The sequence below is a fragment of the Bradyrhizobium sp. HKCCYLS1011 genome (assembly GCF_051167795.1).
Lineage (GTDB): Bacteria > Pseudomonadota > Alphaproteobacteria > Rhizobiales > Xanthobacteraceae > Bradyrhizobium.
The window spans coordinates 1-113378 of sequence record NZ_JBNPTT010000005.1; the positions used below are offsets into that span (position 1 = coordinate 1).

Consider the following 113378-nt stretch of genomic DNA (forward strand, 5'->3'; position numbering starts at 1 on the left):
AAATACAGTTGATAGAAGCGCTGCTTTTCGGTCCTCGGCATGACGGTGCTTGGTCGGTTGGGACCACGCACCTGAAACGGCACGCTCAAGCCAACGACGGCCCTAAATCGATCCGGTCTGAACAGAGCGCAGCGCCAGGCGACCGGCGCTCCCCAATCATGTCCGACAACGACTGCTTGATCCGTGCCGATCGCGTCGAGCAATCCGACCATGTCTCCGGTCAAATGCAATAGAGTGTATTGATCGATCGCATCAGGTTTGTCGGTCTGCCCGTAACCACGCATGTCGGGCGCGATGGCGCGATATCCGGCAACAGCGAGCGCTTCCAATTGGTGCCGCCACGAATACCAGCACTCCGGAAAGCCATGGCAGAGAAGCACGGTGGGGCCGCTCCCTGCTTCGGCCAGGTGCATTCGAATGCCATTTGTCTCGATAAATCGAAACGATATCGTCATTGCCAACCTCCGTAAGATCCGGCCACATTGTGAGCTCCAGCCACAACCGAGGTGGCTTCGCCGACACCAGTCGAACGGCGGACCGCCAAAACGACGTGCTCTAAGAATTTATTTTCGAGCCCGCACCGCGCCTCCGGCAGCATCGGCGCCAGGTCGGCTTCGGGTCAAAGGCTGCCCTCAGCAGGCAACATGCCCTTGGTCGGGTCATCTCTCGGAAGCGGATATCACACCGCTCCGAGCTGAGGTCAGCCACGGGGCCACTTCCGGACGCATGCATCGCAACGAATTGCGGCGTGTTCGATCCGTTCGTCGGGCACAAGCCGCACCTAGCTCATTCGGGCAGTCACACTTTCCGAGAGCCTCAATTGGCAGCTTTGACGGGCGGCTTCGGAGTCCGCGGGTCAGCGTTTCGTGGTCACCCAGGCCATGAACGCACCAGTCGCGTCCGCCCCGATGGCAATGCGCCCGAAATCGGGGACATCGAACGGCTGCCGGACGATCCTGCCGCCATTTCTCTCGATCTCGGCAATGCGCCGGTCGACATCGTCGACTTCGAGATAGCTCAACCAGTGCGGCGGATCGCCATCGGGAACGATTCCGCGCATGTCGAGGATGCCGGCGACCGGCTTGCCCTCCGCCTTGGCGATCCAGTAGGTGCGGTCCCGGTCCGGCATCGGCATGCCCTCGAACGTCCATCCGACTGTCGCGGCATAGAACGCCTTGGCCGCCTCGACATCCCGCGTGTACAGCTCGTTCCAGACGAAAATTCCGAGAGTCATGGCATCCTCCGTGTCATTGGGCTTGAACGGCACCGCCGTCGAAACCGACCTGGACCCAACTCGGCAGCGCCCACCCAGAGGACGAACGAGACCTTGCAAGCCCGACAGCGGGCGTCAACCTTGTCCTTCGCCCAGGCTCTATCTAATTGCGCAGGCGAGCGCGGGAATCAGTGCCAGGTCAGTTCTGGGGTCAATTCCGGACTCACGCACTGCAGCAAGTCGCATCCTATTCAAACATATCAGGCGCTGTCGCGAGCAGCGTCGGCGGAGCAACTGTTCGAGGAGGTAGTCAGGTCAAATAACGGCAATCTTGCGCATTTCGACGTTTGAGAAATACTCAACTTGCGCATCTGGCAGCTCTTCTCGGATGTGGTTCGTTATTGCAATTCCCTCCCGATCCAACTGCTGGTTCTTGGCCTTGTCGACAAACTGGAAGTAATGTGCATTTTCATATTCGAGCAACCACTCCGCAATTCGCTTCGCCAAATTGGGAGAAAGCCCCAGCTCGTTGGGATCGATATACCCCCCCGCTTTTGCATCTCGAATTCCTGTCCCCGATAGCATTCCGTCGACTATCAAACTGCGCTCGTTCATTTTTTCGGCCTAAAGGATCGATGATCAATGATGCTACTTTGTTACTCCGATTTCGAATACTCCATTTTTATCATTCACCGAGCCGGAGCAGGTAACTTGAATGGCCATTTGGCCTGATCCGGCGCGACATTGTCGAATGTCGGAGTTGGGTCACAAGCTGCCATTTGGTCCTAAACCGCCGGAGATCGGCTCTCGCCCAGACAGCCGACCGTCATACTGGAATGCCTGACGCCGCATGGGCACCTGCTGACCTGGGCGGATGCAGCAAGCAACCTGTTCGAAAACCCTTTCCCGGCAAAGCCGAAACTTGCAGCAGCTCGCAGCGACCCAAGGGGCCGATGAGGATCGCATGAGCCGGGCGCGCTTAGCGCCGAGAGGCGAGGGTTGGACCGGTGGTCCATGTTTGATCGGCGGGGCCGCTCTGCAGCGTCGCTCGCCTTTCGGCAATGGCATGATTGAACAGTTCAAGGACCAGACCGAATGCGGCCAGGTCCTCTTGTTCGATTGCTCCATCGTCGTAGGACTTGAGGGTCTCGCGAATGATCGCGTCGACTTCGCGTTGCCTTGTCAGCAGATCGTGTTCCGACCCAGCATTGTGAACCTCCGATATCGCGGCAAGAATGCGGTTGCGACAGCTGCTGTTGTCGTCCGGTTCGTCCCGGTTCAGATAGCGGCGCAGCCAGGCGGCGGCCGAACCGATGCCCGAAAGAAGAAGCAAGGCGAACCAGAAATAATCGCTGTACTTGTCCAGAAAGGTTCGCTCCGTGCCGTTGATGACCGCCGCGGCGCCCCGATGCACGGAGGGTTCAGTCTCCTTGTCCGTCTCGGGTTTCATGATGTGCGAAGCTCCGGCCACGCCTTGCGTGATCGTGTCGCGGATCGCGAAAAGCTGCCGATAGAAGGCGGCCGCTCTGGCTTCAGACAGTTCCTTTTTGGCCAAGATCAGGTGGTTGACGCTGATCGTGTCGACCTTGTCCTCCGGCCACGCCGGTTGCGCGTTGAAGACGCTGGCCGGAATTTCCTCGGCCTCGTAGCGCGCGTGCTTCAGAGCAATGGCCTCGGATGCTTCGATCGGAAGAAAGGTGGGAGCTCCGCGCGCTCGGGCAGTCGCGGCGATGGCGTCCGCCGTGATTTTGCTGTCGAGCGGACCGACGGCGAGATACGCATCAAGGGTGGGGTCCTGCGCAAGCTTATCGAGCTCGTCTGTCCCGAATTGAGCCGTGGCCACCTTATCGGGCTGCACGCCGGAGCCCTCCAGAATGGTCTGGAGGACTGCGACGTTTGCCCCGGTCCTGCCGATGATGCCGACCTTGTGACCCGCCAGATGCGCGATCTCTCCGATCTTGCCGCTGGCCTTCTTCTTGGGCTGGTTGCCGCGTCGCCCCGAGGGCGACCACAGGACGACGTAGTTCTTCCGCAGGATGGCCAAGGTTTGCGCGTCGGGCGGCATGCCAAGGTCACCGCGGCCGACCGCCAGGTCGGTTTTGTCGGCGGACAGCAGGGCGAGCGATTCAGCCGCTCCCCCGGTCGTGATCGGGGAGAGCCTGACAGTCCTACTTTCCTCCCTGAAAGCGTCGGCCATCGCCTGGACCACCTGGTAGTCGTCGCTCCCTGCGGGTCCAACGGCGATCCGGAGAGTCTCGGGCTGCAAGACGTAGAAGAGAGCGGCCGCGGCGACGCCAAAGGCAACAAATCCCAGAGCCAACACGATGAGCAACCTTCGTTGACGACCATCGTGAGCACTCCTGACTGGATCGGACGGTGACATCAGCGGACCCTCTGACAACAAACGCCTGTTGGGCTACAAGCGCGGCGGGAACTTGGGGGAACCGGTTTCTGTATGGAATGTTCCGCCGCGCGCATAGAGAGTTCACGAAAGGTGGCCAGCTTTGCGAAGGGGCGGTCGTTAGGCCGCCGAGTAAGCGAACTGAGTTACCTGATCGACTTTCGATTGGATGAACATGAATTCAGCAGCGGATTGATCAACGCCCATCTGCATTAACTCTTCGAGGCTGCTCGAAGGTCGGTCGAAAAGGATGATCTCACGTATCATTGCCGTTGGCCGATCGCGTCGTTTGGCTCATTGGTGGTCGCCATCGGAGCGAGGCGGGCAGGCGTTGGTGGTGCCAATGTCATGTCTGCCCCTTCGGCGTAGAGAGATACTTTGCCACTTTGCGGAAACATGGCGGTCGACAAGGGTCGTCAACGTCCCATCCTGTGACCTTGGTCAGGATTGCATGTCCCGGACTACACCAGCAGCGCATCTATTGCACTTGATTTACCTCGGCACCATCAGCAAGATCAGTTTGGACCACAAGAGGAGAAGCGCATGGCGCGTATTCTTGTCCTCGGTGCAGGCTTTGCCGGTCTGTGGGCCGCAATCGGGGCGGCCCGGAAGCTTCGAGAGCTAGGTCAACCATCGGCCGATGTCGAAATTCTCGTTGTCGACCGCAATCCCTATCACAATATCCGCGTGCGCAATTACGAGATCGATCTGAGCGAGGCGGCTATCCCACTAGCCGAACTGTTGGATCCGATCGGGGTGAAACATATGATTGGCGAGGTCCAGGGAATCGATATCGCCAAACAGCAGGTTGCGGTAGCAATGGGTCAAGCAACGCGCCAAGAGCCGCAGACGTTCGATTACGATCGCTTGGTGCTCACGCTTGGCAGCGAACTCGTGCGTCCGCCGATCCCTGGGCTCGCCGACCACAGCTTCGACGTCGATACCTATGCCTCGGCACGCCGGCTCGATGCGCATCTTGCTGCACTTGGCGACCAGCCCGCATCGGAGGAGCGTTCGACGGTCGTCATCGTCGGCGCCGGCTTCACCGGCATCGAAGTGGCGACCGAGATGCCCGCAAAGCTGGATCGGGCACGGGTGATGGGCGATCGGCGCATCGTTCTCGTTGATCCAAGTCCTGTCGTTGGTGCAACTATCGGGCCGAATGCGCGCCCGGTCATTGACGAGGCCTTGAAAGCACTCGGAATTGAGACTCGGCTGCAAGTGAGCGTCACGTCCCTCGATGCAGGTGGCGTCAGGCTCAGCTCCGGCGAGTTCGTCCCGACGATGACGGTGGTGTGGTGCACAGGCATGCGAGCGAGCCCACTCGCGGCTACACTGCGCGCTGAGCGGGACCGCTATGGTCGCCTTATGGTGGACCACTTCATGCGTGCGACGGAGCTGACAAACGTCTTTGCGGCCGGCGACATAGCTTCCGTCGTCGTCGATGGGGTCCATTCCACGGTGATGTCCTGTCAGTTCGCACGGCCGATGGGCCGCTTTGCCGGACACAACGTCGTCGCCGATCTGTTCGGACAGCCGATGCTTCCGCTGCACATCGACTGGTATGTCACCGTGCTCGATCTGGGCTCCTGGGGCGCTCTCTACACGGTCGGATGGGATCGCCAAGTCCGCACGACAGGCGCGTCGGCCAAGCAGACTAAGCAGACAATCAATCACGAGCGAATCTATCCGCCGCGCGGCGGCAAGCCTGAGGATCTGCTCGCTTCGGCTGCTCCTATCCTCCAGGCGCCACCGGCGGTGCGGGCTTAGGGTCTGTACCCAATTAACGGTGTGTGGTTCCCTCTCGTCGGATTAATTCGGCACGGGGACTTCGGTGCCCAAAGGGCTGTTTTGGCTGAACGACAAGCAGTGGCTCAGATTGAGCCGCATCTGCCCCGGTGCAGTCTCAGTCCGACTTCTGCATCGGGTCATTTTCGACGATTTCGTCGGGGAGGGTCGGCAGGTTCATGTCCGCTTGCCAGACAGCGCCTAGTCAAACAATCCGACGGGCAATCCGCGCATAAACGCCATGCCCCAACTGCCCGTCGTGCCAGTTTGTCGCGGACTTATCACTTGCGGCGTCGGGGAAATCACCGGCACATTTCCGCGCATCCGGGCCCGCCAAGAGGGGCGTTTCGCGATCGTCACGAACGTCGGGCCTGGGATGCGATGGGCGCGTGGCTCTGTAGCCTGAACTCACAGTCGGGCGGACGAACGGAGCGATGCGACGGCGAAATCGTGTGGTCCTGGTCTCCCGGTGCTGAGGCCAAGCGGGCGGGGATGATAATCCGTCCGTGACGGGGGCAATCAAGCCGGTCCCCGGGGAGATCACGTATAAGCCGTTCAAACCGTCGCGCAGGGAAGGCCGGGTCCGTCCGGCTGGACCTGTGGTACCTGCCGCCTGCATTTTTTTCGCAGGCGGGCCACGGGCCTCAGTCGAGGTCCGGTCTTCCCTGCGCCTCTTCTTCAACGAGAAGGGGACAACCTGACGCAAAGCCCGGGTGCAAGCCGCCGCGGGATCGCGAGCCTATGACTGTCATGCCGTGTCACCTGTCGCCCATCATCTCGGATCAGCCGGTCTCCGGATCGTGGGCGGGCGCATCGCCACGCCGCGGGTGCAGCTGGCGCGGCTCCCGCCGGGCTTGCCCGGGCATCTCACGAAGACGGGTGCGCTCCGGCGCGGCCGATCCGCCCCAGATGGGTGAAGCCAAACCCGTCCTGATATTTCAAACCGTAGCCAAGCGCGCGGTCGAAGCCGATATGGCCAAGCCAGATCGTCGCAAGCGCTGTCGCGAGCGGGTCTTCCAGCACGAGGCCCAGGGCGAGCAGGGCGCCCGGGAGGATGGTAATGTGGACGGCGTTGTAGATGGCCGCACCCAGCCGCGGCCCAAGGAGATAGCCGGCAAAGCTCAGATCGGGTGCGAAAAACAACAGCGCGAACAGCAACCAGGAGCTGCCGAAAAGCGCGTAGAAGGTGACGGCGCCGGCCAGCAGCGCGAGCCCCTCCAGCCGCAACAGCACCTTGACGCCGCCCTGGACCGCGCCGGGTACCTCTCTTGTCGCCTCGAAAACCGCTTGCGGCTGCGCAGACATGGTCATGATTTTCCTGCCAATTCCCTTCTGTGGGATGCGGGGCGGCGTTGCCGAAACCCGCTTTCCGGCTCCGAAACTGCCGTGTTAGAACGCACCCCAATATCACGAGACCGGCATTGGGCGGAGACGCATGAAGGACATCCTGGACACCCTTGAGACGCGGCGGGCGGGTGCACGCCTGGGCGGCGGCGAAAAGCGCATCGAGGCGCAGCATGCCCGCGGCAAATTGACCGCGCGCGAGCGCATCGAGCTTCTGCTCGACAAGGGATCTTTCGAGGAGTTCGACATGTTCGTCGAGCACCGCTCGACCGAGTTCGGCATGGAGAAGACCAAGGTGCCGGGCGACGGTGTCGTCACCGGCTGGGGCACGGTGAACGGCCGCAAGACCTTCGTCTTCGCCAAGGACTTCACCGTGTTCGGCGGCTCTCTGTCGGAGACGCATGCGCTGAAGATCACCAAGCTGCAGGACATGGCGATGAAGGCGCGGGCGCCGATCATCGGTCTCTATGACGCCGGTGGCGCGCGCATCCAGGAGGGCGTAGCCGCGCTCGCCGGCTATTCCTATGTGTTCCGCCGCAACGTCATTGCGTCCGGCGTGATCCCGCAGATCTCCGTTATTATGGGGCCTTGCGCCGGCGGCGACGTCTATTCGCCCGCCATGACCGACTTCATCTTCATGGTGAAGAACACCAGCTACATGTTTGTGACCGGGCCCGATGTGGTGAAGACCGTCACCAACGAGGTCGTTACCGCGGAAGAGCTCGGCGGCGCCTCGGTGCATGCGACGCGGTCCTCGATCGCGGACGGCGCCTTCGAGAACGACGTCGAGGCGCTGTTGCAGATGCGCCGGCTGATCGACTTCCTGCCCGCGAACAACAGCGACGGCGTGCCGGAATGGCCGAGCTTCGACGATATCGAGCGGGTCGACATGTCGCTTGACACGCTGATTCCCGACAATCCGAACAAGCCCTACGACATGAAGGAATTGATCCTGAAGGTCGTGGACGAGGGCGATTTCTTCGAGATCTCGGAAGCCTTCGCCAAGAACATCGTCACCGGCTTCGGCCGCATTGCCGGGCGCACCGTCGGCTTCGTTGCCAACCAGCCGATGGTGCTGGCGGGCGTGCTCGACAGCGATGCGTCACGGAAGGCGGCGCGCTTCGTCCGCTTCTGTGATGCCTTCAACATCCCGATCGTCACCTTTGTCGACGTTCCCGGCTTCCTGCCGGGCACCGCGCAGGAATATGGAGGGCTGATCAAGCACGGCGCCAAGCTCTTGTTCGCGTACTCGCAATGCACGGTGCCGCTGGTGACCGTCATCACCCGCAAGGCCTATGGCGGCGCCTTCGACGTCATGGCCTCGAAGGAGATCGGCGCCGACATGAACTACGCCTGGCCGACCGCGCAGATCGCGGTCATGGGCGCCAAGGGCGCGGTCGAGATCATCTTCCGCGCCGACATGGCCGATCCCGACAAGATCGCGGCGCGCACCAAGGAATATGAGGACCGGTTCCTGTCCCCTTTCATCGCGGCGGAACGCGGCTATATCGACGACGTTATCATGCCGCATTCGACCCGCCGTCGCATCGCCCGCGCGCTCGCCATGCTCAGAGACAAGAAGATGGAGATGCCGGCGAAGAAGCACGACAATCTGCCGTTATAACAAGGGGCAGGCGGCCAACGTCTGCACCGCAAATATCGGGGGAGGAGTGCAAGACGATGGACGCATTTCGCGACAACGAGGCCGCCAATCGCTTCGAGCTCGAGGTTGACGGCGTCACCGCCTTCGTCACCTACCGGAAGTCGCCGGGCGCGATCACGCTGGTGCACACGGAGGTGCCGCCGGAGCTCGGCGGCCGTGGCGTCGGCTCGAAGCTCGGCCGTGCCGCGCTCGATGCGGTCAGGGCACAGGGGCGCAAGCTCACCGTGGAATGCGATTTCATCCGCGGCCTGATGCGGAAAGTGCCGGACTATAACGATCTGCTGGCGCCGGGCGGTGCCGCCCGGACCTGACGGTTGCGACAGCGCCAGACGTCGTCTGGCGGTCGAAGCGGCTTCGCGAGGCCATGACGATGGTCTGGCGCCCCGATTGTTCCGGCGCTAAGCTTGCGGCGTTAACCACTCCTTAACGATGGATTTGCGGGACCCGGCCAAGGCGGCCTAGTTTCCGCCCGGGGGGTGGTCAGTCACAAGCGTTAGGGTGTGTGCCATGTTGCGTAGACCGTCGTATCGAACATCCTGGGCACTTGCCGTCTGTCTCGGCGCCGCAGCGCTGATCCTTTCGGTGGAAGCGGCCGCAGCACGGTCTGGAGGCGTGGTCAATGCCGGCGCCGCGCGCGGGGCTCCCGCCCATGTCGCAGGCCACGTACACGGCGCACGCGCGTTTCGCCTCCATCGCGGCTTCGTCAATGGCGGGTTCTGGCTCGGCGACGACGCCTACGCCTATGGTCCTTACGATGGCGCCCCGGCCGCCGAGGTGCCGCCGGCGCAGGGCCCGGCGGATGTGCACTACACCTACACTGAGGACGTGCCGTGGGACTGGGCGCACCGTTATCCGCCGAATGTCACACCGTCCGATCATCCCTATGTCTCGAGCTGTCCGACGGAGACCGTGACCGTGCCGGGACGGAGCGGCGAGCACACCGTCAACATCACCCGCTGCTATTGAGCCCGACTGATCTCATGCGCGGAAGCCCCCGGCATGCTCCGGCGGCGTCAACTTGAGTCATATCAACACAGCTTGATCGCGACAGCTTAAGTAACACGGAACGCCTTGCATTGCCGGGGCGTTCCTGTGACGAGGCCCGGACTCCTAGGCACTCCGGGCCTCGTCCTCTTCAAACCCGTCGTCGAGGCTCTTGCGCGCGAGAGCCGAGCTGTCCGCGCGCCATTTCTCTGCGGCGTCAATCCGTGCATAATGGAGCCGTCGTGGCCCTCGATCGGCCGCAGGCGCGCTGGCGCCGTATTCGACCGACGCTTCGGATTGAAGGACGCTGCGTGACGACAACCGCCCCATCCAGAGATCCCGGTGGCGCAGGCCTGTCGGCGCAATTTCCAGAACGCAGCGAGACGCAGCCGCCAGGCGCGCTCGAAACGAGGCATCTGTCGCGGCAGGTCGGCGGGCGCAGTCTCGTCAGCGACGTCAGCGTGCAGATCGGGCGTGGCGAGATCGTCGCGGTGGTCGGTCCCTCCGGCGCCGGCAAATCGTCGTTCCTGCGACTGCTCAACCGGCTCGACGAGCCGACCTCCGGCACCGTGCTGCTGCAATCCACCGATTACCGCACCATCGCCCCGCAGGAGCTGCGGCGGCGCGTCGGCATGGTGATGCAGACGGCCTATTTGTTTCCCGGCACCGTCGCCGCGAACATCGGCTTCGGCCCCCGACAGCGCGGCCAGGTTCTGCCGCACGACAATATTGTCGCGCTGCTCGCGCGCGTCGGGCTCGCCGGCTTTGCGGATCGCGACATCGGTCATCTCTCCGGCGGCGAAGCCCAGCGCGTGGCCTTGGCCCGGACGCTGGCCAACGCCCCCGAGGTGCTGCTGCTGGACGAGCCGACCTCGGCGCTGGATGAGGCCTTGGTGCGCGGCATCGAGGAGCTGATCCTCAGCATCGTCCGCGAACGTCAAATGACCTGCATCATCGTCACCCATAACCGGGCGCAGGCCGAGCGCATGGCAGGGCGGACGATGCTGATGGAGGCGGGAAGACTGGTGACGATCGGCCCGACCGCGGAGGTGCTGCATGCTGGCTGAGCTGCGCGAGATGATCGGCCACGACGTGATGGTGGGGCTCGCGCAGGCTGCCGGCGCCATCGCGCTGTGTGCCGCGGTCGTGCTGCTCTGCCGCTGGCAGGCGGTGCGCGTCGAGCGCGAGGCGGCGGTGTCGCTGTTGCGGGGCCTGGTGCAGATGGTGCTGGTCGGAATCGTGCTTGCCGTGCTGCTCAATGGCAGCCTCCTGATCGGTGCGCTGATCCTGCTTCTGATGACGGGCGCCGCGGCCGTGACTGCGGCCGGCCGGATCAAGGGCATGGGCGGCGCGCTGATGCTCTGCTTCTGGTCGATCGCAGCCGGGGCGGGAATCGTGCTCGCGGTCATGCTGGCGACCGGCAGCCTGCGCTCGCAGGTGGCGATGCTGGTGCCGGTCGGCAGCATGATCATTGCCAACGCCATGAATTCCTGCGCGCAGGCCATCGAACGCTTCCGCGCCGAGGTTACCGCTCATGTCGGGCAGGTCGAGGCTGCGCTGTCGCTCGGCGCCGAGCCCGCGGTCACGGTTGCGCCCTACTTGAGAAGCGCCGTCTATGCGAGCCTGCTGCCGCGGCTCGACATGATGAAGTCGCTGGGTCTGGTCTGGATCCCCGGCGTCATGGCCGGCATGGTGGTGTCGGGCGCGAGCCCGGTCTATGCGGGCATCTATCAGTTCATTATCGTTGCGATGATTCTGGCGGCGTCCGGCATCACCGGCCTGGTCGCCACCGTGCTGATGCGCAGGCGCGTCTTTTCGGCCGCAGCCCAGCTCTTGCTGCGGCCGGCGGAGGTAGCAGACAAGCCGGCTCCGGCGGGCTGAGGTTTCTGGAGCGGTCGACCTGTTTTTCTAGTGGGGGAATTTTGCGATGAAGATTGCTTTTCTGACTGGGGTACTGCTGCTGCTGTTTTCGACCGCGGCCGCCATGGCCGACGAGACGGTCACGGTCGGAGGCTCCCGCGCGGCCTTGATCAGGCCGGCTGCCGTGCGGGCAAGTGTGATCCTGCTGCCGGGCGGCGACGGCGCCATCAATGTCGGCGATCACGGCGACATCCACGGGCTGCTCGGCAATCAGCTGGTCCGCACGCGGAATGCCTATGCGGCGCGCGGTCTCGCCGTGCTGGTCGCGGATTACGGTACCGACCTCAAGGCCGCGGTCGACTATATGGCTGCGATCAAGCGGCCGGTCACGGTGATCGCGACCAGCCGCGGCACCCTGCGGGCCGCGCAGGGCATCGCGGGTGGTGCGCGACCCGACGCGCTGGTGCTGACCTCGGGCTTTCTCAGCCAGGAGTCCGGCAGCTCGTCGAACGTGATGTCGATCCTCGGTTCGCCGTCGGCGCTGCCGCGCACGCTGGTCATTCATCACACCAATGACGCCTGCAAGTTCACGCTGCCGGCCGGCGTCGATCCCTTCATCAAATGGTCCGGCGGTCGTGCCCGGGTGCGTTGGCTGTCAGGCGGCGCGGAGCAGAGCGATCCCTGCGAGGCCCGCGGCCACCACGGTTTCAACGGCCTCGACGGCCAGGTGGTCGGGCTGGCCGCCGGTTTCCGCTAAGGAGCAAGCTTCGCCAGCGTGCCCTTGCGTGCGGCCTCGACGGATCGCTCCGCGTCCTCCGGCAGCAGCAGGCGTTCGGCCACGGCGCGTGCGCTCTCGCGACCGACGGCCGCGACGTAGCCCTCGTCATTGGCATAGCGCGCCTCGATCGAAGGGCGCGGATCGTTGGCGTCCTTTCGCGCCGCCTCGGTTGGTGCGAACGGCACCACCGCGCCCTGCAGCGGATAGAGTGCGCCGGCGCCGTAGCCCGGCGCGCGCGGATTCCAGCCGGTGTAAGTCGCGCGCGGCACCGCGATCGCCGGCATGTGCACGCCCGCAATCGCGAGCCCGTCATCATCGGTCTTCGGTACGAACACGGGATAGCGCCCGATCTCCCTTGGCGGCAGCACGCTCTGGTCGGAGACCACGTCAGGCAGATATTGGGCGCGATACGGCAGGCCGGGGATATTCGTCGGCACTGCGCCTTCGGCTGCGACAAGCGTGCCCTGCGAACGCATCGGCACGCGGCTCGAGGGCGGTGGGACCCCGTCCGAAATCCAGCTCTGCAGATCGGTGAGCAGCGCGCGCAGCGGTGCGCCCGCATGCATCGGATTCTGTGGCAGCGCCAGCGCCTTGTTGTCGGACCGCATATGGTCGCTGGGCTCGGCGAAATGCGGCGTGCCGGCGATCATGTAGGCGCGAACATTGTCGGGCAGGTCGAGATGATCGCCTGCGAGATCGGTCACCAGGAGAGAAGCGTGCGACGACCACCATTCAAGCTCGGTGTCGGTTTGCATCACCTTCGGGCAGGTCGACGACAGCGCGCAGCGCCGCAACAGGCCGTCCGTGCGGCCGGAGAGCGGATCGCTGAGCGTGGCATAGGTGAACGGAAATTGATCGGCCATCCAACCCGGGTCCTGCGGATGGCGTGGCACGCGGCCGGGCTGGCCGAACCGCATATTGGTTGCCATCCTTCGCGTGCCCGCGATGTGTGGCATCAGGCCGTCGAACACCATCCGGCCGTGCTCGTCTTCATTGAAGCCGAGATACAGGAAGTCGCGCAGGAAGCGGCCGGACTGAGAGATGCCAAAGCCGATGGCGCGGCTCACGCTGGGATGCAGGCCGTTGAGCAGCGGGTTCGCCGATGTGGTGTCGCGCCGCAGGAAGCTGGTGATGTCGCGCACGGCGGCAAAGCCCATGCCGAGCGGCACCGGATCGCGCGCGGCATAGGTGATCTCATAGATCGCGCCTGCGTCGAACCCCTCTGGTCTCGTGATCTCGACGGTCACGGGATCGACCAGCCTGGCCGCAAGTCCTGGCGGTGTCTGCCATGGATCCGCCCAGGCCGCGCGCACGGTGACATTGAGATTGGCGGGATCGGCGGCGGGCCAGGTCAGCGTGGTGCGAGCGGGGTTCGTCGTGTTGTCGAACACGACCTCCTCACGGGCAGGTCCCGTGACGCCCTTCAGCACAGGCGCGGTCATCGCCATCGAGCCAGGAAGCTTAGAAGGAATATCGCCCTGCCAGCCGATCCAGACCATCGTGTAGCCCTGCCGGTGCAGGAAGCCGATGCCGGCGTCGTCCGGCGTCTCGGCGCGGGTGGCACCGGGCTGCGGGGAATCGTCGAACAGTTGCGGCGCGAGCTTGCGGCCGCGATTGGGAGCCTCCACGAACAGCGTGCCGTTGGCGTGGCTCGGGTCGGCAGGACGCAGGATCACGACGTCGGCGGTGGCCTCGACGCGGCCGCCCGCGTCGCGCGGCGCTTGCGCCAGATCGACGATGACCGCGTTGCGATCATCTTTCGGGTCGAGCGCGATCGTGGCCTTTGCCGTGATCCGCTCGTAGCCGCCGACTGCTCCGAAGCTGCGTCCAACGAAAGCCGGCATTCGTTCGAGAACCTCGAACCTGATGACCTCGGCCCGCAGCGACGCCGGCACAAAGGACGTTGGCAGCAGGCAGGCGGTCGCGATTGCGGCCGTTGCGATCCGACGCATGGTCCGTACCTCCCCTTGATGCGCCGAGGTTCGATCCTCTTCGCGCGGTATTTCGCTCCCGCAGACTTTCTACCTCATCGGGTCGATCGAGCGATAGACCGTCGGCGTCGCGATCACCGCGATGTGCCCATGTCAGGCCGGTCGTCCCGCATCGTCGCTTCGTGGCGGTTGGTCAGGTTCCAGGCTTCGTGGCGAACGCTGGCGATTCAGCACGGCACGGCTGGATGATCTCTCATACTGATCGGAGGAGACCGATGCCCACCGCCATCTTCGTTGTTCGCGCGACCGTCAGCGATGCTGCAAAGCGTGACGCGTTCGACCGTTGGTATCGCGATGTTCACTTGCCGGACGCGTCAAGAGTTTTGGTGCGCGCAAAGCGTGGCGGCTGTGGAGCCTCACCGGATCCTGCAGTGCACCAGGCGCTCTATGAGTTCGATGACGTCGCGGCGATGGAGCGCGCCGTCGGCGGTGCCGAGATGCAGCGACTGATTGCCGACTTCAACAGCGATTGGCCGGAGGTCGCGCGCACGCGCGAGAGCTTCGTCGTGGCGGAGATGTTTTCGAGATAGTCGATGCAGGGCGGCGCATGACTAACAGTATCCGGCAGTGATGCTCCGGCATCCGGTCCCAGATTACGGTACCAAGTCGAACCATGAAATCTTTGTCATCTGACCCGCGCAGTTCAGCGCGCATTCAGGTGGTGGCGTCCAAGCTTGCTCTCGATCTGCTTGGAATCTCATGGAGGACGACATGGACCGTCGGAGCTTTCTAAATCTCGCCATCGCCTTGGGATGTGTGGTCGCCGCAGGCGCCACAATGGTCGCGACCCCATCGAGCGCAGCGCCGCTGTCGCCTGCGCCGCTCGCCGACACGGCGCCGGCTGCGGTCACCGGTAACGTGCAACGGGCGCTGACGACGGCCGACGAGGTAGGCCAGCTCGCGCCGCAACAGGTTCGCTGGGGCCATCACGGCTATCATGGCCGCGGTCACCACTGGGGCTGGCGTCACCATCATTGGCACCATCGTCACTGGGGCTGGCATCACCGCCATCATGGTTGGCATCGCCATTGGTGAGCCTGCGTCACGGCAGGCGTCAGTGAACCTAAGCCGCCATCACCTGACCTAACCCTTGAACCGCCGCTTCCGGCGCGCTCACAGAAAAGGACGTATCGATGAAGATGCTTGCTGCTTCTGCCTTGGCCCTTGGCCTCGGCCTGTTCGGCCTCACCGGCGCGCAGGCCGCGCCGCTGGCGCCGGTCGTGCCGGCGATCGATCAGGCGGCCTCGTTCGGCGAGATCATTCTGGTCGCACAGGGCTGCGGCCCGGGCTGGCATCGCGGCCCCTATGGTGCCTGTCGCCCGCTCTACAGCTGCCCGCCCGGCTGGCACAGCGGCCCCTTCGGCAAGCGTTGCTTCCGCAACTGGTAAGCTGACCTGCGCCGTGAGAGACGATCGAAAGCTGCCAGTGCCTCTCACTGGCAGCTTTCGATCATGGCCTCATCTTTTGCTACTTGCCGAGAAAGTCCAGCAGCAGCGCGTCATATTTCTCACGCGCCTCCAGGAACACGAGATGCCCGGTGTCGGGAATGACCTCGGCGCGCGCGTTCGGCATCAGCTTGGCCAGCGCGACCGCAAGCTCGGCATTCTTGCCCATCTTGGCTCGCAGCGCCTCCGGCGCGTAGGGACGTCCCGGTGCGTTGTGATCGTCTGCACCCATGATGAACAGCGTCGGCTGCGACACCAGCGGGATCTCGTGGACGACAGGCTCGCGATAGATCATCTGGTAGGAGGCGACGAAGGCGCGCAGCCAGCGCGGATAGTCGGCGCTGCCCTTGATGTTGAAGCGCGCCTCGATATAGGGCGTCACCTGGTCCGGCGGCAGCTTTAACGCGTAGTTGGTCTCGAGCTGCTTGCGGTAGCCTTCCGCGGTCAGCCTGTCCTCGGCCTCGAGGATCTTCTCGGTCGGAACCGGCGGCACGGAGAGCCGGTAATCCTCGAGCCCGATCGGCGCGGTCAGGACCAGATGCGCGATCCGGTCGGGATAGGCGCGCGCGATGCGGACCGCGAGCATGCCGCCGGTCGAATGCGCGACCACCTCGGCTTTCGCGATACCGAGATGATCGAGCAGGCCCATGGTGTTGCGGGCGAGAGTGTCGAAATGCAGATCGCCGGATTGCTTGGAGGATTTGCCGAAGCCGATCTGGTCGGGCACCACGACGCGGAAGCCGGCGTCCGTCAGCGTCTTGATCACCGGAGCCCAATAGCTCGATGGGAAATTGCGGCCGTGCAGGAGCAAAGCGGTGCGGCCGTTCGGCTGCGCCGGCGCGACGTCCATATAGGCCATCTGCAGCTGCTCGCCATCATTGGTGACCGGGAAGAGCTGCACGGGATAAGGGTAGGGGAAGCCCTCGAGGTTGATGCCGTAAGGCTCCCGCGGCGGCGTCTCGGCGGCGAACGCGGGTAGAGAGGAGGTGGCGAGCAAGGCGGCGCACAGCGCGCCGAAGACAAAGCGGGTCATTGAGAGTCCGGCAATCGGGGAGCGTTGCAGCCCATCAACACGCGAAGCTGACGGGCGTTTCTCAGATAGGGGCAACTTCATCCGCGCGCAGCTAAACTGCGCGTGATTGTCAGCTCTTGGCCGGTCCGAACAGCTCGGCGAAATGTTTCTCGCCATTGCGGCTGAAATTGACCACGCGGCTGCCCGGCGTCGCATCGCGTGCCGCCCATTTCAGTTCGGTGAAGCGGCGCATCAGCGCAGCGCCCAGGGTGCCGGCGAGATGATGGCGCCGCTCGCTCCAATCGAGACAGGCCTTGCACACCGGACGACGCGGATGAGCCAGCATGTCGGGCGAAATCTGCAGGCGCGCTGCCAGGAACTGTTCGCCTTCCGGGGTCAGGCTGATCTCCTGCTTGCGATGGCGGACCAGCTTCTGGTTCGTCATGCTGTCGAGCATCTGCACGCCGAGATCGCCGGCGAGATGGTCGTAGCAGATGCGAGCGCGCCGCAGCGCCGGCTCCTTCGGTCCGGTCCTGACTCGCATATGGCCGGCGCGCGCGGCCAAGCCCGCGAGCCGCTCGATCACATCGGCGACGTCGTCGTCGGCCAGCCGATAGTAGCGGTGGCGGCCCTGCTTTTCCGGCTCGATCAGGCCGCCGGTCTCGAGCTTCGCGAGATGCGAGCTTGCGGTCTGCGGCGTGACGCCGGCCTCCTGGGCGAGCTCGGTTGCAGTGAGCGCGCGCCCCGAGAGCAGCGCCGTCAGCATGTTGGCGCGGGCGGGATCGCCGACCAGGGCGGCGACCATGGCAATGTCGGGTCCTGATTTCATGCTTCGATCATAGCCGAAGCGTTGATGCGCGGCAAGCGGCTAGATTGCGGACACGGCAATTCAATGGAGGCTGCCCATGACCATCACCGTGTTCATCCGCTATGAGATCGATCCGTTCCAGCGCGACAAGTTCGAGCACTATGCGCAGCGCTGGCTCGCCATCATCCCGCGCTGCGGCGGCGAGCTGATCGGCTACTTCATGCCCCATGAGGGCACCAACAACATCGCCTTCGGCCTGATTTCGTTCGACAGCCTTGCCGCCTATGAGCGCTATCGAGCCATGTTGCGCGCCGACGAAGAGGGGCGCGCGAATTTCACCTTCGCGCAGGAACACAAGCTCATTCTCGCCGAGCAACGCAGCTTCCTGCGCCAAGTGGTGGTGCCGGACTGAGAGCAACGCTATCTTGCCGCCTCAAGCAATAGGGAGGACGATATGACGGTCTCGACCGCAGACAAACGCGCGACCTTTCGCAAGCTGCACGAGCGTGGCTGCTTCGTGCTGCCGAACCCGTTCGATGTCGGCTCGGCGAAAGCGCTGCAGCATCTCGGCTTCAAGGCGATCGCCTCGACCAGCGCCGGGTTCGCCTGGTCGATCGGCAAGGCGGACAACCGCGTCACTGTCGACGAGGTGCTCGCGCATCTTGCGGCGCTCGCCGCCGGCGTCGACATTCCCGTCAACGCTGATTTCGAAGGCGGCTTCGCGCACGAGCCCGAGGGCGTCGCGGCCAATGTAACCCGTGCCGTCGCCACCGGCATCGCGGGCCTGTCGATCGAGGATTCCACCGGCGACAAGGCCAACCCGCTCTATGCGCGCGAGCTCGCGATCGCGCGCATAGTGGCCGCGCGGCGCGCGATCGATGCCGCCGGAGGTGACGTGCTGCTCACCGGCCGCTGCGAAGCTTATCTTTGGGGCCAGCCGGACCTCAAGCTCGTGATCGACCGGCTCACCGCCTATGCCGAGGCGGGCGCGGATTGCCTCTATGCGCCTGGGATCAAGACGCGGGAGGAGATCGAGGCCGTGGTGAAGGCCGTGGCGCCGAAGCCGGTCAATCTCCTGATCGGCGCGTCCGGCCTGTCGCGCGAGCAGGCCGAAGCGCTTGGTGTGCGCCGCATCAGCGTCGGTGGGTCGCTGGCGCGTGTGGCCTGGGCCGGCTTCATGCGCGCGGCAAGAGAGATGGCCGAGCAGGGCACGTTCGCCGAGCTCGCGGGCGGCTATGGCGGCGGCGAGCTGAACAAGCTGTTTGGGTCGTCCTAACTCACGGCATAGAAAACGCGGCGGTGACATGATCACCGCCGCGCGCGCACGCGAACCGGAGGTCAGTGCGTGTCGTTGTTCTGTCCGGTCGGTTGCGGCGCCGACTGGTCCACATTCGAGCTGCCCTGCTGCGACGACGGCGGCGGGGAGGCCTGCTTGTTGGCCGCACCCGTGGTTACGCCAGGCGCAGTGTTCGGCGCGGGGCTGTTCGGGGCCGGCTGCGTGGCGGCCGACTTGGTTGGCGGCGGATTGCTGGCCTGGTCGTGGTTGTTCGAGCTGCTCAAGCCATAGAACACCGCGCCCAGCAGGATTGCGATGCCAAGCGCATAGGCCGCAATCCTGCCACTCGAGGACCGGCCCTCGGTCAGCTCCGGATCGGGTTGCATCTGGCTGTCGAGCCTGGCCGCGCGATTATACTCGGCGTCCGTCATATCCGGACGATTCAGATCGGGACGATTGATGTCGGGACGATAGGGATCGTTTGGGAAACGCTCGTTGGGAAAACGTTCGTTGGCCATGTCCATCTCCTCTTTCAAGTGGCGGGACAACCAGCGCCTGCGCTGATCCGTTCCCCGGAACCCGCGCTGTTCCATCGCCCTCGCCAGCATGATCCGAGCGCTTTAGGTTCCAGCAAAACGAGTCGGAGCACCGGAGAGCGCGATGTGGAACCTGCCGCCGTCGGATAGCGTGCTGCATTTGTTGTCGTGGGTCGCCTTGGCGGCGCAGGCCATGACGGCGGCGCTGGCGGCCGGACGCCGCAGCATGGACTGGATGGGCGTCTGCCTGCTCGGTGCCATCACCGCGCTCGGCGGCGGCACGCTGCGCGACGTGCTGCTCGGCCACTATCCGCTGGTGTGGGTCGAGCGACCGTCCTATCTCGCACTCACGGTGCTTGCGCCGTTCGTGACCATCGCGATGGCGCGCCTGGTGCATCGGCTGACCGCAGCCTTCCTGCTGCTGGACGCGATCGGGCTGGTGGTGTTCACGATGGCGGGCTGCGACGTGGCCTGGCAGATGAACGTTCCGCTCGGCATCGTGATCGTCGCCGGCGTGATCACGGGCTGCGCCGGCGGCGTGCTGCGCGACGTCCTATGCAACGACGTGCCGCTCCTGTTCCGCGCCGAGCTCTACGCCAGCGTGTCGCTGCTGACCGGGCTCGTTTATGCCACCGGCTTTGCGTTGAACGCCAATGGCGAGCTGTGGACTGTCGTGACCTTCGTATTCGGGCTGAGCTTCCGGCTGCTCGCAATCCGCTACGAATGGAACATGCCGAAATTCGTCTTCGTCGCGGAAGAGCCCAAAGAGGAGCGCAAATGAGGATCAGTGTCTTGCGCGCCGCACCTCGTCCGCGCTCACGGCCGGCGCCGCGTTGCCCCAGGCATTGCGGATGTAGCTTGCGACGTCGGCGATCTGCTGATCGGTGAGCTCGCGCGCATAGGCCGGCATCGGCTTGGCGTTCGGGGCCGGTGGCAGGTTTGCAGCTTGCGCGCCGTCGAGCAGCACGCGCAAGGTGCTGAGCGGGTCGTCCGACTGCAACAGCGCGTTGCCGGGCAAAGGCGGCGTGAGACCGGCCGCGCCGCTGCCATCAGCCTGGTGACAGCCGATGCAGGCGCGCGCATAGACGGTCTCTCCCGCGATCATGGTGGCGTCGGACGCTGGCGACACGTTGGGTTCCCGCCCCGTCGGCAGCGCCTTGAGATAGATCGCGATCGCGCGCAGGTCGGCCGGGTCCATCTTGGAGGTGGAGCGCGCGATCACGTCGGCCATCGGGCCTGCCGCATGGCTCTTCGCATTGCGGCCGGTCGTCAGGTAATCGACGATGTCGTCGGTGCTCCAGCGCGCAAGCCCGCCGCGCGGCGCGTTGTCGAGACGTGGCGCGAACCAGCCGGCGATGCGGCTGCCGCCATAGGCCCGCTGGCGCTTCTCAGCGCCGAACAGGTTCTTCGGCGTGTGGCAGTTGCCGCAATGCGCGATGCCTTCGACCAGATAGCCACCGCGATTCCATTCGGTGGTCTTGCTCTGGTCGGGCTCGAACAGGCCGGGCTTGAGGAAGGCATAGTTCCACAGCCGCAGCAGCGGCCGGAAGCTGTAGGGAAAGCGCAGCTCCGGGGCTGCGACCTTGTTGCTGACCGCGGGCAGCGAGGCCAAGTAGCTCTTGATCGCCAGGATGTCGTTGCGCGTCAGCTTGGTGAAATGCGGGTAGGGAAACACGGGGTAGTAGCGCGTACCGTTTGGCGCGACGCCCTCGCGCAGCGCGCGGCGGAAATCATCGTCGCTCCAGGCCCCGATGCCGGTGTCGCGGTCGGACGTGAGGTTGGGGGCGGTGATCGCCCCGAACGGCGTCTCGATCCGCTTTCCGCCGGCAAACGGTTGATTGGGATCGGCGGTGTGGCAGCCGCCGCAGTCGCCGATGGTGACGAGCATTTCGCCGCGTGCGATCTCCTCGCCGGGGTCGGCGCGGGCCACGGATGCACTGCACAATAAAACGCCCAGCAGAATCGCCCGCATGCCCCGCCAGCTCTTCATGCGCTGATAACCCTGTCGCCTCGTTATAGCGAAGTGCGCCGCGAAAGCGAGCGTCACGCCGTTTCGCGCGCACCGGCTTTGGCGACAGAAACCGCAACGGGGCGTGCCCCCGCAGCCATGAAATTGCGATTTGCTGTTAGATTACAAATGCATCGAGATTTCTGGTGCGTGCGGTGGGAAAGGCGACATAGATTAGAAACAGCAAGCGCGCGGGTCCGCCGTCCGTCGAGCCGGATCTGCAAGCGCAACAGGATGAAGCTGGCTAGCTGGCTTATGAGGGTGGAATGGGACTCAACGAGAGCGCAATCAACCTCGATCAGAAATATACCGCCGATACCGGCCACATCTTCCTGACCGGCATCCAGGCCCTGGTGCGGCTGCCGATGGCGCAGATCAGGCGCGACCGCGCCGCCGGGTTGAACACCGCCGGCTTCGTCTCCGGCTATCGCGGCTCGCCGCTCGGTGGCTATGACCAGCAGCTGTTCTCGGCGCGCAAGCATCTCGAGCAGTACAACATCAAGTTCCAGCCCGGCGTGAACGAGGACCTGGCGGCCACCGCGATCTGGGGCTCGCAGCAGCTCAGCCTTTCGCCCGGCGGAAAATATGATGGCGTGGTCGGCATCTGGTACGGCAAGGGCCCCGGCGTCGACCGCTGCGGCGATGTCTTCCGCCACGGCAATGCGGCGGGCTCGGCCAGGAATGGCGGCGTGCTGTGCCTTGCTGGCGACGACCATGGCGCCAAATCCTCCACCGTGCCGCATCAGTCGGACCACGCCTTCATCTCCGCGCTGATGCCCTATCTCTATCCGTCTTCGATCCACGAGATGATCGAGATGGGCCTGCTCGGCATTGCGATGTCGCGCTATTCCGGCTGCTGGGTCGGCATGAAGGTGATCACCGAGACCGTGGAGACCACGGCCGAGATCAATCTCAATGACGAGATGACGCCGTTCGTGATCCCGACCGATTTCGAAATGCCGCCGGGCGGGCTCAATCTGCGCTGGCCGGACGACCGCTTCGAGCAGGACCGCCGCCTGCAGGACTACAAGGGCTTTGCCGCCATTGCCTTTGCCCGCGCCAACAAGGTCAACCGCGTCACGATGGATAGCCCGAACGCGCGTTACGGCATCATGGCGTCCGGCAAGAGCTACGAGGATATCCGCCAGGCGCTGCGCGAGCTCGGTATCACGGAAGAGGTCGCCGCCAAGATCGGCCTCAGGCTCTACAAGATCGGCATGCCCTGGCCGCTGGAGCCGGAAGGCGTTCGGCAGTTCGCGGTCGGCCTGGAGGAGATCTTCATCGTCGAGGAGCGGCGCGAGATCGTCGAGAACCAGGTCAAGCAGGAGCTGTTCAACTGGCGCGACGATGTCCGTCCGCGCATCATCGGCAAGATGGACGACCACGACAAGCGCTTCCTGCCCTTCGCCGCCGAGCTGTCCGTCGCCTCGCTGGCGAGCTCGCTGACCGAACGCCTGCTGCGGCTCGACCTCAATCCTGAGATTGCGCAAATGTTGCGTGCGAAAGCCGACTGGTTCAACGGACGCGACGCATCGCAGGTGCAGCTGACGTCGCCGGTGGCGCGCACGCCATATTTCTGTTCGGGCTGCCCGCACAACACCTCGACCAAGGTGCCCGAGGGCAGCCGCGCGATGGCTGGCATCGGCTGCCATTTCATGTCGCTGTGGATGAACCGCAACACCGAGACCTTCACCCATATGGGCGGTGAGGGCGTGCCGTGGGTCGGCATCGCGCCGTTCACCGATGAGAAGCACATCTTCGCCAATCTCGGCGACGGCACCTACTTCCACTCCGGCAGCCTCGCGATCCGGCAGGCGATCGCCTCCAAGGCCAACATCACCTACAAGATCCTTTACAACGACGCGGTCGCGATGACCGGCGGCCAGCGTCATGACGGCGACCTGTCGCCGCAGCAGATCACCTTCCAGCTGCATGCCGAAGGTATCCGCGAGATCTATCTGGTCTCGGAAAACCCGGATGCCTATCCGCCCGACACGATCGCGCCGGGCGTGAAGACCGCACATCGCGACGAGCTCGACCAGGTCATGAAGACCTTGCGCGAGACCAAGGGCGCCTCGGCCATCGTTTTCGTGCAGACCTGCGCCGCCGAGAAACGCCGCCGCCGCAAGCGCGGCACGATGGAGGATCCGCAGCGTCGCGTCTTCATCAACCCGGCCGTCTGCGAAGGCTGCGGCGACTGCTCGGTGCAGTCGAACTGCATCTCGGTCGAGCCGCTGGAGACCGAGCTCGGACGCAAGCGCGTCATCAACCAGTCGAGCTGCAACAAGGACTATTCCTGCGTGAAGGGCTTCTGCCCGTCCTTCGTCACGATCGACGGCGGCAAGCCGCGCTCGCGCGCGCCGGCCGAGCTCGGCGAGATCGGCGCGCTGCCGGAGCCCGCAACCAAGCCGTTGCTCGATCGCCCCTATAACATCGCGGTCGGCGGCGTCGGCGGCACCGGTGTCCTGACCATCGGCGCGCTGCTCGGCATGGCCGCGCATATCGAGGGCAAGGCCTCGATGATCCTGGACATGTCGGGCCTGGCGCAGAAGGGCGGGGCGGTGCTCAGCCATGTGCGGCTCTCCGAGCATACCGCCGACGTCACCTGCTCGCGCATCGTCACCGGCACCGCCGATCTCGTGATCGCGGCCGACGAGGTCGTGGCCGGGTCGAAGGAGACGCTGACCTTGTGCGATGCGGAGCGCACCCACGGGGTCATCAACAGCCACCTGATCCCGACCGCAGATTTCGTCCTCAACCGCGACTTCAATTTCCAGAACCGGAGAGTGACGACCGTTCTGGAAACGGCGCTGCGCAAGGATTCCGATTTCGTCGACTTCACCAGGCCGGCCGAGGCGCTGCTCGGCGATGCCATCGCCACCAATATGATGATGATGGGCTATGCCTATCAGCGGGGGCTGCTGCCGCTCTCGGCGGAGGCGATCGAGAAGGCGATCGAGATCAACGGCGTCGCGATCAAGATGAACACCGAGGCGTTCCGGCTCGGCCGGCTCGCGGTGGTCGATCCCGCACGTCTCGAAGCCATGATGACCGGCCATGACGAGGCCGCGGCACCGAAATCGCTGGAGGCGATGTCGCTCGACGAGATCATCGCGCACCGCACCGCGTTGCTGACGGACTACCAGAATGCGCGGCTGGCCAAGCGCTACCGCAAGCTGATCGACCAGGTCCGCGAGGCCGCCGACAAGGGCGGCTACGGCGAGGCGCTGCCGCGCGCCGTTGCGATCAACTACGCCAAACTGCTCGCCTACAAGGACGAGTATGAGGTGGCGCGGCTGTTCTCCGATGGCAATTTCGAGAAGCAGCTCCACGACGCGTTCGAGGGCGACTACAAGATCAGCTTCAATCTGGCACCGCCGATCTTCAATTCCGGGCTTGATGCGCAGGGACGGCCGAAAAAGCGCAGCTTCGGCCCGGGCATGATGAAGCTGTTCCGTCTGATTGCGAAGCTGAAGGGCCTGCGCGGCACGCCGCTCGACATCTTCGGCCATTCGGCCGAGCGGAAAATGGAGCGCGACCTGATCGCCGGTTACGAGAAGGACGTCGGCACGGTGCTCAGCCTGCTGTCGCCGGCCAACGCCGAGATCGCGGTCGAGCTGTTGTCGCTGCCGAACAAGATCCGCGGCTATGGCCCGGTGAAGGAGAAGGCGGTTCAGGACGCCAAGCCGCGCTACGCCCAGCTCGCCGCCGACCTCGCCAACCCGCCGCCGGCCCCGCGCCAAATGGCGGCGGAGTAGGAGGATACGACAATAAACTGTAGGGTGGGCAAAGCGCAGCATGCCCACCTCTGTAAAGCGTGATACACTGCGTCACGCCAAATTATCGTCGCGCGACTATCGAAGGCGGCGTGTTCTTCTTCACGGTCGTCCTATAGGATCGGTCGAGCCATCTACGCTTTGGCCACGGCGGCAGTTCGCTGCGTGCTACCCATCGTACGCGCCGGCTGATGCATTCTGCTGTGCTTTACGGTCATTCACAAACCTTACCTAAAATTCAGCATGGCGCGGAACGGTACCGGCAACATGGCGTTGCTCGCCAGGACCTGTGTAAGGGCCAGCACAGGATCCGAGCCCACAAGACATCAGGGACATTCCAAGGAGAAGCAGAGATGGCAAATCCGCGCCAGGAGGAACGGTCTACCCAGAATATGGCAGATGCAGCTCGGGAGGCCGGTGAGAAGACGACCGAGCAGGCGACGCGCATCGGTCAAAGTGCGGCGCAGCAGACCGCTCGCATTGGACAAATGAGCGCAGAGGCCGGCGAGGAGGTGGCACGCGCCGGTGCCAATCTCCTGAAGCAAAATGCCGAGACGTTCCAGAACGCGTGCCGTTTCGGTCTGGACATGACAACGGCAGTCATGGGGCGTTCGACCGAGCAGATCGGTCGCACGCTCGGGTTGACCGGGGACGAAGCGCAACAGGCAACCGAACGCTCCACGCGCAATGCCCAAACCATCCTTTACTCCGCCACGGCGGCGAGCAAGGTCATGGGCGGAATGTCGCAGGAATATTTCGCGCTGGTTCGACATCAGATCGAGCATGCAATGCAGCGTATGAACGAGTTGTGGAATTGCCGGACGCCGCAGGACGTCGCGGCGCTTCAGAGTGATCTGTTTCGTGAGGCCGTAGGCGATGTTCTGGAGAGCAGCCGAAGATTGGCCGACATGTCGGTCAAGCTGGCCGAGGATGCGACAAAGCGCATGGAAGAAACCATCCGGCGCGCGGCCTGAATCGACCATCGTCATGCATATTGACAGGCAGGGGCGGCTGAACGCAGCCGCCCCTGTGCCGCAGAGTGCTGTCGTCCCGCGTTTCCCAAGCGAAGCGACCTGTCCGCCATAGCCCGAAGGGCGACGGACTGTAGCCAAACTGTAGGGTGGGCACGTTTCGCTTTGCCCATCCTACGGCAGCTGACATATCCGCCATGCATAAATTGCCTGTCGGGCAGATTCCTATTTACGATTTTCAGAAATCGTGGTTTGATGGGTTCATCCCGTCTCACCACGGAGGGGCGTTGCGCGCGATCGTCACGACACGCGAGGCGGGGAGGCGATGGCCGCGATGAAGCCGGAGCGTGTCTTGGGATGCGCGGACGAGCGGCTTCGCTGCGGACGTGAAGTCGCAGCGTGCTGACACCCCGATGCTGGTGTCACGCTCGTGACGATGCTTCGCATCGCATGGGCAATGGTGGCCAAAAAGCCCGGCGCACCAGGCAGACTGCGTATAAGCGTGAAGACCATCGCGCAGGGAATGCCGGCTGATCGGCTGCACCTGTGGTACCTGCCGCCTGCATTTTTTTCGCAGGCGGGCCATGGGTGAGGCCTTCACCCGGCATTCCCTGCGCCCTCCGTCCTTTCGAGGGTGAGTGACATCAGCACAACTCGGGCAGCATCTGCCGCGGGAATGGGATGTCATGCGTAATTCGATCATTCAGCACAATCGCGCAACATCACTGGTGTCGTCCCCGCGTTCGCGGGGACGACGGCTGAGTGTTTGGCAGCCATCTCCATCCTGCGGAATATTTTCGCCGCTTGCCAAGCCTCATCCGGCGGTCCACAAAATCTCCTCAACACAGGGACGAAACGCCAAGCGGAGAACGAGTTGACCATCAAGGGCAAGGCCTACATCGCCGGGATCTATGAGCATCCGACCCGGCATGCACCGGACAAATCCACCGCGCAACTGCATGCCGAAGTCGCCAAGGGCGCAATCGAAGATGCCGGGCTCAGCGTCCAGGACGTGGACGGCTATTTCTGCGCGGGGGATGCGCCCGGCGGCGCCTGGCCGATGGTCGACTATCTCGGCCTGAAGGTGCGCCACATCGATTCCACCGAGACCGGCGGCTGCTCCTATCTGATTCATGTCGGCCATGCCGCCGAGGCGATCGCAGCGGGCAAGTGCTCAGTCGCGCTGATCACGCTCGCGGGCAAGCCGCGCACGGGCCCGATGCCGCCGCGCGCCGCAGGCGCCGAGGCCGATTTCGAGGCGGCTTACGGGGCCACCACGCACAATGCCTACGGCATGTGTGCCATGCGGCACATGCACGACTACGGCACCACGAGCGAGCAGCTTGCTTGGATCAAGGTCGCCGCCTCCCATCACGCGCAATATAATCCGCATGCGATGCTCAAAGAGGTCGTCACGGTCGAGGATGTCTTGAACTCGCCGATGATCTCCGATCCGCTGCATCGGATGGATTGCTGCGTCGTCACTGACGGCGGCGGCGCACTGATCGTGACGTCTCCAGAGATCGCAAGAAGCCTGAAGAAGCCGCTGGTCCGCCTGATCGGCCACGGTGAGGCGATGAAGGGTCCGCGCGGCGGCAAGGATCTCGACCTCACTTACTCCGCCGGAGTGTGGTCCGGTCCGCGCGCCTTCGAGGAAGCGGGCGTGACGCCTGCGGACATCAAATATGCCTCGATCTACGACAGCTTCACGATCACGGTCTTGATGCAGCTCGAGGATCTCGGTTTCTGCAAGAAGGGCGAGGGCGGCAAGTTCGTCGCCGACGGCAACCTGATTTCGGGCGTCGGCAAGCTGCCGTTCAACACCGACGGCGGTGGCCTCTGCAGCAACCATCCGGTCAATCGCGGCGGCATGACCAAGGTGATCGAAGCTGTCAGGCAGCTCCGTGGCGAGGCGCATCCGAAGGTGCAGGTGCCGAACTGCGATCTCGCCATTGCCCATGGCACCGGCGGACTGCTCGGCGTTCGCCACGCCGCCTCGACCTGCATTCTGGAGCGCGTGTGATGACTGAAGCGAAAAAATATCCGGCCCCGATCACCAATCCCGAGACCAAGCCGTTCTGGAATGCGGCGGCCGAAGGCAGGTTCATGATCAAGCGCTGCACCGCCTGCGGCGAAGCCCATTATTACCCGCGTTCGGTCTGTCCGTTCTGCTTCTCCGACCAGACGGTGTGGGAGCAGAGCGCGGGTGAAGGGGTGATCTACACCTTCTCGATCATGCGGAAGTCGCCGACCGGCCCTTACGCGATCGGCTATGTCACCTTGAACGAGGGCCCGTCGCTGCAGACCAATTTCGTCGACTGCGATCTCGACAGTTTGAAGATCGGCCAGAAGGTGAGGGTGGTGTTCAAGCCGACCGACGGCGCCCCGCTGCCGTTCTTTACGCCGGTGTAGTTGGTGTTGGAAGATCGTAGGGTGGGTTGAGCGAATGCGAAACCCACCGACATTTGCGTGATATGTGATGGGTATCGCTGCGCTCAACCCATCCTACGATTGGTTTGATGTTCGCGTAGCTATTGCCACGCGACAGGTATGACCCTCTCCCCTCGGCGCGACGGCGCAGCCGTCGTCGCCAGTGGGAGAGGGTGGCAGCCGCCCGGCGATGCGAAGCATCGTCCGCAGGCTGCCGGGTGAGGGGTCTCTTTCCACATGGACAGCGCCCTTGTGGAGCCAAACCCCTCACCCGAGTGAGTATGAGGCTGGCGCCGGGGCCGCCCTCTCCGCAAGGGGAGAGGGCGCAGTCATCGGCGCTGCGACTGACGCAACGTTTGGGGAGTGATCGAGGATGCCGATCAACTACGATGAGCTGATGGCGCTGAAGAATCTCGGGCAGAACTATGCCTATGGCGATCGCGAGGTGATGCTCTATGCCTATGGCATCGGCATGGGCGCCGACCCGATGGACGAGAAGGAACTCGCCTTCGTCAACGAGGCCTGTGCCGAGCCGCGGCCGCTGAAGGTCGTGCCGACCTTTGCTTCCGTGGCCGCGTGGGGCGCGGGCCCCGGCGAGATGAACCTCAACCGCGTGCTGGTCGTCGATGGCGAGCGCGACATCACTTTTCACAAGCCGCTGGCCACAGCCGCCAAGATCACCGCCGACTCCACGGTGCTGGCGGTGTCAGATAAAGGCAAGGACAAGGGCGCCGTCATCCGCCATCAGACTATTTTGCGCGACGACAGCGGCGCGCCGCTCGCGACGCTGGTGGCTTCGCGCTTCGCTCGCGGTGACGGCGGCTTCGGCGGCCCCTCCGGCGGAATCCCCGATCCGCATCCGGTGCCGACCCGCGCGCCGGATATGAGCGTCGATATCGCGACCCGGCCGGATCAGGCGCTGATCTATCGCCTCTGCGGTGACCGCAATCCGCTGCACTCCGATCCCGAGTTCGCGCGTCGCGCCGGCTTTCCCCGGCCGATCCTGCACGGCATGTGCACCTACGGCATCACCTGCCGCGCCGTGCTGCAGACCTATGCGGACTACGATCCGTCAGCGTTCCGGCAGCACGCGGCGCGGTTCTCCTCGCCGGTCTATCCCGGCGAGACCGTGACTGTCGATCTCTGGAAGGATGGCGACGTGGTCTCGTTCGAGGCCAGAGTGAAAGCGCGCGAGGTCACGGTGATCAAGAACGGCAGGACGGTGTTGGGTTAGGTTGGCACCGGCGGTCGGCTCCCTCGCCCCGCTTGCGGGGAGAGGGTGGGGTGAGGGGGACTCTCCAGCAGGACGGTGGCAGATGTGCTCCCCTCACCCGGATTGCATCTTTCGATGCAATTCGACCTCTCCCCGCAAGCGGGCGAGGTGAAAAGGCGGCATCATGGCCGCAACATTGAAGAGCGGGAGAGGCGCAGATGGGATTGCTCGACGGCAAGGTGGCGCTGATCACAGGCGCGGGCGGCGGCTTGGGTGAGGCCTACGCAAGGCTGTTCGCGCGTGAGGGCGCGGCCGTTGTCGTCAACGATCTCGGCGGTCCGCGCGACGGCACCAGTGCCGATCAGGCGATGGCGGAGAAGGTCGTCGCCGCGATCAAGGCCGATGGCGGCCGTGCGGTGGCGAACCGCGCCGACATCTCGACCATGGCCGGCGGCCAATCGGTGTTCGACGATGCCATCAAACATTTCGGTCGCGCCGACATCCTGGTCAACAATGCCGGCATCCTGCGCGATCAGACCTTTGCCAAGTCCAACGAGGCCGACTGGGACAAGGTCATTCAGGTGCATCTCAAGGGCACCTTCTGCTGCACCTTGCCGGTGTTCCGCTGGATGCGCGACAATGGCGGCGGCGTCATCGTCAATACGTCGTCGACCTCGGGCCTGATCGGCAATTTCGGCCAGTCCAATTACGGCGCGGCGAAGGGCGGCATCTGGGGCCTGTCGAACGTGCTGGCGATCGAGGGCCGCAAATACAACATCCGGGTCTGGACGCTGGCGCCGGGCGCGCTGACCCGGATGACCGAGGACCTGCCGCGCTACAAGGAGAATCCCGGCGCGGCGCTGACGCCCGAGGGCATCGCCCCGGCGGTGCTCTACATGGTCAGCGAGCTCTCCGGCGACCAGACCGGCAAGGTGCTCGGCGTCTCCGGCCCGCGCGGTGTACGCGAGATGCGGATGATGGAGATGGAGGGCTGGAAGCCGCCTTTCACCGGCTGGAAAGCGGAGGATATTGCCGTCCATGCAGAGGAGATATTCTTCTCCGAAGAGGAGATCAGGAAGTCTGCGCGACGGTTTTGATGTATTCAGGTCGTCATTCCGGGATGCGCCGACGCGACAAAATGGCGAAGCCATTTTGCGCAGAGGCGCAGGCCCGGAATCCATACTCCCGATTGTGGGTATGGATTCCGGGCCCCTCGCTTCGCGATGCCCCGGAATGACGAGCAAATGAGGAGACAGGATATGAAACTCACCGCCGATGCCAAGGGCACCTTTGCGATCGCGCCGACGCCGTTCCATGATGACGGCCGGATCGACGAGGCCTCGATCGACCGCCTGGTCGACTTCTATGCCGAGGCTGGCTGTGACGGCATCACGGTGCTTGGCATCATGGGCGAGGCACCCAAGCTCGATGCTGCCGAGGCCGAGCAGGTGGCCGTGCGTTTCGTCAAACGCGCGAAGACCATGCAGATCATCGTCGGCGTCTCCGCGCCGGGCTTTGCGACCATGCGTGCGCTCGCCCGCGCCACCATGGATGCGGGCGCCGCCGGCGTCATGATCGCGCCGCCGCCGCATTTGCGGACCGACGACCAGATCACCGGCTATTTCAAGCAGGCGCAGGAAGCGATCGGCGAAGACATTCCGTGGGTGCTGCAGGACTATCCGCTCACGCTCAACGTCGTGTTCACGCCAGCCGTCATCCGCAAGATCGTCATAGACAGCCCGTCCTGCGTGATGCTCAAGCACGAGGATTGGCCGGGCCTGGAGAAGATCTCAGCCTTGCGAAGTTTCCAGAAGGACGGCTCGCTCCGGCCGCTGTCGATCCTTTGCGGCAATGGCGGGCTGTTCCTGGATTTCGAGATGGAGCGCGGTGCTGATGGCGCCATGACCGGCTATGCCTTCCCGGAAATGCTGGTCGACATCGTCAAGCTGTCGAAGGCCGGCAAGCGCGATGCCGCGCACGATTTGTTCGATGCACATCTGCCGCTGGTGCGTTACGAGCAGCAGCCGGGCGCAGGTCTCGCCGTGCGCAAATATGTGCTGCAAAAGCGCGGCGCGATTGCCTCCGCCGCGCAGCGCAAGCCGGCCTCGGGCATCAGCGCCGCCGCAAAGGCCGAGGTCGACTATCTGCTGTCGCGGGTGGCGCGCTATGATCGCCGCGCCAATTTGCAGCCGCAATCAAGTGCCGCGGGGTGAGTCATGACTGAACCTGCCGCCATCCGTCCGGCCTCGACCGTGCTGCTGCTGCGCGACGGCGCGAGTGCCGGCGAAATCGAGGTGTTCATGATGGTGCGTCACCATCAGATCGAGTTCAATTCGGGCGCGTTGGTTTTTCCTGGCGGTAGCGTCGATCGGACGGACCAGGAGATCGCGGCGCGGCCTGAGCTGTATTCGGGTGGAGCGGGATTGGGTGAGGAAGCACTCGGCTTCCGCATCGCCGCGATCCGCGAGACGTTCGAAGAAAGCGGCATCCTGCTGGCGCGGCCGCAAGGCTCAAACGCGCTGATCAGCGCGACGCAGGCGCGGGAGATCGAGGCCGTTAGTCGTGCCGCCCTGTGCGAAGGCAACACGCACTTTCTCGATATCGTGGCCGGCAATGGCCTCGTGCTCGCGCTCGACGCGCTCGTCCCTTATGCGCATTGGATCACGCCGGAAGGCATGCCGAAGCGCTTCGACACCTGGTTTTTTCTGGCCGCGGCGCCGCCGGACCAGCTCGGCGCCCATGACGGCAAGGAATCGACCGACTCGATCTGGGTCTCGCCGCGCGAGGCGCTCGCAGGCGGCGACGATGGCCGCTTCAAGCTGCCGTTCCCGACCACGCGCAACCTGATCCGGCTGGGCAAGCAGCCCGATGTTGTTACGGCGCTGGCTGTCGCACAGCAGATGGAGGTCGTGACGGTGATGCCGGTCATGACCAAGACGGCCGATGGCGGGCGCCAGCTGCGCATCCCGCGTGAGGCCGGCTATGATGGGGAGGTGTTCGCGTTTGGGCCGGCCGGCTGATTGGCGGTATTTAGTGCCGGGGGCACGAAAGCGGTTTTGTTCGTAATCTGTTCTGATATTCCGGACTCCGGTCGTATATAGTGCGGGTCCGAAAAGCGGACCCCATGCGTAGGCCAGCAGCCTTGGCGGCATTATCAAAATTCATTCGGTTGAAGTCGTTATCGATCGGGCAATTGACCTTTGGCAGCTTTCTCCTGCTGCTCGCGGTGATCACCGCGACCAGCATGGCGAGCGTGATCGCGATCCGCCATATCGATGCGACCTTTGCCGAGCTGCAGCGGCTGCAAGGCGTCGGCGATCTCGCCGAAGAGATCGACCGACGCATGAACGAGCTCCGACTCGCGGCGCGCGATTTCGTCACCGACCCCGGCGCACGCTCCGATCGGGTCGGGCAGGCGGCAACCGAGCTCGGGGCGCTCTTGAAGAAAACCCGGCTCGAGCTTGCGCCCGAGCAGCAGGCGACGATCGACGGTGTCGCGCAGCGGCTCGCCAATTATCGCGAGGGCATCGATCGGATCAGCGCCTTGATCGCGCATCGCGCCGAGCTTCTCGCCACGCTGCCGGCGGCGCGGGTCCAGTTCGAGGTGGCGATCGCCCAGATACCGGAGCGGTCGACGGCGCGGGCGCTGTTCCGTTTGCAGAACCAGGTGGGAGCCGCGTTGCTCGCGCGCGATCCCGCCGGCGCCGAGCAGGCTGCGCGCAGCATGCGGGCGCTGCAAATCGACGACCAGGCTCTGCGCTCGGCCACCGATAGCTACGCTGACTCCATTGTCGCGATCGCCGGGACGGAGGACGAGATCGCGAGGCTCGACAAGGAGGTGCTGGGGACGGAGGGGCGGCTGATCGGACGCGTCACTGAGCTGCTGCGATCGCTGAGTGCCCAGCAGGGGCGGGTCCTGTCACGCGACTTCGCTCGCACGCTCGCCGAGACCAAGTGGCAGAGCATCATTCTTGGGTCGACCGGTGTGCTGATCGGTATCTTTGCTGCTTTGTTCGTGGTTCGCCGCACAGTGCGGCCGCTCGCCTCCATCGCGGGGTCGATCCGGGCGCTGGCGGCGGGCGAGAAGGACACCTCAATCCCGCAGACCGAGGTCGAGAACGAGATCGGTGACATCGCGCGTGCGGCCGAAGTGTTTCGTCGCACCTTGCAGGAGGCCGATGCCGCGCGCGAGGCGGCGGTGCGGGCACTTGCCGAACAGCGCCTTGCCGAGGAGAGCTATCGCAAGCTGTTCGAGGCGTCCATCGATGGCATCTACGTCACCACGCCCGGCGGCCTGGTCGTCGACGCCAACCCCGCGCTCGCCAGGATCATGGGCTACGACTCGGCCAGTCAGCTGATCACCGGCGTCAACGACATCGCTGAGACCATCTATGTGCATGCGTCGGCGCGCGAAGAATATCAGCGGCTGATGGGGCGCGACGGCATGGTGCGCGAGTTCGAATACCAGGTGCGTCGGCGCGACGGCGACATTCGCTGGCTTTCGGACAGCGCCACCGTGGTGCGCGACGAGAACGGCGAAGTAATGCGCTACGAGGGGATCGTGCGCGACATCACCGATCAGAAGCGCGCGGAAGATGCGATCGCGGAAGCGCGCAAGCTCCTGCAGCAGGTCATCGACACCGTACCCGCCGTCATCAACGTCAAGGACCGCAATCTGCGCTACGTCCTGATGAACCACTATATGGCCGGGATCTTCAACGTTGCGCCCGAGGAGGCGCTCGGCCGCACCACCGGCGAACTCATGTCGCGCTATGGCGCGAACAAGACCGACGAAAACGACAAGCGCGTGCTCGCAACCAACTCCGGTCTCGGCTTCTACGAGGAAGAGTATCTCGACTCGTCCGGCACTATGCGGCAATGGCTGGTCAACAAGATGCCGATCCTGGATGCCGACGGTGAGGTCGACCGGATCGTCACGGTGGCGCTCGACATCTGTGAGCGCAAGAAGAGCGAGCATGAGATGCGCAAGGCCAAGGAGGCGGCCGAGACGGCGCTGCGCAATCTCCGCGAGACGCAGGCCTCACTGATCGAGGCGGAGAAGCTGGCCGCCCTCGGGCGCATGGTTGCCGGCGTCGCGCATGAGGTGAACAACCCGGTCGGCATCAGCCTGACCGTGGCCTCCGCCCTCGAACGCAAGACCGAGCGGTTTGGCGAGGAGGTCGCGCGCGGCGAGCTGCGCCGCTCCAGTCTCAACGACTTCCTGGAGACCAGCCGCAATGCAGCGGGACAGCTCGTGGCGAACCTGAACCGTGCTGCCGAGCTGATCCAATCGTTCAAACAGGTCGCAGCCGACCGCAACTATTCCGACCAGCGCAGCTTCGACCTCGCCGATCTGACCGAACAGGTCGTCATGAGTCTGCGGCCAAGCCTCCGCAAGCACAATCTGACGCTCAATGTGGACTGCCAGCCCAATCTGGTCATGAACAGCTATCCCGGTCCGTATGGCCAGGTGCTGACCAACTTGTTTCTCAATGCCGTCGCGCACGCGTTTCCCGACGGCCGGCCTGGCATCATCGAGATCCAGGTTCGCGAATCCGGGCGGGACAATGTTGAGGTCATCTTCTCCGACAATGGCTGCGGCATGAGCCTCGATGTGCGCCGCCGCGCGTTCGACCCGTTCTTCACCACCCGCCGCGACCAGGGTGGCACCGGGCTCGGACTGCACATCGTCTACAACATCATCACCAACCGACTCGGGGGCCGGCTCGATCTCGACTCCGAGCCCGGCGGCGGCACGCGCATTCAGATTATTCTGCCGCGCATCGCGCCTTTGGAGCAGGCTGCGGAGTAGGAGCAAGAGCTGCGCTGTTTTCAGCTCACTCGGAACTCGCGTTGCTGTGAACGGATGGCACTGCATTTTCCCGTAGTGTTGCGTCTTGACTGTCACGAAGCCGCGAACGAATCTAATTCTGGCCCAGTTGATGCATATTCTTCAACGCACCGTGGGGTGGTGCAGGAGCTAGATCGATATGAGCAACTGGATGTTTTCCGGCGGCCATGCGCCGCGGCAAGTTGGTGACGCGTCCCCCCGTAACGAGCATCGAAAGCAGCAGGTGAGGCGCTTGAAGCCATGCTTTCAAGTGACGGGTGCAGCGTTGCTGATCGCGCTTGCTGCGCCGCCCAGCTCAGCGCGCGACCGCGGCCAGTTTGTCAACTCGTCGCCGGAGATGAAGGCCTGGTTTGACGGTCTGCGCAGCGGCAAGGGGCCGTGCTGCTCAGATGCCGACGGTTCGGCGGTGAGCGACGTGGATTGGGAAACGCGGAATGGTCACTATCGTGTACGCATCGACGGCGAATGGATCGACGTGCCGGATGATGCCGTAATCACCGAACCGAACCGGGTCGGCCGCACCATGGTGTGGCCGATGCGCGGCTATCAGGGCGTGTCGATTCGCTGTTTCATGCCGGGCAGCATGACGTAGGTGGCGCAGGTTGCAGCAAGTCGCTGCAGCCTGTTCACGCATATTTCTTGTCGCGCTCGAGCAGCTCGACCGAGATGCCTTCCGGGCCGCGGATGAAGCAGATCCGCACGCCGGGCCGGATCGTGGTGGGCGCGGTCGTGAACGTCACGCCCTTGCCCTTGAGTTCGGCTGCCACGGCATCGATGTCCTTTACCGTGAGGCCGAAATGATCGAGCCCCTGATGCGGCGTCACGGGAGGCGCGCCGACGCCGTCGCCGGGCTCGACCTTGGCGATGAACACGCTGGCGCCGCCCAACTTGACGTCGATGCGGCCTGGGTTGCGGATGATCTCGCCCCCGAGAATATCGTGGAGCCATGTCGCTGTCGCTTCGGGATCGGGGCTGCGCAGGTGAATGTGGTCCCAGGTGACCTCGGGCATGGGCGACGTCTTTCGTGATGTGACCGCGCTTCGGCGGCTCTCGCGGAGAAAGGATGGTGAGGGGATCATGTTAGCGAGCGGAGCGCACCAAGGCCATCCCCGCCGGCAGCGGAGAATCATGTCCGGGAGTAAGCTTGCCCTCCAATCGTCGGCTTTACGTGGAACCAATATTGCCGCTGCGCATTGGGATCTTGGAGCGCGGCTGACTGGGCCGTCGATGGTGCTGACATGAGCGCAGGGCTCTACCGCTTGCTGTGGCGCCGGTTCGGTGGAATCGGGCCATCGTTCGGCGCCCGCGCGGCGAAGCCCATCCTGCCATGGAAGTCAGCGTTCATCGGATTGACAGTGTTTGCGATCCTGCTGGTCGGTGCTGCCGTCTGGCTCGTCATGTCGGTCGATGACAGCGAGAGCGCGGACAGCACTGTGACGCAACTGACCGGCGACAATTCGGCGGACGACAGCTCAGTCGCGACCGCCATGTCCTCTGATCCGCGACCAGCCTCGCCTGCTGGCCAAGGGCAGCCTGCGCCGGCCAGCCAGAGCCAAGCCAGCATAACCCCGGCCGTCCCGGCTATTGACGACAAACCGACCGGCGCGGTCGAACCGTCATTGGATGGCTTGAGGATCAGCTCGCAATCCTGGCGCCGCGGTGGCCTCGGTTCCAAGGCGCTGGTGACCTTTACGCTGCGCAACAGCAATCTCTACGCGGTGAAGGATGTCGAGATCTCCTGTGCCTTTAGCCGGCGAGATGGCAGCCACCTGACCGATCGAAGCCGGCTGGTTCCCGGTGAGGTGGACAAGAAGAGCCGCAAAACCTTCGCGGCGGTCCATGTCGGATTCGTCAACGTTAACGCCAGCAAGGCGAACTGCACTCTGGTCTCTGCGAGCAAAAACTAGGAATTCTGCGCAAAGTTGCAGGCGCGTTGAACCGCTATGGCTCTGTCTGGAACATATTCTTGTAGTCCCGGTTAGGACGATAAGTCCGCGTCTATCGCGGACGGAGTGGTACTGTTATGCCTCTGTTGCGCTATTTCGTGTTCGTCGGTGGAGCCCTGCTCGCGCTGTTGTTCGTCTGCGATGCGGTCTTTCCGAGCGCTCCGCTCCCGACCCCGTCCAGCGCCGGCTACGAACTGCCCGCCATTCGCATTCGATCAAACAGCAAATGGCCTGAACGTGTCGTGATCGACACGTCGATCCCAACGCCGGCGCCGGCAAAGGTGGCCGCGGCCGAGCCGGTTACCGCCGCGCCGGCGATAGCGCACGTGCGCGACGCGCTGGCACAGATGCCGGCCAAGGAAGTGAAGCCTGGGGTTGGCCAAGTGCAGCGGGCAGCGGTGCCCGCGCCAACCCGGGTTGCCGAGACGACGGCCAAACCAACCGAACCAAGACCGCAGCCCAAGCGGAAGAGCGCCAGGACTCATCCCGGACGACCGATGATTATCGTCGCACAGCAGCCGCGTTTCGGCTGGTTCGCTTCGACCTGGTAAGCTGCCCGTTCTCCCGGGCCTAACAGCCGCGGCAGATGCTCTTCATCCTGGTGTCGAGCAGCCTGTCGAGTTCATGGGAGGTGGCTTTGACATAGCGGCCGTCGGCGTCCCGGCCCTCTGTTGCGAGCTGCGTACGGCCCGCAGCGTGGACTTCGCGAACAGACCCGTGACCGCCAAAGCCGTGGCCTGTCCCGTGACGGCTCCGCGCGGATGCCGGGAGAATCGCCGCACAGATCAGAAGAGCGGCAACTCCAGCTGCCGCTGCTATGCTCTTGACCATTTCAGTCTGTATCGATGTTGCGGATGCCGATCGCCGGTGTCACCGACCGGCAGATGTTACGCGGCCAGTTTCGTCCGGCAAGGGCGCGCGTGCCTTGCAGGGTAGCCGCTCTCGATCATGTGAGTTTTGGTGAGGTCGCAACGATAGCCGGACCCGTTCGGGCCGGATCTCATCGACGATGGATGCCCCGCGGCGGCCTTGATCCTGCGCAAAGTACGGCTCCCTCGAACCGCCTAGCGTGCGGTTGTCGACACTGACGGGCATTGCCCGGTCGTTCAGAGAGATGCTGTATGCCAACAATTCCAAACCTGTCGATTTCGCCGGACAAGGTCGCCTTCGTCGTCAACAAGGTCCACCAATACGAGATGGAATCGAGCGAGCCCGAGCTGCTCTCCGACCTGACCGACGATGATACGGTCCATGGTTCGTCGGGGGGACGCGGCGCGAATACGGATCGCGCTGAACTGGCGAGCTTCATCCAAGGGCTCAACGTCGATGAGCAGATTGATCTGGTCGCCTTGATGTGGCTCGGACGCGGTGACGGCGGGCTGGAGAACTGGGACGAACTGCGCGCACAGGCCGCTCAAGCGCATAACAACCGCACGGCCGCTTATCTGATCGAGACCCCGATGCTCGGCGATTACCTTGAGGAAGCCTTGTCGGAGTTCGGTCTGTCGCTGGAGGATTTTGAGGAGAGCATCTAGTGCAGCGGATTTGACGTTCGCCAGCTGCGGCGCGCCGCACACCAAGATACGAATGTCAAATCCAAAGCTCTACCGGCATCGATTAGTTATCTGGAGACACTTCGACGCCAACATTCGCACACCTACGTCCCCGATCGGACAGGCTGTTGGCGCGGTGCAAGAGGAGCATGCTATGGACAAGATCAAAGTAGGGGCAGGAGACTGGGTCGTCGTTTGTGACGGGCGCAAGGCGCTGATCCTGGAGAACATCGGCGACGGCATGTTTCCGAACCTACACATGAAGGAAGTGCACGAACACCCCGACGAGCGCACCTCCGACGTCGGCACCGATGCGCCCGGTTCGGTGCATCCGTCCATTGGTACCGCTCGCAGCTCAATCGAACAGACCGATTGGCACGACGAATCGGAGCGTGTCTTCTTGAAAGGACTGGCCGGGCGGCTGCACCAGGCGGTTCTCGCCGGCGAAACCAAAGCGCTGACCGTCGTGGCATCGCCACGTGCGCTCGGCATGATTCGCGCGGACTATTCCGATGCGGTGCGCAGGGTCCTGCATGGCGAAGTTCATAAGGACCTCGTGAAAATGCCGGTCTACGAGATCGAGAAGCAGCTCCTGGCTTGAACTCTCAAAGATCCGCGCCAGTATCACGAGGTTGAGGCATCAGGGATGCCGAGTGCATCTCTCGGTCCCGGCGCGCCTCGGATTCCACGCAACGTGGTGCGCACTGACGCGGGCTTCAGAATTGAAGCTCTACTCAGTGCGCCGGCTCCAGCTTCGCGTGATCCCGATGCTCGGATTGCGCAGGGACCAGGCTCGCGTCCTCGTGGGCTGAATTCTTCTCGACGATCTCGTAACCACAATCGGCGAGCCAAGCGATCAGTCGATCGGCCATCGCATAGTCCCAGGTAGGGTAGGAGCGGGCAATGACCTGCCGCGGCGTAAGTTTGCGAGACATGGCGATAATCCTCTTGACACTCTCTGACTTCGAGCCGTCACGACAAGAACCCGAAATCCGCAGGCAGGTTCCTCGATACCACGGGAGCTCGGACACGCCACACTCACATCCCGGTGTAACCGGTGCAGTCTGCATTGCAGATGAGTTGATCGGCGATCGCCCTTAGGTTTCCCGGCTTGACCGACAGGCGACAACGGCACGGCGGCTTCTGAGGCGAGGAACCGATCGGCGATCTCAGCCTTGGTTTTTCGACGATCGCGCCGCTAGCGGCAGAGCGTTTGCCATCCGCAGCCGGACGCGCCACATACCTGAGCCTGTCGGCATTGCGACGTCCCAAGTGGCGGCAAGGTCGGTCGATTAAGGGGCGCGACTTGCGGTGCCGGGAGGGGACAGAGCGTCGCCGGACATGGATGGGGCAGGTCGCCAGTCCTGTCGCAGACTGGCTGGACCTGGCCATCGACACAGCGGCAGGTGCAGGCGGCGTTCGCAGCACCAGTGTACAGCAGCAGCGCCACGCTCATCGACAGCCAACGCATTCTTCCCATCCTCTCACTAATGGCCCAGAGCTAGCCGAGAGGCGGCGCGTGTGCAACGGGCCAGCGGCGCCGGCTATTCCCCGGGTTGCAGCAGTGCCAAGGTTTGATCGGAACCGAGCGGGCTGGCTCGGAATTGCGAGTCGAGCCGCTGCTCAGGCTTATCGTTTTCGGATGTCGGCCTCAGGAGGAAACAATGGCAAAGCCTTTCCTTGCAGCTCTGTTCGTGGCTGCGTTTGTTGTGCCCGTGGACTTTACGCAGGCGGCCGATGGCTGTGGGCCCGGTTGCCACCTGGCTAGCAATGGCGGCTGCACGGTGGACGGATGGGACAGAGGCGCACCGGTGTGGAACGAATGCCCAGCCGGAATTCAAGCACGGCCGCCGTGCGGAACAGGCTTCACCTGGAGCAAGCGCGACCGCGCTTGCAGGCTCAAGTGAGGGCGGCAACGTTTGGCGGCCGCTGATGCTGAGTTCGCTTGAACTCCTCTGATCGGGTGCTCATCAGCGTTAAGATGAATATGCGCGATCCGAACTGGAGCGGTGCAATCGCATCACGTCTCGCTAATCCAGCCCTGCGCGGCGCAAACCATCCAAAAAGTGGGAGAGCTCCGGCTCTTTGAACCGGAACGGCAGTTGGGTTCCAACCCAGTGAAGCGAAATGTTGGGCTGGACACGGCGCAGCTCCTTGAGTGCTGCGGCCGCGAACTCTCCTTCGCCTGCCATGCCGGCCGCCGCGGTCAGGACACGGTGAGCGCCGGCAAAATCCGCGCGCTGACGAATTGCTTCGCGGCATAGCCCGATCGCTTCCGCATAGTCGCGTTCCACGAACGCCGTATAGCCCGCGACGCCATAATAGATTGCAGAGAACGGATCGCGCGGTGACAGCCGCAAGGCCCGGCGCGCAGCCTCGCCGCCTTCGCGGGATTGGCCGGTCCAAGTCAAGACCAAGCCGTAGAAGCCGTGGGCCAGCGAGAAATTTGGATTGAGTCGCAGCGCCACCGCGAACGCGGCCAGTGCATCGTCGAGGCGTCCAAGATAGGGATTGACCGAGCCACGCGCGAGGTGCGCCCAGGCATCTTCGCTGTCCGCATGAATCGCAGCTAAGCTCGCGCGTTCGGCGATCGGCGTGGCGGCCGCTGCGTTTTCCCAGCCCATCTGGGCACCAAAGATATGGCTGACCGCGAGCACCGCGAGCGCCTGTGCGTAGTTGGGGTCGAGGCCTATCGCTCGCTCTAACAGCTCTTGAGCCACAACATTGTCCTCGCGGGTCATGCGCCAGAAATGGGACAATGCGCGCATGACCAGGTCCCACGCATCGAGGCTCTCCGGGGCCTTGCGCCGCGCCCGAAAATTCTCCGCGGCATAGAGCTGCGGTTCGATGGTGGCAACGATGGCTTCGGTGATCTCGTCCTGCACGGCGAAGACGTCGGCGACCTCGCGATCGTAGCGCTCCGCCCATAGATGGCTGCCGGTTGTGACGTCGTTGAGCTGGGCGGTGATGCGAACGCGCGCGCCTTCTTTCCGCACGCTGCCTTCGATCACATAGCCGACGCCGAGCTCGTCGCCGATCTGCTTGATATGGACGGACTTGCCTTTGTAAGCGAAAGAGGAGTTGCGTGCGACCACGAAGAACCAGCGCAGCTTCGACAACGCCGTGATGATGTCCTCGCTGATCCCGTCGGAAAAATAATCCTGGTCCGGCTCGCCGCTCATATTGACGAAGGGAAGCACCGCGATGGCCGGCCGCTTCGATGACGCCAGCGCCCGTGCCGCCGTCAGCTGTCTGTCCGGCCTTTGATCGGGTGACAGCGCAGCCTGGCCGGCAGCTGCCCGAAGCCGTACGGCACCGACGAAACGAACACCCTTGCGCGCGACCGTGCGGATCAGCTTCTGCTGCTCACCGCTGTCTCCGACGGCCCTCCGCGCGGCATTGATACGGGTGGCGAGTGTCGAGTCCGAGACGATCCGCCCGGCCCAAACCGCTGCGAACAGGTCGTCTTTGCTGACCACGCGGTCGCGATTCTGGATGAGGTAGGTCAGGAGATCGAAGACCTGAGGCTCGACAGCAATCTGCGCGCCCGAGCGCCACAGCTCGCGTCGATCAGTATCAAGTACATGATCACTAAAGAGAAATTCCACCGGACGACAACGCCTTCTCGATCAAAAATCAAGCGCAGCTCGCGCGAAAATCAAGCTCGGCACAATGCCTGTTGCCCGCGGCATCCTGTATCTTCAGCGCGGCTTTCGCATGAAGAGCCGTCGACGGTCTGCAACGGCGCAACCGTGACACGTGAGGTGCCTCGCATCTGATGAGGCCGCTCACATTTTCATAATCAAATCCTGGAGAGCACAGTTGCCTGTCGATTCTTGGACTGCATCCTCGGCCGATTTCTGGGCCGATATGGCGACCTATGAGGGCGTCGGTCGAGAGCTCATTTTCTTGCGATTTTTAGTTGAATAATTTTGTTGGCCATTACACCTATTCGTGAGCCGCGCGCCACCCCGCCGATGAGCCGTTGCCGGCAGTCATTGCGCTATTCTTCCCGTCATCCGTCATGACAGCGAAGGAATGTCGGGAGCGCTGGGGCCATCCGGCGCGATCGCCCGATAGGTTTGCGAAAGTGCCAAAACAGCTCGAGGCAGCCATTTGGGCTCGACTCAACCCACCGACCTAAGTCTTCCGCATCAGGCGGGCCGGCCGCTACAAATCGTTCAGTCCAAGATGATCAAAACAAGCAACGACAGGAGACGTCCATGTCCAGCATTCGATTTTCTTTGTTGTACCTGCTGTTTGCAATCTTGCCCGCCGCGAACGGTGGCCAGCCGTCCCTGACGCAGCCTGCCTGGATCGATGATCTGCACCACGGCGGATACGTGATCGTGCTTCGCCACGGCGCGACCGTCTCGGACCAGTCGAACACCGATTCCATGAGCCGGAAAAACGTGCCCGCAGAGCGACAGCTCAACGCCGAGGGACGCGCGCAGGCGAAATCGACCGGGGAGGCGATGCGCAAGCTGAGGATTCCGGTGGGCATGGTCGTGACCAGCACGATCCAGCGCGCCGTGGATACTGCGACGCTGCTCGGCTTTGGCGCAGTGGCCGCCACACCTGACCTTGCCGAAGGCGCCTCTCCCGACGAAAGCAATCAGCGTGCGCTCGCACTTCGCAAGCTCGCTGCCACCACCCCGCCGGCCGGAACCAACGTCGTGATCGTCTCGCACAAGCCGAACATTGTCGCGGCGTTCGGGAGCGACTGGTCAGACGTCCGCGAGGGTGAAGCATCGGTGTTCGAACCGGATCGGCTGGGCGGCTACAAACTGATTGGGCGTATCCAGGCCAGCGATTGGACCAGGTGGGCGCAGGCTGCGGACTGAGTTCGTGCATTGCGTTGTATCGGAGATGAAGATGTCGCAATTTCAATCCACCAACCCGGGCATTCCAGGTTTTCGAATAGTCAAGCTCATCGCCTTTCTCTACGGCATTGCCGCCTATATCGCCTTCTCTTTCACAATCCTCTACGCCATCGGTTTTGTGATGGGCGTTTTCGTGCCCAAGACGATCGACACCGGCGCTGAATCGCCTGATGTCGAGGCGCTTGTCGTCAATCTGCTTCTGCTGTCGTTGTTCGCCGTCCAGCACAGCGTGATGGCACGCAGGCAGTTCAAGGCGTGGTGGACAAAGTTCGTGCCGCGGTCGATCGAACGGAGCACCTACGTCCTGTTCGCGAGCCTGTTATTGCTGCTGTTGTTCTGGCAGTGGCGCCCGATGCCGGCGGTCGTTTGGCAGATCGACAATCCCGATATCGCAGCCATCGTGGCCGTCATCGCGCTCCTGGGCTGGGGCTTCGCGTTCACATCGACCTTCCTGATCAATCATTTCGAGCTGTTCGGGCTGCAACAGGTCACCAACAGCCTGGCCGATCGCGCCGCCTCGGCGCCACAGTTCAGGACGCCGCTTTACTACCGGTTTGTACGCCATCCGATCTATCTCGGCTTCATCATCGCGTTCTGGGCGGCTCCCCGGATGACGGCCGGGCATTTGCTGTTCGCGGCGGTGAGCACGGCCTATATTGTTCTCGGCATTGTCCTGGAGGAGCGCGATCTCGTCGAGCAGTTCGGGGAGGAGTATCGTGCCTACAGGCAGCGCGTCGCCATGCTTATCCCTTGGCGCAAATCGGCTTGATCACATAAACCCATGAGGAGGAATCAATCGTGAAGCATGTTGGAAGCTGCTTTTGCGGCGCGGTCGAACTGGAGATTTCCGGGGAACCGGAGGCGATGGGTTATTGCCATTGCCGCTCTTGCCGCTCCTGGTCCGGCGGCCCGGTCAACGCCTTCAGCCTATGGAAGCCTGAAGCCGTTCGGATTACGGCCGGAAAGGAGCAGGTCGCGTCCTTTTCCAAGTCGCCGTTGAGCGAGCGCCAATATTGCAGGACATGCGGTGGTCATCTGATGACCAATCACCCGACGCTGGGACTGGTCGACGTGTTCACGGCGACCATTCCGACGCTGGCTTTCGCGCCCGCTGTTCACGTCAACTACGCCGAGACCGTGCTGCCGATGCGCGATGGTCTACCCAAGCTCAGGGACTTCCCGGCGGAGTTTGGCGGCTCCGGAGAGATGATGCCCGAATGAGCTCGCGCGAGCCCGGATCAATGCGGTCGTCATCTGCTCGCCTCACAGGGCGGCTCGGCCGGCCTCCGTGATCCTGTATTCGACTTCACCTGAGGCGAGCGGCTCCGCCTCCACCAGCCCGAGTTCGACCAGTCTCGCAACGCGCTCGTGATCGAACGTTGGCGAGCTGGTCCATGGCTCGGAAGCCAATCGAGCCAGAAAATGACGCTCGATCTCGGTGAGATTCATGGAAACCGGACCTCGTTTGCGTCGATGAGATCGGAGCACTCTGCCGTGCCAGGGGCGCCGAAACGGGCCTGATGTCCGGTTTCCGCCGCCGAGGATTGGCGCTGCAACCGTCAGATCCAAGACGTTATTGGTATCAACGTGGGCAGCGTTCGTCGCGCTAATATATGCCGAGCAGCTTCCTCAAGGCAGATGAATGTCAACGAACAGGGAGGAGGTTGCGGCGTCATGCCGGCCCTCTGTCGGCCCTCTGTCGGTTCTTGGGAGCAGAATTGGGACAAGATCGCTGTCCGTTCGAGAACATCGCGGCTACTATGCTTTGAGAATGTGCTCGGGTGACAGGGCGGCGATTACCGCCGCGCCACCTACACGACCTCCTCGCTTGTGGCTTGACGGACGCGTGCAGCCGAGGAAGCCTCGGTCGAGGTATGGGAACCGCGACCTGGCCAAGCGGGTGGGTCGGCCACCGTCACAGCCGAAATGTTCGGTTCCGTGTTTGTCGGGCCCAGCACCGCAATTTGGTGTAGCGCAATCGGAAACCCGCCAACGTCATGGAGCGGTAGATCCGCCGCTGCTGCGTCGGCAGCCAGCACCACCAGAGCGCCAATAACGCCAGCTGATCAACGAAAAAAGAACATTGAAAGGCTCCATATTTCAAAAAGTAACTTGCGCGTGAAGTCGCGCCCTCAAGGGAGGCCTGCGGTCAGCGCTCGGAAATGCCACGATGTGAGGGTGCGGTCCCGCTCTGGCGGGCCGAGCAGGCTCCAGACGCACATGGCGATGAGAACCGATAGTCCGGCACACCACGCCACGAGCCGAAATTGATCTCTGGTCACGGCAGCGTCATTGTAATGGCGACGCTGGTATCAGCCGCATCCGGCGCCGGCGAGGCGAGATAGATCGTGGCGATCATGACGACGCTGAACATCACGTAACCGCAGATGATCCAGCGCTCGTAGCTGCAGGTCGGAGATGGCTGAGGAGTTGTGCGCTCTGAAATTGTCATGATGAACTTCCTAAAATATCAAAGTGCTCGTGAGCTGAGCATGACGGAATCTACGAATCCTGCCGTCGGCTATCCGGAAATTGCTTCGCGTAACGTAGTGCGTGCGGAGATCGAAAGTCCTTACGGTGCCCTTACATTTCGCTGATGGTTTTCTTACAGCCGACCGTGGTGCAGGACCGGATCGCACCGCTGCTGCGGTCGTACGTGCGACTCGCAGGTTAGAAGCAGGGGTCGGGAATGCAGTCGGCAAGCTGGAACAGAGGTCGGTGACGCGGGCCTGTGAACCAGGCCACAGTGTTCTGTGCGACCTCGCTGTAGATTGGCGCAGGCGTGCGCGTGCAAATGCGGATCGTGACGAACTTCATGATGAAGGGGTGCGAAGAGGTCTGCCGTTACCCCGGCGTGCTCTTCGGCCGCTTTACATTTTTCCGAGCTATCCCTTAAGATCAATGCGCATCCGGAGGGCCGGCCGTGAGAATGGACGAGCTTGCCTTTGGGCAGTTCCGGCTTGATCGCGCCAACGCGCTGCTGTGGCGGGGTGAGGAACGCATCTCGCTGGCACCAAAGCCGTTCGCCTTGCTTTGCCGCCTGGTCGCGCGGCCCGGTGAACTCGTCACCAAGGACGAACTGCTCGACACGGTCTGGGCCGATCTCCATGTCAGCGATGCCAGCCTCACGGTGGCGATGAACGCGCTGCGTGCTGCGCTTGGTGACGACAGGCAATCGCCGAGCTACATCGAGACAGTCACCCGGCGCGGCTATCGTTTCATTGCGTCGGTCGTCCCGTCGCCATCGTCCGCGCTCGTTCCGCGTGAGGCGGAAGCTCAGGCATCCGACGACGCGGTTGATCCACGTCGCCACTGGCGGGTCGGGCGCGCGGTGCCGTTGCAGATGCTGGACAGCATCTTGCATCACGCAGGCAGTGGACAACGGCAGGTCGTCTTCATCACGGGCGAGGCGGGCATCGGCAAGACGACGCTGGTGCAAATGGCTCTGGATCGGGTGAAGCGCGACGGGGTAGGGGTGCTCCATTGCGCGTGCAACGAGTTGTTCGGGACACATGAGGCATTTCTGCCGCTGATCGAGGCGCTCAATGAGCAGTGCCGCGGGCCCGACGGCGCATCCCTGCTGAAGGCGATCCGCGATCACGCGGCGACATGGCTCGTGCAGATGCCGAACCTCCTCGGCGAGGGAGAGCGGAGTGCTTTCCAGCAGGAGGTGTTTGGCGCCACGCGCGAGCGCATGTTGCGCGAATTCAGCGAGCTCATGGAAAGTCTCGCCGCCAGGCGGCCATGGGTGCTCGTTCTCGAAGACCTGCATTGGAGCGACTTCGCTACGGTGGACGTGCTGTCGCGTTTGGCGCGACGTGAGCGAAAGGCCGCGATCCTTGTACTTGCCACTTATCGGCCGGCGGACGTCATGGCCGGCGGCCACCCGATCCGAACCTTGCATCAGGATCTGCAGATCCACGGGCAATGCACCGAACTCGCGCTCGATCGCCTCAGCCCGGCCGAGGTCGAGCGCTATCTCGTCTTGCGGTTCAGATCCCGCGAGCTCGCAGGCGAGCTGGCCGAACGGGTGTTCGGGCGTACCGGTGGGCAACCGTTATTCGTGACGTCGCTCCTGGATCACCTCGTGGCGCAGGGAGCGCTGGTTGAGGATAGCGGTCAGTGGCGGCTCCAGCGCGGTGCTGCTGCATCACACGACAGCATGCCGCGGGACCTGCAGGGCATGATCGCGCGGCAGATCGATCATCTCACGGCCGAGGAGCGTGGCCTGCTTGAAGTCGCAAGTGCCGCCGGTGCGGAATTCTCGGCGGTCCATGTCGCTCATGCGCTTGGGCTTGATGTCCTGGATGTCGAGGCGTTGTATGAGGACCTCGCGCGGGCAGGCCGGGTCATCGTTGCCGCCGGCATCACCGAATGGCCGAACGGAGAGGTGTCAGGCCGCTACGCCTTTCAGCATGCGCTTTACCAGGAGATCCTCTATCAGCGCCTTGCGCCGGCGCGCCGGGTCAAGACCCATGCCGGCCTTGGGGCGAGCCTTGAAGAAGGCTATGGGCCGCAGGCGACAGAGGTCGCTTCGGTGCTGGCGCATCATTTCGAGCTTGGGCGGGATTTCGCCAAGGCGGTGCGCTATCTGACCATGGCTGCGGAAAGTTCCTCGCGCCGGTTCAGCCCGCCCGAGGCAGCCAACTATCTGAGCCGGGCGCTGGAGCTTGTATCGCATCTGTCCGACGACATGCAGGTGAGAACGCGTCTGAAGCTCCTGCTGCTGCGAGCCTGGGCCTGGCGCGCGGGCGGAAACTTTGTCCGCTCGATCGAGGATTTGGGCGCCATCATTGCCCATGCGGCCGGCAACGGCTTGCTGCGCGAAGAGGTCAACGCCATGGTGGACCTCTCCCGCTTCGTGCTCTATCTCGATCCGCGACAGTCGGTGCCGCTGGCCGAGCAGGCGCTCTCAAAGAGCCTTGCGATCGATGATCCCGCATTTCGGGCCTTGGTGCGGGGCAACGCCGCCAATCTTCGCATCATGTTGAAGGGATGGACGGCGGAGGACGCGGCGTTCGCCCGCCAGGCTGCCGAGCTGATCGGTGACTCCGAGGACCTCAGCATGCGGCTGCGGCGCTGCTCGATCGAGGTGGTTCTCGAAATAGCGAGCGCGAATTATCCAGCCTGCTGCGCAGCCGCCCGGCGCGGCAAGGCCGTGATCCGCCTGATCGGAGACGTCTACATTTTCGTGATCTTCACGATGGCCGAGGCATTTGCGCTGCTCTATTACGGAGAATGGGGCGGTACGCAAGATGTCGTGAATTCGGCGCTCGAGATATCGATGCGCAACGCGAACCCGCAGGCGACGGCGATATGCAAGCTGACGCTCGGCTGGCTGTATGCCGAAGCCCAGGAATTTGATCGCGCGGTCCGGATGGCTGAGGAGACGCTGAACGCGGCGATCGAGTCCAACCCGACCAGCTTCTATATCGGTCGAAACCTGCTGGCGAGGGCGTATATTGCGCTCGGCAACCTGCCGCTGGCGCGCCAGCATCTTGCGGCCGTGGAGCAGCGGCTCGAGGTCGACGGCGTGCCGATGGAGACGTCCGTGTTCCCGCCATATCTGCTGAACCGATGCAACTACTTCATCGCGACAGAAGATATGGAGCAGGCGCATAGCGCCGCGTTGCGATTCCATGAATTCGTGGCGGCGGCGCCCGATCTGCCGTTTCTGGCGCTGTCTTACGAGGTCATGGCAAGGCTTGCGATGCGCCAAGGCGACACGCCATCGGCCCGGCGGCATCTGCTCGACGCGGTTTCGGTCCTCCGTCGCGCCAGGTTGCCGCATGCGGCCTGGCGCGTTTACGGCTCGGTCACTTCGTTCTACGAGAGCCTCGGCGAGACAGGTCGGGCTGCCAAGTGGCGCCAGCGCTCGCGACGTGAGATCAGCCTGCTGGCCAAGTCGCTGCCTCCTGACGATCCGCTGCGCTCCGCTCCGTTCCTGAACGTAGACGAGCGCAGCCGGCCAGCGGATCTCGTCGGGATGGCTTCAGTGAACTCAGTTCGGTAACTCCGAGATGCCGCGAGGCTCGATCATTGGCGTCTTGTTCTGCTGATGGCGGAGGGTTCGTGACATGCGATAGGCGTCCCGGCGCAGGCGCATGATGGAGCCCAGCGGCTGGTGGTCGGCGAGGCATCGCCAGGGATCGAATGACAGACAGTCATCTGCATAGCTGCGACGGGCGGGACTGTCTGCAATCTGCGACGGGATCGTGATTCTGCCGACAGTTTGCGATGGTGAGACGTCTTCGGGCCAGTCGATCGAGGAGTCCTCGATCGGCGTATGTTGCAGATCAATGCAGAGCTGGACCTGGATGTCGTAGTTGGCCGAATTCTCTCTGAAAAATCTGGCGACCGAGTCCAGCACGACATCGTCGCCGTCGTTGCAGGGTTGTCCGGTCAGCCTGCGTAACGCTTCGGAAGCGGGCACCGCCCGAAGTCTTGCGACGTAGTCTCCAAAGCGGAGCGCTCCCTCGGTGTGAAAGGTTTCGCCGAGAGGATTGTTGCCGGGATCGCTGAGCCCCTTCAGGACCAGAGGGACGGGGATGCCGATCTTCTCCGCCAGTGGAACCCCGACACGAGCCCCAATTCCAAGCCCTCTCAACACGACATCCGGCGTGTTCAAGCTGCGCTCGACGTCACGCTGTAAACTCAAGTAAGCCTTGGCATCCGAAACATAGCTCGAGTGATTGACGAGCAGAAGATCCTGATTGGCCGAATTGTCGTCGGCCAGCGCTTTTGGTCCCGACACGCCGAGCACCTTGATCGCCATGCCCCGAGGCACGCAAATGCGATCGCTCTTGATTGCGCCCAGCGCGGTGGAGAGGCGGACGATGATGGGATAGCGGGACGCTGTTGCAAACAGCCCCTGGCGCAAATGATCCGGCAGATGATCCTTGACCGTCAGTTCGCCACGCAAATAGCCCACGCCCTTGGCATGTTGCTGCCGGATCCCATGGTGGTAGGTGTTGAAGGAGGCGGCGCTGGTCCGTCCGATCGAGGAGACAATGGCCTCGATGATCGCCGCTTCGTCCGGCTGCGGCTGTTCAATCGAGGGATCGTAGCGAAGATACCGATCGCCTGACATGGCGTACATCTCCGGTTGGCTTACCCAGATAGTGGCGCAGGCTGTAGCGGCCGAACGGCGGGTCAAATCCTAGATCGCGCACCTTCGGTGAGCAAGTTGGTCGGCTTGAATGGGCCCGTCGTTTCCGAGCACCGGGCTCGGCATCCTGGGCGAGGCGCGGCCGAAAATCCTTAGAGCACTGTTAAGTTCGGCTGAGCTTTTGCTTAAGCTCCGGCAGGCGTCGTCGGTCGCACGGCCGGAGCGACATCAATTCCGAGCAAGAAGATTCAAAGCTGCGGCGGGCTGCGCAACGGTTCGAGGCTTGTGCACGTGATATCCTCGGGCCCGATGGTCAAGACAGTTTCAGCTCCAGATGTTTGACGCTGGGATCGCCGGCCGGGCGGGGCACGAACCCCAGTCGCTCGAATACCCTCAACATCGGCGCGTTCTCCGGCAGCACCTCTGCCGTCAATGCCTGCAGTCCGGCTTTGCGCGCAATCGAAATGAGGTGACGCAGCAACGCGCTGCCGATACCCTTGCCTTGATAGGCGTCCACCACCACGAATGCCAACTCGGCCCGTCCAGGCTCGCTCACGATGTAGCGGCCGCCGCCGACGATGACGCGTTGTCCGTTCTCGTCCAATTCGGTGACCAACGCGACATGGCTATCGAAGTCGATGTTCATGAAGAATGCGATTTCCCGGTCCGAGAAGCCGCGCTTGGGAACAAAAAAGCGGCGTCGCAGCGACTGCGCGCTGGTCCGGCCGATCGCTCGGAGCATGTCGTCGCGGTCAGCCGGCCACAGAGCACGGATGTGGATCGTGCTGCCGTCGCGCAGGCGCTCGGAAGCGGAGTAGGTAGCGACATCTCCCATGCGTGTAGCAATCGCCGAGCCGGGCCGGATCGCTTGATCTAGATCAACCGTTCTCCGCAGGCGCATCACTAGGTCCTAACCGTCGGCTCCGCGCCAAGCGGGCCTCTGCGTGCTGAGCATGGACGGGCAAAATGCCGCTGCGCGTGTTTCGTCAAAGCTGGTCTGGCGAAGAGATGCTCCAATTCGCCATACGCCTCGGCCTGCTCGTGCTGTTGGTGGCATGGTGCTTCATCCTGACGCGACCCTTCATTCCAATCCTGGCCTGGTCGGTCGTTCTGGCTGTCGCGCTGTATCCGCTGTACAGCTGGTTCGTCGATCGCCTTGGCAAGCGTCCCAAACTCGCGGCAGCCATTGTGACCCTCATCAGCCTAGCAGTGATGATCGGGCCGGTGACCTGGATCGGGGTCGGTCTTGCCGAGGGGGCGAAAAGCCTGGCCGAACAGCTGGGAACCGAGAGCCTCAAGCTGCCAACGCCGCCCGAGGCGATCCGCGACTGGCCGCTCATCGGCGAGAGGCTATACGACGTCTGGAGCAACGCGTCGAGCAACATCGAGGCGCTGGTCCAGCCGCTGTTGCCGCACCTCAAGTCCCTGCTTCGTTCGATCATCGGCATGTTGGGTAGCGTCGGCTTCGGCGCGCTCAAATTTCTCGCCGCGATCATTCTCGCGGGCTTTCTGTTCCCGTCGGCGCCGCGTCTCGTTGAGGCCAGCCGTCGCATCATGGCGCGCATTCTGCCGCAGCGAACCGAGGACCTTGTCGCGCTCGCCGGCGCAACAATCCGCAGCGTGTCGCAAGGCGTGATCGGCATCGCGCTGATTCAGTCGATCCTGATCGGAATCGGCCTGAAATTCGCCGGGATCGCCCATGCCGGTCTGCTGGCCTTCGGGGCGATGATCCTGTCCATCCTGCAGCTTGGCGCCGCCATCATTCTTATTCCCTGCCTGGTCTGGATCTGGACCACGAAGGAATTTGCGATCGCGCTATTCATGACGATCTATCTTGTGATCGTCGGATTGGCCGACAATGTCCTGAAGCCGCTTTTGATGGGACGCGGACTGAAGACTCCGATGCCGGTCATCTTCATCGGGCTGCTCGGCGGAACCATCGCCCACGGCATTGTCGGCCTGTTCATCGGGCCGATCATCCTGGCCGTGGGCTGGCAGATCATGATGGCCTGGATCCGCAGCGATGAGCGGCAAGAGCTGCCTCGGTCTGCAGAGGAAGTCTCCGCCGAGATCTGAATTGCCATGCGCAAGGTTATGGGCAGAGCGGACAGCGGCCGGTTCGAAACCCCATTTGCTACCCTTGACCTATGTCAATGGTCCGCTTCGCTGCCACGCGAAGCTGAGCGGGAAGATACCGAAGAGGAGGTGCCAAGCATGTCTACCGACAAGCCGATCATCCCGAGCGATGGCGCCTCAAGCCTTTTTGCGTCCACCGTCGAATATCTGGTCGACGCCGGCCAACGCAGCATCCTCTTCCTCGACGTCATGCGCCAGCGCGGCAATCAGTACCGTGAGCACATGGCGGAAAATGCGCCACACGTCCTCAACTATCAGGTTGAACTGGTCATGGACGGGCGGACTCTACAAAAGCCCGTCAACTACGGTCTGGTGCGCATCACGCCGCCAAAAGGCGTCGAGATCGACTTGAAGCGCCGACCGTTTGTGGTGGTCGATCCGCGGGCCGGACATGGTCCAGGAATCGGAGGCTTCAAGGCAGACAGCGAGATCGGCGTCGCGATGCGGGCCGGTCACCCCTGCTACTTCATCGGGTTCTTGCCTGATCCGATGCCGGGGCAGACCATTGAGGATATCGCAAGGGCCGAGGCAGTCTTCCTCGAGAAAGTCATAGCGTTGCATCCCGACGCCGACGGTAAACCCTGTGTGATTGGCAACTGCCAGGCCGGCTGGGCCGTGATGATCCTGGCGTCGCTGCGACCGGAACTGTTCGGCCCGATTATCATCGCCGGCGCGCCGCTATCCTATTGGGCAGGCGTCCACGGCAAGTATCCGATGCGATACACCGGCGGTCTGCTGGGCGGAAGCTGGCTGGCGGCATTGACCAGCGATCTTGGGGGTGGGAAATTCGACGGCGCCTGGCTGGTGCAAAACTTCGAGAACATGAATCCCTCGAACACGCTCTGGACCAAGCAATACAACGTCTATTCGAAAATCGATACCGAAGCGCCCCGCTATCTTGAATTTGAGCGCTGGTGGGGCGGGCATGTCAATCTCAACGCCGAAGAGATCCAGTTCATCGTCGATGAGCTCTTCGTCGGCAACAAGCTCGCGGCCGGCCGCATCAAGATGTCGGACGGCGCGGCCGTCGATCTCCGCAACATACGCTCGCCGATCGTCGTGTTCTGCTCGAAGGGCGACAATATCACCCCGCCGCAACAGGCGCTCGGCTGGATTCTCGACCTCTACAATGATGTCGACGAGATCAGGGCTTACGGGCAAACCATCGTGTACACCGTGCACGAAACCGTCGGTCATCTCGGCATCTTCGTTTCGGCCGGCGTCGCCAAGAAACAACATAGCGAGTTTTCGAGCAATATCGACTTGATCGATGTGCTGCCACCGGGTCTGTATGAAGCGACGTTCACAGCAAGGTCTGCTGATACGGTCAACCCGGACCTGTTGACGGGGGCCTGGATCATGCGCTGCGAGCAGCGCACGCTGGATGATCTGCGTGCGATGGGCGGCAATAATGTCGATGACGAGCGTCGCTTCGCGACGGCGGCGCGGGTGTCGGAGATCAATCTCGCAGCCTACCGAAATTTCGTGCAGCCCTGGGTCAGGGCCTTTGCGACGCCAGCACTGGGCGAGTGGACCCGGCGCACCCATCCGCTGCGCGTTCAATATGAGGCGTGCTCGGGGGACGGCCCAGTCGCGAAGACGATCGAAGCCGCGGCGAACACTGTTCGGAAAGAGCGCAAGCCGGCTGCGGGCGACAATCCATTTCTCGCGATGCAGGAAGCCGTCTCGCAGAACATCGTGCGCGCTCTCGACTTGTGGCGGGATGTAACCGAACAACTGAGCGAGACGGCCTTCCTCTCGATCTATGGCTCGCCGGCGCTCCAGTCCGCCGTCGGTATCGATCCGCAATCGAACCCGTCGCCTCGGCGGGAGATGTCGGACGAGCATCGCCGGCGCCTCAACGCCCGGATCGAAGAGCTCAAGGCGCGAATCGGAACCGGGGCGCTGCGCGAGGCTTTCATTCGCGCGCTGCTTTACATCGGCATGACGCGCGGCATGGTGGACGAACGAAGCATCGAGGCTTTGCGGCGCGCAAGGTCGAGCGACGTCGAATCGCGGCTCACGCTGGCCGAGTTCAAGGCGATGGTGCGCGAGCAGTTCTTCATGCTGCTGCTCGACGAGGAGGCGAGCGTCACCGCCATTCCCAAGCTGCTGCCACAGGATCACGAGGCACGGCGGGCGGCTTTCGCGGTGATTCAGGACGTGGTCTCCGCCGCGGGCGAGCCATCGGGCGAGACGGCCAAGCGTTTGCGGCGCGTCGCGGACCTGTTCGGCGTGGTAGGACAGGACAATACGCGAGCGAAAGCATCTTAGAGGAGAGCCACCATGAGCTTACAGGGTGACACAGGCGAGGGGCGGCCCCGTCCGAAATATGATCGGTTGATCACGGCCGCCAAGCACGTGCCTTCGGCGGTGACCATCGTCGTACACCCCTGCGACGAAACCTCCTTGACCGGAGTCTGCGAAGCCGCCGAGCTCGGCATCATCAAGCCGATCCTCGTTGGGCCGGCGGCCAAGATCAAGGCCACGGCGGAAAGTCATAAGCTGAACATCTCGAAATTCGAGATCGTGGACGCCCCGCATAGCGAGGCGGCGGCGGCAAAAGCGGTCGAACTGATCCACTCGGCCAAGGGCGAACTGCTGATGAAGGGCAGCCTGCACACCGACGAATTGATGAAATGCGTCACCGCCGGCACCGGCGGGTTGCGCACCAATCGGCGGATCAGCCATGTTTTCGTGATGGATGTGCCGACCTACGCGGAGACGCTGTTCATCACTGATGCCGCAATCAACATTTTCCCCGACCTCGATGCCAAGCGTGACATTGTTCAGAATGCCATCGACCTCTTTGTCGAAATAGGGCTCGGCTCGCATCCCCGCGTGGCGCTGCTCTCGGCTGTCGAGACGGTCACGACAAAGATCCCATCGACCATCGAGGCGGCCGCGCTGTGCAAGATGGCGGATCGCGGCCAGATCAGGGGCGGCTTGCTCGACGGCCCGCTGGCGTTCGACAACGCAATCGACCCGCAGGCGGCAGAGATCAAGGGAATCAAATCGGCGGTCGCCGGACGCGCTCAGATCCTCGTCGTTCCGGACCTCGAAGCCGGCAATATGCTGGCGAAGAATCTTACGTTCCTTGCCAAGGCGGACGCGGCCGGCATTGTGCTTGGTGCGCGCGTGCCGATCGTCCTGACGTCCCGGGCCGACAGCGTTCGAGCCCGCATGGCATCCTGTGCGATCGCTGTTTTGCATGCCGACGCGCGGCGACGACTCCATCCCGTGGCCGCCGCATGACGGAGGGATGTCATGGACACGATCCTCGTCGTCAACGCCGGGTCTTCCAGCGTTAAGTTTCAGATCTTCGCGGTGGATGCGAATGCGCGTCTTGACCGCGTTCTGAAGGGGCAGGTGGATGGAATCGGCAGCCGGCCGCGGCTGCGCGCCACCAGGGCCAGCGGTGAGACGCTCGCGGACCGTGCCTATCCGGTCGAGGCCATCATGGACGTTCCCGCGGCGCTCGCGGTCGCGAGTTCATGGTTGCGGGAGGAGCTTCGCATCACGCCGCTGGCCGTCGGGCATCGTGTGGTCCATGGCGGTCCTGACTATGCCAAGCCGGTCGCCGTCGACCATGGTGTTGTGACGCGCCTCGAACGTTTTGAACCGCTGGCCCCGCTGCACCAGCGTCATAATCTCGCGCCGATCAAGTCGCTGCTCGCCAATTATCCTGCGCTCCCGCAGGTTGCCTGCTTCGATACCGCCTTCCATCGCCGGCACGACGCGGTCGCGGATAGCTATGCGATTCCTTATCGCCTCTATGAGGAGGGCGTCAGGCGCTACGGCTTTCACGGGCTGTCCTATGAGTATATCGCGAGAGCACTGCCGACGCTCGCACCTGACGTGGCGGGCGGTCGCGTCATTGTCGCGCATCTCGGCAGCGGCGCCTCGATGTGCGCCCTCCGCGCTGGTCGCAGCATCGAGAGCACGATGGGCTTTACGGCCCTTGACGGGCTTGCCATGGGAACACGGCCGGGCCAGCTTGATCCTGGCGTGGTGCTCTACCTCATCATGGCGAAGGGAATGTCGCCTGACGAGGTCCAGACGTTCCTTTATCGCGATTGTGGCCTGAAGGGGCTTTCCGGGGCCAGCAACGATATGCGCGAGCTCCTGGTCAGCCACGATCCCCACGCGGCGTTTTCAGTTGAATATTTCGTCTACCGGATCGGGCTTTTTGCCGGCTTCCTGGCCGCCGCGCTGGAAGGTCTCGATGCTTTTGTGTTTACAGCGGGTATCGGCGAGAACTCCGACGCGATCCGCACCCGCATCGGCGACAGGCTGAAATGGCTCGGGGTCAGCCTCGATGAAACCGAGAACGCAAGGAACGCTCTCAAAATATCACGCCCTGACAGCGGGATTCCTGTCTACGTGATCCCGACCGACGAAGAGCGAATGATCGCCGAGCATACCGTGTCGTTGCTTTGGACCGCGCGCTCACATGCAAATAGCGAGAGAGCATCATGAACATTCCGGTGTATCCTGATACGAAGGTCGCGTTGAAGGGCAAGAAGGGCCTGATCGTCGGTATTGCGAACGATCAGTCGATCGCCTGGGGCTGTGCCAAGGCCTTCCGCGCGCTGGGGGCCGAACTGGCTGTCACCTATCTCAATGAGCGGGCGAAGCAATATGTCGAGCCGCTGGCCAAGGCCCTTGAAGCGCCGATCTTCATGCCGCTTGACGTGAATGTGGCCGGGCAGCTCGAAGGCGTGTTCGAGCGGATTCAAATCGAATGGGGGCGGCTGGATTTCCTGCTGCATTCGATTGCCTTTTCTCCGAAGGAAGCGCTGCACGGACGGGTCATCGACGTCGGTCGCGACGGCTTTCTCAAGACCATGGACGTGTCCTGCTGGTCGTTCCTGCGGATGGCGCATCTGGCGGAGCCGCTGATGAAGAATGGCGGCACGATGTTTACCATGACCTACTATGGCAGCCAGATGGTAGTGGAGAACTACAACATCATGGGCGTCGCGAAGGCCGCCTTGGAGGCTGCGGTGCGCTATGTCGCAGCGGAGGTCGGTCCCAAGGGCATTCGGGTTCACGCGATTTCACCCGGACCGCTCGCGACGCGCGCGGCCTCAGGCATTCCGGAATTTGATGAACTCTTGGACAAGGCGCAGAGCAAGGCACCGACGCGGAGCCTGGTCAGCATCGATGATGTCGGGGCTGCAACGGCATTTCTCGCGCTCGACGGCGCCAAACTCATCACCGGGGATGTGATGTATATCGATGGCGGCTATCACATCATCGACTGACGTCAGCGATAGTGCAGGGCGATGAGCTCGGCCACGCAGGCCGGGCGCTGTCCGCCCTCGATCTCGATCACCATGTGATAGTTGACCCGCAATCCCTCAGGGGGGACATCCTCGGCCTCTGCGATCGTGATACGGCCCCTGATCCGCGATCCCGCCGGAACGGGCGAAAGATAGCGGATGCGGTCGGCGCCATAATTCAGGGTGTTGCGCAGGCCCTTCAGCCCCATCACCGAGCGGATGAACATTGGCGCCAGGCTGAGCGACAACAAGCCGTGCGCGATAGTCCGGCCGCCCGGCAATTCACGCTTGGCTCGCTCCTGGTCGACATGGATCCATTGCTCGTCGCATGTCGCCTCCGCGAAGCGATTGATGCGATCCTGGGTGATCTCCACCCATTCGCTTGCGCCGATTTCCTTGCCGACAGCCGCTTTTATGTCATCGAATCCGTCGAATATTTTCATGACACGTCGCTCGTGTTTGCCTCGGTTTTTGATTGAGCATGATCTTTTTCGGAAAGCCGCTTCACACTCTTCCGGATCATGCTCTAGATTTTCATTTCCGGGACTTCGGTCGGGATCATCAGGTCTGCCTCGGTGACGGCCAGCACTTCCGCCACGCGGACACCGGGTGCGGTCTCGAGCAGCGTGATGCGTCCGCCGGGGAAGCCGATGACGGCGAGATCGGTGACGACGAGATCGACCGGTCGAGACGAGGTCAGTGGCAGGTTGCACTTCCGGACGATCTTCGACTTGCCTTTCGCGGCGTGCTGCATGGCAACGATGACCCGCTTGGCGCCGGCGACAAGATCCATGGCTCCGCCCATGCCGGGCACCATCTTGCCTGGGATCATCCAGTTGGCGAGATGACCGTCAGCGTCGACCTGCAGCCCACCCAGCACCGTCATGTCGACATGTCCGCCGCGGATCAAGCCGAAGGACATTGCGCTGTCAAATGTCGATGCTCCCGGAAGCGCGCTGATCGGGCGGCCTCCGGCGTCGGTCAAGAGCGGATGGGCCATGCCCTGTTCCGGAATCGGCCCTGTGCCGATCAAGCCGTTCTCGGATTGAAAGAACACGTTCAGTCCGGCCGGAACGTAGTTGGCAACAAGGGTCGGAATGCCGATGCCGAGATTGACCAGATATCCCGAACGAAGTTCGAGCGCGACACGGCGAGCGATCAGCGTTTGTGGGTCCATGATCTTATCCGTTCGCTACGAGGTAATCGACCAAGGGCGCGGGTGTTGCGACGTGATCCGGAGCGATCACGCCGACCGGCACCACGTGCTCGGCGGTGACGATCACGGTGTCGGCCGCCATCGCCATCACGGGATTGAAATTGCGCGCGGTCAGCGCATAGGTGAGGTTGCCAAGATAGTCCGCCAGGAAGGCATGGATCAGCGCGAAGTCGGATCGAAGCGCGGTCTCGAGCAGGTAGGTCTTGCCGTTGAGCTTGATCTGTTGCTTGCCTTCTTCGACCATGGTGCCGACGCCGGTCGGGGTCAGCACGCCGCCGAGCCCGCAGCCGCCGGCACGGATCCGCTCGACCAGCGTCCCCTGGGGGACGAGGTCGACCGACACCTGCTTGGCCATCATCTGCTGTTGGACCTTCGGATTGAGGCCGATGTGGCTGGCTGTCAGCGTTGAGACGAGTGCGGCGTCGAACAGTTTTCCGACCCCGCGACCGGGCACAGCGCCGTCGTTGCAGATCAGGGTCAATTCCGTCTTGTGTTGTCGGACCAGCTCGTCGAGCAGGCGCTCCGGCGTACCGACGCCCATGAAACCTCCGACCATCACAGATGCGCCGTTCGGGATCATGGCGACGGCTTCTTCCAAAGAGATGGGTTTCATGCGGCGGCTCCGATCAAAACTTGCCGTTGCGATGTCCGGTAGAGTGGCAACCGAAGGCGGGCGTTTCCTTTGATCTGTATCAATGGTCCCTATCTCGCATCCGGCGAGACAAGGCTGTCTGCTCAGGCCGATGCTTCGCTGGCCACTCCGATGCTTGCGAGCACCTCCCGCCAGAGCCTGCGGACCTGCGCATGCCGCCTGTCGACAGCGGCCCCGACAGCGTCCCGCATGGAGACGAACTCGGGGCTTTTCAGGAACAGGATTTGCGCCTGGATCAGCCGTCCGCTTTCGAACTCGGTTCTCCGGAGCGCCTCTGCGAAAGCGTCGTCGCGCGGCGTGCCATCAGGAAGCACCGCAGCCGGCCGGATAGCGCCGTGGATCGCATGGCCCAGGGCGGCAAGGTCGATGATCCAGCCTTGGGTTTGATCCGGAATGTTCGGGACGGGAGTGATGAGCCAAGCGGCTTCCCAGGACGGACAGAGAGCCAGCAGCTCGAGGTCCGGCACCCAGCGCGTGGCTTGGAGCATGAGCGACACGATCTCCGTTTCGCGAAAGAGCTGTGCGTTCAGTTCGGCGAGCCAGCTTCGCTCCGACGGCATTGCCAAGGCCAGCGTTAGCTGCCGCATCAGAGCGCCGTGCGCCGAGATCAGAAACGCCCCGACGCGTGTCTGCTGCTTCGGAGGCACGCGGCCCGATATGTCCAGCGGCCCCAGGAAGCAGCTCATGTCGCCGCCCCGCGCACAGGGATCGCTCGAAGATGGTCATATCCATCGGGGAATGGCTCGAGCGGACCGCCGGCCTCATCGGGTGCGATCCAGATCGACCGGTTGCCGATCCATTGTTCGGCGAGCACCTGCTCGGCAAATCTGGAGAGCAGGTCGACCGTCAATTGCGGCTTCTCCAGCGTAAACGCGTGATAGGCGCGCGGAATAATGATCAGTCCGCTGTTGGGGATCTCGATGCGCAGCGTTTCATGCAAAGCGCGAGGCGTGAGGAAATCGAATTCGCCGTTCAGGATCATGGTGGGGACGGTAATGGAGGAGAGCTGCGGCGTCAGCGGTTTGAAGTCGAGGAATGACTCCATCAGATTCTGCAGCGCATAAACATCGTTGGTGAGCCAGCCTTGCCGCTTGATCTTGTCGAGATTGGTCAGCTGCGGTCCCAGCCACGCATCGGACAGATTCATCGGCAGCAGCAGATCCTGCAGGTAGCTCGTGCCGCCGAGGATCAAGCCGGTGCGCAACGCATTGCCGAGAAGAAGCAGTTGCGGCGAGAGCTCCGCGAAACAGCTCATCGGCACGAGTCCGGCCAGCCTGTCGCTATGAGCGATGGCATATCGCAACGCAATGAGCCCGCCGAAACTGATGCCGCACAGGAAGACGGGCCCGCGGCCGAGCTCCTCGATCAGCAGCCGCAGAACCGCGACCTGATCATCCTGGCCAATGAACAGACCCGGCTTGTCGGAAATGCCCTGGCCCAGCAGGTCGAAGGTTGCAACGCGAAAGCCCTTCGCGGCCAGGGCGCCGCCATAGCTGTCCCACAGCTCGGCATATTGCGTCAGGCCGTTCACGAACACATAGGCGGGCGCATCGGCCGGGCCGGCCAACGCATAGCGTATCCGATAGGAGCCATAGTCCAGAAATGGCACGAGGTCAGCCCGCTGATGTAGTCGCCAGCCAAGCTCAACTCGCGCGCGTTTGGACCTTTGAGATAGATCAAGGGTCGGCTGACGACGCTTCCTAGCTTTTGGCGCAAGTGACAGTTTCGTTGCTGGGAGAGACGCCATGACACGTTGCTTCGCGAGCCTGATCGTACTGCTGCTGACGATATCATCGGCACTGGCAGATCCGCCGTTCACCCGACGGTCCTCGCAACAGCAACACGATGCCCTGAAGAAATATTACGAGATACCCAACTTCAAACTGGGCGGCCGCTATGATCTTGCTAACCCCGCAAGCTGGGAGTTCGGCGGCGAAGGCGGCAAGACGCTGGAGTCCCTTGGTGCCGGCAAGCTGCGGACGGCCTACATCGCCGTCGGCACGCCGCGTCGCAACGATGCTGGCGAAATCACCAACGCCGTCATCGTGAACTCGTACTATTCCGGTGATTCCACGGATATGTACGAACAGTGGTTCAAGGGCACCGCCCTCTCGGGGACCGATCCCGTCATCGGCCCGGGGCGTCCGATCGATACCGACCGCTACTATGTCGTGTTCGTGGATCCGATCGGCACGTGGGGTGATAGCAAACCCTCCGACGGTCTCGGCATCAAATTCCCGCAGTACAGCTACTTCGATATGGTGCAGGCCAACTATCGGATGCTGCGCGACCACCTCAAGGTCTCACACGCCGCGCTGGCACTCGGTGTCTCCATGGGGGGCACGCAGACCTATGTGTGGGGCGTCATGCATCCGGAGTTCGTCAGCGCGCTGATGCCAATCGGCGGCACCACGCAATCTGATGCGGAGGATCCGGTCGGCAACTGGACCTTCCAGCTGATGACCGCTGCGATCGAGTCCGATCCGGTCTGGCAGTCGACCAAGGGCGATTATTACAATCTGCCGAAGGAGAAGCATCCTGCCGCCGGCGTGGCATTCGGCTGGTCCGTGCTTGGATTGACCGGTTATGACTTCGCCTTCCGCTCATCACAGAGCTTCGCTTCTGTTCAGCCCGAAGTGTTCTATTGGAATCCGCCGAACGAGAAGGCCGGCAGCAGCGTCACCAACCGTGCCAAGCTCTACGATGCGGTCGATCTGGTGTGGCGAAACAAGGTCGGCGAGGGGCACAACATCAATGACGATCTGTGGCGGATCAGCTCCCGCACGCTCGTCATGCACATCACGAACGACAATTGGCTGAACTTCAAGCTGGCCGAGCGCGCGGTTGAACGCATTCCGGGCGCCGATCTGATCGCCGAAGAAAGTCCTGTGGCGCATTACGGCGTGTTCTCGATCGTCAACCATCGCAAGAACGATCCGAAGTTCGTCTCGTTCATGCAGGACGTCGACAGACTCGATAAGGCGCAGAAATATGTCGACAAGAATTATCGCGTCCCCGGCGTGGCGTCCAATATCGACCCGAAGAAGTCGTTCTGGAAGGACTACGTGACCTATCCCTATCCGGTCAAATATGCCGATGTGAAGGACGGCACCGGCACGACCTGGCAGATCGGCTATATGGACGAGTATGCTGGCGACAAGCCGGACCCGCAGGTCCTGGTGATCATCCACGGCAAAGGCGCGTTCGCCGGTCACTACGGGAATGTCATGCAATATGCCTTGCGCAGTGGCTTCCGCGTGATCGCGCCGGATCTGCCGCACTATGGTATGTCCGGACCTGGCAACCTCGACAAGAGTCCGGCCCGCACGATGCAGGACATGCGTGATGTCGTGCACGAGCTCGTCGTCAATCAACTCGGAGTCAAGCGTGCGGCCTATCTCGGCCATTCGCTCGGCGGCCAGCTCGTGATGGGTTATGCCTTGTCCTGGCCGGAAGCGGTGCAGGACCTCATCCTCGAGGCGCCAGCGGGGCTTGAAGAGTACCCGCGCGACGTTGTCATCGCCCCCGGCAAGGCCGCCGCGCTGTTCGATCCGTCATTTGCGCGCGATTTCACGAAGTGGAAGGCCGCGTGGGATCAGACCGGCGCGCTGGCGTCGGAGATGGGACGTACCGAGCAGGGCGTGCGCGACTTCTTCTACTTCAAGAAGCGCGACCCCGTGACCGGCGCCGTATCACGGAGCCAAAGCGGCTACTTCATGAATGACAGCGAATACGCCCGCTTCCACACCGATCAGCGCATCGGGCTGATCAAAGGCAATCCCAAGGAGCTCGAGCAATGGGCCAACGTCTTCATCTTCGACATCTATGCGATGGTGGCGGAGCTGCAGAAGGACGATCCCAAAAATCTGTATGACCGGCTGACCGGCATCAAGGCGCCGATCTTCCTGGCCTTCGGTGACAAGGAGCCGTTCATTCCGGGGACCTCGCTCAACGGGCTCAAGGATCTCGGCCGCGACATCATCAATCCCTTCATGATGCGGATGAGCGAAGTCGGCAATCGGCCGGTTCTGAAGATCTATCCGGACACCGGACATTTCATCCACACCGACAATCCGGTGGAGTTTGCGGCTGATGTCGTCGACTTCATCACGCTCGGCAGGGTCGAGCCCTCGCCGGTTGCTGTGGACCGACTGATCAACGGGGCAACCACGGTGGGGATAGCTGTTGCGCCAACCCCTCCGGGACCGTCCCCGACGGCAGGCCTCAACAAATAGGTGTGTCCATATGCCGCGGGTGAAGGCCGGGGAGGTTCAGCTGGGATGGCGTGCCTGGGGTGAGGGCGATGTGATCGTCGTCTTCATCCATGGCAACCTCGCCTGCAAGGACTGGATCGAGCTCGCCACGCCGCTGTTCCCGGAAGGCGTGCGTGTGATCGGGATCGACTGGCGCGGCTGCGGTGAAAGCGACCGGCCGCCGGCAGCACCCGACTTCTCCAACTATTCCATGCGCCAGCATGCGCTCGACATGCTGGCGGCCCTCGATGCTCTGGAGCTGTCCTATTGCCATCTTGCGACCCACTCGACCGGCGGGATCATCGCGGCGCGGATGCTTCTGATGCAGCCGCAGCGGTTCGGCCGGGTGTTTGCGCTCGATCCGGTGACGCCGCTTGGAATGGCCTTCAATGCCGAACAGATCGAACTCTTCCGGTCGATGATGCTCAGCCATGACGTGGCGCGCGCGGTCATGGCGACCGCGGCTGTGACGCTCTTCACCCCCGAAAGCATGGCGCCCGGCACGATGCCTCGCTATCGCGAAGGCCTGGGTGAATTGCAGCCGTTCTATGAACGGATGCTGGAACAGACCTTTGGCGTTGCCGAGGGCATTTGGCTCGGCACGCCGTTCAATCTGAACCTGGAAAAAGAGAGTGGCGAACTGGAGCAGCAGATGCGGCACATCACGCATCCGCATCTGGTGCTCTGGGGCGACAGAGACGGCTGGATTCCGTCCACGGACCTAAAGGCGATGGCCGCCGCGATGCCGGACTGCCGGGTGGTGACTGTGCCCGGTATCGGGCATTCGATGATCCTGGAGATGCCGGCACTCTATGCAGGTTACTTCGGAGCCTGGTTCGGAGGTCTAAGGTTCCGGCCTTGACCGCGCATAGCGACAGGCTCGCGGTCCACGAGGAGCTTGAATGCTCATCCAGCTGTTGGTCGGCCTGGCAATCAGTGCAGTCTGCATCGTCATACATGCATTCTTGACCGTCGGTGCGGTGAAGATTGCCCGCGCAGCCGTCACCTTGAATGCATCCTATCGTGCACTTCACCTGGCTACGGTCATGACGGCAACCGCGTTCGTGCTGATGCTCGCCCACATGGTCGAGATCTTTGTCTGGTCCGTCGGCTACGTTCTGACCAAAGTGGCGCCGGAGGGCGCCAGCCTGGTCTACTTCGCTTTCGTCAATTACACGACATTGGGCTATGGCGACGTGGTACCGCGGCCCGAATGGCGGCTGCTCGGACCGATGACGGCGATGAATGGAATATTGATGTTCGGCTGGTCGACCGCCCTCATCTTCCAGGTGTTGCTGAAGACGATTGATCGGCAACAATCGCCGCCCCCGCAGTCGGTTGGATCGTCTGCGGGCTGATTGATCAACGTTTGGCTGCCTCAGGTTCCCCGAGCAACGCGATTGGCCGATGAGTTGATCCAGGCCGCCGGGCCCTAAAGGTCCAGTTGTGCCAGCGCAACCCGGTCCAGAAGTACGATCTGCCGTTGCGTTTGGCCGAGGAACTCGAGAATCCCCTGGGCGTGGAGCTGAGAGAGGGCGCGGGATACCGTCTCGAGCGTCAATCCAAGATAGTCGGCAATATCTCGCCGGCTCATCGGAAGCGCCATCACTTCCGCAGCCTGCAGCCGTCGATCCATTTCGAGCAGGAATGCTGCGACGCGCTCCAGCGACGTCTTCCGACCCAACAGCAACATATGATCCTCAGCATGCTGCAGATTGCTGGTCGTCATGTTCAGGAGATCTCGGGCGACGATGGCGTCTTTCTCCGCGACTTGCTCGAGACTTTCGCGCTTCATCAGCCGCACGGTCGTATCGATGATGGCCTCGGCGGTAAATCGGTGTGATGCACAATTCTCAAGCCCGAATATGTCACCCACCATATGGAATGCGCCGATCTGGCGGCGGCCGTCGGAGAGCAGTTTGTAGCTGCGAACCGCACCGTCCACGACCTGATAAACATAGTCCGCCGGTTCGGCTTCCCCGTAAATTTCCGTACCGCGACGATACCTGAACTCGCTGGCAGCGACCTGAGAGCGGGAAAGGCCGCCAAGCACGCCGCTGAACCGGGCCTGCTGGGGCCGCCGGGCGTTCACGTTGACAAACATGGAATGGTCTCCCTGTCTGACCAAAGTTTCTGCATCGGGCGCTGGTCACGAAGGTCAGCCTAGGACCTGGCGGCGCGGCCGGGCTATTGGACCGGGAGGCATTGTCCCTAGGGACAATACGGATCGGGCCCCTTCGTCCTCGAGGCCATTGTCCTCGAGGACGAGGACGTCTCCTCAAAATTGCATCAAATCGTGCGGATCGCATATTGCTCGCTTGTGTCGTGTGCGAGTACACGCAGATATTGCGCACGATCGGTCCGATGCTAGGATGGATCGCAGAAAACAGGCTCGGCGCCTTGGGCATGCTGTTGCGGATCAGCGCTCTTACCGTCTGGATCGCGTTGTTAGTTCCGGCCGATCTGCTGGCAAGTGACACCCCTGTCCGCGCCAGCTCGATCTCGGATTGGTCCGAGCTGCGTCCCAGCTTTTATCGAGACCTCCTGTTAGCTCCGCGCGAAGTTGTTGATGCGGAGACTGTGCGCGGTTTGTTTCGAGTGATCTATCGGGAATTTGCGGCTGAAATTGCCGTAGCGTTCGTCGGCCTGGTTGGTTTGAGCGACATGTCGATGCAGATCGTCCAACGGGGCGTCCATGCGTCAAGCATTTCGACTGATGACGCAGCGAGCCTCGGTGAAAGCAGCCGGCTGGACGGCTACGGATGGCCGTCTCTGCTCGTTGCTGCGACGATCATTGTTCAAGCCGGGCTGATCTGGATCTTGATCCTGGAGCGACGAAGACGAAATCTTGCTGAATTCGAATCGCGCCGACGTCTCTCTCAGCTCGCGCATGTGCATCGGCAGGCCATTGCGGGTCAGTTGTCGTCGGCGATCGCGCACGAGATCAACCAGCCGCTTGGCTCGATCCTGACGAACGCGGAAACCGCCGAATTGATCCTCAATTCGGAAAAGCCGGACTTGAGCGAGGTCAAGCAGATACTTGCGGACATCAGGCACGATGATCAGCGCGCGAGCCAAGTCATTCTTCACATGCGCAGTCTGCTGAAGCGGACGCCATTCGAGTTGAAGCGACAGGATATGAACCTTATCGTGCACGACGCCTTCGAGCTGATGAAACCCCAAGCCGCGGCCAGAAATGTCGCGCTCTATTTCCAGGCCCATAGCACGCCGCTTTGGGTCGAAGGTGATGCGATCCAGCTTCAACAGGTCATTATCAATCTCATCGCCAATGCGATGGATGCTATGGCGGATATGCCATTCGGACGCGCGATCGTTGGCAGGGCGGAGATCAGCGAGGAGGACGCGTTGGTCTCGGTCGTCGATTTTGGTCCGGGGATTCCTAAAGAGAGGATAGCGGGTATTTTTGAGCCGTTTGTTAGTACAAGAGAGCAAGGCATGGGAATCGGGCTTTCGATTGCCCGTACCATTGTGCTTTCGCACAAAGGGAGGATCTGGGCTAACAACCAGGAGCAAGGCGGCGCAGTCTTCTTCCTGGCCTTGCCGTTGGCAAAATAGGAGGGGATGTGCCGGGTACAATCCACATTGTCGACGACGACGCATCATTCCGGACGGCGCTGGAGCGCCGCCTCAAGAAGGCCGGATATGCGGTCACGATCTATCCTTCGGCGCAGCAGTTGCTCGACTGCCTGCCGGACGAAAATGCGCCGGGTTGCATTCTCCTCGACGTCTGCATCCCCGGCATCAGCGGCCCCGAGCTGCAGGAGCGCCTGGTCAAACGGGGGTTCAGGTTACCGATTCTATTCTTGACGGGACACCCGGACCTTCGAACGACGGTCAAGACAATCAAGGCAGGCGCGGAAGATTTTCTGACCAAACCGATCAGTTCGACAAGGCTGCTCGAAGCAATCGAACAAGCCATCGCGCGTCATGAAGCAACGCGCCCGATGAGGCTGGAGCTCGAAGCGCTCCAGGATCATCTCGACAAGCTCACCCCGCGCGAGGAACAGGTCTTCGAGCTCGTGGTGCAAGGCAAAATGAACAAGCAGATCGCGGAACGATTGGGGGCGGCCGTACGCACCATCAAGGCGCATCGTCAGAAGGTCATGGCGAAGATGGGCGTTCGTTCTCTTGCTGAGCTCGTATCGATTGCTCAGCGCTTAGGTGTTCTAAGACCACCATCCCAACAATAGCAGCGCGTAAAATGAACCTAATTTGGGTAGTTGGGATGCCACCAGAAACCTATTCTTCAGGTTGGCAAATAACTTATAAGGAGAGTACTTTACGTTAGTGCCGACGGTTCAGCTACGGTGTAGTGAATTCGTTGGTCGGAATATGTGGGATTTCGCCGTGTCGTCTCGGAAACTCGTTCTGGTCGTTGATGACGATCCGGGCACCCTCAAGGGCCTGGGGCGGCTACTGAAGCAGTATGGCTACGACAGCGAGCTCTTTGCGTCCGCCAAGGCGTTTGAGCTCCATGGCGATTTTGGCCCCGCTGTTTGTATCGTCCTGGATGTCCAGCTGCAGGGTGAATCCGGGATCGACCTGCGGCTCCGTTTGTCCGCGGCAGGTGTCGGGCTGCCTGTGATCTACATTACCGCCAACGACAACGACGCTGTGAGAATAGCTGCGCTGGAGTCGGGCTGCATCGCGTATCTCACAAAGCCATTTCCCGCGCGCGCGCTGATCGAACCGATCGAGCGCGCGGCCGCCGCAATGTTGTAGGGCGGCAAGCGTCCGGTTCGGATCGCTATTCCTCGATATCCTGTTCGTAAATCCGGCTAGGGGCGCTGTGCCGGACGCCGGCAAACTGGGCGAGCGGCATATCAGTGCTGACTGTGAGCAGATTGGAATCGACCACTTCCAATGTGAGGGTCTGGCCATTTTCCATAGCTCGCAGCAGCGTTGGATCCGCCGGCTTGCCAGCGATGCACAGGTTGGTCAGGCACCAGACGAAGGGGATACGATAGTCTGACTGATGAGCGATGCTGAGCTTGACGCCGGCAGGGAGATAGAGGCCGACAGGAAGAAAGAGCTGCAGCCTCGCCGTGGGCTCTCCTTCGCGTTCTATCAGGTCGGCGCGGACGGCCGACTGTCCAGTTTGCCAAGTCCCGCCGAGCGTGGTCCTGCAAACCATCTTAGCATCACTCGGCTGGAAACAGACCTTACGCCACTCGCCATAACGTATGTCGCGGATCGTGGACCGCTGACCGCGTGGCTCCGAGTCCGACGCTGAGGGCTTCGCGTCCTTGTCCGCGCTCGAAGATTGAGCCAGCGCCGTCGCCCAAAGCGCGAGCAGCATCAGGAGGCTGAGCAGGAACGGCACAAGGGCGCCGGAGCGCGGGGGGGACTGTGGCGTCAGGTTGGTCATGGCGTCCTCACGCAGCGCGATTACCGATGTTGATCGAGAAATTGAACAACCAAGGGAGCCCACAGCGGGATTGCATCCGGGGAGCCGATCAGGAAATGGCCGTCATTGCCGTACGGCGGCAACATCCGGTATTCGGCGCGGCCGCCGCCAGCGGTGTAGGCGTCGTGCATCCGCTTGGTCAGCTCGGGCCCGAAGAACGTGTCGTTCTCAGCATAGATCCAGAGCATCGGGGTACGCGCGGTCCGGCCGAAATCGGCCGCCGCCTCGACCAGCTTCTCAGGAGCACAGTTGTTGTTGGGCTTGCCACCGACCCGGCCACCACGTCCGGCTGCAAAGGTGATAATGGCCTTGACCGAGGGCGGGTTGACGCTCGATAGCGCGATGGCGCCCCAGCCGCCTGCCGATTGTCCGACCACGATCGCATCATCGGCCAAAGCCAGACCTTCCTTGGCCATGTATTCGATGATCCAGCCCTCGAGCAGCGCAGCAGCAAGGCCGGCGTCGTGGAAGTTTGGATTGTCGCAGCTGCCAACCTTGGAGAAGAAGACGCCGAACAATCCTTTGTCCGGCACGTCGAGCGCTGCGGCTCCGTAGCCGGACCCGATAGGGGCCACGACCAGATAGCCCTGCCTAGCGAACCACATCGCAGCATCTCTGAACTCGACCAGCGGGAAGAAGCCGCGCTCACGCGCATCGAGCGCGACGCCGTGATTCATGACAGCGAGCGGAAACGGCCCCTTTCCGACAGGACGAACCACATAGGCCAATGTCGGATGCACTATCGGGAGCGCCCAGATCTCTTCCTGAATTGGACGCGCATCGGGACTGTCAGCCCCTGACACGCTACGCGACGGGGCGGATGCGAGCAGCGCGATTAGCAACACGGATGACGCGAGAGAGCGGAACATGTGGGGCGTCCGATCCGGCCGCCGAGGTCTGGGACGCAGCGCCTCAGTGGCACGCATGAATGCAGACTCGGCAGCTGGCGTCGATGATGCTTGATCTAGATCAAATGATCCGCAGGCGAATCGCCGCCGTCAGCTGTATCAGGCCGAGAATGTGAGCGTGACGATCAAGGGGCCCAGGATCGTCAGGACGACATTGCCGACGGCGTAAGGGACGGCCACGCCGAGCACAGGCGTCTGGCTTTCCGCAACATCGCAACAGCCGCTGACGGCGGCATCGACCGTCATTGCTCCCGCAAGTGCGCCACAGACAATGACCGGATTCATGCGCAATATCCGATGAGCGAAAATCGTCGCGGCGACGAGCGGCGTCAAGGTCACCACGACGCCGATCCCGAGCAGGAGGAGGCCATGCGTCTGGATGGCTGCCCATGCGGCGGGCCCGTTGGCGAGCCCGATCGCCGCGATGAAGCCGCCCAGCCCGAGATCGCCAACCGTCTGCTGTGCGGCCGGCGGAAAGGCGCCAATATCCGGACGCCGCATCGCGAGCCAGCCGCAGACCAGTCCCAGGATGAGCGCTCCGCCGGCTCCGCCAAGCGTGATCGCAAACGAGCCGGCCTTCAGGCTGATCAGCCCGATCAGCAGGCCCGCCGCAATCCCTCCCGCCAGGAACGCAATATTGCTCCGTTCACTATAGCGCAGCACATGCCCGACATGGGCGGCCGCTCGTTCGATATCACTCTCGGTGCCGACCAGCGTCATGATGTCGCCGAGATAGATCCGGGTCTCCGGCGTCAGCGGCACTTCGCGTCCGCCCCGCTTGAGGTCGCGCAGGAAGACGCCGTGCGCGTCGTCGCCGACCAGATCGACGATCTCCTTGAGCGTGCGTCCGTGGAGCTTCCTCTCGTTGACGAGGATATCGAGAATTTCGCCGGCCATGTCGCGAAGGACGTCGCCGCCGTCGATTTCCGGCCCGATATCGGCAGCCGCGCCAATCAATGCTGCGGCGGGACCCGTGAGCACGACCTCGTCGCCTCGCTCAAGCGCCAGGGCCGGGTGCGGCTCGATCTTTTCGCGATTGCGAACTACGCGTTCGATTGCGACGCGATGGCCGATGCGGGTCTCGACCGTGTCGACGCTTTGCCCCGCAGCCACCGTCACGCTGTACACCCTGGCCTTGAACTTGCGGTAGCCAAGGCTTCCCATCGGCGGTTTCGTCCCGTGGGAGAGCGACGCTTCGAGCTCGGCGGCTTCCTTCTTGAGATCGATGCCCATCAGCTTGGGTGCGGCCAGTGGGACGAAAAGCAACGTCAGGACGTAGCCGAGGATGTAAGTCACGGCGTAGCCGGCGGCGATGTTGGCCTGCTGCTGGCGCAGAACCTCATCCGATAGGCCCAACTGCGCCAGGGCGCCTGACGCGGTGCCGATCATGGAGGATTGGGTGAGGCCGCCGGAAGCGATGCCGGCCGCTGTTCCGGGATCGAGGTGAAAAGCGAACGCAAATACGAGAACGACAAACAGCCCCGTGATCCCGACGACCAATGCAACTGTGACCTGAGACAAGGTTCGCAGGCTGAGAGACGCAAAGAATTGCGGGCCGGATCGGTACCCGATCGTGAAGACAAAGAGGCTGAAGAGCACCGACCGGAATAGGGGCGGAATGACGAAAGTGCCGAGCTGGCCCAGAATGACCGCTACGATCAGGATGCAGGCCGTGGTGCCCAGCGCAAATCCTTTGAACCGGACGCGGCCGAGAATGGTTCCGATGGCAACCGCGAGCAGAAGAAAGATCTCTGGCGCGGTCGCGATGATCCAGCGTGTCGTGGTCATCCTGTATCCCCCAGCCAACGCCTTTGAAAGCTGTTGCTGCCGGAACGAGGAGGCTTGATCCAGATCAAGCCGCCTCACTTCCTGCCCGCATGTGTTTTGCTGCTTTGCGCAATGCAGGCTGCGCCAAAGGTGGGAGTGATTGGACGATGGAGCGCCTCAGCGAGCGGTTCCCACGCGAGGCGACTCTCTATGTCGCGAGCGGCCTTGCTTTCACAGGTGGCTATATCGACGCCTACACCTGGATCGTCCATCGTGTCTTCGCCAATGCACAGACGGCCAATCTCATCTTCCTATGGATCTATGTCACTGCGGGAGAGTGGCTGAAGGCGCTGCACTACGTTCCACCGCTGCTGGCGTTCATGCTGGGCGTCATCATGGCGTCCTATCTTCGCAATGCGGCCGGGCCCCAATCGCCGCGGATCAGCATCCTCTGTGAAATCGTGTTCCTCTTCGTCATCGCGATTTTGCACAATCGTCTCACCGAGCTTGCCGGTACTTGGGGAATTTCCTTCGTCGCCGCGATGCAGACGGCGAGCTTTCCGCGGGTCGAAAACTGGAGCTACAGCTCGGTGATGGCGACGAGCAATTTTCGTCAGGCCATCGAGGGAGTGTTTTCCGGGTTGGCCGGCGGCAGCCGAGAACCTGGCAGATTTCGCCAGGCTCGCGTCTTCGGTGCGCTGTGCGTCGCATTCGGGGCCGGAGCCGCTCTCGGCGCGCTCGTGACGGAGATGGCGCGCGCCATCAGTCTCATTATTCCTGTAGCGACGCTGACGATCGTTCTGCTGCTTTGCGAATGGAGCGATTGGAATGCCGCGATGAACCCTCGCAGCGACGCGCGGAGGCTTGATCTAAATCAAGCCTCCGTTGAGCCCCAGGTCCCTCACTCGCGATCAAACACATTCAATGTTCGGGAGAGGCCCATGCAGGAGCAGCACGCGGAGCGGCGGATCGACCAGTTCTTCTCAGGCCCGGGCGCGCGAGCGGATGATTGGCGTGAACTGGTCAATGCAGCGCGGGCATGGAAAGACGGCACGCAGGACCGGGCTCGCTTTGAAGGGCTTCTCGCAGATATCGCGGCAACGGAAGAGTTTCATGCCTATCCCGGCAGCCGGTTGATGACGGAGCTCAGGGAACGTGCGGCGTCTGGCGATGCGACGGGGACGCTTGCGCTAGTCATGCGATTGACTCAGGCATTGCAGACCCGCTCGTTCCGACAGCACACCAGTGACTGGGATGTGCACGGCGAGAGTGAGGGTGAAATTCCGGACCTGCTGCCGCCGGCATTGGGCCATACGGGCGCACGCCGACCCTATTTCGAGGTGCTCATCGTCACCGGTGTCCCGAGCACGAGCTGGGCGGGGCTTGCTGCCGAGTGGCGGAGGCTGAGGCGGCCGGTGGATTCGTTCATCTACGAACCCGTGTTCGTTGGCAGCGCCGAAGATGCGTTCTGTGCGGCCATGCTCAATCCAGATCTGGCGGCCGTCATCATCAATGAAGGTTTCCAATACCGCTCGCGGCACAACGCGCCGGTGCTGCGCGAGCTCACGGCGTCGATCCAGAGCAAGGAGACTGACTCGCCATTGACCTTGGCGCAAACGCTCAAGCGCGTGCGCCCGGAGCTCGATCTCTATCTCATGTCCAACCAGCGGGTCGAGGAGCTGGCGGGCCGTCCCGAAACCAGCGTGTTGCGTCGCATCTTCTACTCGGTCGAAGAGTTGCTTGAATTGCATCTCTCTGTGCTCGAAGGGGTTCAGGACCGGTACGAAACACCGTTCTTCGACAACCTCAAAAAATACGCGCAACGCCCGATCGGCACCTTCCACGCGCTGCCGATTGCACGCGGAAAATCCGTGTTCAAGTCGGACTGGATCCGCGACATGGGCGAATTCTATGGTCCGAACCTGTTCCTGGCTGAGAGCAGCGCAACGACAGGCGGGCTCGACAGCCTGCTCGAGCCGACCGGCAATATCAAAAAAGCGCAGGAGAAGGCGGCGCGCGCATTCGGCGCCGACCAGGTCTTCTTCGTCACCAATGGAACGTCGACCTCGAACAAGATGGCCGTGCAGGCGCTGTTGGCGCAGGGCGACATCGCGATTGTCGACCGCAACTGCCACAAGTCTCACCATTACGGCATGGTGCTTGCCGGCGCGCAGCCTCTTTACGTCGAAGCGTTCCCGATGACGGAATATTCGATGTACGGCGCAGTGCCGTTGCGGACGATCAAGCAGGCGTTGCTGAACCTCCGCGCCGAAGGCCGGCTGGACCGCGTCAAGATGGTCGACTTGACCAACTGCACGTTCGATGGCCACATCTACAACACGCGTCGCGTGATGGAGGAATGTCTCGCGATCAAGCCTGATCTGATCTTCCTGTGGGACGAGGCCTGGTTCGGCTTCGCACGCTTCTCGCCGTTCCTGCGGCCGCGCACGGCGATGGGCGCTGCGAACGACATCGAAGCCTGGATGCGCGAGCCGAGCTCGGCCCAGGCCTACGACAGACAGCGCGCCGAGCTTGGCGAGAATCCATCCGACGAGGTGCTGCTAAAGACCCGGTTGATCCCAGATCCGCGAAAGATCCGGCTCCGCGTCTACCAGACCAACTCGACCCATAAGTCGATGTCGGCGATCAGGCAGGGATCGATGCTGTTCGTCAAAGACGTCGAATTCCACACGGTCGAAGCCCAATTCCGCGAAGCCGTGTTCACGCACGCATCCACCAGTCCCAACCAACAGTTGATTGCGAGTCTCGATGTCGCGCGCCGGCAGATGGAGCTCGAGGGCTACGGGCTCGTTGCCAACGCCATCGAGATTGCGTTCGCGATCCGCAAAGCGGTAGCGGCCAATCCGCTGATATCGAAATATTTCAGTGTCCTCGGCGCAGACAAGATGGTGCCGGCCGAGTTCCGGGGAAGCGGCTTCACGGATTTCCTGGCCGATGGCGTCAATTGGGGCCAGGTGCTCCGAAGCCTGCACGACGACGAATTCTGCCTGGATCCAACACGAATAACGCTGGTCTGCGGCACGGCCGCTTACGACGGAACGCAGTTCAAGGGCCTGCTGGCGAGCCGCTACGGCATCCAGGTCAACAAGACGTCGCGCAATTCAGTGCTGCTGCAGTCCAATATCAACAATACCCGCAGCGACGTGGCGCATCTGATCCGCGTGCTGGCCGAGATCGCCGGCGAGATCGAACACGATCTCAGCCAGGGCGGCGTCAACGCAGTGAAGGCGTTTGATGCGCGGGTGAGAAGCCTGATGACCGATGTGCCGGATCTGCCCAATTTCTCGCGCTTCCATGACAGCTTCCGCGCCGATGCCGGGGAGAAGACCAACGAGGGCGACATTCGCAGCGGCTTTTATAGTGCCTATGACGCCGCCGGCTGCGAATACATTCGGCTTGCTGATGCCGAGATCGATCGGCGGCTCAGGAACGGGCCGGAGCTGGTGTCGGCCAATTTTGTCATTCCGTATCCGCCGGGATTCCCGATCATGGTGCCGGGGCAGGTGATCACGCAGGAAGCCATCGACTTCATGCGTAAGCTCGATGTGAAGGAGATCCACGGTTACAACGCGGTCCAGGGTCTGAAGCTGGTCCGTCCGGAAGCACTGGCGAGGTTGGGCGAACGTCGTCGACCACCGGCTCCGCGATTGCGGCCCGCCGATGCGGCTGAGTGAGGGAGAGGGCGATGCAGGGCTTTTTCTCGTTCCTCCAGCAGAATCCGTATCTGCTGCTGTTCTTTGTCGTCGGTCTTGCCGTCTGGATCGGCCGCGCAAGCGTCAAGGGTTACGGCCTCGGCATGGTGGCCGGGGCAATCGTTGTGGGGGCCGCCATCTCGGTGACCGCATCGTTGTACGGCGTGAAGCTCGAGCTGAACAACTTCGTCAAGAGCCTCTTCTACTATCTGTTCATGTACGGGGTCGGGTTACGGGTCGGACCGAGCTTCATCAACAGCCTCAAAGGTGACGGGCTGAAGTTCACGGTGCTCGCCGTGGTCTCGAGCGTGCTCGGCCTGGCGCTGGTGGTCGTCGGAGCCAAGCTATTCGCTTTGCCGCCCGGTGCGGCAGGCGGCATGCTGGCGGGGTCACAGACCATGTCGGCGGCGATCGGCTCGGCCGAACAGGCCGTGTCATCAGGGGTCGTCAAGCTGCCGCCCGGCGCCAAGCCGGAGGATGCCGTGGGTATGATCGCGCTCTCCTATGGCATTACCTACATCTGGGGAACCGTCGGCATCATCCTGATCTGCAAATACCTGCCGCGGTGGTGGGGTGTGGACGCGCGAGCCGCCGCCAAGGCCTATGAGGCGGAGTTCGGCGTGTCCAATGTCGAAGGCGGCGGCTTGACCGGGTATCGTCCGTTCGGGGTGCGTGCCTATCGGCTGGAAAATCCCACGCAAGTGGGCCGAAGCATCGCGCAGTTTCGGCAGAGCCACCCGGAATACCGGATCCTCAATGTCCTCCGCGGCGATGAGTTGCTCGGCGCCGGGGCCGATCTGGTGCTGCGGAATGGTGACGTCATCGCGCTCGGCGGATCGATCGGGGCGTTGACCGACAAGATGGGACTGATCGGCCCGGAAGTCGCCGAGCAGAAGGCCCTGACTGTCCCCCTCGACCAGGCTGAAATTCTGGTGACGAACAAGAAACAGGTCGGCAAGACGCTCGAGAGCTTCCGTGATCTGGCGCTGGCGGGGCAGCTTCAGATCGTGCGTTACGAGCGAGGTGGCGTGCCGTATCCCGCCGGACTGAAGACGCAGCTGCAGCGGATGGATATCATCTCGGTGGTCGGCCTCAAATCGGCCGTCAACGAGCTCGCAGACATGTGGGGCCGAATTGCCCGGACCAATACCTCGACGGACCTGTTGACGTTGTCCGCAGGCATGATCCTGGGCCTTTTGATAGGGATGGTGCAATTCCCGGCGTTCGGCGCCTCGATCGGCCTCGGCAATGCCGGCGGGCTCCTGCTATCAGGCGTGATCGTGTCGTCGGTCGTTTCGCGTCTGCGCTTCTTCGGTAACACGCCGAACGCGGCTCGAAACGTGCTCGAAGACCTTGGGCTGGTCGTGTTCGTTGCCATTGTCGGCGTCAACGCCGGCGCAGGCCTTCTGGCTCAGCTCACGGGCGCGGTGGCTTTGAAGATCTTTATCGTCGGATTCATCGCCTGTACCATTCCGCCTTTCATCGTCTGGGCGATCGGATATCACGGATTCAAGATCAATCCGGCGGTCCTGATGGGCGGCGTTGCCGGCGCACGATCGCATTCCGGTCCGTGCCGGGAAGCGGCCGTCGAAATCCAGAGCAGCGTCCCGTGGATCGGTTTTCCGGTCGGCTACGCGGTCTCGGGAATCCTTCTCACCGTGTTCGGCTATTTCGCGATGCTCTTGGCGCAATAGGGAAACGCAGCAACCGGGGCGCGGCGGCGGCCCGGCTCGCAGAGGTCTTCATGGAACAGGTAAGAAGTTTACTGATTGCGCTCGTTGCGTTTGTGATGCTTGTGCTCTCCATGCCGATGTCGCAGGCGGTCACGGGCCAGGTGTCCGTGACCGTCGCGAAGGCCGGGTTTCTGATCGGCGCCGGTGGCGGCCGTGGCGTCCTGACGTTTCGTCACCGCGACTATCCGTTCACCGTGCAGGGGCTCAGCGTCGGGCTGACCGCCGGTGCGTCGCTCAACAAATATGTCGGCAGGGCTGCCTACATCAACGAGCTCAATGACTTTCCGGGGACCTACACGGTGATTGGCGCCGGAGGCGCGGTCGGAGCAGGAGTTGCCGTTGTACAGCTCAAGAATCCCAAGGGCGTGATCATTACCCTGCAGGGCCCAAAGGGTGGGCTCGAAGTCTCCGCCAACATCACAAAAGTCGTCATCACGCTCGACGAGTCCCGATCGTCACCGAACTAACACCGCCATTAAACTTACAACATCATCGGAGAGTTACCATGGTCTTGCGTCGTGTTCAGATTGTGTTCGCTGCGTTAGCTGTCTTGTTTGCATCGGCCGCGCCGTCGCGGGCGGAGACGGGCGCCGTCAGCGTCGTGTTCACGAAAGGCGGCTTCATCGTTGGTGTCGGTGGAGGCGAGGGGGTGTTGCACTTCCGCGGCCGTAATTATCCGTTCACGGTGTCGGGCATGAGCGTGGGATTCACGATCGGTGCGTCGACCACCAAGCTCGTGGGCCGGGCACTCAATCTGCGTAGTCCTGGGGATATCCAGGGAAGTTATGCCGTGATCGGCGCCGGCGGCGCGCTAGCGGCGGGCGCGGGCGGAGTGCAGCTGCAGAATGAAAGAGGCGTGATCCTTCAGCTGAGCGGTCCCAAGGTCGGGGCGGAGGTGTCGGCGGCAGTCGGTGGGGTCACGATCGCGCTTCGATGAAGCGCGATCACTTCTGTCCCGATGTCAGAATCGTTCGGGGACAAGATCTATTCCCCGCAGACTGGCTTGATCGTCATAGCGGCGTTTGCCGGATCGTGCCGGCAGGCGTACCTTCTTTTTGTCAAGCTTTCGGAAGGGGATCGCCTCCAGCAAATAGGCGATGCAGTTCAGCCGCGCGCGCCGCTTGTCGTCGGATCTGACGATGCGCCATGGCGCGTGCTCTGAATTTGTCGCCTCGAACATCACGTCGCGGGCGCGTGAATAGTCGTACCAGCGACGATAGGATTCGATGTCCATCGGGCTCAGTTTCCACTGCCGCAAGGGATCGTCGATCCGCGCTCTGAACCTTAGCTCCTGCTCGTCCATGCCGACTTCGAGCCAGAGCTTGACCAGGATGACGCCGGCTTCGATGATGTATTGCTCGATCTGCGGACAGAGCGCCAGAAACCGCTGATGCTCGTCCTTGGAGCAATAGCCCATCACATATTCGACCCCGGCGCGATTGTACCAGCTGCGATCGAAGATCACCACTTCTCCGGCGGCAGGGAAATGCTGGATGTAGCGCTGCATGAACAGTTGCGAGCGCTCCCGGTCGGAGGGCGCCGGCAGGGCGACGACGCGGAACACGCGCGGGCTGACCTTCTCTGTGATCGCCTTGATCGTGCCGCCCTTGCCGGCGGCGTCCCGGCCTTCGAACACGACGATCACGCGGAGTTGCTTCTCCTTGACCCATGACTGCAGGTGGCAAAGCTCGACCTGGAGCTTGCGCAGCTCCTGTTCGTAGGCCTTTCGCTTCATCTTCGGCATGGTCGCGACGGGCTGCTGGCGCACTCATTCACCCCAATGGATGGTCACGCCGATATCGCCCGGCAAGCCTCCTGGGAAATCGATGACCTGGTAGCTGATGCGATAGCCGCGCGGCTTGAGATAGTCATTCCAGAGCTGAAAAATCTCCTTCGGGATGCCGGTCAGTGTCTTTTCCCAACCCGGTTCCATCTGGTTGATAGCGCGACCGCGGTCAGTGCAGAGCACATTCGGAAACCGGTAGACCTGGACTTCGGTCAGGCCGTTGCGGACGGCGCGCTGAATCACGCTGGACGCGAGCTTGACCTTTTCGTCCTCCGTGAGGCCGGATGGCTTGCCGAGTTTCTCAAGCAATGCACGCTTCTCGGCCTCTGCCGCCGCTGCCGTCCGCGCATATTGATCGGCTTTTTCCGCCTCCTTTAACGCGGCCTGGCGCTGGATCTCCTTCGCCGTCGGGAGCAGGCTGTCGATATCTTCGGGCATGGCTCGATCTCCTAAAGGATCCGTCCAAGAGTGCGGTAGCGCCAAAGGCTGAGGGATTTGGCTCGGTGACCTTTGATCCAGATCAAGCGAGCCAGCAGCATGGTGGCCAGACTTAGCCGGGGCGTGCTTGCGCAAGGGAGCATCAATTGACCGATCAGCTGCATCCGATGACCCCGCACCACCTTCCGTTCTATATCGCCAGGCCCGGCGAGACGGACGTCTTGATGATCGTCATGGGCGTATTCCTTGTCGCAGCAGTGCTCTGCGTGGGAAACCTCTATCTTCATCTCCACTCTCTCCCGGAGCGAATGGCGCATAAGTCGCAAAAGATGCAGTTCGAAATCGTTGCAGTTCTCGGGCTGTTAGCTCTTTTTACCCACATCCATCTGTTCTGGATCGCTGCTCTGCTGCTTGCCCTTGTCGATTTGCCGGACTTCGGAACGCCGTTGCGCAATATCGCGGGCTCGGTGGAGAGGATCGCGGACTCCGCTGACGGTACCCCTCGATCAAACGATCCTGAGAGCGGCGATCTCGAAGAGGTGTCGACCCGGGCAGATCGGGGCAAGCCGGACGTGGAGCCTCAGAAGGGGACGAAGCAGGGAGCGCACAGCCATGCTTGAACTGCTTCTCTGTTCAATGCTCACCGTACTCCCGGACTACCTCTATCGGCGCTACGTGCAAGGCAAGCGCATTGGCAAGGAAATTACGCTATTCTCGGTCTGGTTCGAGTTGCGGTGGGGCATCACGGCGTGTTTGATGCTGACCATTTCGCTCATAACTTTGATCTTCTATTTCCATCCCTCGACGACATCGGCCATGTTGTTCTTCCGCACGATCCCGATTGCGCCGGAAACAGTCGGCCGCGTCGCTGAGGTGAACGTCGGCTACAGCGCGCCGGTGACCAAGGGCACGGTGCTGTTCAGGCTTGATAGCGCGAAACAGGAAGCCGCCCTTGAGGCCGCGCGGCGCAAAGTCGCTGAGGTCGATGCCGACCTGGTTGCCGCAAAGGCCGATGTTGTCAAGGCGGAGGCGCAGGTCGGTCAGGCACAGAGCGATTATCAGCAGGCCAAGGACGAGCTGGATGTCAAGACCGAGCTGCAGCGGCGCAATCCGGGTATCGTCCCGCAGCGCGACATCGAAAAGCTGCAGGTTGCGGTGAACGGGCGGCAGGCGGCGATCGATGCTGCAGTTGCGACGAAGCAAGCAGCCGAGGCTCGGGTGACGACGTCCCTGCCGGCTGATAGGGCGAGCGCGGAAGCTGCACTCGCCCAGGCCCAGGTCGAGTACGACAAGACCTTCGTTCGCGCCGGGGTCGACGGCCGAGTCGAACAGTTCCTGTTGAGACCGGGCGACATCGTCAACCCGCTGATGCGGCCGGCGGGCATTCTGATTCCGGCAGGCTCTGGCCAGCGCGGGCTGCAGGCGGGTTTTGGGCAGATCGAAGCACAGGTGCTGAGGCCCGGCATGGTCGCCGAAGCCGCCTGCACGTCGCTGCCGTGGACCATTATTCCGATGGTCGTTGTCAATGTGCAGGACTATATCGCAGCGGGGCAGTTCCGGGGCGGCGAGCAGCTGGTTGACGCGAGCGCGGCCCGGCCGGGGACCATTCTTGCATTCCTGGAGCCGCTTGACCCGAACGGCCTGGCAGATGTGACCGCCGGCAGCAGCTGCATCGTCAATGCCTACACCAGCAACCATGAGGAGATCGCAGCCAAGGACACGACGACCTCGCAGCGCATCGTCCTGCATACGATCGACGCAGTCGGCTTGGTGCATGCGATGCTGCTCCGGATTCAGGCGCTCCTCATGCCGATCAAGACGCTGGTCCTGAGTAGCCATTGAGAGGCCGCGTTAAAATCCGGGATGCCGCCGAAGCGGTGGCCTTGGGGCTGGTCACGTTAAGCACGGTCTGTTCGGAGCCGTGCGGTGCGAGCAGGACGACCTCGTCGGTGAATGCGCAATAACCGCCTCTGCTTTCGCTTTGGAGAGCTCGCCAGCGACCCCGCGCACGAGGACGATGTTGGCTCCAGCAAAAAGTGCTCGCGCGGTCTCGAGCGCGGTCGGGCTCTCTTTCACGTGCTTTCACGTGTAGCCGCCAATACCAGGAGCCACGGCAGCGAGGGTAAACCCCGCCACCGCCACATGCGCATCTGCCGCGGCAGTCCGGCCGAGCGGCCGGTATCAGTGTCAATTCAGCACTGCGTATAGACGCGGCCGTAAGCGTCCGTGACCTGCCTGCAGCCCGGACTGACCGCATAAGCGCCTGCTGCGGCAGCCGCCGCGGCGCCGCCATAGACCACAGCCCGCCGGGTCGTCCTACGTGCGACACCGGCGTAACTCATCGGCGTCAGCGGACGACCGACGCGGGCCGCTGCCGTGGACACCCAGCCTTGCGGGGCCGATGGCATCGGATCGAACAGAAGTCCGCCGAGCAATGCGGCCAAAGTCCCGATCCCGGCGATGGTCTTGCGAGCGGCCATTGTCATTGGTGTCCTCCTGTGGAAACGCCTGGTGGGACTTCATCGAACTCCGACATGGATTCAGGTGCGAGACTGACCTTCGTCATCTCGGCCGACGGCTTGAAAGCGAATGCGTTGGCATCGCTGATGGCATCGGTGTTCCAGCTCTTCACACGCAATGTATATTGCGGCGCGCCTGCAAGGGTCTTGCTGGTGATGACATACTTCCTCGGGATAGGATTCGGGCCAGCCTCGATCCAGATCTGCCAATCCGTGTCGGTCCCGCGGAATGCCAAGTGCTCGCATTCGACGCCGTCAACGATGGCCGGACCGATATGTTTCCCTTCGATGACGTCGCTGGTCAGGAGATCGAAGGCGTTGCTGACCAGGAGATCCATGCCCGGCAGGGTGACCGCGTGTGACTGTATGACGTCGACGATATGGTCGATCGATCCAGGCTCGTCGGCTTGGATGTAGGACTTGGCGTTGTTGCCGTAGATCGTGAGCGTTTTGCCGTCATAGATCAGCTCGGCGTCGGTATATCCTCCCGTGCGATGAATCCGGAGCTTGTCCGGACGAGAAAGCCGAAAATCGCCCGAGCTGGCAAATTGAATCTTTTGTAGCTCCGGTGTGACGACCTCGACGTCACTGTCGAAACTTGCGGTGATCGACGACTGGGCCGCGACATAGTCGGTCGAGGCCTTAAGAATCGCCGCACTGTCGTCTGCGCGCGCGACGCCGCTCGCCGTCAGCGCAGTAAGTATTGCGGCGGCGCATAGCCCGTTTCGAAAGCGATGCTTGCTGCTCATGACTGTCCTCCGGTTGTACGGCGATCCTCGAAGCAAGGACCGGGCGTTTTCTTGATCTATGTCAAGCGTCCGAACTGCTATTGGCCGCGGAGATGCCGCCGGCATCGGTCCGGAAGAACCCGCGAGACCCTTGATTTTTGTCAAAGGTCACTGAGAGCGCCTGCAGTTCGCTCGCCGCAGATTTGAATGGAGAGCACGATGATACGTCGTGGAATGGTGTTGCTGATCTTTGCGATCGTCCTGATGAGTCCCGCTGCAGCTTTTGCGCAGGCCGCGCCGACAGCGACGTCGCAAGACGAGCAGTTGCTCCTCAAGCCGGAGCAGCTCGAGGCGCTGGTGGCTCCGATCGCGCTTTATCCGGACGCGCTGCTCGCCAACATGCTGGCGGCCTCGACCTATCCACTGGAAGTGGTCGAAGCCGACCGATGGGTCAAGGACCACAGCAAGCTCAAGGGCGATGCGCTGAAGACGGAGGTCGACAAGCGGGGGTGGGACGACAGCGTCAAGGCGCTCACGGCCACGCCGAGCGTGCTCGCAATGATGAGTGACAAGCTCGACTGGACCAAGGAACTTGGCGATGCTGTCCTGGCACAACAGCCTGATGTCATGGACGCGATTCAGCGACTGCGCGCCAAGGCGCAGGCCAACAACAAATTGAACTCGACCAAGGAGCAGAAGGTCAGCGTGCAGACCCAGGGCGAGAAGCAGGTGATCGTGATCGAACAGACTGATCCGGATACGGTCTATGTTCCGTACTACGAGCCCGCGGTCGTCTACGGTGAATGGCCGTATCCGGCCTATCCGCCGTATTATTTCGGCTATCCGTCCTATATCGGTGCCGGGATCGTCGCAACGGGGCTGGCCTTTGGCGCCGGCTTTGCGCTCGGTCGATGGAGCAATTACTGGGGCGGCGGCTGCAATTGGGGCAACAGGAACTTCTTCATCAATCGTTCGAACACGATCAACAATGTCGGCAATAATTGGCAGCACAATCCGGCGCACCGCCAGGGCGTTCGCTACAACAGCTCCGCGGTCCAGCAGCGCTTCGGCAATGGCCCGCGCGCAGGTAGCGCCGACCGCATGGATTTTCGCGGCCGCAGCGGAGAGCAGGTGCTCAATCTAGGCAAGGACCGTGCGGGCGATCGTGCAGCTGATCGTGACCGCGGCGACCGCGGGGCTCAAGCGCGTACGGGTGACCGCGCTGCGGGTGATCGCGCCGGTGGCGATCGGGGCAAGGCCGGTGACCGTGCGGGCGGCAACCGGCAATCCAAAGGCAGCGCTGACCGAAGCAAGGGCGGCGGGAGCAAGCAGGCCCGGCGTGGTGATCGCAATCGCGGTGGTGGGCAAGCGGCAAACCGCGGCGGCCGCAACAACAATGCGTTGCGGGTGCAGTCCGGTCGCGCGGCAAGCGTACAATCCGCGCGGGGTCGCGCCAGCTTCGCGAGCGCATCTGTGGCAAGAGGCGGCGGAGCTATGCGCGCCGGCGGCGGTGGTGGCGGCGGTTTCCGTGGCGGCGGCGGTGGTGGTGGGCGCGGCGGCGGAGGGGGCCGGCGCTCCGACCTCCTGCTGAAGCGCGATGTCGTCCTGCTCGGCTATCTGGAGAACGGTCTCGGGTATTACCGCTTCAGCTATCTGAACAGTCCGCAGACCTACGTTGGCGTGATCGCGCAGGAGGTGGAGGTCTTGAGACCGGATGCGGTCACACGCGGGGGCGATGGTTATCTTCGGGTGCGCTATGAAAAGCTCGGGCTCAGGTTCCAGACCTACCATGACTGGCTCGCCTCAGGCGGACGGATCCCGTCGGCAGGGAGGCTCTGATCATGACACTGCTTGCTCAGAAGCTGACTGATTGTCGTCGCACCACGACATTGGCGGTCACGGCAGCTGCGTTGCTCGGGATCTCCGCAGTCTCCGCACAGGAAACTTACAGGACGCCAGAGAAGGCGGTTGCGGCCCTGGTCACTGCAGTGAAATCCGGCGAGCCCAAGGAGATGATCGAGGTGCTCGGATCGGATTCTGCGGAGATCGTCCAATCCGGCGATCGGATCGAGGATGCAGAAACACGTCAGAAGTTTCTATCCGCCTATGACGCCAAACACGCGATCAGCTTCGCCGGCGACAAGAAGGCGACCCTGATGATAGGACCGGATGACTTTCCATTTCCGATCCCTCTGGTGCGGCGGCGCTTCGGCTGGGAGTTCGACACCGAGGCCGGACGCATCGAAATCCTGTATCGGCGCATCGGCCAGAACGAGCTCGACGCGATTGAAACCTGTCTTGCTTACGTCGATGCGCAGAACGACTATGCCGACAAGGATCGCACCGGGGCCGGTCGCGGCGTCTATGCCCAGCGCTTTTTCAGCAGCCCCGGGAAGCATGACGGCCTCTATTGGCCGCCCAATGGCGAAGCGAGTCCGCTCGGTGAAATGTATGCGAAAGCTTCGGCCGAAGGCTACAAGGAGGGAAGCGAGCCGCAACCCTATCACGGCTACTATTATCAGATTCTGACTCGGCAGGGACCGAACGCGCCGGGCGGTGAGCTCAGATACGTGGTCGGCGGAAAGATGATCGGCGGGTTCGCGCTGGTCGCCTATCCCGCGGAGTATGGCAACTCCGGCGTAATGACCTTTCTCGTCAACCATGCAGGAACGATCTACCAGAAGGACCTTGGCGAGCGTACCGCGACGATCGCCAGGCGGATGATATCGTTCGATCCGGATCAGACCTGGAAAAAGGTCGAAAAGCCGAAATCATGAACGCGCGGTTCGCTTGTCGCCCGGAGGCTACGAGCTACGCGGCTGCGCCCCGCCGCCCAGCCTTGCGCAGTCCGAGACCGATTCCGACCCAGCCAACGCCGGCCACGATGAGATCGACGCCGAGGAACAGGCCCAAGATGTAGAGGCTGTTGACGGGCCAGCGCAGCACGATGATGAGGCCGAGCAGCAGCGTGACCAGACCCGATAGCAGGACCCAGGTCCAAGATGCCTGGCTGGTCATGCTGAATGCCAGCAGAATGCGGACCACGCCCGAGACGAGCAGTGACACGCCGAGCAGGAGCGTGAGCCAGACCGCTGCAAGCAAGGGATTGTCGAAGGTAAGAAACCCCGCGACGATGTAAAGGACGCCCAGCAGGGCCCAGAGGATGGATCTGGCCCAGCTCTTGATCTGAAAGGCGCCGATCAGCTCCGCTATACCGGCGACGATCATCATCAGCCCAACGACCAGGACGCTGGCGACCGTGGCCATCGCCATGCTGCCGAGCGCCACGAAGCCGGCAATGATGTACGCGGTGCCGAGAGCAACGACCCAGCCCCATTTGCCGCTGACCTGATCAAGGCTTGAACTTCCGTTCCATTGTGCGATCGTGCTCGAAAGACGCATGATCCTGGTCTCCATCGCTCATCAGCCGGCCGTTGAGGCCGTCGCCTCGGATATCCTCGGCCCACAGCGCCGCACGCATGTTGCGTTGCAGCTATAATGCGTACAGTTCAGTTGGACCCGCCGAACGGGTCTTGATTTGGATCAATGGAATGAAAACGCTGTCATCTGGAAGATTCGGATGATACGTCGGAACGTGATCACATCTATTGATTGAGCGGCCCGGGATTAGAAAATGAGCTCCGGTCGGGGTTTTCTTTTTGGAAAGAGGAGGCAACGACTGGCGCGTTTGTCCACGCTCGCGATCCTCTTGGTGGCGTCGAATACCGAGCCAGTCGTTGCGCTGCCCTTGACCGCCTTTCGTCATCAATCGCAGGCCGAGAGGCATTGCCCCAGCGATCGCGTCGTCTGGCTCGATTTCACCAAAGGTATCTATTACGTGCAAGGACAAAGGCACTTTGCCAAAGGGCATAGCGGCAGCTTCGTATGCATGATCGAAGCCCAGCGAAGCGGATATCGCCGTTCAATCCTTGGCATTCGCTAGAGGCGGCCTGTGCCGGTCATGGAATCGCAGTCTTCGCCTCAGGCGGGCCTGACGGAAGCAATCCGTAGTGCGCCTGCCACCGTTTGAGCCAGATCAACGTTAGCCCATCCGCCTCGCCGAGCATCCCGCCATCGCATCTACTAAGGAAAGGTGGGCACGATGCAATCCCTGTTGATAGAAGTCCGGCGCAATCCGTTGCTCTGGCTGCTCGTCGTCGTGCCGATCGTGCTGGTGGCCGAAAAGGTCGTGCCCGAGGCGCATACGGTTCTGTTCGTGCTTGCGGTTCTTGCCATCGTGCCGCTGGCAGCACTGCTCAGCCACGCTACCGAGGCCGTCGCCGCCAAGACTGGCGATGCGGTCGGCGGCCTGCTGAACGCGACGCTCGGCAATCTCACCGAGCTCATCATCGCCGTAACCGCGCTTCACGCAGGCCAGTACATGCTGGTGAAGGCGTCGATCGCCGGCGCAATCGTTACCAACACGCTGTTCATGCTGGGTGCATCATTTTTGTTGGGCGGCCTTTATTACCGTGTTCAGGAATATAACCGTGCCGGCGGGCGACTCTACTCGGCGCTGCTGTTGATGGCGACCGTCGCGCTCCTGGCGCCGTCGGCGGTCGCAGACCTCGATCTGACCCACGGCGAGCTCGTCACACAAAAACTCAGCACCGGCCTCGCAGCCCTTCTCATCATCGCCTATGGGCTCGGCCTCGTGTTCTCGCTCCACACGCATAAGGAATTCTTTGCCAGCGAGGAGCATGAAAAGGCGGAAGCGCCTTGGCCGATCGGCGTTGCGGTCGGCACGCTTCTGGTCGTCACAGTCCTGGTCGCGCTTGTGAGCGAAATCTTTGTCGAGTCCGTGCAGAAGGCGGCGGAAACATTCGGGATGAGTCCGGCCTTTGTCGGCTTCATCATCGTGTCGATTGTCGGTGCTGCGGCCGAGATGGCGGTAGCCTTCTCGGCCGCACGCAAGAACCGGCTCGACATGAGCGTTTCGATCGCGCTTGGCAGCGCCTCCCAGATCGCGCTGTTCGTCGCGCCGGTTCTGGTCCTGCTCAGCTACATCGTGGGGCCTACGCCGATGAATCTGCAGTTCTGGCCCGGTGCGGTGACCATGGTGATGATCTCCGCCGTCATGGCCACTTTCATCACCAACAGCGGACGCTCGGCATGGTTCATCGGGGCGCTGCTCCTCTTTGTCTACGTCATTTTCGCGATGACCCTCTACGTCATTCCACCAGGTGCGCAAACACCAGGATGATATTTCCGGCAACAACGTGTTCGGCACGCTGCGGCCGCGAAAACACATAAGAGTCCAGGAGCTGAACGGTATTCAGGGGTGGGAGACTGGGCGCGCTGCCAGGTCACTCAAAAAGGGGAGGTGAGCGAGGTCTGGTCTGCTCGGCATTCCACAAAGTCGAGTAGCTGCGATCGCGCCGCGAATGATAGTATCCTGCACCCAGGAACGAAGTAGTATTAGTTATTGAATCTCGACTGTTATCGAGAGGGGATTTGCGATGTCTATCGAATTGCGGAGGTTTTCCAAAATTGAAATCTACATCTCAAAGCATGAAGCTTGGTCGATCCTGCAGTTGTTCTGGCCAGGGAACGGCATTCCAGAAACCAGTCTTACTGATGAGGATATCAACTTCGCACAGGGGCTTCTGTTGGAAGCCATCGATGCTTCGTACAAAATGGGGTACGTGCACATTGTCTACGATCAATTCTATGGCAAGATACCTGGCAGCTTTACCGATCTCGCGAGCATCATAAGATCGTTCGCCAAGAAAGCCGCCAGACATTGGTTCAGGCATCTCGGCAGGAAAACCCTAAACAGCGCGGAAATATACGCAGCCGTGCGTCAACAAATCGCGCTCAATTTCAAGACGGTGATGGAGCTGCGCAAGCAGTCGGGAGAGCTGGTTTACTGATCGCATGCGCAATCGCTGCGGTCGGGCAACATCTGGGAGGCAGGCACCGCATCGAGCCGCGGCTACTGCTCACGGACGACACGGAAGCCGTTCGATGGGTATCTTACATCGTAGTCGTATTTGAAGCGTGCCGCTGACCGCACATATTTGGGATCGTTATTGAAGGCACCGCCACGGAGCACGCGCTCCGAACATCCGCTTTTTACAAACGCGGAACCATCGCTCGGCGCGCCGCGATATCCCTCGCTCCAGCAATCCTCCACCCACTCGGCGGCATTACCGGCCATGTCGTAAACGCCAAAGCTGTTTGGCTTGAAAGACCCGACCTCGATCGTGCTTTTGCGAGGTTCGGTTGTGCATCCCCAGCAATTGGCGTGATCTTTCTCGATGGTCCGCCCCCAGAAATAGGGTGAAGTCGTTGATGCCCTCGCGGCGTATTCCCATTCACTTTCGGTCGGCAGCCGGTAGGTTTTTCCAGTCTTTCGGGACAGCCATCCGATATAAGCTTTCGCGTCATTCCAATCGACGTTTGTCACGGGTCGTCGGCCTCGTCCAAGTCCTCGATCGTCTGGCCGGTAGGTGCAGCCCTTATCGACGAGACAGGCATCCCATTCAGCATAGGTCACTTCATAGCGCCCAATGTAGAACGGGTTTCGAATTGAGACGTCATGGATTGGACCTTCGAAGGGGATTTCCGTCGAACCCATGGCGAAGGTGCCAGGCTGCATCAGAACGAGTTCCGGACATTCGGCGCAATCCTGGAGCGTGGAGGAGGGGGCGCGCTCAGCGGTAGCCTGCGGCTTTGATGGGGTATTGGGAACGAGGGCCTGAAGCCGTTCACGCGCAGCCGAAACAAAGGCGCCATTCGGATATGCATCGATGTAAGCTTGAAAATTGGCCGCGCTGTCGCTGCTCTTGATGGTGTCCCAAAAGCCCTGTTCCAAGGAGTCAGGTGAATGCGGGGGCCCTCGGAGTGCAAGACTGTTCGATCCGCCCTGTGGCATAACAACGAAATCGGCTGTATCGATCGAAGTTTCCCAAGGCACTTGCTTGTTGCGCGTCGCTTTGGCGACCACCGTCCGGGTGAGCCGGAAGGCATCCTTGAACGTCCGCCCCGGAACCTTGGCCGCCTTCAATAACTCGCTCACAAAGAGGCCTTGAGAACCCGTCTGGTCGTCGACAATCTCGCCGGGCGCTGCAGGGTAGGCCTGGGTTATTCCATGGATCGGACGCAGATTTGCAAGGCCGGCTGCGCGTGTGGAGCCTTTTTGCTGCCAATCGTTCTTTCTCGCCGCGTCAAGAATGATCGCCGCTCCTTTCGGGCGGTCAACGATCAACGGATCGAGAATAAGGTCGGTATCCACCGCTTGTGAGGAAATGTCCGCATCGGAAGACACCAATGCGTCAACAGGGACCAAAAAATTTCGATCCTGGCTTTGAACCGCATGACCCGCAAAATATACCAAAACGGTGTCACCTCGTCCCAGCTTTTGGCTAAACCGTTTAATCGCCGCTTCCATGTCGGCTCTCTTCGTATCCTCGGCATAGACCACATCGAAGCCGCCGTCTCTTAACAGCTGCGCCACTCTCTTCGCATCGCCTGTTGCCGCAGGGAGAGGAGACAGCGAATACGCTCCGTTCCCAATGACCAGGGCGACGCGCTTTCCTGGTCCCGGCATTGTTGCGTCCTGTCCGAAAGCGTACGAGGCAGCAAAGAATGCGAGATCTGCCAATATAACGAAGAGCAGCACTAACGTGCGGTTTCCAGTCACGAAAGCCATGAGCCATCTGCCTTGAATATTCGCGACGCCGTTACGATGCACATTCCGGCCGGGCCGTTTCAATTCGACCCGCAGCACTTAGCTCGTCGGCAACTCGCGGTATTGAACTATGCTAACACGCTGACGAATTTCCAACAAAAAGTTGCGGGGACGCCGGGCCCGCAATATACTTTGTCATGTTCGTTTATGACTGGCAATGATCTCGCGGAAGCTGGTGCTGTGAAGATTATTCGCTTTGTTGGTTTGCTCATTTTTCTGCTCGCAGCGGCATTCGGCATTTCGACTGAGGTTCGAGCCGAGGGCAGGGTCGCTCTGGTCATTGGAAATGCGACCTATCTAAATGCGCCGCCGTTGCGCAACAGCAAGAACGACGCGGATGACATTTCCCAGCAATTGCGGCGCCTGGACTTTGATGTCGTCGATGGCCGCGATCTGGATGGTCGCGGTATGCGGATGGCGCTCACGCGTTTCGCTCAGAAATTGAAGGGCTCCGAAGCAGCCCTTTTTTATTATTCGGGACACGGCCTGCAGATCGAGGGGCAGAATTACCTGGTCCCGGTAGACGCGCCGGGTGATGAGGGGTCAATGATGCCTTTCGACCTTGTCAAACTGGACGAGGTGATCGAGGCCCTCGGATATACGAGCGGGATCCGCCTCCTCATTCTGGATGCCTGTCGCAACAGTCCATTTGCAAAGCGTGTGGCCCAGCATGGTTCGACGCGCGGTGGTGAGCTCACCAGAGGCCTCGCTCGAATCGAGCGAACACAAGGCATGCTGATCGCCTACTCGACCCAGCCAAATATGGTTGCGGCCGATGGTACTGGACGTAACAGCCCCTTCACCCAAGCCCTCTTGCAGGAGATGCAAGTGCCGGGGCTCGAGGTAGGAACTCTGTTTCGACATGTGGCCATTGACGTGAACCGTGACACGCAGGGTCGGCAAACTCCCGAACTCTCCTTCTCGTTGCTTGGAGAGTTTTACCTGAATTCGCAGGAGAGCGACCTGGACGCCTGGAAAAGGTTGGGGCCGTCCGCAAATGCGGACGCACTCAAGGAGTTCATTGCCAAATTTCCCACGAGCAGTCTTATAGACGCCGCTCGTGCCCGGATCGCTGCGCTTGAAATCACCAGCGAACGGGAACGACTTATAAGGGAATATGCCGAGAAAGAGCGGCAGCTGCGGCTTGAACTGGAACAAGCCGAGGCGGGTTTTCGGAAAACCAGCGCGGAGCTGGACGAGCTGCGGAAGCGCAACGAAGCCAGACGCGTGGATGAACAGCATGTGATCCCTCAAAATCAATCGACAGATCAGGCGTTGGCGGCCAATCCGCCTCCCGCTAGCGAAAAGAAGGAGCAAGAAAAAAAGGAGCAAGATCGGCTGGCGGCGGAGGTCACCGCTCTCGAGGCAAACAAGAAGAGGTTGGAAGCGGAGCGGGCTTCGTTGGAAGAGGCGTTGAAAGAGAAGCTGTTCAAAACGCAGTCCGACCGCGAGCAAGCTGATCGCCGTGTCGCCATAGAGAATGCGCGACTGCCGTCGACTGCAACCGAGAAGCGGGTTACCACGGCGCCGATGCACCAACGATCGTCGGCAAACTGTCAGGAGCTGACCGCGCGCGCTCAATTGGGTGACATTGCAGAAGCGGATCGATCGGCGCTCAAGCTCTGCCGCTAGGACGAGGCTTTATTTGGGGCAAATGGTTCATGAATTATCGTTGCACAGCTTTCATTGTTTGCGTGGCCGGCTTGCTCGTAGCATCCGGGCAGAACGGGCTTGCACAGGCGGTCCAAAATCCACCAACGACATCACCGCCTCAAACTTCGGTCGCGCCACCGCCACCGCCACCGCCGGCGCCCGCGCCAATTCCGTTTGATGAAGCGCTATTGAGAGCCGCCAACGACCTGCTTTCCAAGCTCGTCCTGCCGTCAGCTCCCACCAAGGTGGAACTGGTGATCGATCCTTTGATCGATGCCGCAACTGGCGCCCAGTCCACCGCCACCCGGCTGATGCAGGAGCGCATCAAGGATCTGGTCACGAAGTCCTACCCGCGCATTGTCGTGGCTCCCTTTTCGAGCGAAGCCTTGGACCGGTCGCCTCTGGTTCTCATCGGAACGTTTACTGCGATCAACAACGCGGGGGCGCCCGACGGCGTGAGGGACGCCTACAGGATCTGTTTGGCGTTGGCCGATCTGCGCAAGGGGAGCATTGTTTCAAAGGGGGTTGCGCGCGCAAAACCAGATGGCGTCGATGCGACCCCCTCCCCAGCCTTCGCAGACAGTCCTGTCTGGGCCAATGATCCGGCGACAAAGACCTACATCAAGGCGTGTCAGGGATCGAAGCCGGGCGATCCGCTGGACGCTATCTACATCGAGAGGATCGCGACATCTGCCTACGTCAGCGATGCCATTCTTGAATACGACGACAAGCGCTACCGCGAGGCTCTGGCTTTCTATCGCACGGCGTTACAAATGCCGGGAGGCGATCAGCTTCGTGTCCGCTCCGGCATTTATCTTTCCACTTGGAAGCTGAACCGGAGGGCGGACGCAACGGAAGCTTTTGGCAGGCTGGTCGACTACAGCCTGGCAGGAGAGAAGCTATCAGTGCGGCTCTTGTTCAAACCGGGAACCACGCAATTTTTGGATGATCCTGAGATCACCGCGTCCTATCCGATGTGGCTGAGCCAGATCGCCATCCAGGCCATGCAGCGCGATGCTTGCATCGATGTCGTCGGCCACACGTCCAACACCGGGCCTGTGCCGGTCAACGAGCGACTCTCAGTTTTGCGAGCGCAATTTGTCAAGGATCTCCTCCAGCGAGCCGCCCCAAGCCTTGCAAGCCGTCTCAAGGCCATCGGGGTCGGATCCAGGGAGCCAATCGTCGGCACGGGCCGGGACGACGCCAGCGATGCGATCGACCGGCGCGTCGACTTCAATGTGCGGCGTTGTTGAGGACCGGTTTGCGTCTTTTGGGCTCTGACGCGTATCTCTTAGAAGCCCGACTCCATCGGAACCTTACGTCCTTACTCTGATGACCGTCGGTGATGGCGATGCCGCTTTGGTGGACGGCCCGATGGCGTCACCGTCACGGTGATCACGTCCGAGTAAATCGCGGGGTCGTGAGGAACATGGCTGGCATCGGCAAACAGCAAACGTAATTTGTGGGTCCCGGGTGGCAGTGTAATTTTCGCTTCGGTTTGGCCAGAGCCGAAGTGAAGGTGATTCAAGTCATTAGGTATCGGCTGGTCTAGTGGCGGCAGCTCGGTGTCGATCAGCAGATGATGGTGACCGGTGTTGGGCTTGTCCAACCCAGCCGGAGCGATGCCCATGTTGACCAGGCCAAAGCGGACTACAAGACTCGGCTTAACGTAGTAGCCGTCCTTGGGATAGATGAAATACTCCTTGGCGTCCTTTGCGGAGGGCTTTCGTCCGTTGGTCGTTGAGGCCTGCGGCGGGGGCGACGGCACTTGATCAACGACTTTGACCTTGATGCGATCGGAAACCAGCGGCGGACTGTGCGGGACATGGTTCTTGTCACCGAAGACGAGCTGCAAGGTGTGCTCGCCGGGCGTCAGCGTCAACTCGGCTTCGGTCTGCCCGGCGCCGAAGTGCACGTGCTGAGCATCGCTCGGGATTTCTGCATTGAGCGATGGAGTTGGGGCGTCGATGATAAGATGGTGATGTCCAGTGTTGGCACGGTCAGAGCCTGCGGGAGCTACTCCCATGCCACGCAAGCCGAAATGGACCGTCGATTTTGTGGGGATGGTGTCGCCGTCCTTCAAGCCGACAAAGTAGACTGCTGAGCCTGGCGCAGATGATGTCGGAGTGGCGGTCGGAGCCTGCGCCATTGCAGTCTCGCTCAAAACAACAAGTCCAAGGAGCGACACGACGAGGGATGTCGGAAACCTATTGGTCATTAATGCCTCCCCGAGAATACAATCATCGCAAAAAATAAGGTCGATATCAGCGTGAAACGATATTCGATTGATCCGCCAAGTAAACGGAAATCTGTTGGAAATTGCTCATGCCGTGTCGGTCATTGAATCGTCGACCCGCCAAAAATCCCCATCCAGCTCAGCGTGCGCCCTTCGGCTTCGAGCCCAACAGATCGTGCGTCCCACTGATGCTGAGGGTGCCCGAGCATTCGAACCCGCCGAAGATCCCGCATGAGCCGGTGACCGTCACGCGCAAGTCCTTTCGCTGGTACATGTCGATCGAGACGCCGACGCGCGAAAAGTCATTGGCGCTGTTCGGCAGGATCAGGTCGATGTGCTCGGCGGCCCAACGCGGCAGACGCGCGTTGCTCTTCCAGAACAGCTCATTGCCCGCGTGGTGCGCGAAGTTCGGGCCCACCGTGAGCGCGCCGTCGACGCCCTCGAACACGAAGCCTGTTTCGTCGATGTGAACGTTGACCCGGTCGGGCGCGACTGCGAAATGCAGCGAGGTGATGTCCTGCGGCTGTGGATCCTTGCCGAATTGCGCGCCATAGGCATCGCTCCATTGTCCCCGGTCGCGTCCAAGCCCGAAGCCATGGCGGCCCGGGAGGTCCCGCGTGGAGAGCGGCCTCTCGGACAGTTTTGGACGCCAGATCTCCCGAAACCCTGTGCCGATCGTCGCCGCCATCGACAGATCGAGGGCCCAATGCGACGGCTTCTCCGGGCTTTTCCCTTCCGCGAAAGCGTCGAATCCATCAGTTGTCTTGGCAATGCGCAGCTTCTCGATCAGGTCTTTCCAGTCCTTTGGGAGGAAGGTGACGCCGTCGAGCGTATTGGTCGCTGCAGCGACCCCGTACCTCTCCAGTTGATGTCGGATGTAGGGCTTCTCGTCGTAGAGGCGCACGTCGGGGTTGGGTCCCGCGAAGTATTTCGTCAGATCGATCTGCGGCCGAAACATGGTTAGGCGCGCTGCGATCTTCCGATACGTGTCAGTTGTCGTCGGGCTGGTGGTCATCGCGGGGCTGGCTCCGAGTCAGGCCTAGTCTCTGATTGGTCAAATGGCGCCCGGGTCGGGTTCAATGCCTGCCGGCTGAGTAATGGTTCCGGCCGCACTCGGGAGGAGATCGTTTGAACCTCCGAACTCGAAATACCGACCATCATACGTGGGGAGCGGTGTCGACAGCGAGGCGATCAGAATGTCACTACGAAGCAGGGTTCTAGACGTGCTCAACGGTCCGGCTGTCGCGCGCATTCGCTTCCGGTTTCCGATCCGCGGCAGCCATGTCACGATTGCCCCTCAGACGTTCCATCACGTCGCGCGGGCGATCCGGCTCGGGCAGGTCAGCGTCCGCGTTCCCACGGATCTCCCGGCCGGCGTTGCTGCGCAATATAACGACGTCGCGCGAACCCGAGTTGACGGTACAGCGGTCGCGGCGAACACGCTGGAGGTGGTGTCGGCGACAGGGCGGCTGGACGAGGCCTATATCGTCCACGAAAGCCTGCATGCGGCCTACGACCTCTTGCGCACCGGTCTTGATGCCAATGCCGAAGAAGCGTCCGCCTATGTCTGCACGGCGCTTTACTGCCGTATGACAGGCCTGCCGCGCCCTCGTTGGGCGAACGGCCCGATCTATGCAAACGCTGCTGAGGTGGCCCGAACGCTGCTGTCGCAATATCAGAAAGGTGATCCAGGAATTCCCTGGGTCGGCGAGCATGAGTGGCGGTTGCTCCGCGCTGGAGTAGGCCTTGACCCGGTCTATACCAGCGGACCCGCCGGGATTCTCACCGGATGGCTGCTTGGCCAGCAATACACCCACGATGGCTGACCAGCGGGGGTGAACCGTTCTCACAAGCGCGAGGAGTTTTCGGCTCCTCGCGCGATTGAGCGCGTCAGGCGGCTAATAGGCCGAGCTTGCCGACCATCGCAAGCGAACGTTGAACGCTCTCTCGAATTGACAGCACCAGCGGCTCGGCAGGCTGCCCGGCATCGTCGGTTTGGTCCAGCCGAACGGTCGGGCCGAATCGTTCGGTCATCTCGGTAACGATCTGATCGATCGATCGCGTACCATCCAGCAGCTGCAGGAAATCCCGTGTCCGATCGTCCTCCAACTGCACTGTTTGATGGAGGAGATTCGTGACCAGCCGACCTGTTTGCGCCTGTCTTCGCGCAAGCAGGCTCGCCTGCGGGCGGTCGGTGGCATCTTTCAAGAGAAAGGGGCGCGATAGCAGGAAGGAGACCTCGCCGCTGCAAGCCAGGATAAACATTGCTTCCGTCAGCACTTTCGGATCGTCATCTGCGCACCGGCCGGCCAAGAGCGCGCGGGCCCCATCGAGCAGTTCTTCGAATGACAATGCGCGCGGCCACGCCCGCCCGAGACATAGGTGCGCAGCCTTCAGAAGCGGGTTGGTCACCGTGACTCTGCTGCCGTCCTGGCTCTCAAATTCCATCGCTGAATCGTCAGTCACGCAGCCATCGGGCTGGACCGGGCTGGAGGTGCTCAGCAGATAGAACCGAGTGACGAGATCGGGGTCGATCAGGCGCGAGAGGGAAACATCGTCGTGGCAGAGCAAGGTACGCCTAAAGCCGTTGCCGTCGATAAAGTCCTGGTACTGATCTCGCGCCATGAACTCACTCTCGGGGAAACGTTGCAGCGTTGCGCGGACCTCCTCGGAATAGCCGGCGAGGTAGCGACGCGAGAAGTCAGCGTCGCTCAGATATTGCAGACCATGGCGGCCGGCGTCCTCGACAACCTTATGCAGCAAGAATGCCTCGGCGCCCTCGTCGAGATCGTCGTGAAACAACAGTTCGTCAGGAGCGTTGAGAACGCGATGCAGCTGATCGCGCATGACAGCACCGTGCACCGAATTGGCCTTCGAGCCTTCGCTCAGGAATTTCACGATCGCGCGGGCCTGCCCAACCTTGTCCTTCATCCCGGTGAGACGGCGGGTGTGGTACCGCATCATGTCGCGGACCATGTCGCGAAGATGCGAGAACGGATGCGCGTTGTAGCTGACATAGCAGACCCCGCGCGGCGCAAGGTTCTGCTTGAATATCGTCATCATCTTCTCGCGCACTGCTAGCGGTACCCATGAATACACGCCGTGGGCGATGATGTAGTCGAATTGCCCGAAACCTGCGTCGACATTCATGATATCGCAATGCAGGAGCTTGATATTGCTCAGGCCTAAAGTGGCGATGTTTCGCTGACCGCGCTCGATCGTCACGCCGCTCAGGTCGACGCCGATGAATTCGCTACACGGATATTGAAAGGCCATCGGCAACAGGTTGCCGCCGACGCCGCAGCCGAGCTCCAGCACCCGGCAGCGCTCGACCGGCGCGGGCTGCATGCCGTAAACCGCAGCGACGGTTGCGAGATGGTTCGGGTGTGTGAGCCCGTAGACATGGCCGGGGTAGTAGACCTCGTCGTAGGGGGTGGTGACGGCAGTCGGGTGGCGATGCTCGGTTTGAATGTTCATGGTTCTCAGTTCCACGAATACGCGAAATTATCGTTCTCGATCGAGACGCGCGCCTGCTTGACGTCCTCCTTGGCAAGCGATCTGCTCAGGAATTCGCGCGCCAGCGCCGGCAGCAAGGTGTTGGTGATGATGTTGTCGATCATGCGCCCGCCGGAATCTGGATCGTTGCAGCGTGACACGATGTGCTCCACCACGGCATCGTCATAGCTGAAGGCCGCGTTGTGATTGTCTCGGAGGCGCCGTCCGATCCGGTCGAGCTGCAAACGAACGATGCCGGCGAGCATCTCGTCGGAAAGGGGGAAGTATGGGATCGAGACGATGCGTCCGAGAAGCGCGGCCGGAAACACCTTCAGAAGTTCCGGCCTCAGCATCTTGGCGAGCTCTTCCGGCTGGTCGCGATACTTCGGATCGCGCGACAAGCCCATGATCAGATCAGTGCCTACATTGGTGGTCAGAATGATCAGGGTGTTCTTGAAGTCGATCCGCCGTCCGTTTCCATCCTCCATGATTCCCTTGTCGAACACCTGGAAGAAAATCTCATGGACGTCGGGATGGGCCTTCTCCACCTCGTCGAGCAGGATGACGCTGTAGGGCTTACGCCGGACAGCCTCGGTGAGGCGACCGCCTTCGCCGTAGCCGACATAGCCGGGCGGTGCGCCCTTCAGGGTCGAAACGGTGTGCGCCTCCTGGAACTCGGACATGTTGATGGTGATCATGTTCTGCTCGCCGCCGTAGAGGGTCTCGGCAAGCGCGAGGGCGGTTTCAGTTTTGCCGACCCCGGATGGTCCGGCCAGCATGAACACGCCGATCGGCTTTGACGGGTTGTCCAGCTTGGCGCGGCTGGTCTCAATCCGCTTGGCGATCATCGTCAGCCCATGGGACTGTCCGACGACGCGGCGATTGAGGATCTCCGGCAGCTTCAGCACGGTTTCGATTTCGTCCCGCATCATCCGGCCGACCGGAATGCCGGTCCAGTCAGATACTACGGACGCCACCGACTGCTGGTCCACATGGGCGTAGACCATCCGCTTCTCGGGATTGATGCCTTCCAGCGTCTCGAATTTCCCGCGCAGCTCCGCGCGCTTTGTAGCCGGATCTTCGTCTTCCGTGGGCTCGGACAGGATCTCACGGATGCTGCGGATGTCCTTCACGAGCTTCTGCTCCGCCGCCCAATCGGCCTCGAGGCTCGTCAGTTTTTCCTTAAGCGCCGCGATGTCGCTGTCGATCGCGACAATCCGTTCGCTGTCCTCGATCCCGAGATCGCCGTCGCTGACGAGCGCCGACCGCTCAGCTTCGCGGGCGGTGATCGCGACGCGGGTATCCTCGATCAGTGCGGGCGTCGCGCTCTGGCTGATGGCCACGCGTGCCGAGGCGGTGTCGAGCAGGCTGACCGCCTTGTCAGGCAACTGCCGTGAAGGAATGTAGCGGTGCGACAGGTTGACTGCTGCAACGATTGCGGCATCCGAAATGCGAACACCATGGTGCTTTTCCATCGGCCCAAGAAGTCCGCGCAGCATGATGCAGCAGGTCTCGACATCAGGTTCATCGATCTGGATCGGCTGGAAGCGTCGCGTGAGCGCGGGGTCCTTCTCGATATATTGGCGATATTCCGCCCATGTGGTGGCGGCGATCGTCCGCAGCGTGCCGCGGGCCAGAGGAGGTTTCAGGAGATTGGCCGCATCTCCGGTGCCCGCTGCGCCACCGGCGCCTATCAGCGTGTGAGCTTCGTCGATGAACAGGATGATGGGCGTGGGTGAGCTCTGGACCTCGTCGATCACCGAGCGCAAGCGCTGTTCGAACTCGCCCTTCATGGACGCGCCAGCCTGCATCAGGCCGATGTCAAGCGCGCAGAGCCTGACATTGCGCAACGGTGGCGGCACGTCGCCGGCGGCGATACGCTGGGCAAAGCCCTCGACAACCGCGGTCTTGCCGACGCCGGCCTCGCCGGTGAGGATTGGATTGTTCTGGCGCCGGCGCATCAGTACGTCGATCAGCTGGCGGATTTCCTCGTCCCGACCAAGGATCGGATCCATCTGGCCTGACTTTGCCTTGGCGGTGAGATCCTGGGAGAAGCGGTCGAGAGGCGTCGTCCCCTTGGGACCGGTTTGGTCCGCGCGCTCAGCGCCGGCACCGACCAATCCGGAGCCGTCCATCGGCCGCATCGTCTCCTCGTCGGAGCCGGCCCAGACCGCGCGATGCTCCGCGGCCAATGCATCCACGTTTATCTTGGCGAATTCCTGCGAGAGGTTGTTCAACGTGCGACGGATATCGTTGGACTTCAGTCCTGCCACCAGCAGATGGCCGGTGCGGATCTGCGTTTCGCCGAAGAAAAGCGTGGCATAGTGCCAGCCGCGATCGAGCAGATCGATGACCGCGTTGGCGACGCCAGGCATGTCGGTTTCGTTCTTGCGAAATCCGTTGATGACGGCGGCAAGGTCCGACAACAAGCGGGCCCGGTCCAGCCTGTAGTGGTCCACCGAGAGGCTGAGATCCGTGCGTTCCTGCTGCAGGATATGAAACAGCCAGTGCGCAAGCTCGACATTGCGGTTGCCGGCGCTCTTGGCGTGGCGCAGGGCCTGGATGAAGGCATCGTAGCCGGAGCGATTCAGCTTGCCCGTTACAGCTTCAAGGCTGATATCCGTCACGTTGGCCCCTCCTGCTCAAGTCCTCCGCGGATGATCGGCATCAAGCGGAAAATCGCTTCGAACCCACAACGTTAGGACGGTTTGCGCGGCCGATAGGTTCAAAGCGCGGCAGCACTCCGACGAGCCCTCAAGCGTTCGCCGAGCTGAAAACGGGCATCGCGGCGATATTCTTCCGTGGATGTCCAGTTCGGCGAGACCCAGGTGGTCCACCCAAGTCGTCCGCTCTGTCCGAGCCTGACCGGAACGACCTCTCCCGCCGGAATGGCGAGCTCGACCTCCCATTCCAGCTCATCGCCGATATAGAAGAAGACGGCGTCGGCCAGAGGCTCCGACAAATTGGGTGTCTCCGTCGGCAGGAACTGCTCGTACTGCGCAAAATTCTTGACGAAGACTCGAACCCTGATCTTGTCTTCCACGCTGAATACGCGTGAGCCCAGAAGAGCGTCCCGGCCGAGCCTGGCATGGCTGCCGCCCAGCCGGCTGCAGTGACTCGGGTCGAACGAGAGCCAAGTGCCGACAAATTCGTCGATCTCGACCCGGACATCGAACAGTCCCTGCAGGAACCGCGTCAGCCGCGACGCGCACTTCGTGCCGGGCGCGACCAGTCCGGCGAAGCTGAGCTTCGCCATATCAGGGACGGTGTCTCGATTGGCGAAAACCTCGGAGCCCAAGCCGGCGAAGGACCCGACATAGGCGATGAATCGGTCCTCTGCCGGACGGTCATGCTGCGCGATGGGCCGCGCGTCAGCCCAAGCGCGAAAGAACAGTTGCAGGAAGCGTCCGTTGAAGAGGTCAAGAAAGCGCGGGAAGGCGTCGTCCCGCATCAGCCACCAGCCGAGACTTTCATCGGTGGTGCCAAGCGGCAGGGCGCCCTGCGGTCCCAGAAGGCCGAGAAATTTGACGAGGATCCTGAGCCGGCCAGCCTGGTCGTCGACCGCCGCGAGGTTGGAGGCGGGGAACTCGAGATAAGGCACTTGGCCGAGGTCGACATATTCTTCGCGGCGCGCGGCACTGTCACCGATCCGCGGTCGGTCCGGGTTGGCGCGTTCGAACTGGCGCAGCGTATCGAAGAAGTCGAACCGCCAGGGTTCGGCTTTCATCTGGTCGATCAGCGTCACAGCGGCCTCCGCGTGCCCATGCGCGGCGGCCACCGTATGATCTCGCCGCGCTCGGGTGTCGAGATGACCGTCTGGGTGAATGTGTTGAAGCCCGAATACTCCGCGAAGAAGCGCTCCAGCACCGCGCCGAGCAAGAACACGCCGCTGCCTTCGAATGCTTTCTCGTCAAGCGTGACGGTGATCTCGAGGCCTCGCGCCGCGCCGCTGCCGGTGCGCTCGCGCACTCTCCGCACGACAGGTCGACTTTCGATGCTGCGCACGCCCCGGATCTTGCGTTCTGTGGCGTCGTCGAACTGGTCGGCGAACAGGGACAGCATCTCCCGCAGTGCTGCGGCGTTCTTGCCACCGCCGCGCTCGACCAGGCCAAGGTAGTTCAGGCTCAGCATATTGATCAGGCGCCAGCTGACAATTCCGCTGCTCGCAATCTCGCTGCGGCTGCGCAGCTGAGCCACCACCGGCTCACGCGGTCGGGTCGGTCCGGCGATGCACACCAAATCAAGGGATGTATCGTCCAGAAGGCGGAAATCGGCGCCGCCGTGACCGACCGGCAAGTGCTCCGTGAGATGGCGGTTGGAGCACAGCGCCCGGACGCTGAGTTCGGCGACGGAGCCTTCGCCGCCGAGTTCACCAGGTTCGAGCAAGGACAGAAACATGTCCGTCCCGGTGTAGTCGGAGGACGCGCCATAGGTCTTTTCTTCCACCGTGCGGCGCCGAGGCAGCCGGCGGACCGTGAAATAAAGCCCTTCGACCGATCCACTGGCCCGGTCGACGGCAGCCGAATACAGCGGGCGTACCGGTCGCTTGTCTTTCTCTGCCGGAAAGTGCGCGTAAACTTCGAGCACCTGGTGCGGTTCGTATTCGAGATAGCGGCTGCGGTCGGGCACGACATGGTATTCGTGAGTGTTCGATTTGACGGGGATGCGATCGCTCGTCTTCTCGAACAGGTTGATCGCCGGCGCGGTGTATAGCTTGAAGGTGTCGGGGCGCACCGCGGCGGCAAGCCGCGAATTATGTTCGTCGAAGGCGAAGACGATATCGATCGATTTGCTGCGCAGCCGCGGCATCACGCTGCGAAGTCCGGTCAAATTGATGCCAAGGAACTTGCGCGGAAACATGAAATATTCCCGGAGCAGCTCCGAGCCGCGAAAGATCCGATTGTCGTTGGGAAACAGCGACTCGTTCTCATCGAAGCCAACCTGCTGCACGCAGTCATGGGGCGCGCGCGTCACCACCGGATCGCCGAAGTCGTCCAGATGCCGGAAGTAGACGCCCCTGCAATTCGAGATCAATTGTTCGTAAAGCGCGATGGCGTCGGACTCCGCGCCGGACAGGTAGATCGGCAGTTCGCTGACGCGGCAGCCCGAAAACCAGGTCTCGGGCTTGGTCCGTGCCTCTGCGTCCGGCAGTTCCTCATCGAGCCGGGCGGCGGTCCGATGGGTCAACGACAGCCGGAGCCCGGCGATCACGTCGCCGCCAACCGGAATCCCGAGCGCCTGCAGCGCGCCAGCCGTCGAGAAATACTCGGCGCCGGTGACATCGAATGGCCAGAGCACGATATCGCGGCAAAGTCGAAATCGGCAGGAGAGGCTTCGCTCTCTCTCGCGGTAGGTAGCGTCGAAATAGGCCCCGCGCGCGATCTTCTTGCCATCTCGCAAGGCCGGGTCGGCGTAGGGCGGCCGCGCCATGACCAGCATGGCCGACGGTGTGGGGGCAAGATAGTTCGGAACCAGTTGCTCAAGCAGGTTTGCGGTGAATTCCGGGAATTCGTGCTTCAGCTTGAGCTGAACGCGGGCGGCGAGAAACGCGGCGCCTTCCAGCAGTCCCGTAATCATTGGATCCGAGCGATCCCGGACCAGACCGCCGAGGCGCTCTGCGATGCCGGGATATTCCTCGGCAAAGTCTCCTGCCTGCTCATACAGGAGCGACAGCTCGCGATTGTAGAAGTCGAGGAATTCGCGGTTCATGTCAAAGTCGGTTGATCTGGACGTCGCCGCTGTCGAGGTCGACGTCGGCGACGAATTCCACGGGGACGTTGAGCGGCTCGGCTTTCAGGTCGGCGTGAACGATGAAGCGCAGCTTCAGCTGCTCAGGGCCGACCGAGCCGTCGCGGCGGACCCGTATCGTCTTGCGATCGAGCCTTGGTTCATAAGTCGTCAGCGTTGCGCGCAGAGCATCGCTGAGTTCGTCGTCCGTGACCTCGTCGATCGATCGGTGGGCAATATCGGGAAACCCGTAGTTCAGGATCGATGCTCGGACGCAATCCCGCCCGATGAGGTCTAGGGTCGATTCCAGAGCGATGGTATTAAGGAGCGTTTCAATGTCATGGGAGACTTCGCGCCGGAGCAAGGTTTCCGAGATCGGAAAGCGGCCGGCGCTGCGCCGTCCGGCAATCACCCGCTCCCCGAACTCATCGCGCAGATTGAGTTTCTTGCGGGCATCGCGCGCTTCATGAGCCGAGCGAAACGCCAGCATCAGCGGGGGAGAGAGCCGATCTCGCCTTGGGGTAATTGTCACTTTCCAGTCCCCATCATGCCTCCGAGCCGCTTGCTGTCTGCTGGAGCGGCAATTGGTCTTCGACGTGAGGTGGTTTCAGAAGACGGCCGGACGCTCAAGCGTGGCGTCCGAGCAAAGGGAGCGAAATCGCACCGCTTGGCGTCGGCTGCGCATTCGCAACCGGCGCCAAGCGCGGAGCGACAATCAGGCCCATTCCTTGTTGGCAGGAACGTCCCAGCCAAATGTCGGCGAAGCTCCGGCGCCGCCTTTTTCGGTCTGGGTCTTGTAGGTCATCTTCACCTTCGCGAAGTTCAGGCTGACGTTTTCGACAAGCCGCTCTTCACCGTGCGATCCGCCCGTGGACACGCTGGAGACCAGGACCTGCTTCATCTCGATCTTGAGATATTCCAGCGGATTCTCGCCGGCCTTGCGGACCGTGAGGATCGCGCTGTCGATGTGCTTGCCGTTCGCGCAGACCTTGAAAAGCTCCGGCGTGGCCTTGTCAACGTAGTGCGTGAAATGAAGATCCTGGACGCTGACCTTGCCGGCGCCGCCGCCGGAGCCGCTGTGGAAAGTGCCGGTCTGGCTCTCGCCGAATGACCAGCTCAAGACATCGATTTCGTCCTTGTGTTTGTCATCCAACGACTCGCCCTTGATGGGATCGAGTTTCAGGAAGATGTCGACAGCCATAGCATGTTCCTCTCAATATCTGATGTTTGGGGTTGCGATGTTGCAGCGTCAGGAGCTGGGGCCAGGCAGGCGCGAGACCAGGCTGAGGCCGACGTCCATCGCCTCCAGTTGAAAGTGTGGACGGAGAAAGAAGCGTGCGTTGTAATATCCCGGGTTCTCCTCGTTTGCTATGACCTCGACCTTCGCAGCGGCCAGCGGCTTGCGCGCTTTCTGAGCTTCTGACGATAGGGCTGGGTTGGCATCAACGTATTCATTGATCCAGGTCTGCAGCCAGACTGTCAGCTCATCCTTCTCCTTCATGGATCCGATCTTGTCGCGAACCATGCACTTCAGATAGTGCGCAAAGCGGGACACGGCGAACATGTAGGGCAGACGTGACGAGAGGTTATCGGACGCGGTTGCATCCACGCCTTTTTCGCCGAAATACTTCTTCGGCTTATACAGCGACTGGGCGCCGATGAAGGCGGCCTTGTCGGTGTTCTTGCGATGGATCAGCGGGATCAGGCCCGCCTTTGCAAGTTCGTGCTCGCGGCGATCGCTGATCGCGATCTCGGTCGGGCATTTCAGGTCCACGCCACCGTCGTCGGTCGGGAACGTGTGGGTCGGCAAATTAATGACCTCGCCCCCCGACTGCACGCCGCGAATCCGAGTGCACCAGCCGAACTCCTTGAAGGCGCGATTGATGTTGACGGCCATCGCATAGGCGGCGTTGATCCAGCCGTATTTGTCGCCGGTGTGCCCGTCAGTCTCTTCCTCGAAGGCGAACTCTTCGACCGGCTCCGATTTGGCGCCGTAGGGCAGGCGCCCCAGCACCCGCGGCATGCACAGGCCGAGATAGCGCGAGTCGTCCTGATCGCGCAGTCCCTTCCATGCTGCGTATTCCGGCGTGTCGAACACCTTGCCGATATCGCGAGGATTGGACAGCTCGGTCCAGGAGTCCATTCCCATCAGCGTCGGCTCGGCGCCGCTGAAGAAGGGCGCGTGCGCAGCGCCGGCGATCTTGCTGAGGTCGCGGAGCAACTGCACGTCGGTGGGGAGGTGACTGAAATAGTAGTCGCCGATCAGGCAGCCGAACGGCTCGCCGCCCAACTGACCAAACTCATACTCGTAGATCTGCTTGAACAGCGGACTCTGGTCCCAACGGGCGTCCGGATAAAGCCGCAGGTTGCGATACAGCTCGTTCTTGGAGACATTCATCACCCGGATCTTGAGGTTGGCGTCGGTCTCCGAGTTGAACACGAGATAGTGGAGGCCCCGCCAGGCACTTTCGATCGCCTGGAATTCAGGTGCGTGAAGAATCTCGTTCATTTGCGCAGTCAGCTTCTGGTCGATGCGCGCGATCATCTCCTCGATGGTATCGAGCACGTCCGACTTGATGACGCTCGTGTCCTTCAACGCTTCCTGAACGAGTGTGGTGACTGCGTTCTCGACTTCGGTCGCCGCGCGTTCAGTGCGCGGCTTGAAGCTTTGCTTCAGCAGAGCGGAGAACTCGTCGGCCTCGACGGTCCCGACCTGGGAAGTGGTTTCTTGATGAGCAGCGTCTTTTGCCATGGTCCCCATTCCTTCCCTTAGCTCTGGCTGTCGGGTTCGGTCGACTGGCTCGTCGCGCGCTCGCGCAGCGCGGCCATCAGTTGAGGATCGGCGAGAAGCTTCTTCAGCTGATCCTCGGCGGCCACCTTGCCATCCATGTAGCGCAGCAGATTGGCGAGTTGTTCACGGGCTTCGAGCAGTTTGGCCATCACCGGCACCTGGCGGGCCACGGCCACAGGTGTGAAGTCCGCTATCTTGTTGAAGCGCAGATTGACGGAGATCTTTTCGTCGGGGTTCTCGCTGAGACGATTTGCGACGCGCGCCGTCACGCCGGGCTGGATCGCCGCCATTCGGCCATCGAAATTGTCCATGTCGAATTCGAGGAACTTGCGCTCTTCGACCTTGGTCTTCTCGACGCCGGGATTGTTGCCGGACAGATCTGAGAGGACGCCCATCACGAACGGCAGTTCGATCAGCCGCTCGGCGTCGTAGGGGTCTTCATATGTAATATGCACGCGTGGTGCGCGGTTTCGCCGAATGAATTTCTGACCGCTGTCCGTTGCCATGTTCCCCTCGCTACAAAATCGCTGTGAAAGCGGAATTGCGTGACGCAGGTTGATAGGTTGATTGAACTTGCGCTCGGCAAAGCTTCGTTATGTCCAGTTAGTCCCCTCGAACGAAAGGTCGGTTCAATACGATTTATCGACTGTCTTCAGCGCGCCCTCGGGGAGGACGTCATTTAAGAGGCTCAGGAAGTCTCGCTGAGCGAGATCGCGCGCGCGATCGACCAAGAGTGGGATCGGGCTGGACGGTTCTGCGGCCCGGAAAAACGCTGCCACCTTCGCCAGCAGGCCTAACGCCTGCATTCTATTTTCTACCGAAAAAACAATATCTTGAGCGTCGCTCGCGGCCGTCGCTGAGAGCGGTGTGGCGAGTTCAGCCATCCGCTCGATCGGCAGGTCGAAGACCTTGTCGCGACCGATGTTGATCGCAGCGTTCTCCACGTGGGAGGGCACCAGCATGCGCATCACTTCGATGAACGATTTGCCGACCATCTCCTGCGCCTGACGCACCAGCAGTAGCGCCGGGTTGGACGGTTCCATTCGGGCAAAATAGTCACCAGCGGCGGCAAGCGCTGCGGAGGCCTGCGCCGGCGAGGTCAGCGCGCCAGCTGCGTCCACCGGCGCTTGCGCGTCGACGAGAGCGGCATCTTCCGCGGGTGGGGGGGCCGCGGTCGGATCGCGGGCCACGACAAGACCCGCCAGCCAGGCGGCCATCCCGCTCACCACGCCGGACAGCCTGTCCAGACTGATAGGTTGCCCGGAGTTCAATTTTTCGTGCCAGATGGACTTGAGATCCGCGATTTCGGCGGCCACCGCTGAGCACCGCGCGCTGGCGGCCTTGAGCGTGTCGAGGTCCGTTTCGCCGACGATGCGCTCGATTGTTGCGAGATCGGGGCCGTCGACGTCGGCGTTGCCGGCAGGAATTTCGCCCTTGGCGATCTGATAGGCACGGTAGTTGAGGCTGCCATACCTGCGGTTCTCGATCAGCGGAAGGAATTGGAGCGGGTTGATCACGGTTGGAAATACGTCGATCGCTTCGATCGTGACGGCCCGTAGCGCATAGTCGCCGTCCTCGGCCCGCGGATGCACCGCTTCCCACTGCTCGCGCAGCAACACATTGGTTGCCTTCAGGCAGCCGAGAAAGCCGTCGAGATCGCGATTGAGGATGGAAAACTTGGCCAGCAGCAGGTTCAGGCGGAGATCGCGGGTGCGCGCCAGTAGCGGCTGCGCCGCGGCAAACTGGCCGGCAAAATCGATCGTTTTCGGATCGAAGCGCCCGCGCTCTCCATTGGCGTTGACGACTTCGAAGTACGACATCGGCAGGAGCGATTCCGCACCTGCGAAGAAATTGAGATATTGCACGTCGCCGATAGCGTCGAGATCCGGCCCACAGGGATCGTCGGCCGCGATGGGCTGCGTCAGGGAGGCGACATCAAGCATCCGGGAAGCGTCCTCTGCTGGGCCGTGGCCCTCTGCCGAACGGTGACAATTGGGGGATCATGCAATCCGATCACGATCCAACTGCCTTATGGGTCAGAGGCTTGGCGGTCCCGGTTCATTCTCCGTGTTCATGATTTTTCGCGTGAACCGGCAAGCTCTTGGAGCCGACTATATGGGGGTGGGGTGGTTCCCTAGACGGCTGCTATGCGCGTCAGGAGGCCGACCCCGGACGGACCTGCCAGCACCGCCAGTGACGGCAGGAGTCCTGAGGTTCTTGCACAACACCTGATCTGCTTTTCGCAGCCGATCATGTGGTTAGCCAGGGAGTTTACTGCCCACATGGGCCAGCTTACCCAGGATACCCGCCTCTGCGAACTCAAGACGCCTCTCGGCAAGGACGTTCTGGTCTTCGCCGGATTCGAGGCGTCGGAAGGTCTCAGCGAATTGTTCGAATATCGTATCGAGTGTCTCAGCGAGGATGCCGATCTCGACTTCGACCGTGCGATCGGCCAGCAGTGCACGCTGACCATCAAGCTGCATGAAAAGCAGCGCGAGTTCAGCGGCATCCTGACGGAAGCGCAGTGGCTCGGGGTGAAGAATGACTATTTCGTCTACCGGATCGTCCTGAGGCCTTGGTTATGGCTGTTGTCGCGGACCACCGATTGCCGGATCTTTCAGGACAAGAAGGCACCCGATATCATCAAGGAGGTCTTCAACGAACGCGGCTTCACCGACTACGAATCCAAGCTGACCGAAGAGGGCTCCTGTCCGAAGCTTGAATATTGCGTTCAGTACCGCGAAACCGACCTGAACTTCGTTTGCCGGCTGATGGAGCAGCACGGCATCTACTATTTCTTCAAGCATGAGGGCGGCAAACATACGCTGGTATTGGCGGACTCCAAATCGTCGCACAGCTCGATCAACGGTCTCGCTACGATTCCTTATATCCCGTTGACGGGCGCCGACCGCCGCCGCGAACAGCACATCTATGAATGGGTCTCGGAACGCCGGTTTCGCACCGGCAAGATCGAGCTCAACGACTATAACTACCTCAAGCCCAACGCGCAGATGATCAGCGACGCCAAGGGCACCGAACACTACACCCGGTCCGAGATGGAGTTTTACGACTATCCCGGCAAGTTCAAAGAGAAATCCGATGGCGAGCGCTACGCGAAAATCCAGCTCCAAGCCGAGCAGGCGATGGATCGGCGGCGGCGCGGCAATGGCGACGCCGTCAACCTGTTTCCTGGCGGGCTGACGAAGCTTGAGAAGCACTCCAAGGACTCGCAGAACATCGAATATCTCGTGGTGCGAGCCACGCACTCGTTTTCGATCGAATCCTATCGCACCGGCGGTCCCAGCGACGCCGGGCAACACGTCTATTTCGGCAGCTATGAGTTTCTGCCGAGCGATCGGCCATTTCGCTCGCCGATGATGACGCCAAAGCCGAGGATCAACGGTGTCCAGACCGCCAAGGTCGTGACCAAGGATGATGGTTCGAGCGAGGAGATCGACGTCGAGTCGCTGGGCGAGATCTATGTCCGTTTTTTCTGGGATCGCAAGAAGAAGCGGTCCTGCCGATTGCGCGTGGCCCAGGTCTGGTCTGGCAAGCGTTGGGGCGGCCAGATCATTCCGCGTGTCGGACAGGAAGTGGTGGTCGAATTCCTGGAGGGCGATCCGGATCGGCCCCTGGTGATCGGCACCGTGTACAACGACGAGTACAAGCTGCCCTACGATCTGCCGTCCAAGAAGACGATCGCGGGCGTGAAATCGGACTCCACCAAGGGCGGTGGCGGCTACAACGAATGGAATTTCGAGGACAAGAAAGGGTCCGAGAAGATCACGGTGCATGCCGAGAAGGACCATGACGTAACCGTCCGTGACACCGAGACAAGGACCATCGGCGAGGCTGCGTTCGGCGGTGACACCCGCAAGACCACGCTCAAGAACGGCAATGACAAGCTCGATATCGAATTGGGCGGGCAGCATATCACGCTGGCCATGGACCAGTCCGTCAACGCAGGCTTGAGCATCACGCTCACCGCCAACGTCAACATCACCCTGCAGGTTGGTCCAAGCCAGATCATCCTGTCCCCCGCAGGCATCATCGTCAACGCGCCGACCATCGCCATGACGGCGCAGGGCGCCATGGCGCTTGCGGCCGGCGGGCCGCTGGTTGGCCACGGCACGCCAACTCTCGTCGGTTGACCCCTATGGCGCAGGTTCGCTTCGGTACGGTGCAAGATCTGTTTCAAGCCTATCCCATGGCGCGCTATGATGTCGGCAAGGCCGAGGCCGACAAGCCCTCGCTGGATTTCCTTCAGGAGGCCGCCGCCGCGCGCAGCTGGCACTCGGCGGTATCCTTCTGCGCATACCTGCTCCCAAGACGCGTCTCCGTTGCCTGGGGATGTCGCTCGTTGCACCGGATGTTCGACCATTTCGACGCCAACGACAGCAGGGCGCTGAACGTTGCGGAGACCTGGGTCCGGGAGCCCGACGAGCAATCCCGCAACAAGGCACTGGCCGTCGGCAATGCCAATGATCCCGAGCAGCCGGCGACGTGGCTGGCGCTGGCGGCTGGCTGGTCGGGCGGAAGCGTCGTTCCCGCGGAATATGCGCCGGTCGAAGCCAAGCCCGACCAGGCCGCGCGGGCAGTGCGAGCGGCCCTGCTGATCGGCCTTTGCCGGCTCCCTCGCGACTCCCGGGACCGGATAATGACGGCATGCCTCGAGGATGGTATTCAGTTGGCACGCGGCGAACCGCGCCCTCCACGCTGACGAGACGATGTGATGGTGCTTCGCTTCAATATCGAAAACGAGCCGAATCTTCCCGACGGCGGTCCTGTGTCGTTTACAGTGACCGGCAGGCGTTCGATCGATATCGGCCGTGACCGTCATCTCGATTGGACGCTGCCGGATCCAGCGCGGTTGATTTCAGGAAAGCATTGCGAGGTGCATTTTCGCGACGGCGGCTACTGGCTGCACGACGTCTCGACCAACGGAACCTTTCTCAATGGCGCCGACCAGCGCATGCGGGGACCGCATCGGCTGCGCAACGGTGATCGGCTCACGATCGGCCATTACATCATTGGAGTTTCGGTGGAGGAGGAGGCCGGCGGAGTCGTCTCAAACAACGAGGCGCAACCGCGGGCCCTCCCTGTCCAGCAGCATACGACGCAAGGGGAGTTTTGGGCGGCCGACGGTGACGTACCGCCACCGATCGATCCGCAGCACTTGAAGCAGCCACGGGAGGCTGCGCGGCCCGTCAATCCGGAGTTTCTGGATTGGGCGGCGAGCGTGCCGGCGGCCGGTGCGGAGTTCGTCCAACGTTCGCCGCTGACGCCCTCGTACCAGCCCTCAGCCCAGGACGACATGAGCTGGGCAGCCGGTCCGGTTGCCGTGCCGAAATCGCAGGTCGAGCCGCCGAAGGCCATGCCGACCCCGCGCAGGCCATCGGTGTGGACCGATGAAGAACGCGCCGCCGTCCAGCCAGCGCCGTCTGGACCGCCGGCGCAAGTTGAGCCGCCGCGCGCGGCGCAGCCCGCCGATGAGAGCTCCGTCGCCGCCGCGCCGGTCGGCGATACCGAGTTCGCGCGTCGCGTCGCGCGCGCCGCCGGGTTGCCGGACAATTTCTTTGCCAACAAGCCCGATGCCGAGTTGGCCGAACAGTTCGGCCTCATCTTGCGCATGACGGTGGACAATCTGATGGCGCTGCTGCAGGCGCGAACCCAGGCCAAGCAGCTGACCCGCAGCACCAACCAGACCACCGTCCAGGCCCTCGAGAACAATCCGTTAAAATTTGCGCCGACATCGGAAGAGGCGATGCGCATCATGTTCGGACCGCCGACGCGCAGCTACCTCGATGCGCAACGCGCCTTCGCGCAAGGGTTCAGCGATCTGAAATCGCATCAGTTGAAGACGTACATGGCCATGCAGCACGCCGTCCACGAGCTCATCGCCGGTATCGATCCGACACTGATGGCGCGCGAGCTCGAGCTTCAGCGCGGCTCGAGATCCTGGCTCGGCTCGAACAAGAGCAAACTCTGGGACGAATTCCTGACGCGCTGGAAGGCGCATCTGGGCCGCGACAACAGCGCGCCGATCGATACCTTCATGCTGCATTTCTCGGATTATTACGACCGCGCCGACAAGGCCCGGTCGAAGTGAACAATCGGCGGCTGCGCCGTCGCCGGCAATTGCCAAGTGGATGTGTGAATGTCTTGGTACAGCAAGGTTTTCTGGTCAGAGGGTCTGTTTCTGCGGCCGCACCATCTGCAGCAGAACGATCGCTACATCGAGCACTTGCTGGAAAAGCGTGTGCGCTACACGACGCCATATCCGTGGGGATTTGCCGAGCTCGAGATCGACAAGGATCTTACTGAACAAAGCAAGTTCGCGGTGCGCACTGCGTCGGGCGTGATGCCGGACGGAACGCCGTTCG

Annotated in this window: 103 protein-coding genes and 2 pseudogenes (1 of these 105 running past the window's edge); 62 read left to right on the forward strand and 43 right to left on the reverse strand. The window is 62.1% G+C overall.

Annotated features, from left to right (window positions below; genetic code table 11):
* From ACQR1W_RS16990 to ACQR1W_RS17005, 4 genes are all read right to left on the reverse strand, one after another.
* The coding region (locus ACQR1W_RS16990) for an alpha/beta fold hydrolase (RefSeq protein ID WP_434851871.1) at window positions 1-455 on the reverse strand (455 nt) is incomplete at its 3' end.
* Between the two features lie 401 nt (window positions 456-856).
* Entirely contained in the window at window positions 857-1234 is a 378-nt protein-coding gene (locus ACQR1W_RS16995) for a VOC family protein (protein ID WP_434851872.1), read from the reverse strand.
* A gap of 294 nt (window positions 1235-1528) precedes the next feature.
* The gene (locus ACQR1W_RS17000; RefSeq protein WP_434851873.1) at window positions 1529-1828 is read right to left on the reverse strand and encodes a hypothetical protein; all 300 of its coding nucleotides are present in this window, start codon (window positions 1826-1828) and stop codon (window positions 1529-1531) included.
* Window positions 1829-2192: 364 nt separating this feature from the next.
* Complete coding sequence (locus ACQR1W_RS17005; protein ID WP_434851874.1) at window positions 2193-3596, reverse strand: TAXI family TRAP transporter solute-binding subunit; 1404 nt, start codon at window positions 3594-3596, stop codon at window positions 2193-2195.
* A 561-nt stretch (window positions 3597-4157) separates the two neighbouring features.
* On the opposite strand from ACQR1W_RS17005, the gene ACQR1W_RS17010 reads away from it, so the two are divergent.
* Complete coding sequence (locus ACQR1W_RS17010; protein WP_434852483.1) at window positions 4158-5384, forward strand: NAD(P)/FAD-dependent oxidoreductase; 1227 nt, start codon at window positions 4158-4160, stop codon at window positions 5382-5384.
* 885 nt (window positions 5385-6269) lie between these two features.
* Here ACQR1W_RS17010 and ACQR1W_RS17015 read toward each other — a convergent pair.
* Window positions 6270-6713, reverse strand: coding sequence for a DUF4260 domain-containing protein (locus tag ACQR1W_RS17015; RefSeq protein ID WP_434851875.1), 444 nt, complete (start codon window positions 6711-6713; stop codon window positions 6270-6272).
* Window positions 6714-6837: 124 nt separating this feature from the next.
* Between ACQR1W_RS17015 and ACQR1W_RS17020 the strand changes: the two genes are divergently transcribed.
* The 6 genes from ACQR1W_RS17020 (at window position 6838) to ACQR1W_RS17045 (ending at window position 12010) form a co-directional block, all read left to right on the forward strand.
* Window positions 6838-8370: an acyl-CoA carboxylase subunit beta gene (locus ACQR1W_RS17020; protein ID WP_008972417.1), complete on the forward strand. Its 1533-nt coding sequence runs from the start codon at window positions 6838-6840 to the stop codon at window positions 8368-8370.
* A 56-nt stretch (window positions 8371-8426) separates the two neighbouring features.
* Complete coding sequence (locus tag ACQR1W_RS17025) at window positions 8427-8720, forward strand: GNAT family N-acetyltransferase (protein WP_434851876.1); 294 nt, start codon at window positions 8427-8429, stop codon at window positions 8718-8720.
* 196 nt (window positions 8721-8916) lie between these two features.
* Window positions 8917-9375: a hypothetical protein gene (locus ACQR1W_RS17030; RefSeq protein ID WP_434851877.1), complete on the forward strand. Its 459-nt coding sequence runs from the start codon at window positions 8917-8919 to the stop codon at window positions 9373-9375.
* Between the two features lie 329 nt (window positions 9376-9704).
* A complete protein-coding gene (locus ACQR1W_RS17035) occupies window positions 9705-10460 on the forward strand; it encodes an ABC transporter ATP-binding protein (RefSeq protein WP_434851878.1) in 756 nt (251 codons plus the stop codon).
* Entirely contained in the window at window positions 10450-11274 is an 825-nt protein-coding gene (locus ACQR1W_RS17040) for an ABC transporter permease (protein WP_434851879.1), read from the forward strand. Before ACQR1W_RS17035 ends, ACQR1W_RS17040 begins: the two co-directional genes overlap by 11 nt.
* A 46-nt stretch (window positions 11275-11320) precedes the next feature.
* Window positions 11321-12010 (forward strand): alpha/beta hydrolase, encoded by a 690-nt coding sequence (locus ACQR1W_RS17045; RefSeq protein ID WP_434851880.1) that lies wholly within the window; start codon window positions 11321-11323, stop codon window positions 12008-12010.
* Here the strand turns inward: ACQR1W_RS17045 and ACQR1W_RS17050 are convergent.
* Entirely contained in the window at window positions 12007-13983 is a 1977-nt protein-coding gene (locus ACQR1W_RS17050; protein WP_434851881.1) for an alpha/beta hydrolase domain-containing protein, read from the reverse strand. The genes ACQR1W_RS17045 and ACQR1W_RS17050 overlap by 4 nt on opposite strands.
* Before the next feature lie 254 nt (window positions 13984-14237).
* Here ACQR1W_RS17050 and ACQR1W_RS17055 point away from each other — a divergent pair.
* From ACQR1W_RS17055 to ACQR1W_RS17065, 3 genes and pseudogenes are all read left to right on the forward strand, one after another.
* Window positions 14238-14552: pseudogene (locus ACQR1W_RS17055) on the forward strand (hypothetical protein).
* Between the two features lie 181 nt (window positions 14553-14733).
* The gene (locus ACQR1W_RS17060; protein WP_434851882.1) at window positions 14734-15057 is read left to right on the forward strand and encodes a hypothetical protein; all 324 of its coding nucleotides are present in this window, start codon (window positions 14734-14736) and stop codon (window positions 15055-15057) included.
* A 98-nt stretch (window positions 15058-15155) separates the two neighbouring features.
* Window positions 15156-15410, forward strand: a complete 255-nt coding sequence (locus ACQR1W_RS17065) for a GCG_CRPN prefix-to-repeats domain-containing protein (protein ID WP_434851883.1) — start codon at window positions 15156-15158, stop codon at window positions 15408-15410.
* A 79-nt stretch (window positions 15411-15489) separates the two neighbouring features.
* Here the strand turns inward: ACQR1W_RS17065 and ACQR1W_RS17070 are convergent, their stop codons facing one another.
* Window positions 15490-16500 (reverse strand): alpha/beta fold hydrolase, encoded by a 1011-nt coding sequence (locus ACQR1W_RS17070; protein WP_434851884.1) that lies wholly within the window; start codon window positions 16498-16500, stop codon window positions 15490-15492.
* Window positions 16501-16609: 109 nt separating this feature from the next.
* Complete coding sequence (locus ACQR1W_RS17075) at window positions 16610-17308, reverse strand: ArsR/SmtB family transcription factor (protein ID WP_175361157.1); 699 nt, start codon at window positions 17306-17308, stop codon at window positions 16610-16612.
* Between the two features lie 76 nt (window positions 17309-17384).
* On the opposite strand from ACQR1W_RS17075, the gene ACQR1W_RS17080 reads away from it, so the two are divergent.
* Both ACQR1W_RS17080 and ACQR1W_RS17085 read left to right on the forward strand, forming a co-directional pair.
* Window positions 17385-17699, forward strand: a complete 315-nt coding sequence (locus tag ACQR1W_RS17080; RefSeq protein ID WP_434851885.1) for an NIPSNAP family protein — start codon at window positions 17385-17387, stop codon at window positions 17697-17699.
* Window positions 17700-17741: 42 nt separating this feature from the next.
* On the forward strand, window positions 17742-18563 hold the full coding sequence (locus ACQR1W_RS17085; RefSeq protein WP_434851886.1) for an isocitrate lyase/PEP mutase family protein: 822 nt from the start codon (window positions 17742-17744) through the stop codon (window positions 18561-18563).
* A 62-nt stretch (window positions 18564-18625) separates the two neighbouring features.
* Here the strand turns inward: ACQR1W_RS17085 and ACQR1W_RS17090 are convergent, their stop codons facing one another.
* On the reverse strand, window positions 18626-19081 hold the full coding sequence (locus ACQR1W_RS17090; protein ID WP_434851887.1) for a hypothetical protein: 456 nt from the start codon (window positions 19079-19081) through the stop codon (window positions 18626-18628).
* Between the two features lie 142 nt (window positions 19082-19223).
* Here ACQR1W_RS17090 and ACQR1W_RS17095 point away from each other — a divergent pair, with 142 nt between their 5' ends.
* Window positions 19224-19880, forward strand: coding sequence for a trimeric intracellular cation channel family protein (locus ACQR1W_RS17095; protein WP_434851888.1), 657 nt, complete (start codon window positions 19224-19226; stop codon window positions 19878-19880).
* Between the two features lie 3 nt (window positions 19881-19883).
* On the opposite strand, the gene ACQR1W_RS17100 is transcribed toward ACQR1W_RS17095, so the two are convergent.
* Window positions 19884-21071, reverse strand: coding sequence for a c-type cytochrome (locus tag ACQR1W_RS17100; RefSeq protein ID WP_434852484.1), 1188 nt, complete (start codon window positions 21069-21071; stop codon window positions 19884-19886).
* A 302-nt stretch (window positions 21072-21373) separates the two neighbouring features.
* Between ACQR1W_RS17100 and ACQR1W_RS17105 the strand changes: the two genes are divergently transcribed.
* From ACQR1W_RS17105 to ACQR1W_RS17150, 10 genes are all read left to right on the forward strand, one after another.
* Entirely contained in the window at window positions 21374-24865 is a 3492-nt protein-coding gene (locus ACQR1W_RS17105) for an indolepyruvate ferredoxin oxidoreductase family protein (protein WP_434851889.1), read from the forward strand.
* Between the two features lie 371 nt (window positions 24866-25236).
* Complete coding sequence (locus tag ACQR1W_RS17110; protein ID WP_434851890.1) at window positions 25237-25857, forward strand: phasin family protein; 621 nt, start codon at window positions 25237-25239, stop codon at window positions 25855-25857.
* 871 nt (window positions 25858-26728) lie between these two features.
* Window positions 26729-27877 (forward strand): thiolase domain-containing protein, encoded by a 1149-nt coding sequence (locus ACQR1W_RS17115; RefSeq protein WP_434851891.1) that lies wholly within the window; start codon window positions 26729-26731, stop codon window positions 27875-27877.
* Complete coding sequence (locus ACQR1W_RS17120) at window positions 27877-28266, forward strand: Zn-ribbon domain-containing OB-fold protein (RefSeq protein WP_434851892.1); 390 nt, start codon at window positions 27877-27879, stop codon at window positions 28264-28266. The genes ACQR1W_RS17115 and ACQR1W_RS17120 overlap by 1 nt, the downstream gene beginning before the upstream one ends.
* Before the next feature lie 391 nt (window positions 28267-28657).
* Window positions 28658-29518, forward strand: coding sequence for a MaoC/PaaZ C-terminal domain-containing protein (locus tag ACQR1W_RS17125; RefSeq protein WP_434851893.1), 861 nt, complete (start codon window positions 28658-28660; stop codon window positions 29516-29518).
* Between the two features lie 197 nt (window positions 29519-29715).
* Window positions 29716-30594 (forward strand): SDR family oxidoreductase, encoded by an 879-nt coding sequence (locus ACQR1W_RS17130; protein WP_434851894.1) that lies wholly within the window; start codon window positions 29716-29718, stop codon window positions 30592-30594.
* A gap of 162 nt (window positions 30595-30756) precedes the next feature.
* Window positions 30757-31710, forward strand: a complete 954-nt coding sequence (locus tag ACQR1W_RS17135) for a dihydrodipicolinate synthase family protein (protein WP_434851895.1) — start codon at window positions 30757-30759, stop codon at window positions 31708-31710.
* Between the two features lie 3 nt (window positions 31711-31713).
* Window positions 31714-32517, forward strand: a complete 804-nt coding sequence (locus ACQR1W_RS17140; protein ID WP_434851896.1) for an NUDIX hydrolase — start codon at window positions 31714-31716, stop codon at window positions 32515-32517.
* A gap of 104 nt (window positions 32518-32621) precedes the next feature.
* Window positions 32622-35309 carry a PAS domain S-box protein gene (locus ACQR1W_RS17145; RefSeq protein WP_434851897.1) on the forward strand — a complete coding sequence of 896 codons (2688 nt, stop codon included), beginning with the start codon at window positions 32622-32624 and terminating at the stop codon, window positions 35307-35309.
* 178 nt (window positions 35310-35487) lie between these two features.
* Entirely contained in the window at window positions 35488-35940 is a 453-nt protein-coding gene (locus ACQR1W_RS17150; RefSeq protein ID WP_008972820.1) for a hypothetical protein, read from the forward strand.
* A 34-nt stretch (window positions 35941-35974) separates the two neighbouring features.
* On the opposite strand, the gene ACQR1W_RS17155 is transcribed toward ACQR1W_RS17150, so the two are convergent.
* On the reverse strand, window positions 35975-36358 hold the full coding sequence (locus ACQR1W_RS17155) for a VOC family protein (RefSeq protein WP_434851898.1): 384 nt from the start codon (window positions 36356-36358) through the stop codon (window positions 35975-35977).
* 228 nt (window positions 36359-36586) lie between these two features.
* On the opposite strand from ACQR1W_RS17155, the gene ACQR1W_RS17160 reads away from it, so the two are divergent.
* The 4 genes from ACQR1W_RS17160 to ACQR1W_RS17175 all read left to right on the forward strand — a co-directional run bounded on the left by ACQR1W_RS17160 (window position 36587) and on the right by ACQR1W_RS17175 (window position 39448).
* Window positions 36587-37255, forward strand: a complete 669-nt coding sequence (locus ACQR1W_RS17160) for a hypothetical protein (protein WP_434851899.1) — start codon at window positions 36587-36589, stop codon at window positions 37253-37255.
* A gap of 116 nt (window positions 37256-37371) precedes the next feature.
* A complete protein-coding gene (locus tag ACQR1W_RS17165) occupies window positions 37372-37845 on the forward strand; it encodes a hypothetical protein (protein WP_434851900.1) in 474 nt (157 codons plus the stop codon).
* Window positions 37846-38415: 570 nt separating this feature from the next.
* On the forward strand, window positions 38416-38829 hold the full coding sequence (locus ACQR1W_RS17170) for a DUF3775 domain-containing protein (protein WP_434851901.1): 414 nt from the start codon (window positions 38416-38418) through the stop codon (window positions 38827-38829).
* Between the two features lie 172 nt (window positions 38830-39001).
* Window positions 39002-39448, forward strand: coding sequence for a host attachment protein (locus tag ACQR1W_RS17175; RefSeq protein WP_008972826.1), 447 nt, complete (start codon window positions 39002-39004; stop codon window positions 39446-39448).
* Window positions 39449-39581: 133 nt separating this feature from the next.
* Here ACQR1W_RS17175 and ACQR1W_RS17180 read toward each other — a convergent pair whose 3' ends face one another.
* Window positions 39582-39782 (reverse strand): hypothetical protein, encoded by a 201-nt coding sequence (locus ACQR1W_RS17180; protein ID WP_434851902.1) that lies wholly within the window; start codon window positions 39780-39782, stop codon window positions 39582-39584.
* A 729-nt stretch (window positions 39783-40511) separates the two neighbouring features.
* Here ACQR1W_RS17180 and ACQR1W_RS17185 point away from each other — a divergent pair.
* The gene (locus tag ACQR1W_RS17185) at window positions 40512-40754 is read left to right on the forward strand and encodes a GCG_CRPN prefix-to-repeats domain-containing protein (RefSeq protein ID WP_434851903.1); all 243 of its coding nucleotides are present in this window, start codon (window positions 40512-40514) and stop codon (window positions 40752-40754) included.
* 123 nt (window positions 40755-40877) lie between these two features.
* Here ACQR1W_RS17185 and ACQR1W_RS17190 read toward each other — a convergent pair whose 3' ends face one another.
* Entirely contained in the window at window positions 40878-42455 is a 1578-nt protein-coding gene (locus ACQR1W_RS17190) for a winged helix-turn-helix domain-containing tetratricopeptide repeat protein (RefSeq protein WP_434851904.1), read from the reverse strand.
* A 615-nt stretch (window positions 42456-43070) separates the two neighbouring features.
* Here ACQR1W_RS17190 and ACQR1W_RS17195 point away from each other — a divergent pair.
* From ACQR1W_RS17195 to ACQR1W_RS17205, 3 genes are read left to right on the forward strand one after another with little or no spacing between them, the layout of a single operon-like run.
* A complete protein-coding gene (locus ACQR1W_RS17195) occupies window positions 43071-43691 on the forward strand; it encodes a histidine phosphatase family protein (protein WP_434851905.1) in 621 nt (206 codons plus the stop codon).
* A gap of 31 nt (window positions 43692-43722) precedes the next feature.
* Complete coding sequence (gene mddA, locus ACQR1W_RS17200) at window positions 43723-44499, forward strand: methanethiol S-methyltransferase (protein WP_434851906.1); 777 nt, start codon at window positions 43723-43725, stop codon at window positions 44497-44499.
* 29 nt (window positions 44500-44528) lie between these two features.
* Window positions 44529-44951: a GFA family protein gene (locus tag ACQR1W_RS17205; protein WP_434851907.1), complete on the forward strand. Its 423-nt coding sequence runs from the start codon at window positions 44529-44531 to the stop codon at window positions 44949-44951.
* Window positions 44952-44993: 42 nt separating this feature from the next.
* On the opposite strand, the gene ACQR1W_RS17210 is transcribed toward ACQR1W_RS17205, so the two are convergent.
* Together ACQR1W_RS17210 and ACQR1W_RS17215 are read right to left on the reverse strand one after the other, a co-directional pair.
* A complete protein-coding gene (locus tag ACQR1W_RS17210; RefSeq protein WP_035983234.1) occupies window positions 44994-45179 on the reverse strand; it encodes a hypothetical protein in 186 nt (61 codons plus the stop codon).
* Between the two features lie 829 nt (window positions 45180-46008).
* Window positions 46009-46182, reverse strand: a complete 174-nt coding sequence (locus ACQR1W_RS17215; protein WP_434851908.1) for a hypothetical protein — start codon at window positions 46180-46182, stop codon at window positions 46009-46011.
* Between the two features lie 477 nt (window positions 46183-46659).
* On the opposite strand from ACQR1W_RS17215, the gene ACQR1W_RS17220 reads away from it, so the two are divergent.
* Window positions 46660-49743, forward strand: coding sequence for an AAA family ATPase (locus ACQR1W_RS17220; RefSeq protein WP_434852485.1), 3084 nt, complete (start codon window positions 46660-46662; stop codon window positions 49741-49743).
* Here ACQR1W_RS17220 and ACQR1W_RS17225 read toward each other — a convergent pair.
* Entirely contained in the window at window positions 49732-50820 is a 1089-nt protein-coding gene (locus ACQR1W_RS17225) for a catalase family protein (protein ID WP_434851909.1), read from the reverse strand. The genes ACQR1W_RS17220 and ACQR1W_RS17225 overlap by 12 nt on opposite strands.
* A gap of 331 nt (window positions 50821-51151) precedes the next feature.
* Window positions 51152-51673, reverse strand: a complete 522-nt coding sequence (locus tag ACQR1W_RS17230; RefSeq protein WP_434852486.1) for a GNAT family N-acetyltransferase — start codon at window positions 51671-51673, stop codon at window positions 51152-51154.
* A gap of 173 nt (window positions 51674-51846) precedes the next feature.
* Between ACQR1W_RS17230 and ACQR1W_RS17235 the strand changes: the two genes are divergently transcribed.
* From ACQR1W_RS17235 to fabI, 5 genes are all read left to right on the forward strand, one after another.
* Complete coding sequence (locus ACQR1W_RS17235; protein WP_434851910.1) at window positions 51847-52914, forward strand: AI-2E family transporter; 1068 nt, start codon at window positions 51847-51849, stop codon at window positions 52912-52914.
* A gap of 138 nt (window positions 52915-53052) precedes the next feature.
* Complete coding sequence (locus ACQR1W_RS17240; RefSeq protein ID WP_434851911.1) at window positions 53053-55248, forward strand: DUF3141 domain-containing protein; 2196 nt, start codon at window positions 53053-53055, stop codon at window positions 55246-55248.
* 12 nt (window positions 55249-55260) lie between these two features.
* Entirely contained in the window at window positions 55261-56229 is a 969-nt protein-coding gene (locus ACQR1W_RS17245; protein WP_434851912.1) for a phosphate acetyltransferase, read from the forward strand.
* 12 nt (window positions 56230-56241) lie between these two features.
* The gene (locus ACQR1W_RS17250) at window positions 56242-57453 is read left to right on the forward strand and encodes an acetate/propionate family kinase (RefSeq protein ID WP_434851913.1); all 1212 of its coding nucleotides are present in this window, start codon (window positions 56242-56244) and stop codon (window positions 57451-57453) included.
* The gene (fabI, locus tag ACQR1W_RS17255; RefSeq protein WP_434851914.1) at window positions 57450-58241 is read left to right on the forward strand and encodes an enoyl-ACP reductase FabI; all 792 of its coding nucleotides are present in this window, start codon (window positions 57450-57452) and stop codon (window positions 58239-58241) included. Before ACQR1W_RS17250 ends, fabI begins: the two co-directional genes overlap by 4 nt.
* Window positions 58242-58243: 2 nt before the next feature.
* Here fabI and ACQR1W_RS17260 read toward each other — a convergent pair whose 3' ends face one another.
* The 5 genes from ACQR1W_RS17260 to ACQR1W_RS17280 all read right to left on the reverse strand — a co-directional run bounded on the left by ACQR1W_RS17260 (window position 58244) and on the right by ACQR1W_RS17280 (window position 61736).
* A complete protein-coding gene (locus ACQR1W_RS17260; protein WP_434851915.1) occupies window positions 58244-58702 on the reverse strand; it encodes a MaoC family dehydratase in 459 nt (152 codons plus the stop codon).
* 83 nt (window positions 58703-58785) lie between these two features.
* Window positions 58786-59436, reverse strand: coding sequence for a 3-oxoacid CoA-transferase subunit B (locus ACQR1W_RS17265; RefSeq protein WP_008972847.1), 651 nt, complete (start codon window positions 59434-59436; stop codon window positions 58786-58788).
* Between the two features lie 4 nt (window positions 59437-59440).
* Window positions 59441-60088, reverse strand: a complete 648-nt coding sequence (locus ACQR1W_RS17270) for a CoA transferase subunit A (RefSeq protein WP_434851916.1) — start codon at window positions 60086-60088, stop codon at window positions 59441-59443.
* Window positions 60089-60210: 122 nt separating this feature from the next.
* Window positions 60211-60813 carry a hypothetical protein gene (locus ACQR1W_RS17275; RefSeq protein ID WP_434851917.1) on the reverse strand — a complete coding sequence of 201 codons (603 nt, stop codon included), beginning with the start codon at window positions 60811-60813 and terminating at the stop codon, window positions 60211-60213.
* Complete coding sequence (locus ACQR1W_RS17280; RefSeq protein ID WP_434851918.1) at window positions 60810-61736, reverse strand: alpha/beta fold hydrolase; 927 nt, start codon at window positions 61734-61736, stop codon at window positions 60810-60812. The genes ACQR1W_RS17275 and ACQR1W_RS17280 overlap by 4 nt, the downstream gene beginning before the upstream one ends.
* A gap of 136 nt (window positions 61737-61872) precedes the next feature.
* Between ACQR1W_RS17280 and ACQR1W_RS17285 the strand changes: the two genes are divergently transcribed.
* Genes ACQR1W_RS17285 through ACQR1W_RS17295 form a run of 3 tightly spaced genes read left to right on the forward strand, consistent with a single transcriptional unit; the run spans window position 61873 to window position 65738 of the window.
* On the forward strand, window positions 61873-64362 hold the full coding sequence (locus ACQR1W_RS17285; RefSeq protein ID WP_434851919.1) for an alpha/beta hydrolase: 2490 nt from the start codon (window positions 61873-61875) through the stop codon (window positions 64360-64362).
* Complete coding sequence (locus ACQR1W_RS17290) at window positions 64313-65242, forward strand: alpha/beta fold hydrolase (RefSeq protein WP_434851920.1); 930 nt, start codon at window positions 64313-64315, stop codon at window positions 65240-65242. Before ACQR1W_RS17285 ends, ACQR1W_RS17290 begins: the two co-directional genes overlap by 50 nt.
* A 40-nt stretch (window positions 65243-65282) precedes the next feature.
* Window positions 65283-65738 carry a potassium channel family protein gene (locus ACQR1W_RS17295; RefSeq protein WP_434851921.1) on the forward strand — a complete coding sequence of 152 codons (456 nt, stop codon included), beginning with the start codon at window positions 65283-65285 and terminating at the stop codon, window positions 65736-65738.
* Between the two features lie 74 nt (window positions 65739-65812).
* Here the strand turns inward: ACQR1W_RS17295 and ACQR1W_RS17300 are convergent, their stop codons facing one another.
* Window positions 65813-66484 (reverse strand): helix-turn-helix domain-containing protein, encoded by a 672-nt coding sequence (locus ACQR1W_RS17300; protein WP_434851922.1) that lies wholly within the window; start codon window positions 66482-66484, stop codon window positions 65813-65815.
* A gap of 260 nt (window positions 66485-66744) precedes the next feature.
* Between ACQR1W_RS17300 and ACQR1W_RS17305 the strand changes: the two genes are divergently transcribed.
* The 3 genes from ACQR1W_RS17305 to ACQR1W_RS17315 all read left to right on the forward strand — a co-directional run bounded on the left by ACQR1W_RS17305 (window position 66745) and on the right by ACQR1W_RS17315 (window position 69123).
* Entirely contained in the window at window positions 66745-67956 is a 1212-nt protein-coding gene (locus ACQR1W_RS17305; RefSeq protein WP_434851923.1) for a sensor histidine kinase, read from the forward strand.
* An 8-nt stretch (window positions 67957-67964) separates the two neighbouring features.
* Entirely contained in the window at window positions 67965-68591 is a 627-nt protein-coding gene (locus ACQR1W_RS17310; RefSeq protein WP_434851924.1) for a response regulator transcription factor, read from the forward strand.
* Window positions 68592-68748: 157 nt separating this feature from the next.
* Window positions 68749-69123: a response regulator transcription factor gene (locus ACQR1W_RS17315; protein ID WP_434851925.1), complete on the forward strand. Its 375-nt coding sequence runs from the start codon at window positions 68749-68751 to the stop codon at window positions 69121-69123.
* A gap of 25 nt (window positions 69124-69148) precedes the next feature.
* Here ACQR1W_RS17315 and ACQR1W_RS17320 read toward each other — a convergent pair whose 3' ends face one another.
* The 3 genes from ACQR1W_RS17320 to ACQR1W_RS17330 all read right to left on the reverse strand — a co-directional run bounded on the left by ACQR1W_RS17320 (window position 69149) and on the right by ACQR1W_RS17330 (window position 72504).
* Complete coding sequence (locus ACQR1W_RS17320) at window positions 69149-69769, reverse strand: invasion associated locus B family protein (protein WP_434851926.1); 621 nt, start codon at window positions 69767-69769, stop codon at window positions 69149-69151.
* A 20-nt stretch (window positions 69770-69789) separates the two neighbouring features.
* Complete coding sequence (locus tag ACQR1W_RS17325; protein WP_434851927.1) at window positions 69790-70677, reverse strand: alpha/beta hydrolase family protein; 888 nt, start codon at window positions 70675-70677, stop codon at window positions 69790-69792.
* A 138-nt stretch (window positions 70678-70815) separates the two neighbouring features.
* Window positions 70816-72504, reverse strand: coding sequence for a TrkA C-terminal domain-containing protein (locus tag ACQR1W_RS17330; protein ID WP_434851928.1), 1689 nt, complete (start codon window positions 72502-72504; stop codon window positions 70816-70818).
* A 146-nt stretch (window positions 72505-72650) separates the two neighbouring features.
* Here ACQR1W_RS17330 and ACQR1W_RS17335 point away from each other — a divergent pair.
* From ACQR1W_RS17335 to ACQR1W_RS17355, 5 genes and pseudogenes are all read left to right on the forward strand, one after another.
* A pseudogene (locus ACQR1W_RS17335) lies at window positions 72651-73277 on the forward strand (YoaK family protein); the annotation flags it as partial.
* Between the two features lie 147 nt (window positions 73278-73424).
* Window positions 73425-76178, forward strand: coding sequence for a decarboxylase (locus ACQR1W_RS17340; RefSeq protein WP_434852487.1), 2754 nt, complete (start codon window positions 73425-73427; stop codon window positions 76176-76178).
* A gap of 11 nt (window positions 76179-76189) precedes the next feature.
* Window positions 76190-77890: an aspartate:alanine exchanger family transporter gene (locus tag ACQR1W_RS17345; protein WP_434851929.1), complete on the forward strand. Its 1701-nt coding sequence runs from the start codon at window positions 76190-76192 to the stop codon at window positions 77888-77890.
* Window positions 77891-77940: 50 nt separating this feature from the next.
* Entirely contained in the window at window positions 77941-78396 is a 456-nt protein-coding gene (locus ACQR1W_RS17350; protein ID WP_434851930.1) for a hypothetical protein, read from the forward strand.
* Between the two features lie 38 nt (window positions 78397-78434).
* A complete protein-coding gene (locus ACQR1W_RS17355) occupies window positions 78435-78866 on the forward strand; it encodes a hypothetical protein (protein WP_434851931.1) in 432 nt (143 codons plus the stop codon).
* A 24-nt stretch (window positions 78867-78890) separates the two neighbouring features.
* Here the strand turns inward: ACQR1W_RS17355 and ppk2 are convergent, their stop codons facing one another.
* Together ppk2 and ACQR1W_RS17365 are read right to left on the reverse strand one after the other, a co-directional pair.
* A complete protein-coding gene (ppk2, locus tag ACQR1W_RS17360; protein WP_434852488.1) occupies window positions 78891-79673 on the reverse strand; it encodes a polyphosphate kinase 2 in 783 nt (260 codons plus the stop codon).
* Window positions 79674-79697: 24 nt separating this feature from the next.
* Window positions 79698-80153, reverse strand: a complete 456-nt coding sequence (locus ACQR1W_RS17365) for a hypothetical protein (protein WP_434852489.1) — start codon at window positions 80151-80153, stop codon at window positions 79698-79700.
* Window positions 80154-80299: 146 nt separating this feature from the next.
* Between ACQR1W_RS17365 and ACQR1W_RS17370 the strand changes: the two genes are divergently transcribed.
* Together ACQR1W_RS17370 and ACQR1W_RS17375 are read left to right on the forward strand one after the other, a co-directional pair.
* Window positions 80300-80773, forward strand: coding sequence for a hypothetical protein (locus ACQR1W_RS17370; RefSeq protein ID WP_434851932.1), 474 nt, complete (start codon window positions 80300-80302; stop codon window positions 80771-80773).
* Window positions 80766-81995 (forward strand): HlyD family secretion protein, encoded by a 1230-nt coding sequence (locus tag ACQR1W_RS17375; RefSeq protein ID WP_434851933.1) that lies wholly within the window; start codon window positions 80766-80768, stop codon window positions 81993-81995. The genes ACQR1W_RS17370 and ACQR1W_RS17375 overlap by 8 nt, the downstream gene beginning before the upstream one ends.
* 350 nt (window positions 81996-82345) lie before the next feature.
* On the opposite strand, the gene ACQR1W_RS17380 is transcribed toward ACQR1W_RS17375, so the two are convergent.
* Both ACQR1W_RS17380 and ACQR1W_RS17385 read right to left on the reverse strand, forming a co-directional pair.
* Entirely contained in the window at window positions 82346-82639 is a 294-nt protein-coding gene (locus ACQR1W_RS17380; protein WP_434851934.1) for a hypothetical protein, read from the reverse strand.
* Window positions 82636-83421 (reverse strand): DUF2092 domain-containing protein, encoded by a 786-nt coding sequence (locus ACQR1W_RS17385; protein ID WP_434851935.1) that lies wholly within the window; start codon window positions 83419-83421, stop codon window positions 82636-82638. Before ACQR1W_RS17385 ends, ACQR1W_RS17380 begins: the two co-directional genes overlap by 4 nt.
* Before the next feature lie 198 nt (window positions 83422-83619).
* On the opposite strand from ACQR1W_RS17385, the gene ACQR1W_RS17390 reads away from it, so the two are divergent.
* On the forward strand, window positions 83620-85239 hold the full coding sequence (locus tag ACQR1W_RS17390) for a DUF3300 domain-containing protein (RefSeq protein WP_434851936.1): 1620 nt from the start codon (window positions 83620-83622) through the stop codon (window positions 85237-85239).
* Window positions 85240-85241: 2 nt separating this feature from the next.
* Window positions 85242-86177 carry a DUF2950 domain-containing protein gene (locus tag ACQR1W_RS17395; protein WP_434851937.1) on the forward strand — a complete coding sequence of 312 codons (936 nt, stop codon included), beginning with the start codon at window positions 85242-85244 and terminating at the stop codon, window positions 86175-86177.
* Window positions 86178-86211: 34 nt separating this feature from the next.
* On the opposite strand, the gene ACQR1W_RS17400 is transcribed toward ACQR1W_RS17395, so the two are convergent.
* Window positions 86212-86802 carry an HdeD family acid-resistance protein gene (locus ACQR1W_RS17400; RefSeq protein ID WP_434851938.1) on the reverse strand — a complete coding sequence of 197 codons (591 nt, stop codon included), beginning with the start codon at window positions 86800-86802 and terminating at the stop codon, window positions 86212-86214.
* 232 nt (window positions 86803-87034) lie between these two features.
* On the opposite strand from ACQR1W_RS17400, the gene ACQR1W_RS17405 reads away from it, so the two are divergent.
* From ACQR1W_RS17405 to ACQR1W_RS17415, 3 genes are all read left to right on the forward strand, one after another.
* The gene (locus tag ACQR1W_RS17405; RefSeq protein WP_434851939.1) at window positions 87035-87343 is read left to right on the forward strand and encodes a hypothetical protein; all 309 of its coding nucleotides are present in this window, start codon (window positions 87035-87037) and stop codon (window positions 87341-87343) included.
* 159 nt (window positions 87344-87502) lie between these two features.
* Window positions 87503-88603, forward strand: a complete 1101-nt coding sequence (gene cax / locus ACQR1W_RS17410) for a calcium/proton exchanger (RefSeq protein WP_434851940.1) — start codon at window positions 87503-87505, stop codon at window positions 88601-88603.
* A 256-nt stretch (window positions 88604-88859) separates the two neighbouring features.
* A complete protein-coding gene (locus tag ACQR1W_RS17415) occupies window positions 88860-89273 on the forward strand; it encodes a hypothetical protein (protein WP_434851941.1) in 414 nt (137 codons plus the stop codon).
* Window positions 89274-89335: 62 nt separating this feature from the next.
* Here the strand turns inward: ACQR1W_RS17415 and ACQR1W_RS17420 are convergent, their stop codons facing one another.
* Window positions 89336-91054, reverse strand: a complete 1719-nt coding sequence (locus ACQR1W_RS17420; RefSeq protein ID WP_434851942.1) for an SUMF1/EgtB/PvdO family nonheme iron enzyme — start codon at window positions 91052-91054, stop codon at window positions 89336-89338.
* A 12-nt stretch (window positions 91055-91066) separates the two neighbouring features.
* On the opposite strand from ACQR1W_RS17420, the gene ACQR1W_RS17425 reads away from it, so the two are divergent.
* Both ACQR1W_RS17425 and ACQR1W_RS17430 read left to right on the forward strand, forming a co-directional pair.
* A complete protein-coding gene (locus ACQR1W_RS17425; protein ID WP_434851943.1) occupies window positions 91067-92725 on the forward strand; it encodes a caspase family protein in 1659 nt (552 codons plus the stop codon).
* Between the two features lie 29 nt (window positions 92726-92754).
* Window positions 92755-93999 (forward strand): OmpA family protein, encoded by a 1245-nt coding sequence (locus ACQR1W_RS17430; RefSeq protein ID WP_434851944.1) that lies wholly within the window; start codon window positions 92755-92757, stop codon window positions 93997-93999.
* Window positions 94000-94070: 71 nt separating this feature from the next.
* On the opposite strand, the gene ACQR1W_RS17435 is transcribed toward ACQR1W_RS17430, so the two are convergent.
* Complete coding sequence (locus ACQR1W_RS17435) at window positions 94071-94964, reverse strand: DUF4399 domain-containing protein (RefSeq protein WP_434851945.1); 894 nt, start codon at window positions 94962-94964, stop codon at window positions 94071-94073.
* A 157-nt stretch (window positions 94965-95121) separates the two neighbouring features.
* Window positions 95122-95997, reverse strand: coding sequence for a hypothetical protein (locus tag ACQR1W_RS17440; protein WP_434851946.1), 876 nt, complete (start codon window positions 95995-95997; stop codon window positions 95122-95124).
* A gap of 181 nt (window positions 95998-96178) precedes the next feature.
* Between ACQR1W_RS17440 and ACQR1W_RS17445 the strand changes: the two genes are divergently transcribed.
* Window positions 96179-96808, forward strand: coding sequence for a hypothetical protein (locus tag ACQR1W_RS17445; protein ID WP_434851947.1), 630 nt, complete (start codon window positions 96179-96181; stop codon window positions 96806-96808).
* A 64-nt stretch (window positions 96809-96872) separates the two neighbouring features.
* Here the strand turns inward: ACQR1W_RS17445 and ACQR1W_RS17450 are convergent, their stop codons facing one another.
* From ACQR1W_RS17450 to ACQR1W_RS17490, 9 genes are all read right to left on the reverse strand, one after another.
* A complete protein-coding gene (locus ACQR1W_RS17450; RefSeq protein ID WP_434851948.1) occupies window positions 96873-98459 on the reverse strand; it encodes a methyltransferase regulatory domain-containing protein in 1587 nt (528 codons plus the stop codon).
* A 5-nt stretch (window positions 98460-98464) separates the two neighbouring features.
* Entirely contained in the window at window positions 98465-101104 is a 2640-nt protein-coding gene (tssH, locus tag ACQR1W_RS17455) for a type VI secretion system ATPase TssH (protein ID WP_434851949.1), read from the reverse strand.
* Window positions 101105-101202: 98 nt separating this feature from the next.
* Complete coding sequence (gene tssG, locus ACQR1W_RS17460) at window positions 101203-102255, reverse strand: type VI secretion system baseplate subunit TssG (protein WP_434851950.1); 1053 nt, start codon at window positions 102253-102255, stop codon at window positions 101203-101205.
* Window positions 102219-104186: a type VI secretion system baseplate subunit TssF gene (gene tssF, locus ACQR1W_RS17465; RefSeq protein ID WP_434851951.1), complete on the reverse strand. Its 1968-nt coding sequence runs from the start codon at window positions 104184-104186 to the stop codon at window positions 102219-102221. The genes tssG and tssF overlap by 37 nt, the downstream gene beginning before the upstream one ends.
* A gap of 1 nt (window position 104187) precedes the next feature.
* Window positions 104188-104694, reverse strand: a complete 507-nt coding sequence (gene tssE, locus ACQR1W_RS17470) for a type VI secretion system baseplate subunit TssE (protein WP_434851952.1) — start codon at window positions 104692-104694, stop codon at window positions 104188-104190.
* A gap of 225 nt (window positions 104695-104919) precedes the next feature.
* Window positions 104920-105405 carry an Hcp family type VI secretion system effector gene (locus ACQR1W_RS17475; RefSeq protein ID WP_434851953.1) on the reverse strand — a complete coding sequence of 162 codons (486 nt, stop codon included), beginning with the start codon at window positions 105403-105405 and terminating at the stop codon, window positions 104920-104922.
* A gap of 48 nt (window positions 105406-105453) precedes the next feature.
* Window positions 105454-106956 carry a type VI secretion system contractile sheath large subunit gene (gene tssC / locus ACQR1W_RS17480; protein ID WP_035981828.1) on the reverse strand — a complete coding sequence of 501 codons (1503 nt, stop codon included), beginning with the start codon at window positions 106954-106956 and terminating at the stop codon, window positions 105454-105456.
* Between the two features lie 17 nt (window positions 106957-106973).
* Window positions 106974-107501, reverse strand: coding sequence for a type VI secretion system contractile sheath small subunit (tssB, locus tag ACQR1W_RS17485; RefSeq protein WP_434851954.1), 528 nt, complete (start codon window positions 107499-107501; stop codon window positions 106974-106976).
* A 123-nt stretch (window positions 107502-107624) separates the two neighbouring features.
* Complete coding sequence (locus tag ACQR1W_RS17490) at window positions 107625-108938, reverse strand: ImpA family type VI secretion system protein (protein WP_434851955.1); 1314 nt, start codon at window positions 108936-108938, stop codon at window positions 107625-107627.
* A 339-nt stretch (window positions 108939-109277) separates the two neighbouring features.
* Here ACQR1W_RS17490 and ACQR1W_RS17495 point away from each other — a divergent pair, with 339 nt between their 5' ends.
* The 4 genes in view from ACQR1W_RS17495 to tssK are tightly spaced (at most 48 nt apart) and all read left to right on the forward strand, a layout consistent with a single transcriptional unit that may run on beyond the window.
* Complete coding sequence (locus tag ACQR1W_RS17495; protein ID WP_434851956.1) at window positions 109278-111146, forward strand: type VI secretion system Vgr family protein; 1869 nt, start codon at window positions 109278-109280, stop codon at window positions 111144-111146.
* Window positions 111147-111151: 5 nt separating this feature from the next.
* Window positions 111152-111715 (forward strand): DUF6931 family protein, encoded by a 564-nt coding sequence (locus ACQR1W_RS17500; protein ID WP_434851957.1) that lies wholly within the window; start codon window positions 111152-111154, stop codon window positions 111713-111715.
* A 12-nt stretch (window positions 111716-111727) separates the two neighbouring features.
* Complete coding sequence (gene tagH / locus ACQR1W_RS17505) at window positions 111728-113104, forward strand: type VI secretion system-associated FHA domain protein TagH (protein WP_434851958.1); 1377 nt, start codon at window positions 111728-111730, stop codon at window positions 113102-113104.
* 48 nt (window positions 113105-113152) lie between these two features.
* Window positions 113153-113378, forward strand: partial view of a type VI secretion system baseplate subunit TssK gene (tssK, locus tag ACQR1W_RS17510; RefSeq protein WP_434851959.1) — the 5' end (the start) only. The gene runs 1112 nt beyond the window's last position; only the first 226 of its 1338 coding nucleotides appear in the window; its start codon is at window positions 113153-113155; the stop codon falls past the right edge of the window.

What these genes read in the sequence shown, in the direction of transcription:
- ACQR1W_RS16995 (WP_434851872.1), bottom strand. Translation starts at nt 1,234, where the DNA reads ATGACTCTCGGAATTTTCGTCTGGAACGAGCTGTACACGCGGGATGTC.
- ACQR1W_RS17000 (WP_434851873.1), bottom strand. Translation starts at nt 1,828, where the DNA reads ATGAACGAGCGCAGTTTGATAGTCGACGGAATGCTATCGGGGACAGGA.
- ACQR1W_RS17005 (WP_434851874.1), bottom strand. Translation starts at nt 3,596, where the DNA reads ATGTCACCGTCCGATCCAGTCAGGAGTGCTCACGATGGTCGTCAACGA.
- ACQR1W_RS17010 (WP_434852483.1), top strand. Translation starts at nt 4,158, where the DNA reads ATGGCGCGTATTCTTGTCCTCGGTGCAGGCTTTGCCGGTCTGTGGGCC.
- ACQR1W_RS17015 (WP_434851875.1), bottom strand. Translation starts at nt 6,713, where the DNA reads ATGACCATGTCTGCGCAGCCGCAAGCGGTTTTCGAGGCGACAAGAGAG.
- ACQR1W_RS17020 (WP_008972417.1), top strand. Translation starts at nt 6,838, where the DNA reads ATGAAGGACATCCTGGACACCCTTGAGACGCGGCGGGCGGGTGCACGC.
- ACQR1W_RS17025 (WP_434851876.1), top strand. Translation starts at nt 8,427, where the DNA reads ATGGACGCATTTCGCGACAACGAGGCCGCCAATCGCTTCGAGCTCGAG.
- ACQR1W_RS17030 (WP_434851877.1), top strand. Translation starts at nt 8,917, where the DNA reads ATGTTGCGTAGACCGTCGTATCGAACATCCTGGGCACTTGCCGTCTGT.
- ACQR1W_RS17040 (WP_434851879.1), top strand. Translation starts at nt 10,450, where the DNA reads ATGCTGGCTGAGCTGCGCGAGATGATCGGCCACGACGTGATGGTGGGG.
- ACQR1W_RS17045 (WP_434851880.1), top strand. Translation starts at nt 11,321, where the DNA reads ATGAAGATTGCTTTTCTGACTGGGGTACTGCTGCTGCTGTTTTCGACC.
- ACQR1W_RS17050 (WP_434851881.1), bottom strand. Translation starts at nt 13,983, where the DNA reads ATGCGTCGGATCGCAACGGCCGCAATCGCGACCGCCTGCCTGCTGCCA.
- ACQR1W_RS17060 (WP_434851882.1), top strand. Translation starts at nt 14,734, where the DNA reads ATGGACCGTCGGAGCTTTCTAAATCTCGCCATCGCCTTGGGATGTGTG.
- ACQR1W_RS17065 (WP_434851883.1), top strand. Translation starts at nt 15,156, where the DNA reads ATGAAGATGCTTGCTGCTTCTGCCTTGGCCCTTGGCCTCGGCCTGTTC.
- ACQR1W_RS17070 (WP_434851884.1), bottom strand. Translation starts at nt 16,500, where the DNA reads ATGACCCGCTTTGTCTTCGGCGCGCTGTGCGCCGCCTTGCTCGCCACC.
- ACQR1W_RS17075 (WP_175361157.1), bottom strand. Translation starts at nt 17,308, where the DNA reads ATGAAATCAGGACCCGACATTGCCATGGTCGCCGCCCTGGTCGGCGAT.
- ACQR1W_RS17080 (WP_434851885.1), top strand. Translation starts at nt 17,385, where the DNA reads ATGACCATCACCGTGTTCATCCGCTATGAGATCGATCCGTTCCAGCGC.
- ACQR1W_RS17085 (WP_434851886.1), top strand. Translation starts at nt 17,742, where the DNA reads ATGACGGTCTCGACCGCAGACAAACGCGCGACCTTTCGCAAGCTGCAC.
- ACQR1W_RS17090 (WP_434851887.1), bottom strand. Translation starts at nt 19,081, where the DNA reads ATGGCCAACGAACGTTTTCCCAACGAGCGTTTCCCAAACGATCCCTAT.
- ACQR1W_RS17095 (WP_434851888.1), top strand. Translation starts at nt 19,224, where the DNA reads ATGTGGAACCTGCCGCCGTCGGATAGCGTGCTGCATTTGTTGTCGTGG.
- ACQR1W_RS17100 (WP_434852484.1), bottom strand. Translation starts at nt 21,071, where the DNA reads ATGCGGGCGATTCTGCTGGGCGTTTTATTGTGCAGTGCATCCGTGGCC.
- ACQR1W_RS17105 (WP_434851889.1), top strand. Translation starts at nt 21,374, where the DNA reads ATGGGACTCAACGAGAGCGCAATCAACCTCGATCAGAAATATACCGCC.
- ACQR1W_RS17110 (WP_434851890.1), top strand. Translation starts at nt 25,237, where the DNA reads ATGGCAAATCCGCGCCAGGAGGAACGGTCTACCCAGAATATGGCAGAT.
- ACQR1W_RS17120 (WP_434851892.1), top strand. Translation starts at nt 27,877, where the DNA reads ATGACTGAAGCGAAAAAATATCCGGCCCCGATCACCAATCCCGAGACC.
- ACQR1W_RS17125 (WP_434851893.1), top strand. Translation starts at nt 28,658, where the DNA reads ATGCCGATCAACTACGATGAGCTGATGGCGCTGAAGAATCTCGGGCAG.
- ACQR1W_RS17130 (WP_434851894.1), top strand. Translation starts at nt 29,716, where the DNA reads ATGGGATTGCTCGACGGCAAGGTGGCGCTGATCACAGGCGCGGGCGGC.
- ACQR1W_RS17135 (WP_434851895.1), top strand. Translation starts at nt 30,757, where the DNA reads ATGAAACTCACCGCCGATGCCAAGGGCACCTTTGCGATCGCGCCGACG.
- ACQR1W_RS17140 (WP_434851896.1), top strand. Translation starts at nt 31,714, where the DNA reads ATGACTGAACCTGCCGCCATCCGTCCGGCCTCGACCGTGCTGCTGCTG.
- ACQR1W_RS17145 (WP_434851897.1), top strand. Translation starts at nt 32,622, where the DNA reads ATGCGTAGGCCAGCAGCCTTGGCGGCATTATCAAAATTCATTCGGTTG.
- ACQR1W_RS17150 (WP_008972820.1), top strand. Translation starts at nt 35,488, where the DNA reads ATGAGCAACTGGATGTTTTCCGGCGGCCATGCGCCGCGGCAAGTTGGT.
- ACQR1W_RS17155 (WP_434851898.1), bottom strand. Translation starts at nt 36,358, where the DNA reads ATGCCCGAGGTCACCTGGGACCACATTCACCTGCGCAGCCCCGATCCC.
- ACQR1W_RS17160 (WP_434851899.1), top strand. Translation starts at nt 36,587, where the DNA reads ATGAGCGCAGGGCTCTACCGCTTGCTGTGGCGCCGGTTCGGTGGAATC.
- ACQR1W_RS17165 (WP_434851900.1), top strand. Translation starts at nt 37,372, where the DNA reads ATGCCTCTGTTGCGCTATTTCGTGTTCGTCGGTGGAGCCCTGCTCGCG.
- ACQR1W_RS17170 (WP_434851901.1), top strand. Translation starts at nt 38,416, where the DNA reads ATGCCAACAATTCCAAACCTGTCGATTTCGCCGGACAAGGTCGCCTTC.
- ACQR1W_RS17175 (WP_008972826.1), top strand. Translation starts at nt 39,002, where the DNA reads ATGGACAAGATCAAAGTAGGGGCAGGAGACTGGGTCGTCGTTTGTGAC.
- ACQR1W_RS17180 (WP_434851902.1), bottom strand. Translation starts at nt 39,782, where the DNA reads ATGTCTCGCAAACTTACGCCGCGGCAGGTCATTGCCCGCTCCTACCCT.
- ACQR1W_RS17185 (WP_434851903.1), top strand. Translation starts at nt 40,512, where the DNA reads ATGGCAAAGCCTTTCCTTGCAGCTCTGTTCGTGGCTGCGTTTGTTGTG.
- ACQR1W_RS17195 (WP_434851905.1), top strand. Translation starts at nt 43,071, where the DNA reads ATGTCCAGCATTCGATTTTCTTTGTTGTACCTGCTGTTTGCAATCTTG.
- mddA (WP_434851906.1), top strand. Translation starts at nt 43,723, where the DNA reads ATGTCGCAATTTCAATCCACCAACCCGGGCATTCCAGGTTTTCGAATA.
- ACQR1W_RS17210 (WP_035983234.1), bottom strand. Translation starts at nt 45,179, where the DNA reads ATGAATCTCACCGAGATCGAGCGTCATTTTCTGGCTCGATTGGCTTCC.
- ACQR1W_RS17215 (WP_434851908.1), bottom strand. Translation starts at nt 46,182, where the DNA reads ATGACAATTTCAGAGCGCACAACTCCTCAGCCATCTCCGACCTGCAGC.
- ACQR1W_RS17220 (WP_434852485.1), top strand. Translation starts at nt 46,660, where the DNA reads ATGGACGAGCTTGCCTTTGGGCAGTTCCGGCTTGATCGCGCCAACGCG.
- ACQR1W_RS17225 (WP_434851909.1), bottom strand. Translation starts at nt 50,820, where the DNA reads ATGTCAGGCGATCGGTATCTTCGCTACGATCCCTCGATTGAACAGCCG.
- ACQR1W_RS17230 (WP_434852486.1), bottom strand. Translation starts at nt 51,673, where the DNA reads ATGGGAGATGTCGCTACCTACTCCGCTTCCGAGCGCCTGCGCGACGGC.
- ACQR1W_RS17235 (WP_434851910.1), top strand. Translation starts at nt 51,847, where the DNA reads ATGCTCCAATTCGCCATACGCCTCGGCCTGCTCGTGCTGTTGGTGGCA.
- ACQR1W_RS17240 (WP_434851911.1), top strand. Translation starts at nt 53,053, where the DNA reads ATGTCTACCGACAAGCCGATCATCCCGAGCGATGGCGCCTCAAGCCTT.
- ACQR1W_RS17245 (WP_434851912.1), top strand. Translation starts at nt 55,261, where the DNA reads ATGAGCTTACAGGGTGACACAGGCGAGGGGCGGCCCCGTCCGAAATAT.
- ACQR1W_RS17250 (WP_434851913.1), top strand. Translation starts at nt 56,242, where the DNA reads ATGGACACGATCCTCGTCGTCAACGCCGGGTCTTCCAGCGTTAAGTTT.
- fabI (WP_434851914.1), top strand. Translation starts at nt 57,450, where the DNA reads ATGAACATTCCGGTGTATCCTGATACGAAGGTCGCGTTGAAGGGCAAG.
- ACQR1W_RS17260 (WP_434851915.1), bottom strand. Translation starts at nt 58,702, where the DNA reads ATGAAAATATTCGACGGATTCGATGACATAAAAGCGGCTGTCGGCAAG.
- ACQR1W_RS17265 (WP_008972847.1), bottom strand. Translation starts at nt 59,436, where the DNA reads ATGGACCCACAAACGCTGATCGCTCGCCGTGTCGCGCTCGAACTTCGT.
- ACQR1W_RS17270 (WP_434851916.1), bottom strand. Translation starts at nt 60,088, where the DNA reads ATGAAACCCATCTCTTTGGAAGAAGCCGTCGCCATGATCCCGAACGGC.
- ACQR1W_RS17275 (WP_434851917.1), bottom strand. Translation starts at nt 60,813, where the DNA reads ATGAGCTGCTTCCTGGGGCCGCTGGACATATCGGGCCGCGTGCCTCCG.
- ACQR1W_RS17285 (WP_434851919.1), top strand. Translation starts at nt 61,873, where the DNA reads ATGACACGTTGCTTCGCGAGCCTGATCGTACTGCTGCTGACGATATCA.
- ACQR1W_RS17295 (WP_434851921.1), top strand. Translation starts at nt 65,283, where the DNA reads ATGCTCATCCAGCTGTTGGTCGGCCTGGCAATCAGTGCAGTCTGCATC.
- ACQR1W_RS17300 (WP_434851922.1), bottom strand. Translation starts at nt 66,484, where the DNA reads ATGTTTGTCAACGTGAACGCCCGGCGGCCCCAGCAGGCCCGGTTCAGC.
- ACQR1W_RS17305 (WP_434851923.1), top strand. Translation starts at nt 66,745, where the DNA reads ATGCTAGGATGGATCGCAGAAAACAGGCTCGGCGCCTTGGGCATGCTG.
- ACQR1W_RS17320 (WP_434851926.1), bottom strand. Translation starts at nt 69,769, where the DNA reads ATGACCAACCTGACGCCACAGTCCCCCCCGCGCTCCGGCGCCCTTGTG.
- ACQR1W_RS17325 (WP_434851927.1), bottom strand. Translation starts at nt 70,677, where the DNA reads ATGTTCCGCTCTCTCGCGTCATCCGTGTTGCTAATCGCGCTGCTCGCA.
- ACQR1W_RS17330 (WP_434851928.1), bottom strand. Translation starts at nt 72,504, where the DNA reads ATGACCACGACACGCTGGATCATCGCGACCGCGCCAGAGATCTTTCTT.
- ACQR1W_RS17340 (WP_434852487.1), top strand. Translation starts at nt 73,425, where the DNA reads ATGCAGGAGCAGCACGCGGAGCGGCGGATCGACCAGTTCTTCTCAGGC.
- ACQR1W_RS17345 (WP_434851929.1), top strand. Translation starts at nt 76,190, where the DNA reads ATGCAGGGCTTTTTCTCGTTCCTCCAGCAGAATCCGTATCTGCTGCTG.
- ACQR1W_RS17350 (WP_434851930.1), top strand. Translation starts at nt 77,941, where the DNA reads ATGGAACAGGTAAGAAGTTTACTGATTGCGCTCGTTGCGTTTGTGATG.
- ACQR1W_RS17355 (WP_434851931.1), top strand. Translation starts at nt 78,435, where the DNA reads ATGGTCTTGCGTCGTGTTCAGATTGTGTTCGCTGCGTTAGCTGTCTTG.
- ppk2 (WP_434852488.1), bottom strand. Translation starts at nt 79,673, where the DNA reads ATGCCGAAGATGAAGCGAAAGGCCTACGAACAGGAGCTGCGCAAGCTC.
- ACQR1W_RS17365 (WP_434852489.1), bottom strand. Translation starts at nt 80,153, where the DNA reads ATGCCCGAAGATATCGACAGCCTGCTCCCGACGGCGAAGGAGATCCAG.
- ACQR1W_RS17375 (WP_434851933.1), top strand. Translation starts at nt 80,766, where the DNA reads ATGCTTGAACTGCTTCTCTGTTCAATGCTCACCGTACTCCCGGACTAC.
- ACQR1W_RS17380 (WP_434851934.1), bottom strand. Translation starts at nt 82,639, where the DNA reads ATGACAATGGCCGCTCGCAAGACCATCGCCGGGATCGGGACTTTGGCC.
- ACQR1W_RS17385 (WP_434851935.1), bottom strand. Translation starts at nt 83,421, where the DNA reads ATGAGCAGCAAGCATCGCTTTCGAAACGGGCTATGCGCCGCCGCAATA.
- ACQR1W_RS17390 (WP_434851936.1), top strand. Translation starts at nt 83,620, where the DNA reads ATGATACGTCGTGGAATGGTGTTGCTGATCTTTGCGATCGTCCTGATG.
- ACQR1W_RS17395 (WP_434851937.1), top strand. Translation starts at nt 85,242, where the DNA reads ATGACACTGCTTGCTCAGAAGCTGACTGATTGTCGTCGCACCACGACA.
- ACQR1W_RS17400 (WP_434851938.1), bottom strand. Translation starts at nt 86,802, where the DNA reads ATGCGTCTTTCGAGCACGATCGCACAATGGAACGGAAGTTCAAGCCTT.
- ACQR1W_RS17405 (WP_434851939.1), top strand. Translation starts at nt 87,035, where the DNA reads ATGAGCTCCGGTCGGGGTTTTCTTTTTGGAAAGAGGAGGCAACGACTG.
- cax (WP_434851940.1), top strand. Translation starts at nt 87,503, where the DNA reads ATGCAATCCCTGTTGATAGAAGTCCGGCGCAATCCGTTGCTCTGGCTG.
- ACQR1W_RS17415 (WP_434851941.1), top strand. Translation starts at nt 88,860, where the DNA reads ATGTCTATCGAATTGCGGAGGTTTTCCAAAATTGAAATCTACATCTCA.
- ACQR1W_RS17420 (WP_434851942.1), bottom strand. Translation starts at nt 91,054, where the DNA reads ATGGCTTTCGTGACTGGAAACCGCACGTTAGTGCTGCTCTTCGTTATA.
- ACQR1W_RS17430 (WP_434851944.1), top strand. Translation starts at nt 92,755, where the DNA reads ATGAATTATCGTTGCACAGCTTTCATTGTTTGCGTGGCCGGCTTGCTC.
- ACQR1W_RS17435 (WP_434851945.1), bottom strand. Translation starts at nt 94,964, where the DNA reads ATGACCAATAGGTTTCCGACATCCCTCGTCGTGTCGCTCCTTGGACTT.
- ACQR1W_RS17440 (WP_434851946.1), bottom strand. Translation starts at nt 95,997, where the DNA reads ATGACCACCAGCCCGACGACAACTGACACGTATCGGAAGATCGCAGCG.
- ACQR1W_RS17445 (WP_434851947.1), top strand. Translation starts at nt 96,179, where the DNA reads ATGTCACTACGAAGCAGGGTTCTAGACGTGCTCAACGGTCCGGCTGTC.
- ACQR1W_RS17450 (WP_434851948.1), bottom strand. Translation starts at nt 98,459, where the DNA reads ATGAACATTCAAACCGAGCATCGCCACCCGACTGCCGTCACCACCCCC.
- tssF (WP_434851951.1), bottom strand. Translation starts at nt 104,186, where the DNA reads ATGAACCGCGAATTCCTCGACTTCTACAATCGCGAGCTGTCGCTCCTG.
- tssE (WP_434851952.1), bottom strand. Translation starts at nt 104,694, where the DNA reads ATGCTGGCGTTTCGCTCGGCTCATGAAGCGCGCGATGCCCGCAAGAAA.
- ACQR1W_RS17475 (WP_434851953.1), bottom strand. Translation starts at nt 105,405, where the DNA reads ATGGCTGTCGACATCTTCCTGAAACTCGATCCCATCAAGGGCGAGTCG.
- tssC (WP_035981828.1), bottom strand. Translation starts at nt 106,956, where the DNA reads ATGGCAAAAGACGCTGCTCATCAAGAAACCACTTCCCAGGTCGGGACC.
- tssB (WP_434851954.1), bottom strand. Translation starts at nt 107,501, where the DNA reads ATGGCAACGGACAGCGGTCAGAAATTCATTCGGCGAAACCGCGCACCA.
- ACQR1W_RS17490 (WP_434851955.1), bottom strand. Translation starts at nt 108,938, where the DNA reads ATGCTTGATGTCGCCTCCCTGACGCAGCCCATCGCGGCCGACGATCCC.
- ACQR1W_RS17495 (WP_434851956.1), top strand. Translation starts at nt 109,278, where the DNA reads ATGGGCCAGCTTACCCAGGATACCCGCCTCTGCGAACTCAAGACGCCT.
- ACQR1W_RS17500 (WP_434851957.1), top strand. Translation starts at nt 111,152, where the DNA reads ATGGCGCAGGTTCGCTTCGGTACGGTGCAAGATCTGTTTCAAGCCTAT.
- tagH (WP_434851958.1), top strand. Translation starts at nt 111,728, where the DNA reads ATGGTGCTTCGCTTCAATATCGAAAACGAGCCGAATCTTCCCGACGGC.